100 protein-coding genes (2 of these 100 running past the window's edge) are annotated in these 112,770 nt (G+C 74.1%); 50 read left to right on the top strand and 50 right to left on the bottom strand.

The features are described 5' to 3' along the window. The 6 genes from ABRQ22_RS11775 to ABRQ22_RS11750 all read left to right on the top strand — a co-directional run. Nucleotides 1-783: the 3' portion of a glycosyltransferase family 2 protein gene (locus tag ABRQ22_RS11775; RefSeq protein ID WP_353706863.1), read on the top strand. It extends 567 nt beyond the left edge of the window; the window shows 783 of its 1,350 coding nt (coding positions 568-1,350); its start codon lies beyond the left edge, outside the window; the stop codon is at nt 781-783. A gap of 63 nt (nt 784-846) precedes the next feature. Then, nucleotides 847-2,478, top strand: coding sequence for a hypothetical protein (locus ABRQ22_RS11770; protein WP_353706862.1), 1,632 nt, complete (start codon nt 847-849; stop codon nt 2,476-2,478). Continuing rightward, nucleotides 2,475-4,424 carry an acyltransferase family protein gene (locus ABRQ22_RS11765; RefSeq protein WP_353706861.1) on the top strand — a complete coding sequence of 650 codons (1,950 nt, stop codon included), beginning with the start codon at nt 2,475-2,477 and terminating at the stop codon, nt 4,422-4,424. Before ABRQ22_RS11770 ends, ABRQ22_RS11765 begins: the two co-directional genes overlap by 4 nt. 134 nt (nt 4,425-4,558) lie before the next feature. After that, the gene (locus ABRQ22_RS11760) at nt 4,559-6,292 is read left to right on the top strand and encodes an Ig-like domain-containing protein (protein WP_353706860.1); all 1,734 of its coding nucleotides are present in this window, start codon (nt 4,559-4,561) and stop codon (nt 6,290-6,292) included. A gap of 342 nt (nt 6,293-6,634) precedes the next feature. After that, nucleotides 6,635-7,384, top strand: a complete 750-nt coding sequence (locus ABRQ22_RS11755; RefSeq protein WP_353706859.1) for an Ig-like domain-containing protein — start codon at nt 6,635-6,637, stop codon at nt 7,382-7,384. Nucleotides 7,385-7,633: 249 nt separating this feature from the next. Further along, on the top strand, nt 7,634-10,663 hold the full coding sequence (locus tag ABRQ22_RS11750; RefSeq protein ID WP_353706858.1) for a sigma-70 family RNA polymerase sigma factor: 3,030 nt from the start codon (nt 7,634-7,636) through the stop codon (nt 10,661-10,663). On the opposite strand, the gene ABRQ22_RS11745 is transcribed toward ABRQ22_RS11750, so the two are convergent. Both ABRQ22_RS11745 and ABRQ22_RS11740 read right to left on the bottom strand, forming a co-directional pair. Continuing rightward, entirely contained in the window at nt 10,647-12,212 is a 1,566-nt protein-coding gene (locus tag ABRQ22_RS11745; protein ID WP_253051481.1) for a response regulator transcription factor, read from the bottom strand. The two genes, ABRQ22_RS11750 and ABRQ22_RS11745, sit on opposite strands and share 17 nt — an antisense overlap. Before the next feature lie 193 nt (nt 12,213-12,405). Beyond that, complete coding sequence (locus ABRQ22_RS11740; protein ID WP_353706857.1) at nt 12,406-14,106, bottom strand: cadherin-like domain-containing protein; 1,701 nt, start codon at nt 14,104-14,106, stop codon at nt 12,406-12,408. A gap of 232 nt (nt 14,107-14,338) precedes the next feature. Here ABRQ22_RS11740 and wecB point away from each other — a divergent pair, with 232 nt between their 5' ends. From wecB to ABRQ22_RS11725, 3 genes are read left to right on the top strand one after another with little or no spacing between them, the layout of a single operon-like run. Further along, on the top strand, nt 14,339-15,526 hold the full coding sequence (wecB, locus tag ABRQ22_RS11735) for a UDP-N-acetylglucosamine 2-epimerase (non-hydrolyzing) (RefSeq protein ID WP_353706856.1): 1,188 nt from the start codon (nt 14,339-14,341) through the stop codon (nt 15,524-15,526). A gap of 12 nt (nt 15,527-15,538) precedes the next feature. Further along, on the top strand, nt 15,539-15,763 hold the full coding sequence (locus ABRQ22_RS11730) for a hypothetical protein (protein WP_253054891.1): 225 nt from the start codon (nt 15,539-15,541) through the stop codon (nt 15,761-15,763). Further along, nucleotides 15,760-15,996 carry a hypothetical protein gene (locus ABRQ22_RS11725; RefSeq protein ID WP_353706855.1) on the top strand — a complete coding sequence of 79 codons (237 nt, stop codon included), beginning with the start codon at nt 15,760-15,762 and terminating at the stop codon, nt 15,994-15,996. The genes ABRQ22_RS11730 and ABRQ22_RS11725 overlap by 4 nt, the downstream gene beginning before the upstream one ends. A 13-nt stretch (nt 15,997-16,009) precedes the next feature. Here ABRQ22_RS11725 and ABRQ22_RS11720 read toward each other — a convergent pair whose 3' ends face one another. Beyond that, nucleotides 16,010-16,666: a sigma-70 family RNA polymerase sigma factor gene (locus tag ABRQ22_RS11720; protein ID WP_253054889.1), complete on the bottom strand. Its 657-nt coding sequence runs from the start codon at nt 16,664-16,666 to the stop codon at nt 16,010-16,012. A 352-nt stretch (nt 16,667-17,018) separates the two neighbouring features. On the opposite strand from ABRQ22_RS11720, the gene ABRQ22_RS11715 reads away from it, so the two are divergent. Continuing rightward, entirely contained in the window at nt 17,019-17,411 is a 393-nt protein-coding gene (locus tag ABRQ22_RS11715) for a hypothetical protein (protein WP_353706854.1), read from the top strand. Nucleotides 17,412-17,482: 71 nt separating this feature from the next. Here the strand turns inward: ABRQ22_RS11715 and ABRQ22_RS11710 are convergent, their stop codons facing one another. The 10 genes from ABRQ22_RS11710 to ABRQ22_RS11665 all read right to left on the bottom strand — a co-directional run bounded on the left by ABRQ22_RS11710 (nt 17,483) and on the right by ABRQ22_RS11665 (nt 25,844). Next, nucleotides 17,483-17,653 (bottom strand): hypothetical protein, encoded by a 171-nt coding sequence (locus tag ABRQ22_RS11710; protein ID WP_353706853.1) that lies wholly within the window; start codon nt 17,651-17,653, stop codon nt 17,483-17,485. After that, entirely contained in the window at nt 17,653-18,486 is an 834-nt protein-coding gene (locus ABRQ22_RS11705; RefSeq protein WP_353706852.1) for a class E sortase, read from the bottom strand. The genes ABRQ22_RS11710 and ABRQ22_RS11705 overlap by 1 nt, the downstream gene beginning before the upstream one ends. 344 nt (nt 18,487-18,830) lie before the next feature. Beyond that, complete coding sequence (locus ABRQ22_RS11700; protein ID WP_253054881.1) at nt 18,831-19,070, bottom strand: BldC family transcriptional regulator; 240 nt, start codon at nt 19,068-19,070, stop codon at nt 18,831-18,833. Continuing rightward, nucleotides 19,067-19,456, bottom strand: coding sequence for a hypothetical protein (locus tag ABRQ22_RS11695; protein ID WP_353706851.1), 390 nt, complete (start codon nt 19,454-19,456; stop codon nt 19,067-19,069). Before ABRQ22_RS11695 ends, ABRQ22_RS11700 begins: the two co-directional genes overlap by 4 nt. Nucleotides 19,457-19,588: 132 nt before the next feature. Further along, nucleotides 19,589-20,110 (bottom strand): hypothetical protein, encoded by a 522-nt coding sequence (locus tag ABRQ22_RS11690; RefSeq protein ID WP_253054877.1) that lies wholly within the window; start codon nt 20,108-20,110, stop codon nt 19,589-19,591. 136 nt (nt 20,111-20,246) lie between these two features. Beyond that, nucleotides 20,247-21,512 (bottom strand): DUF4143 domain-containing protein, encoded by a 1,266-nt coding sequence (locus tag ABRQ22_RS11685; protein WP_253054875.1) that lies wholly within the window; start codon nt 21,510-21,512, stop codon nt 20,247-20,249. A gap of 189 nt (nt 21,513-21,701) precedes the next feature. Beyond that, on the bottom strand, nt 21,702-23,225 hold the full coding sequence (locus ABRQ22_RS11680) for a cation acetate symporter (protein ID WP_353706850.1): 1,524 nt from the start codon (nt 23,223-23,225) through the stop codon (nt 21,702-21,704). Continuing rightward, nucleotides 23,222-23,581 carry a heavy metal transporter gene (locus tag ABRQ22_RS11675; RefSeq protein ID WP_353706849.1) on the bottom strand — a complete coding sequence of 120 codons (360 nt, stop codon included), beginning with the start codon at nt 23,579-23,581 and terminating at the stop codon, nt 23,222-23,224. The genes ABRQ22_RS11680 and ABRQ22_RS11675 overlap by 4 nt, the downstream gene beginning before the upstream one ends. 194 nt (nt 23,582-23,775) lie before the next feature. Beyond that, nucleotides 23,776-24,645: a LytTR family DNA-binding domain-containing protein gene (locus tag ABRQ22_RS11670; protein WP_353706848.1), complete on the bottom strand. Its 870-nt coding sequence runs from the start codon at nt 24,643-24,645 to the stop codon at nt 23,776-23,778. Further along, nucleotides 24,642-25,844 carry a histidine kinase gene (locus ABRQ22_RS11665; RefSeq protein ID WP_253054867.1) on the bottom strand — a complete coding sequence of 401 codons (1,203 nt, stop codon included), beginning with the start codon at nt 25,842-25,844 and terminating at the stop codon, nt 24,642-24,644. The genes ABRQ22_RS11670 and ABRQ22_RS11665 overlap by 4 nt, the downstream gene beginning before the upstream one ends. Nucleotides 25,845-25,930: 86 nt before the next feature. On the opposite strand from ABRQ22_RS11665, the gene ABRQ22_RS11660 reads away from it, so the two are divergent. Both ABRQ22_RS11660 and ABRQ22_RS11655 read left to right on the top strand, forming a co-directional pair. Continuing rightward, the gene (locus tag ABRQ22_RS11660; RefSeq protein ID WP_353706847.1) at nt 25,931-26,896 is read left to right on the top strand and encodes an iron-siderophore ABC transporter substrate-binding protein; all 966 of its coding nucleotides are present in this window, start codon (nt 25,931-25,933) and stop codon (nt 26,894-26,896) included. Next, on the top strand, nt 26,883-27,830 hold the full coding sequence (locus tag ABRQ22_RS11655) for a siderophore-interacting protein (protein ID WP_353706846.1): 948 nt from the start codon (nt 26,883-26,885) through the stop codon (nt 27,828-27,830). Before ABRQ22_RS11660 ends, ABRQ22_RS11655 begins: the two co-directional genes overlap by 14 nt. A 39-nt stretch (nt 27,831-27,869) precedes the next feature. Here ABRQ22_RS11655 and ABRQ22_RS11650 read toward each other — a convergent pair whose 3' ends face one another. The 4 genes from ABRQ22_RS11650 to ABRQ22_RS11635 form a co-directional block, all read right to left on the bottom strand. Continuing rightward, nucleotides 27,870-28,529, bottom strand: coding sequence for a hypothetical protein (locus ABRQ22_RS11650; RefSeq protein ID WP_353706845.1), 660 nt, complete (start codon nt 28,527-28,529; stop codon nt 27,870-27,872). After that, nucleotides 28,522-29,052: a hypothetical protein gene (locus tag ABRQ22_RS11645; RefSeq protein WP_353706844.1), complete on the bottom strand. Its 531-nt coding sequence runs from the start codon at nt 29,050-29,052 to the stop codon at nt 28,522-28,524. Before ABRQ22_RS11645 ends, ABRQ22_RS11650 begins: the two co-directional genes overlap by 8 nt. A gap of 145 nt (nt 29,053-29,197) precedes the next feature. Further along, nucleotides 29,198-29,488, bottom strand: a complete 291-nt coding sequence (locus ABRQ22_RS11640; protein ID WP_308202341.1) for a YbdD/YjiX family protein — start codon at nt 29,486-29,488, stop codon at nt 29,198-29,200. After that, entirely contained in the window at nt 29,485-31,770 is a 2,286-nt protein-coding gene (locus ABRQ22_RS11635) for a carbon starvation CstA family protein (protein ID WP_353706843.1), read from the bottom strand. The genes ABRQ22_RS11640 and ABRQ22_RS11635 overlap by 4 nt, the downstream gene beginning before the upstream one ends. 197 nt (nt 31,771-31,967) lie before the next feature. On the opposite strand from ABRQ22_RS11635, the gene ABRQ22_RS11630 reads away from it, so the two are divergent. From ABRQ22_RS11630 to ABRQ22_RS11620, 3 genes are all read left to right on the top strand, one after another. Next, a complete protein-coding gene (locus tag ABRQ22_RS11630; RefSeq protein ID WP_353706842.1) occupies nt 31,968-34,712 on the top strand; it encodes a hypothetical protein in 2,745 nt (914 codons plus the stop codon). Between the two features lie 73 nt (nt 34,713-34,785). Then, nucleotides 34,786-35,511 (top strand): hypothetical protein, encoded by a 726-nt coding sequence (locus ABRQ22_RS11625; protein ID WP_353706841.1) that lies wholly within the window; start codon nt 34,786-34,788, stop codon nt 35,509-35,511. Between the two features lie 39 nt (nt 35,512-35,550). Next, nucleotides 35,551-36,105 carry a GNAT family N-acetyltransferase gene (locus ABRQ22_RS11620; protein WP_353706840.1) on the top strand — a complete coding sequence of 185 codons (555 nt, stop codon included), beginning with the start codon at nt 35,551-35,553 and terminating at the stop codon, nt 36,103-36,105. Nucleotides 36,106-36,117: 12 nt separating this feature from the next. On the opposite strand, the gene ABRQ22_RS11615 is transcribed toward ABRQ22_RS11620, so the two are convergent. The 3 genes from ABRQ22_RS11615 to ABRQ22_RS11605 are packed head-to-tail and all read right to left on the bottom strand — an operon-like array spanning nt 36,118 to nt 38,623. Then, a complete protein-coding gene (locus ABRQ22_RS11615) occupies nt 36,118-36,696 on the bottom strand; it encodes a TetR family transcriptional regulator (protein WP_253054849.1) in 579 nt (192 codons plus the stop codon). A gap of 2 nt (nt 36,697-36,698) precedes the next feature. Next, nucleotides 36,699-37,292, bottom strand: a complete 594-nt coding sequence (locus ABRQ22_RS11610) for a sugar O-acetyltransferase (RefSeq protein WP_253054847.1) — start codon at nt 37,290-37,292, stop codon at nt 36,699-36,701. Further along, nucleotides 37,289-38,623, bottom strand: a complete 1,335-nt coding sequence (locus ABRQ22_RS11605) for an MFS transporter (protein WP_353706839.1) — start codon at nt 38,621-38,623, stop codon at nt 37,289-37,291. Before ABRQ22_RS11605 ends, ABRQ22_RS11610 begins: the two co-directional genes overlap by 4 nt. 165 nt (nt 38,624-38,788) lie before the next feature. Here ABRQ22_RS11605 and ABRQ22_RS11600 point away from each other — a divergent pair, with 165 nt between their 5' ends. Further along, nucleotides 38,789-40,093: a PIN domain-containing protein gene (locus tag ABRQ22_RS11600; RefSeq protein ID WP_353706838.1), complete on the top strand. Its 1,305-nt coding sequence runs from the start codon at nt 38,789-38,791 to the stop codon at nt 40,091-40,093. On the opposite strand, the gene ABRQ22_RS11595 is transcribed toward ABRQ22_RS11600, so the two are convergent. Next, complete coding sequence (locus ABRQ22_RS11595) at nt 40,090-40,932, bottom strand: alpha/beta hydrolase (RefSeq protein WP_353706837.1); 843 nt, start codon at nt 40,930-40,932, stop codon at nt 40,090-40,092. The two genes, ABRQ22_RS11600 and ABRQ22_RS11595, sit on opposite strands and share 4 nt — an antisense overlap. Before the next feature lie 109 nt (nt 40,933-41,041). Between ABRQ22_RS11595 and ABRQ22_RS11590 the strand changes: the two genes are divergently transcribed. Together ABRQ22_RS11590 and ABRQ22_RS11585 are read left to right on the top strand one after the other, a co-directional pair. Further along, nucleotides 41,042-41,611 (top strand): TetR/AcrR family transcriptional regulator, encoded by a 570-nt coding sequence (locus ABRQ22_RS11590; protein WP_353709546.1) that lies wholly within the window; start codon nt 41,042-41,044, stop codon nt 41,609-41,611. Nucleotides 41,612-41,864: 253 nt separating this feature from the next. Then, nucleotides 41,865-43,199 (top strand): family 16 glycosylhydrolase, encoded by a 1,335-nt coding sequence (locus ABRQ22_RS11585; protein WP_353706836.1) that lies wholly within the window; start codon nt 41,865-41,867, stop codon nt 43,197-43,199. Nucleotides 43,200-43,286: 87 nt separating this feature from the next. Here the strand turns inward: ABRQ22_RS11585 and ABRQ22_RS11580 are convergent, their stop codons facing one another. After that, nucleotides 43,287-44,492, bottom strand: coding sequence for a cation:proton antiporter (locus ABRQ22_RS11580; RefSeq protein ID WP_353706835.1), 1,206 nt, complete (start codon nt 44,490-44,492; stop codon nt 43,287-43,289). 236 nt (nt 44,493-44,728) lie between these two features. Here ABRQ22_RS11580 and ABRQ22_RS11575 point away from each other — a divergent pair, with 236 nt between their 5' ends. After that, entirely contained in the window at nt 44,729-46,105 is a 1,377-nt protein-coding gene (locus ABRQ22_RS11575; protein ID WP_353706834.1) for an 8-oxoguanine deaminase, read from the top strand. A 49-nt stretch (nt 46,106-46,154) separates the two neighbouring features. On the opposite strand, the gene ABRQ22_RS11570 is transcribed toward ABRQ22_RS11575, so the two are convergent. Next, complete coding sequence (locus ABRQ22_RS11570; RefSeq protein WP_353706833.1) at nt 46,155-46,649, bottom strand: GNAT family N-acetyltransferase; 495 nt, start codon at nt 46,647-46,649, stop codon at nt 46,155-46,157. A 182-nt stretch (nt 46,650-46,831) separates the two neighbouring features. Here ABRQ22_RS11570 and ABRQ22_RS11565 point away from each other — a divergent pair, with 182 nt between their 5' ends. The 3 genes from ABRQ22_RS11565 to ABRQ22_RS11555 all read left to right on the top strand — a co-directional run bounded on the left by ABRQ22_RS11565 (nt 46,832) and on the right by ABRQ22_RS11555 (nt 50,823). Beyond that, nucleotides 46,832-48,478, top strand: coding sequence for a nucleobase:cation symporter-2 family protein (locus ABRQ22_RS11565; protein WP_353706832.1), 1,647 nt, complete (start codon nt 46,832-46,834; stop codon nt 48,476-48,478). A 156-nt stretch (nt 48,479-48,634) separates the two neighbouring features. Continuing rightward, complete coding sequence (locus tag ABRQ22_RS11560; protein ID WP_253054825.1) at nt 48,635-50,089, top strand: amino acid permease; 1,455 nt, start codon at nt 48,635-48,637, stop codon at nt 50,087-50,089. An 89-nt stretch (nt 50,090-50,178) separates the two neighbouring features. Beyond that, complete coding sequence (locus tag ABRQ22_RS11555; RefSeq protein WP_253054823.1) at nt 50,179-50,823, top strand: lysophospholipid acyltransferase family protein; 645 nt, start codon at nt 50,179-50,181, stop codon at nt 50,821-50,823. Between the two features lie 3 nt (nt 50,824-50,826). On the opposite strand, the gene ABRQ22_RS11550 is transcribed toward ABRQ22_RS11555, so the two are convergent. After that, entirely contained in the window at nt 50,827-51,570 is a 744-nt protein-coding gene (locus ABRQ22_RS11550; protein ID WP_277514237.1) for a ZIP family zinc transporter, read from the bottom strand. Between the two features lie 132 nt (nt 51,571-51,702). Here ABRQ22_RS11550 and ABRQ22_RS11545 point away from each other — a divergent pair, with 132 nt between their 5' ends. The 3 genes from ABRQ22_RS11545 to ABRQ22_RS11535 all read left to right on the top strand — a co-directional run bounded on the left by ABRQ22_RS11545 (nt 51,703) and on the right by ABRQ22_RS11535 (nt 54,933). Continuing rightward, entirely contained in the window at nt 51,703-53,040 is a 1,338-nt protein-coding gene (locus ABRQ22_RS11545) for a histidine kinase (protein ID WP_353706831.1), read from the top strand. Continuing rightward, nucleotides 53,037-53,687, top strand: coding sequence for a response regulator transcription factor (locus ABRQ22_RS11540; protein ID WP_353706830.1), 651 nt, complete (start codon nt 53,037-53,039; stop codon nt 53,685-53,687). The genes ABRQ22_RS11545 and ABRQ22_RS11540 overlap by 4 nt, the downstream gene beginning before the upstream one ends. Before the next feature lie 85 nt (nt 53,688-53,772). Further along, nucleotides 53,773-54,933, top strand: coding sequence for a hypothetical protein (locus tag ABRQ22_RS11535; protein WP_353706829.1), 1,161 nt, complete (start codon nt 53,773-53,775; stop codon nt 54,931-54,933). A 93-nt stretch (nt 54,934-55,026) separates the two neighbouring features. Here the strand turns inward: ABRQ22_RS11535 and ABRQ22_RS11530 are convergent, their stop codons facing one another. From ABRQ22_RS11530 to ABRQ22_RS11515, 4 genes are all read right to left on the bottom strand, one after another. Beyond that, nucleotides 55,027-55,878 carry a hypothetical protein gene (locus ABRQ22_RS11530; RefSeq protein ID WP_253054813.1) on the bottom strand — a complete coding sequence of 284 codons (852 nt, stop codon included), beginning with the start codon at nt 55,876-55,878 and terminating at the stop codon, nt 55,027-55,029. Between the two features lie 49 nt (nt 55,879-55,927). Further along, on the bottom strand, nt 55,928-57,028 hold the full coding sequence (locus tag ABRQ22_RS11525; RefSeq protein WP_253054811.1) for a hypothetical protein: 1,101 nt from the start codon (nt 57,026-57,028) through the stop codon (nt 55,928-55,930). Then, nucleotides 57,025-57,648, bottom strand: coding sequence for a SigE family RNA polymerase sigma factor (locus tag ABRQ22_RS11520; RefSeq protein WP_253054809.1), 624 nt, complete (start codon nt 57,646-57,648; stop codon nt 57,025-57,027). The genes ABRQ22_RS11525 and ABRQ22_RS11520 overlap by 4 nt, the downstream gene beginning before the upstream one ends. A 101-nt stretch (nt 57,649-57,749) precedes the next feature. Further along, nucleotides 57,750-58,805 carry a phosphatase domain-containing protein gene (locus tag ABRQ22_RS11515; protein WP_353706828.1) on the bottom strand — a complete coding sequence of 352 codons (1,056 nt, stop codon included), beginning with the start codon at nt 58,803-58,805 and terminating at the stop codon, nt 57,750-57,752. A 167-nt stretch (nt 58,806-58,972) separates the two neighbouring features. Here ABRQ22_RS11515 and ABRQ22_RS11510 point away from each other — a divergent pair, with 167 nt between their 5' ends. Then, nucleotides 58,973-59,554, top strand: coding sequence for a pyridoxamine 5'-phosphate oxidase family protein (locus tag ABRQ22_RS11510; RefSeq protein ID WP_353706827.1), 582 nt, complete (start codon nt 58,973-58,975; stop codon nt 59,552-59,554). A 31-nt stretch (nt 59,555-59,585) separates the two neighbouring features. Here the strand turns inward: ABRQ22_RS11510 and ABRQ22_RS11505 are convergent, their stop codons facing one another. The 3 genes from ABRQ22_RS11505 to ABRQ22_RS11495 all read right to left on the bottom strand — a co-directional run bounded on the left by ABRQ22_RS11505 (nt 59,586) and on the right by ABRQ22_RS11495 (nt 66,308). Then, nucleotides 59,586-62,963: a discoidin domain-containing protein gene (locus ABRQ22_RS11505; protein ID WP_353706826.1), complete on the bottom strand. Its 3,378-nt coding sequence runs from the start codon at nt 62,961-62,963 to the stop codon at nt 59,586-59,588. 702 nt (nt 62,964-63,665) lie between these two features. After that, nucleotides 63,666-64,976, bottom strand: a complete 1,311-nt coding sequence (locus ABRQ22_RS11500) for a serpin family protein (protein WP_353706825.1) — start codon at nt 64,974-64,976, stop codon at nt 63,666-63,668. 21 nt (nt 64,977-64,997) lie between these two features. Beyond that, nucleotides 64,998-66,308 (bottom strand): serpin family protein, encoded by a 1,311-nt coding sequence (locus ABRQ22_RS11495; protein ID WP_353706824.1) that lies wholly within the window; start codon nt 66,306-66,308, stop codon nt 64,998-65,000. Nucleotides 66,309-66,409: 101 nt separating this feature from the next. On the opposite strand from ABRQ22_RS11495, the gene ABRQ22_RS11490 reads away from it, so the two are divergent. After that, nucleotides 66,410-66,580 (top strand): hypothetical protein, encoded by a 171-nt coding sequence (locus ABRQ22_RS11490; protein ID WP_353706823.1) that lies wholly within the window; start codon nt 66,410-66,412, stop codon nt 66,578-66,580. A gap of 9 nt (nt 66,581-66,589) precedes the next feature. On the opposite strand, the gene ABRQ22_RS11485 is transcribed toward ABRQ22_RS11490, so the two are convergent. Genes ABRQ22_RS11485 through ABRQ22_RS11475 form a run of 3 tightly spaced genes read right to left on the bottom strand, consistent with a single transcriptional unit; the run spans nt 66,590 to nt 68,689 of the window. Beyond that, nucleotides 66,590-67,393, bottom strand: a complete 804-nt coding sequence (locus tag ABRQ22_RS11485) for a ferredoxin reductase (RefSeq protein WP_353706822.1) — start codon at nt 67,391-67,393, stop codon at nt 66,590-66,592. 9 nt (nt 67,394-67,402) lie between these two features. Next, nucleotides 67,403-68,002 carry a molybdopterin-dependent oxidoreductase gene (locus ABRQ22_RS11480; RefSeq protein ID WP_253054793.1) on the bottom strand — a complete coding sequence of 200 codons (600 nt, stop codon included), beginning with the start codon at nt 68,000-68,002 and terminating at the stop codon, nt 67,403-67,405. A gap of 39 nt (nt 68,003-68,041) precedes the next feature. Continuing rightward, complete coding sequence (locus ABRQ22_RS11475) at nt 68,042-68,689, bottom strand: TetR/AcrR family transcriptional regulator (protein ID WP_353706821.1); 648 nt, start codon at nt 68,687-68,689, stop codon at nt 68,042-68,044. A 158-nt stretch (nt 68,690-68,847) separates the two neighbouring features. Between ABRQ22_RS11475 and ABRQ22_RS11470 the strand changes: the two genes are divergently transcribed. Together ABRQ22_RS11470 and ABRQ22_RS11465 are read left to right on the top strand one after the other, a co-directional pair. Further along, entirely contained in the window at nt 68,848-70,152 is a 1,305-nt protein-coding gene (locus ABRQ22_RS11470) for a glycosyltransferase (protein ID WP_353706820.1), read from the top strand. A gap of 20 nt (nt 70,153-70,172) precedes the next feature. Then, nucleotides 70,173-70,715: a DapH/DapD/GlmU-related protein gene (locus ABRQ22_RS11465; RefSeq protein ID WP_253054787.1), complete on the top strand. Its 543-nt coding sequence runs from the start codon at nt 70,173-70,175 to the stop codon at nt 70,713-70,715. Nucleotides 70,716-70,842: 127 nt separating this feature from the next. Here the strand turns inward: ABRQ22_RS11465 and ABRQ22_RS11460 are convergent, their stop codons facing one another. Together ABRQ22_RS11460 and ABRQ22_RS11455 are read right to left on the bottom strand one after the other, a co-directional pair. Continuing rightward, nucleotides 70,843-72,285, bottom strand: coding sequence for an L-serine ammonia-lyase (locus ABRQ22_RS11460; RefSeq protein WP_353706819.1), 1,443 nt, complete (start codon nt 72,283-72,285; stop codon nt 70,843-70,845). Between the two features lie 153 nt (nt 72,286-72,438). Continuing rightward, on the bottom strand, nt 72,439-73,074 hold the full coding sequence (locus ABRQ22_RS11455; protein ID WP_353706818.1) for a DNA-3-methyladenine glycosylase I: 636 nt from the start codon (nt 73,072-73,074) through the stop codon (nt 72,439-72,441). 221 nt (nt 73,075-73,295) lie between these two features. Between ABRQ22_RS11455 and ABRQ22_RS11450 the strand changes: the two genes are divergently transcribed. Together ABRQ22_RS11450 and ABRQ22_RS11445 are read left to right on the top strand one after the other, a co-directional pair. After that, nucleotides 73,296-74,852 (top strand): ATP-binding protein, encoded by a 1,557-nt coding sequence (locus ABRQ22_RS11450; protein WP_353706817.1) that lies wholly within the window; start codon nt 73,296-73,298, stop codon nt 74,850-74,852. Nucleotides 74,853-74,872: 20 nt separating this feature from the next. Further along, nucleotides 74,873-76,582 carry a tetratricopeptide repeat protein gene (locus ABRQ22_RS11445; RefSeq protein ID WP_353706816.1) on the top strand — a complete coding sequence of 570 codons (1,710 nt, stop codon included), beginning with the start codon at nt 74,873-74,875 and terminating at the stop codon, nt 76,580-76,582. A gap of 52 nt (nt 76,583-76,634) precedes the next feature. Here the strand turns inward: ABRQ22_RS11445 and ABRQ22_RS11440 are convergent, their stop codons facing one another. Then, entirely contained in the window at nt 76,635-77,510 is an 876-nt protein-coding gene (locus tag ABRQ22_RS11440) for a TetR/AcrR family transcriptional regulator (protein WP_353706815.1), read from the bottom strand. Nucleotides 77,511-77,630: 120 nt separating this feature from the next. On the opposite strand from ABRQ22_RS11440, the gene ABRQ22_RS11435 reads away from it, so the two are divergent. From ABRQ22_RS11435 to ABRQ22_RS11425, 3 genes are all read left to right on the top strand, one after another. After that, complete coding sequence (locus tag ABRQ22_RS11435; RefSeq protein WP_353706814.1) at nt 77,631-78,647, top strand: ATP-binding cassette domain-containing protein; 1,017 nt, start codon at nt 77,631-77,633, stop codon at nt 78,645-78,647. Further along, entirely contained in the window at nt 78,644-79,495 is an 852-nt protein-coding gene (locus ABRQ22_RS11430; RefSeq protein WP_353706813.1) for an ABC transporter permease, read from the top strand. Before ABRQ22_RS11435 ends, ABRQ22_RS11430 begins: the two co-directional genes overlap by 4 nt. A gap of 115 nt (nt 79,496-79,610) precedes the next feature. Continuing rightward, entirely contained in the window at nt 79,611-79,910 is a 300-nt protein-coding gene (locus ABRQ22_RS11425) for a hypothetical protein (protein ID WP_353706812.1), read from the top strand. On the opposite strand, the gene ABRQ22_RS11420 is transcribed toward ABRQ22_RS11425, so the two are convergent. Then, nucleotides 79,904-80,752 carry a hypothetical protein gene (locus ABRQ22_RS11420; RefSeq protein ID WP_353706811.1) on the bottom strand — a complete coding sequence of 283 codons (849 nt, stop codon included), beginning with the start codon at nt 80,750-80,752 and terminating at the stop codon, nt 79,904-79,906. The genes ABRQ22_RS11425 and ABRQ22_RS11420 overlap by 7 nt on opposite strands. Nucleotides 80,753-80,987: 235 nt before the next feature. Continuing rightward, complete coding sequence (locus tag ABRQ22_RS11415) at nt 80,988-83,015, bottom strand: hypothetical protein (protein ID WP_353706810.1); 2,028 nt, start codon at nt 83,013-83,015, stop codon at nt 80,988-80,990. Between the two features lie 414 nt (nt 83,016-83,429). Here ABRQ22_RS11415 and ABRQ22_RS11410 point away from each other — a divergent pair, with 414 nt between their 5' ends. Then, nucleotides 83,430-86,495, top strand: coding sequence for an esterase-like activity of phytase family protein (locus tag ABRQ22_RS11410; RefSeq protein WP_353706809.1), 3,066 nt, complete (start codon nt 83,430-83,432; stop codon nt 86,493-86,495). Nucleotides 86,496-86,597: 102 nt separating this feature from the next. On the opposite strand, the gene ABRQ22_RS11405 is transcribed toward ABRQ22_RS11410, so the two are convergent. The 3 genes from ABRQ22_RS11405 to ABRQ22_RS11395 all read right to left on the bottom strand — a co-directional run bounded on the left by ABRQ22_RS11405 (nt 86,598) and on the right by ABRQ22_RS11395 (nt 88,792). Then, a complete protein-coding gene (locus tag ABRQ22_RS11405; RefSeq protein ID WP_053370472.1) occupies nt 86,598-86,816 on the bottom strand; it encodes a PspC domain-containing protein in 219 nt (72 codons plus the stop codon). A 109-nt stretch (nt 86,817-86,925) separates the two neighbouring features. Further along, a complete protein-coding gene (locus tag ABRQ22_RS11400) occupies nt 86,926-87,462 on the bottom strand; it encodes an O-acetyl-ADP-ribose deacetylase (RefSeq protein WP_353706808.1) in 537 nt (178 codons plus the stop codon). Between the two features lie 121 nt (nt 87,463-87,583). Continuing rightward, the gene (locus ABRQ22_RS11395) at nt 87,584-88,792 is read right to left on the bottom strand and encodes a beta-ketoacyl-[acyl-carrier-protein] synthase family protein (protein WP_353706807.1); all 1,209 of its coding nucleotides are present in this window, start codon (nt 88,790-88,792) and stop codon (nt 87,584-87,586) included. A 539-nt stretch (nt 88,793-89,331) separates the two neighbouring features. On the opposite strand from ABRQ22_RS11395, the gene ABRQ22_RS11390 reads away from it, so the two are divergent. Further along, nucleotides 89,332-89,523 carry a hypothetical protein gene (locus ABRQ22_RS11390; protein ID WP_353706806.1) on the top strand — a complete coding sequence of 64 codons (192 nt, stop codon included), beginning with the start codon at nt 89,332-89,334 and terminating at the stop codon, nt 89,521-89,523. Between the two features lie 9 nt (nt 89,524-89,532). Here ABRQ22_RS11390 and ABRQ22_RS11385 read toward each other — a convergent pair whose 3' ends face one another. Continuing rightward, complete coding sequence (locus ABRQ22_RS11385; RefSeq protein ID WP_353706805.1) at nt 89,533-90,627, bottom strand: amidohydrolase family protein; 1,095 nt, start codon at nt 90,625-90,627, stop codon at nt 89,533-89,535. A gap of 195 nt (nt 90,628-90,822) precedes the next feature. Here ABRQ22_RS11385 and ABRQ22_RS11380 point away from each other — a divergent pair, with 195 nt between their 5' ends. The 6 genes from ABRQ22_RS11380 to ABRQ22_RS11355 all read left to right on the top strand — a co-directional run bounded on the left by ABRQ22_RS11380 (nt 90,823) and on the right by ABRQ22_RS11355 (nt 96,932). Beyond that, entirely contained in the window at nt 90,823-91,710 is an 888-nt protein-coding gene (locus ABRQ22_RS11380) for a sugar isomerase (protein WP_353706804.1), read from the top strand. Nucleotides 91,711-91,839: 129 nt separating this feature from the next. After that, nucleotides 91,840-93,138 carry an ABC transporter substrate-binding protein gene (locus ABRQ22_RS11375; protein ID WP_353706803.1) on the top strand — a complete coding sequence of 433 codons (1,299 nt, stop codon included), beginning with the start codon at nt 91,840-91,842 and terminating at the stop codon, nt 93,136-93,138. Next, on the top strand, nt 93,135-94,055 hold the full coding sequence (locus ABRQ22_RS11370; RefSeq protein WP_353706802.1) for a sugar ABC transporter permease: 921 nt from the start codon (nt 93,135-93,137) through the stop codon (nt 94,053-94,055). Before ABRQ22_RS11375 ends, ABRQ22_RS11370 begins: the two co-directional genes overlap by 4 nt. Next, a complete protein-coding gene (locus tag ABRQ22_RS11365) occupies nt 94,055-94,996 on the top strand; it encodes a carbohydrate ABC transporter permease (RefSeq protein WP_253054742.1) in 942 nt (313 codons plus the stop codon). Before ABRQ22_RS11370 ends, ABRQ22_RS11365 begins: the two co-directional genes overlap by 1 nt. After that, nucleotides 94,993-96,000 (top strand): carbohydrate kinase family protein, encoded by a 1,008-nt coding sequence (locus ABRQ22_RS11360; protein WP_253054740.1) that lies wholly within the window; start codon nt 94,993-94,995, stop codon nt 95,998-96,000. Before ABRQ22_RS11365 ends, ABRQ22_RS11360 begins: the two co-directional genes overlap by 4 nt. Next, a complete protein-coding gene (locus tag ABRQ22_RS11355) occupies nt 95,997-96,932 on the top strand; it encodes a PfkB family carbohydrate kinase (RefSeq protein ID WP_353706801.1) in 936 nt (311 codons plus the stop codon). Before ABRQ22_RS11360 ends, ABRQ22_RS11355 begins: the two co-directional genes overlap by 4 nt. A gap of 13 nt (nt 96,933-96,945) precedes the next feature. Here the strand turns inward: ABRQ22_RS11355 and ABRQ22_RS11350 are convergent, their stop codons facing one another. Beyond that, nucleotides 96,946-97,803 (bottom strand): DeoR/GlpR family DNA-binding transcription regulator, encoded by an 858-nt coding sequence (locus ABRQ22_RS11350; RefSeq protein WP_353706800.1) that lies wholly within the window; start codon nt 97,801-97,803, stop codon nt 96,946-96,948. Nucleotides 97,804-97,947: 144 nt separating this feature from the next. On the opposite strand from ABRQ22_RS11350, the gene ABRQ22_RS11345 reads away from it, so the two are divergent. From ABRQ22_RS11345 to ABRQ22_RS11335, 3 genes are all read left to right on the top strand, one after another. Then, on the top strand, nt 97,948-99,264 hold the full coding sequence (locus ABRQ22_RS11345; protein WP_253054736.1) for an alpha-glucosidase/alpha-galactosidase: 1,317 nt from the start codon (nt 97,948-97,950) through the stop codon (nt 99,262-99,264). Then, nucleotides 99,261-100,109, top strand: a complete 849-nt coding sequence (locus ABRQ22_RS11340) for a class II fructose-bisphosphate aldolase (RefSeq protein WP_253054734.1) — start codon at nt 99,261-99,263, stop codon at nt 100,107-100,109. Before ABRQ22_RS11345 ends, ABRQ22_RS11340 begins: the two co-directional genes overlap by 4 nt. An 82-nt stretch (nt 100,110-100,191) precedes the next feature. Next, nucleotides 100,192-101,127, top strand: a complete 936-nt coding sequence (locus ABRQ22_RS11335) for an endo alpha-1,4 polygalactosaminidase (RefSeq protein WP_253054732.1) — start codon at nt 100,192-100,194, stop codon at nt 101,125-101,127. Nucleotides 101,128-101,170: 43 nt separating this feature from the next. Here ABRQ22_RS11335 and hrpA read toward each other — a convergent pair whose 3' ends face one another. Continuing rightward, the gene (hrpA, locus tag ABRQ22_RS11330) at nt 101,171-105,685 is read right to left on the bottom strand and encodes an ATP-dependent RNA helicase HrpA (RefSeq protein ID WP_353709545.1); all 4,515 of its coding nucleotides are present in this window, start codon (nt 105,683-105,685) and stop codon (nt 101,171-101,173) included. A gap of 314 nt (nt 105,686-105,999) precedes the next feature. On the opposite strand from hrpA, the gene ABRQ22_RS11325 reads away from it, so the two are divergent. Both ABRQ22_RS11325 and ABRQ22_RS11320 read left to right on the top strand, forming a co-directional pair. After that, on the top strand, nt 106,000-106,287 hold the full coding sequence (locus tag ABRQ22_RS11325) for an Arc family DNA-binding protein (RefSeq protein ID WP_353706799.1): 288 nt from the start codon (nt 106,000-106,002) through the stop codon (nt 106,285-106,287). Next, nucleotides 106,284-106,745, top strand: coding sequence for a type II toxin-antitoxin system VapC family toxin (locus tag ABRQ22_RS11320; protein ID WP_353706798.1), 462 nt, complete (start codon nt 106,284-106,286; stop codon nt 106,743-106,745). Before ABRQ22_RS11325 ends, ABRQ22_RS11320 begins: the two co-directional genes overlap by 4 nt. Here the strand turns inward: ABRQ22_RS11320 and ABRQ22_RS11315 are convergent. Both ABRQ22_RS11315 and ABRQ22_RS11310 read right to left on the bottom strand, forming a co-directional pair. Next, nucleotides 106,723-107,286: a GNAT family N-acetyltransferase gene (locus ABRQ22_RS11315; RefSeq protein WP_353706797.1), complete on the bottom strand. Its 564-nt coding sequence runs from the start codon at nt 107,284-107,286 to the stop codon at nt 106,723-106,725. The two genes, ABRQ22_RS11320 and ABRQ22_RS11315, sit on opposite strands and share 23 nt — an antisense overlap. A 179-nt stretch (nt 107,287-107,465) precedes the next feature. Beyond that, on the bottom strand, nt 107,466-108,416 hold the full coding sequence (locus ABRQ22_RS11310) for a WYL domain-containing protein (RefSeq protein WP_353706796.1): 951 nt from the start codon (nt 108,414-108,416) through the stop codon (nt 107,466-107,468). A gap of 130 nt (nt 108,417-108,546) precedes the next feature. Between ABRQ22_RS11310 and ABRQ22_RS11305 the strand changes: the two genes are divergently transcribed. After that, nucleotides 108,547-109,674, top strand: coding sequence for an epoxide hydrolase (locus ABRQ22_RS11305; RefSeq protein ID WP_353706795.1), 1,128 nt, complete (start codon nt 108,547-108,549; stop codon nt 109,672-109,674). 105 nt (nt 109,675-109,779) lie between these two features. After that, on the top strand, nt 109,780-110,691 hold the full coding sequence (locus tag ABRQ22_RS11300; protein WP_353706794.1) for a siderophore-interacting protein: 912 nt from the start codon (nt 109,780-109,782) through the stop codon (nt 110,689-110,691). Between the two features lie 35 nt (nt 110,692-110,726). Here ABRQ22_RS11300 and ABRQ22_RS11295 read toward each other — a convergent pair whose 3' ends face one another. Beyond that, entirely contained in the window at nt 110,727-111,119 is a 393-nt protein-coding gene (locus ABRQ22_RS11295) for a type II toxin-antitoxin system VapC family toxin (RefSeq protein ID WP_353706793.1), read from the bottom strand. Beyond that, nucleotides 111,116-111,370 (bottom strand): type II toxin-antitoxin system prevent-host-death family antitoxin, encoded by a 255-nt coding sequence (locus tag ABRQ22_RS11290; RefSeq protein WP_253054702.1) that lies wholly within the window; start codon nt 111,368-111,370, stop codon nt 111,116-111,118. The genes ABRQ22_RS11295 and ABRQ22_RS11290 overlap by 4 nt, the downstream gene beginning before the upstream one ends. A gap of 160 nt (nt 111,371-111,530) precedes the next feature. On the opposite strand from ABRQ22_RS11290, the gene ABRQ22_RS11285 reads away from it, so the two are divergent. Continuing rightward, nucleotides 111,531-112,586 carry an NAD-dependent epimerase/dehydratase family protein gene (locus ABRQ22_RS11285; protein WP_353706792.1) on the top strand — a complete coding sequence of 352 codons (1,056 nt, stop codon included), beginning with the start codon at nt 111,531-111,533 and terminating at the stop codon, nt 112,584-112,586. Nucleotides 112,587-112,699: 113 nt separating this feature from the next. On the opposite strand, the gene ABRQ22_RS11280 is transcribed toward ABRQ22_RS11285, so the two are convergent. Further along, nucleotides 112,700-112,770 carry the final stretch of an LLM class flavin-dependent oxidoreductase gene (locus ABRQ22_RS11280; protein WP_253054698.1) on the bottom strand. It continues 1,030 nt past the right edge of the window, so only the last 71 of its 1,101 coding nucleotides appear in the window; its start codon lies beyond the right edge, outside the window; the stop codon is at nt 112,700-112,702.

Below are 112,770 nucleotides of genomic sequence, written 5' to 3'. Positions count from 1 at the left end.
TCCTTCCTCACCCGGTACCAGGACTACCAGTTCTGGGGCATCGCCGCGGTGACGCAGTTCGGGCGCCAAGCAACGGGCACCGTCAGCCTCGGCGGCAACGGGCAGTTCGCACGGTTGTCGGCGTTGGACGACGCGGGCGAGAAGCCGTGGTCCGCCTCGCTGACCGAGGACCTCGATCTCGCGATCACGCTCGCGCTGAAGGGGTGGGAGCTGCAGACCACGCCGCACGCCTCTGTCGACCAGCAGGCGGTGGAGAAGCTCCCCCTGCTCGTCAAGCAGCGGACCCGCTGGTACCAGGGGCACATGATGGCGATCAAACGTGTCCCGGAGATCTGGCGCGCCCGTGACCTGAGCAACGCGAAGGCGCTCGAGCTCACGTCGTACTGCCTGGTCCCGTGGGTGCTCGACCTCCCGTGGTCGATCCTCTTCCACTACTGCCTCCTCATGCTCGGGCTGAACTGGGACCAGATCGCCGTCGTCGCGGGCGGTGACAGTGTCGCGGTACTCGTGCTGGCGACGGTGTTCTACCTCTTCGCCTTCCTGCCGGCTCTCGCGACGGGATGGGTGTACTACCGGCGGGACAAGCGGTGGGGAGTGCTCAAGAGCCTGCTCATGGGCAACTCGTTCATCCTCATGAACTACCTGTCGTTCGCGTGCGTCTGGAAGGCACTGGCCCGCATCCTGCGTGGCGAGACGTCCTGGGACAAGACCGCCCGCGTGCGCGAAGGTGCAGCCGCCGTCGACGGGCCGAGCCCTCAGCCCGTCGTCGCGACCGCTGGCTGAACGCCTGGCATGCCCGAGCAGGACCGCCCGTCACGTCCGGCCGGGCGCTCCGTCAGTCGGGGCATGACGACGACCTGGAGCCTCATCGAGCCTGACGAGGCGCGCAGCACCGACCCGACCACAGAGAGCTCACGGCGGCACGTCCGCACCGATCCCGGCGTCGAGTCCGACCGCCCCCGGGGGCTCGCGGTCCTCCTCGGAGGGATCGTGGCGCTGCTCGTCGCGGTCCGCGCGCTCGTGCCGGGCCCGATCGGGCTTGCCGACGACGGTGGCGCCGTCCGGTACGCCTGCCAGACCGGGCTCACGGCAGATACGGCGGGCGGCCCCCGCTTCTTCGACTTCGCGATCCTGCGCTGGTCCGTCGGCGATGCGGCCACCGGGAGCGAGGGGTGCCCCGCGCACGCGAGCAGCGTGACGTGGCTCGCGGGAGCGCTGCGGTGGATGACCGGGCTCCTCGGCCAGGACGTCGTCGACCTGCGGGTCGTCTCGCTGCTCTACGCGGCGCTCTGCGGCCTTCTCGTCGCCCTCGTCCTGCTCGTGATCGGCGGCTCGGTGCGCCGCCAGGTGGTCGTCGCAACGGGTCTGCTGCTCGTAGTGGCTGACGCGGCGTTCGTCGGGTTCGCGGGGTCGCTCTACGCCGAGTCGACGGCGGTGCTGGGCGTGCTCCTGCTCGCCGCCGGGCTCGTCCTGGTGGACTCCCGGGGTCCGCGGGCGTGGGTCGGGCTGGTGGTCGCCGTGCTCGGGTCAGCCCTGGTCGCCGGAGCGCGGTCGACGACCGCGGTGCTGGCGGTGCCGGTGGCCATCTACGTGGCGATCGTCTGGTGGCGACGCGGGAGCCGCATTGACCGTCGACGGTGGGCGGCGCGCCTCGCGCACCACGGGGTGGCCGTGGCCGCCGTCCTCGCACTGGTCGCACCGGCCGTCTGGACCGTCGCCGGAGAGTCGGAGCGGGCACGGGTCGCGGAGACCTGGGCGATGCTGACGCAGCGCGGTCTGCTCGATCCGGAGGCGGCGTCCGCGGAGCTGCGTTCCACCGGGCTGACGCCCGGCGCGGTGGACCTCGCGACGACGTCGCCCACGACGTTCGAGAGCAGCGACGAGCGAGAGGCCAACGCCGGCGTGCTCAGGCCGTCGACCGTGTGGTCCTTCCTCCTCGCCCATCCCGGACGGGCCGTCAGCGCGCTAGACGACGCCGCGCGCGACTACCTCACTCCTCGACCGGCAGGTCTCGGTTCCTACCCCGTCGATTCGCAGATGCCGCCGAAGGCCCAGGATAACCGCGTCGTGGTGGTCTCGTCGGTCACGGGATGGTTCGCGGGCGGAGGGCTCATCGTCCTCGGTGCCGGCTGGGCGCTCGTCGCGCTGGCGGCGTTCCGGCGCGCACGGTCCACGAACACCGTCGCGTCGACGCGGAGCGCCGCACGGGCATCCCTCGTCCTGCTCGCCGGGTCCATGCTCGGAACGGCCACGGTCGCGTTCGGCGTCGGCGTCGCACCCGACCGGGCGGTGGTGCCCGCTGCCCTGAGCGGGCTGCTAGCGGTGGTGCTGCTGGTGGCGTCCCGCCCGAGCGGTCCGTCCCCTGTCGTCGCGGGCTTGCGCTGGGCGGCGTCGCGCGGCGCGACCGCACTCTCGGGGGCGAGCACGGCACTGCGGGAGAGCGCGGCACGGCGCGGGTCGGACGGCGCGCGCCGGTGACGATCACGCGAAGCATGGTCGGCGCTCCTGCGGGTGTGGTCGACGTCGTCCCGAGCAGGAGTGCCGGGCATCACGACGACGTCCCGCTGGCGTCGACGTACTACCGCGCCATCGACGGGCTGCGTGGCGTCGCGGTGCTCTCCGTCGTCGTCTACCACACCGGGCTGTACGAGGCCGGGCTGTTCGGCGTCGACGTGTTCATGGTGCTCTCCGGGTTCCTCATCACGCTGACGCTCCTGCGCGAGCGGTCGCGTCGCGGCCGCGTCGGCCTTGGTGCCTTCTACCGCAGGCGCGCGAAGCGGCTCATCGTGCCGCTGCTCGTCGTCCTCGGGGCGTCGGCCCTCGCCGTCGCCCAGCTCGGGCGCGCGACGGACGCAGACGTGTTCGCGCGACAAGGGCTCGCCTCGCTGCTCTACCTCGCCAACTGGGAGCAGATCCTGCGCGGTGACGCCTACTGGGACGCGACCGGAGGCGTGCCCGGGCCCCTTGCGCACATGTGGTCCCTGTCGATCACCGAGCAGTTCTACCTCGTGTGGCCCCCGCTCCTCGTGCTGATCCTGTTGCTGGTCCCCGCGTGGCGTCGGGTTCCCGTCGTCGTCGGGACGCTCGCCGGAGCCCTCGCGGTGGTGACGGGCTTCGCCACCGCGCTCCTGTACGACGGGACGAACGCCGACGCCCTCTATCTCGGCACGCACACGCACGGGTCAGCGCTCGCCGTCGGTGCCGTGGTGGCGGCGCTCGTCGCCGATGGTGCGCGGCGCGCGGCCGGGGTCCGGACCCGTCGCCAGCGGATCCCCTCTTGGTGTGGGGGTCTGCTCTCCGCGGTGCTGCTCACGGCCCTCGTCGTCGTTTCGGTCCTCACACCGAGCTATCGGGAGCCGTGGCTCTACGCGTCGGGTGGGCTGACGGTCGTCGCGCTCCTGGTGGGTCTGCTCGTCCTGTCCCTCACGCGCGAGGACACCGTGGTCGCGCGTGCGCTCGGGGCGGCGCCGCTCGTCGGCATCGGGAAGTTCTCCTATTCGTTGTACCTTGTCCACGTCCCCGTGCTCTGGGCGCTCTCGAAGAGTCTGCCCGACCCGCGGCCGATCGTGCTGCTGATCGTCGGGCTCCCGTTGTCGATCGTGCTCGCGGCGTTCCTCCACCACATCATCGGCGAGCCTGCCCGTCTGCGCCGGTGGAGCCGGGCGGGGGTCACGGTGTTCACGGCTCTGGCCGTGGTGGTGGTCGGTGGAGTGGCGGTGGTGCCGAGACTGGTGGACTCGACGCAGGGCGAGGGCGCGCGCCGGGTTCTTGTCGTGGGCGACTCGCTCGGGCACGACGTCGCGGACGCGCTCGTGCTGTACGCGCCCGGGCAGTTCACGGTGACGGACGCCGCGTTCGACGGGTGCGGCATCTTCGGTCAGGACACGAGCCGGTCGGCGGAGAGCGACGTGGACCAGGATCCCGGAGCGGGCTGCAACCCGTGGGAGCCGCGGTGGGCCGCGGCCGTCGACGAGCACGACCCCGACGTCGTCGTCGTCACCCTGGGTTGGGACGCGACCCGCATGCAGTTGGACGGACGGTGGATGGACGCGTGCTCGGCGGAGTACGCCGCGCACTACGACCGCCAGCTGGAGGTGGCGCACGAGGTCCTCACCTCCGGGCGCGACGGTCGCCAGGTGCTCTTCACCTCGTCCCGCCGGCACACCAACGTCGTGACGCCGGCGTGGGCGGAGTGCCACACGGCCCAGCTCCGTGCTTTCGCCGAGGACCATGCCGACGTCCACGTGCTCGAGCTCGACGAGCAGGTGTGTCGTGATGATGCCTGCATCCAGGAGACGCCCGAGGGCGACGCCGTGTACTTGGACACGGTGCACTTCACGCGCGCCGGCCTGGCGTGGATCGCGCCGTGGGTGGCGGCGGAGATCGACGCGGTGACGGCAGAGCAGGGAGACGGAGACGCGTAGCGCGCTGCCTCACCTGCTGCCTCACCCCGTCACCGGCGGGTCGATCTCCCGTCTGTTGGTGTGACCTCCGTCTCCGACGGTGGTTGCACGGCGTCGGGGGCGAGGTGCTCCCGGCCTGACAGGAAGAGAACTCGATGAGAACCACACTGCGAAGGACGGCACGCGCTGCCGTGATCGCCGGTCTGTGTGGAGGGCTCGCGCTCTCCGGGTCCGCCATGGCCATCGCCGCGCCTGCGACCGGTGACCAGACCCAGTCCAACCTGCTCTACTCCGTCGACGGCGGGACCACCTGGTCCGACACCGTCACCGCCCAGCGTGGCCAGCAGGTCCTGGCCCGCCTGTTCTACGACACCACCAAGGACACCCCGGTGACGGGCACGTCCCTGACCACCCAGATCCCCGACGGATTCACCTACGTCCCCGGCACCACCCGCAACGTCCTGGCCCCCGGCTCCGACGTCACCACCGGTACCGTCGGTGCCGAGACCAAGGCCACCGCCGTCGCCGACTCCGTCTGGTCCGGCGACAACCTGCAGGTCTCCCCCTCGGCCGGGTTCAACGGCGAGTCCAACGCTTCCCAGACCGGCATCCTGCGCAACGGCATCAAGCGCTACCTCAACCTGCACCAGTGTGACTTCGTCCTGCGCAGTTCCACGGGTACCGAGCGTGATCAGTTCCGGTACGTGACCAACCTCGGCGGGGGCAACTGGGGTGCCGGAACGAACGCGTCGAACACCGCCGACTCCGCGGCGAGCTGTGGCGCCGGTGGGGCGGGGGATGCGGGCGGCACGTGGGTACTGCGTAACAGCCAGGTCGCGGCGCTGGACCTCCTCGGCAACCGTTACGTGAACCTCCAGGAGTGCGACTACGTGATGCCGAGCGTCGGCCGCGGCGACGTGGCGCGCTGGGTGACGAACCTGGGCGGCGGCAACTGGGGTGCCCCGTCGACCGCGGCGAACGCGCCGAAGGCCGCGGGCGACTGCGGGCCGGGTGGGACGAACAACGGTCTGACGTGGGAGCTCAACGGCGACCAGGTCGAGGTGCTCGACACGCTGGGCAACCGGTACGTCAACCTTCACCAGTGCGACTACGCCATCGCGTCGGACCTGACCGGCAACCCGCGCTACCGCTACACGACCAACGCCGGGTCCGCTACGGGCAACTGGGCTGTCGGGACGAACGCGTCGAACGCCGCCGACGCGGCGGCGCTCTGCGGGCCGGGTTCCGCGGGCTGGGAGCTGAACGGGCAGGGCGTCCGCGCGCTGGATCTTCTGGATGCGGCGCGTGGTCAGGGGTTCATCGAGTTCGCGTTCACCTCCGAGGTCCCCGACCCGCCCGCGTGCGAGCAGACCGTGACCGAGCCCGCGATCACCTCCACCCGTCAGGGTGTGCTCAACGGCACCGGGACCGGCACCCCGACCTCCACCGCCGCCATCACCCTGGCCGAGTACACCGCCACCGGGGACCCCTGCCCCGACGAGCTCCAGGCAATCACCGACGAGTACACCACCGTGCAGGACACCACCTTGACCGGCAACGTCCTGGACAACGACGTCATCCCCGCCGGATCCACCATCACCGTCACCGGCCCGGGCGCCGGCCCCTGGCACGGTGACCTGGTCCTGAACGAGGACGGCACCTTCACCTACACCCCGGCCCCCGGGTACGTCGGCACCGACTCGTTCAGCTACACCATCACCGACCAGGACGGCAACACCTCCGTCGGCACCGTCAACATCACCATCACCGAGGACGAGAACGGCATCCCCCTCGTCGCCCCCGGCGCCGCCGCCACCGCAGGCCTGCTCGGCCTGGCAGGCCTCGGCCTCGGCTACACCCGCCGCAAGCGCGAAAGCCAGGTGATCTGACCCCACCACCACGCGCCTCTCCTGACAGCGGCCCTCCCACCACCCGGCGGGAGGGCCGCCGTCGCGCGCCCCGCCCGCGGTGTGGAAGCGGTATGGAATCGGGAGCGACCCCGAGGAGGGCGTCATGGGCAGTCCGTCGTGCCGTCGGTACAGCCGAACGCCGGGCACCGGTCCGGCGCACGAGCACGGGAGGTCTCGATGACAGCACGAGCGCGGGTGTCATGGCGGCGGAGGGCGCTCGGACCGTCCGCCGGAGCGGTAGGTCTGGCGACGGCGGCCCTGGTCGGGTTGGCCGGCGTCGCGGCGGCCGCACCCGTCACGGACGTTGTCGACGGCTCCGGGATGAGCGGGACGTTGGAGTCCGGGGTCCGCTGGGAGTCGACTGCGGAGCTCTCCGGTGGACAGGCCACGTTGACTCAGGGGCAGGAGGCCACCGTCTCCTTCTCGGAGCCGGTGGAGCTCGAGCTCACGATCTGGAGCCTTCAGGACAACGCGGCGGGGCAGGAGTGCGTCTCCGTCTCGGAGGCTCTTGATCCGGTGAGCATCAGCGCCCGGCACCGCTGGGACCCGGACACCCGTCAGCTCTGCGGCGTGGAGAACGTGTCCGGCGCGGCGAGCGTGTTCGAGGGTTCCGCAGTCGAGCAGGTGACCGTGACGGCGACCGGGTCCAACGCGACGCACGCGCGGCTCCTCGGTGACCTTCGCGTGACCGTGGAGCGGGACGCCGCAGAGCTCGTCGACGACGCGGCGGCCACCGTGACCGGTGCGGGGACGACGATCGACGTCCTGGCCAACGACGTCCTGCCCGAGGGGTCGAGCCTGCCGACGGTCGAGGCCGCATCCGCTCACGGAGGCGCGGTCACCGTGACGCCCGAGGGGCTCGTCGTCTACACGCCTCCCGCCGGGTTCGTCGGCACCGACTCGTTCACCTACCAGGTCGTCGGGCCGGACCGGGTGGCGCGCTCGGCGACCGTGACCGTGACCGTGACCGAGGATGAGAGCGGCGTCCCGCTGGTCGCGCCGCTCGGGTCCCTCGCGGCCGGTGTCGGGGCTCTGTCCTTCGTGGCGGTGCGGCGCCGGGCACGCCGCTGACCGACGCGCGCTCGCGCGGCGGATGACCGTGGCGCGTCCCGGTGTCGGGGCGCGCCACGGTCGTGTCGTGGCAGCGCGGCCAAGGGGCGGAGGTGTGGGCCGGGTGAACCGGTCAGACCGGCTAGATCGGCCGAAGTCGGAGAGGTATGGTCCGGTGGGGATTGTGCACGTCCAGTGCCCACCGCGCCGTGAGGATCAGCACACATGCGCGGTGATACCGTCCGTCCAGGTGTCACGAGGTGTCCGAGCATGCTTGATCGCGCAGAGAGCGGCGCGTCGCAGACCTCGCTCGGCTGGGCGGAGCTCCACGATGACCGGCTCGTCGACGCGCTGCGAGCAGGGCAGGACGCGGCGTTCACTGAGCTCTACCGTCGGCACGGTCCCGCGGCGCTCGGGGTGGCCCGGCGCGTCCTCGGAGCGGGACCCAGCGCCGACGACGCGGTGGCGGAGGCCTTCACCGCGCTGCTGACGAAGGCGCGCGAGGGCGGCGGACCGACGAGCAACGTCCGTTCGTACCTACTGACGTCCGTGCGCAACGCGGCGCTGAGCCACGTCCGCTCGCAGGAGAGGGTCCGGCCAGCGTCGCATGAGGCTCTCGACGGCCCGGCGCACGACCCCGACCGCCTGACCGTGGCCGAGGACGTCTCCCTCGTGCGTTCGGCGTTCGGCACGCTGCCGGCCCGCTGGCAGCAGGTGCTTTGGTACCTGGACGTGGAGGGCATGACGCCGGCTCAGGCGGCGCCGATGCTCGGCATCTCGCCGAACGCCGCGTCGTCCCTGGCCCGGCGAGCGCGCGACCGCCTGCGCCACGGCTATCTCCAGGCCCACGTACGGCGGGCCGACCCCGGGTGCGCGGACTTCTCGCCGCACCTGGCGCGGTACGCGCAGGGTGGTCTCACCCCGCAGGTACGGCGGCGCATCGAGACGCATCTGACGACCTGTGCCCCGTGCACCGCAGTCGTTGAGGAGCTGAGCGACCTCCGCGGTCGTATGCGCATCCTGCTCCTGCCCCTTGGAGCCCCGGCAGTGCTGGCAGCGTCGTCGGACGGCCCGCGTTCGCCCCGGGCGGGCAGGTCGGCGCTGGGTGGTCGGTGGGCGGCACGGCGCCGCACTCGTGGCGCAGCCGCCGGCGCCCTCGCCGTGGTTGGTGCGTCCGGGACGATGGCCTCCGCCCGTCCCACGGACGACGGCTCGGACGGCCCGGCCGACGATCTCGCGACCGGTGTGCTCGGTAGCCCGCCCGAGGGCGTGGTCGGTGGTGTGGCAGGCGTGCACGAGGCGGACGGCGTGGACCGGGCGACGGCGGCAGTACCCCTGGGGGGCGAGCGAACAGGTGCCGCAGCAGGGGCTGCGGCGGCCGTCGTGGCGGCTGCTGGGGCGGAGCGAGGTCCGTCGGCGCTCTCTCGTCGGGGACGCCGCCGTGGGGTGGGCGGCGCCGCAGGTGCCAGCGCCGTCAGACAGCGCGACGGCGCGTCGTCGGGCGGTCTGCTCCTGCTTCCTATCGTGGGGTGGTTCGGGGAGTGGCCGCGGTGGTGGTCCGCGGTGGTGGGGACGGTGCGTCACCCGGGGCGCTTCGTGCGCCGGGTGTGGTGGTCGCGCCCCGCGCGGACCTGGCCCTGGTCCGTCGGTGTGGTGTCGACGGTGCTCGTCGTGCTCCTGGGTGTGGCGGCATCGGGGATGCTCCCCGTCCCGGTGGTCGTCGCCCCGGTCGGTGCGCCGGTGGCCTCCGACGGGGCGGGCCCCGCGGATGCTGAGTCCGGCGTGGAGGTCGACGAGGGTGACCCGTCGGTGCCGACCGAGGCTCAGGGGAGCGGTGCGGTTCCGACGCCGGGAGAGCACGGCTCTCCGGTGGGCGCACCGGACGGCGCGGGCGGGGAGGGGCAGGGCACCAGGGACGGCTCCGGCGCGCCGGGCGACGCTGCACCGCCCGGGGTGCCTGGGTCGCCGGGGGCGGTAGATCCCGGCGGTTCGACGACGTCCCCGGACGTGGTCGAGCTCGACGTCGTCTTCGAGGATCTCGGAGACCTCGCGCCCGGGCGCCCCGGGGTCCTCGGCGTCACCGTCACGCACGCCGGCCCGGCCTCGGTCGCGACCGTCGTGCTCGAGGTGGTGCTGCCCACCGGCGTCGCCCTCGACTCTGCCGACCTCGGGCGGGCTTCTTCCGACTGGACGTGCAAGGCGTCGGGCGCTGGTGCTCTCTGTACGGTACGCGGGCTCGCCCTCGGGGCGGCCTCGACGCTGCTCGTCCCCGTCGTCGTCGCACCGCACACCACCCAGGGCGCGGTTCCCGTCACCGTCCGGCCCGCAGACGGGCAGTCGGACGCGGTGTTCAGCCAGGACGTCGTGGTGCGGGACTCGCCGCTCGCCGCGCGCTACGTCGCGGTGGGGGACGTCGGCGTCACCCAGGTGGGGGCCCCGGTCCTGCATTGCCCGCCGTCCGACAGCAGGTGCGCGAGCGTCGTCGACGGCACCGCGACCGGGACCCTGCAGGACAACAAGGCGTGGCAGATGGTGACGGTCGACGAGCTGGGCACGGGAACGCCGTCGTCCCGGGCTCGTCTCGACCTGCCGTCCGGCAGCGAGATCGTCAGCGCGCGGCTGTACTGGGGCGGCGAGTACCGCACCGGCATGTGTGACGGGTCCGTCGGGACGGTGCGGCTGGCCTCGCCCGGTGGATCGCTCAGGCAGCCCGTCGGCGCGGTCGTGGTCGAGCGTGCGCCCGGGCGCGACTACGCGGTCTACCAGGCCAGCGTCGACGTGACGGCGCAGGTCCGGGCCGGGGGGTCGGGAACCTGGGGGGTCGCCGACGTGTGCGCGGCCGGTGGCAGCGGGTCGATGGCCGGGTGGGCACTCGTGGTGGTGCACCGGGACCCGACCGGCACCGCCTCGAGACTCGCGATCGTGAACGACGGTCTCCTGGCTGTCACCAAGGGGGACGGAGGCCGCGAGACGGTCGTCGCAGGTCGCGCAGGGTCGCAGGCCCGCATCGGTGCGGTCGCCTGGGAGGGCGACCGCGCGACCGGTGGGGACCAGCTCTTCCTCGACGGCACCGCGCTGGTACCGCTGCGGTGGACCGGATCCGGCCCCGGCGCGGTCGGATCGGGCAGCAATGCCTTCGACTCGACGGCGTGGGGGTCGTCCTACGCGAACTCGCTTGGTGTCGACGTGAAGCCGTTCCGGCCGGCAGCGCTGCTCGCCTCGCGTGCCGCGCTGCGTGCCGTGAGTACGGGGGACGACTTCTGGGTGGGGGCGCTCACCGTCGTCACGGGTGGGTCATGAGCCCGGGCCGGACGACGGGGTCGAGCAGACCGGTCTCGTGCGCCCTCCGCAGTGCGGATGCCCTGTCGTGCACTCCCAGCCGGCGGTAGATGTCGCGCACCTGCGTCTTCACGGTGTTCGCCGACACGAACGACCGACGGGCGATCTGGGTGGCGGTGAGCCCCTGCGCGAGCATGCTCAGCACCTCCGACTGCCGCTCGGAGAGCGTGGCAAACGTCGGCTCGACCGGTTCGCGTGCCGTGCGCGCGAGCTCCTCGACGACGGGGTGCCCGAACAGGCGCGCGGCAACGCGAAGGACGGCGGGCGATCCCCAGCGCAGCGGGAAGGACCCTCCGGTGCGGCGGACCGTGTCGAGAGCGTGGGCAAGCTCGCGGTGGGCGTCGTCATCGGATCCGAGCGCGAGGTGCGCGTCCGCGCTGAGCAGGCGCGCCTCGATGCGAACGCGTGGTGAGGCGGAGTGGGCGACCGCTGGGTTGCGGACGGCGGCGAGGGCCTCGCGGGGGCGCCGATGGGCGAGGCAGAGCCGCGCCGTCAGGAGCGAGTGCGCAGCGGGCTCCTGGTCGAGGAGCTCGGCCACGAGCTCGGCGCTCGTGCCGCGGCCGTGCTCCAGGTACAGGCGCCCGAGGTCGAGCGCGAGCAGAGGGGGGATCGGCCGGGGTCGGTGCGGGTCTCGTGCGACGTCACCGGTGTGGGCCGCGGGAGAGCGCTGCAGCAGCGAGGCGTGGAGGCCGTCGAGGGCGACGGCGGGCGTCGGGCTCAGGGCGGCGTGCCAGGTGTCCAGGTGCAATGCGACGAACCAGAGGTCCGTCGCCCAGTGCGCGTCCCGGAGGCAAGGGTCGGCGACAGCGCCGGTGGGGACTGTTGCTTCGAGGAGCGCGACGTTGGTGGCGAGGAGGAGCGGGTCGCCGAACGTCTGCCGCCACCACGGTGGTGGCGAGGGGAGCAGACAGGCCTCGGCGATCCAGCTCTGCGCGCGGTGGCGTTGCGCGTCGAGCGCTAGCGCGAGGGCTGCGGCCTCGGCGGCCGCCCGTGCCAGTCTCGCCGCCCCGGTGGAGATCGACAGCCGGTACGCCTCCTCGGCGTGGAGGAGTGCCTCCGTCGTCCGTCCTGCCTCGAGTGCGCTGACGAAGGCCTGGAGCATGACCAGGACCCGGGGCCGCGGGAGCTCGGTGTTCCTCGCCCGCAGGAGCCACTGCGAGGCGGTCGCCGACGAAGGACCGGGCTGCCCCGCGCGTCGTTGGTTGGCCGTCCGGATGAAGGCGGACAGCCCGGACAGGGTCTCGTCGGGGGAGATGCTGGTGGCCCGGTATTGCGGGTGGGTGGGCATCGGGCGTGTCACGGACACGAGGTCGAGGAGGTCGGAGGGGACCGACGGCGGGTCCCCGGCGAGCACCGCGGCCTGGACATCCTGGAGGGCGGTGCCGTCCTCCTCGTCGAGCAGGCCGGTCCAGCAGTGCTCCAGCACGCTCCGTGCGGCGTCGGTGTCGCCTGTCCGGATGGCTCCCAGCAGCGTATCGACCTCGCTCGCGTTGGTGGTTCGGGTCGGCATCGCCTGACACTCCACTGTGCAGTCCTCCCAGATTCCCAGCGTGAAGCCGATATTTCCGATTCGGTGGGGTCTTGCACCACTAGGACGCCGAGCCTCACAGTTCGTGTCGTGTGATGCGGGTCACATGCAGCACGGCGGCCCTCCCGCCTGGTGGTGGGAGGGCCGCTGTCAGGAAGTGGATCGGTTGGTGGGGTCAGATCACCTCGTTCGTGGTCTCGCGGCGGCGGGTGTAGCCGAGGCCGAGGCCGGCCAGGCCGAGCAGGCCTGCGGTGGCGGCGGCGCCGGGGGCGATGAGGGGGATGCCGTTCTCGTCCTCGGTGATGGTGATGTTGACGGTGCCGACGGAGGTGTTGCCGTCCTGGTCGGTGATGGTGTAGCTGAACGAGTCGGTGCCGACGTACCCGGGGGCCGGGGTGTAGGTGAAGGTGCCGTCCTCGTTCAGGGTGAGGTCACCGTTCCAGGGGCCGGCGCCCGGGCCGGTGACGGTGATGGTGGATCCGTCGGGGATGACGTCGTTGTCCAGGACGTTCCCGGTCAGGGTGGTGTCCTGCACGGTGGTGTACTCGTCGGTGTTCGCTGCCAGCTCTTCGGGGCAGGGGTCCCCGGTGGCGGTGTACTCGGCCAGGGTGATGGCGGCGGTGGAGGTCGGGGTGCCGGTCCCGGTGCCGTTGAGCACACCCTGACGGGTGGAGGTGATCGCGGGCTCGGTGACGGTCTGCTCGCATGCCGGGGGCTCAGGTGCCTCGGAGGTGAAGGCGAACTCGATGAACCCCTGACCACGCGCCGCATCTAGAAGATCCAGCGCCTGAACGGTCTGGCCCTGGATCACGTAGCCGCCGGAGAGGTTGTTCTCGCACGCGGGGGTGGTGTCGGCGCTGTTGGAGGCGTTGGTGCCGACGCCGATCCAGCTGGGTGTGGTCACGTTGTACGTGACCGAGTTCGAACCGTTGGACACCTGGCATTCGTGCAGGTTGACGTACCGGTTGCCGACGAGGTCCAGCGCTTGGACGTTCTGCCCCTGGATCACATAGTTGCCGGAGAGGTTGTTCTCGCACGCGGGGGTGATGTCGGCGCTGTTGGAACCGCTGGTCCCGATCCCGATCCAGTTCGGGGTGGTGACGTTGTAGGTGACCGAGTCCCTCCCGTTGGAGACCTGGCACTCGTGCAAGTTGAGGTACCGGTTCCCGAGAAGGTCGATCGGCTCCACGTTTTGCCCCGAAACGTAGTAGCCGCCGGAGAGACTGCCCTCGCATGAGGCCGAGCTGTCTGCCGAGTTGGAGGTGTTGGTTCCGACGCCGATCCAACTGGGCGTGGTGACGTTGTACGTCGCAGCGTTCTGGCCGTTCTGCACCTGGCACTCGTGGAGGTTGAGGTAGCGCTTGGTGCCGTTGCGCAGGATGCCGGTCTGGGAGGCGTTGGACTCGCCGTTGAACCCGGCCGAGGGGGAGACCTGGAGGTTGTCGCCGGACCAGACGGAGTCGGTGACGGCGGTGGCCTTGGTCTCGGCACCGACGGTACCGGTGGTGACGTCGGAGCCGGGGGCCAGGACGTTGCGGGTGGTGCCGGGGACGTAGGTGAATCCGTCGGGGATCTGGGTGGTCAGGGACGTGCCCGTCACCGGGGTGTCCTTGGTGGTGTCGTAGAACAGGCGGGCCAGGACCTGCTGGCCACGCTCGGCGGTGACGGTGTCGGTCCAGGTGGTCCCGCCGTCGACGGAGTAGAGCAGGTTGGACTGGGTTCCCTCGCCGGTTGCCGGGGCCGCGTTCGCGAGCGTGGCGCTGCTGAGGGTGAGTCCGGCGCACAGGCCGATTACGGCGGTGGCGCGGGCGGCGCGTCCTAGGGAGTGGCGCGCCCTTGTTCTCAGTCCCCTATCTGCGGGGGGGGTAAAGGACATGTCTTTTCCCTTTCCGTGTGCCGGTCTGTGGGCGCGTGTGTGCCGTGACCGGGTTGGGCTTGCTCTGGGGTAGACGGTGGGTCGGGGGTGGGTCTGACGGTGTGAACCGCAGGGTGAGCCCATCGACCGAGCCCGGCCTGTATCGGCACGGCATCCCCCCGTCATTGCGCTCGGTCGTTCTCGTCTGTCCCGCTGCACGGGGCGTTCCGGGACGATGACGAGGAGCAAGACGATGAGCACTGATGGCAGCCGGCGCAGGATCGCCGTGCTCTACGGGACGAGGCCCGAGGCGGTGAAGATGGCGCCCGTGGTGGCGGCGTTGCGGGCGTCTCGTGATCTGACGCCCGTCGTGGTCACGTCGGGTCAGCATCGCGAGATGCTCGACCAGGTGAACGACCTGTTTGGGATCGTTCCGGACCACGATCTGGGGCTCTTGCGGCACGGTCAGTCGCTTGACGACGTCGTGGCCGGCGCTCTCCAGGGTTTCGGTGCTTACCTGGACCGTCACCCGGTCGACGCGGTCGTGGTGCAGGGGGATACGAGCACCGCCTTCGCGGGGGCGCTCGCCGCGTACCACCGCCAGATCCCGGTCGTGCACGTCGAGGCCGGCCTGCGGACCGGTGACGTGTACTCGCCGTTCCCTGAAGAGGGAAACCGAAAGTTCGTGGGGTCGGTCGCGGCACTGCACTGCGCCCCGACCGAGGCTGCGGCCCACAACCTCTACGTCGAGAACGTGCCGCGCGAGAAGGTCGTCGTCACGGGCAACACCGTGATCGACGCCCTGCTGCGTACGGTCGAGCGGCAGGGCTCGACGGGCGACCCGGTGATCGATGTGGCCGTGTCCCAGGGGCGCCGTATTGTGCTCGTCACTGCGCATCGTCGTGAGTCGTGGGGTGCGGGGATCGGGGAGGTCGCGGGGGCGTTGGTCCGCGTCGCCAACCTCTACCCGGACGTTCTCGTGGTCCTCCCGATGCATCGCAACCCGCTCGTGCGAGACGTCGTCGTCCCGATCTTGTCCGAGGTGCCGAACGTCCACCTGACCGAGCCCATGGACTACGCGCCGTTCTGTCATCTGCTCGCGCGCTCGACCGTCGTGGTCACGGACTCGGGTGGCATCCAGGAGGAGGCGCCGGCGGTCGACGTGCCAGTGATCGTCACGAGGGACACGACGGAGCGGCCCGAGGTCGTCCAGGCCGGCGGCGCGGTCCTCGTCGGCACGGACCAGAACCGCATCGTGCGCACGTTGCGCGAGCTGCTCACGAACGAGCAGTTCCACGCCCGCATGGCTCGTGCCGAGAACCCGTTCGGGGACGGTAGGGCGGCCGAGCGTACGGTGATCGCGCTACGAGCGATGCTCACAGCGCGTGGAGCGGCCACCGATGCCGGGGCGGCGGACCGCGCCGAGATCCTGGTCTCGTAGGTAGTGGTCGCGATGACGCTCTGGGGAGCGACGAGCGATCCTGCCGACCCGGACTGCGGTCTGCTGACGTCCTCGACCGCGTCCCGGCTGTTCGGCGTGGACGAGACCGTCCTCGTCGAGCTCGGTCGACGCGGTGCGTTGCGCACCCTGCGAGCATCGGACGGGCGCGCGCTCTACACGGCGGGCGACCTGCTCGATGTCGTGCGCAGCGGGTCCCCGCGGGAGAACGACCGATGACGGCGGACCTTCCTACCTACACGGAGACGTGGCCTCTCCTCACCTCGGCAGACCGGCGTCGCCTGGACGAGCTCGACGCGGCGCAGCGGGAGATCCTCGAGCGGCTCCTCGCGGTGCCGGCGGACGAGGTCGACGCGCCGCTGTTCGCCGAGCTCCAGGTGGAGAGACTGCGGGTCTATCGGACGGTGGTGAGTCACGCGGGCGGCAGATCGTCTCCGCCGCCCGCGGGATAGCGCTGGTGCCGGCTCAGAGGCCGGCCGCCTCCGCGCCTCGCAGTCGCGCGGCCGTGCGGCGCGCCTCCCGGTTCGCGTCCATCGTGCGACGCACCGTCGCACGAGCGCGGACGAGGAGCGCGGAGACGGCGTTCGGAGTCGTGTCGAGCTCGGTCGCGAGCTCTGCCACGGTCCGTCCGGCCATGGCGACCTGCCAGAGGACGTAGCGCTGGCGTTCCGAGCAGCCGGACATGCCCTCCACGGCCTCGTCCAGCTCCACCGAGCTCGTCGCGTGCGAACCGAGGTCGTAGGCCGAGGGGACGTCGACGGCCTCGTCGATCTCCACCGTCGGGAGCGTCTTGCGTCGAGAACGGTCGGTGGCGGCGTTGCGCACGGCCCGGGCGATGTAGGTCCGTGCGTACTCGACGGGTCCCTGACCGCGTCGGAAGAGGATGAGGATGCGGGTGAAGGCCTCCGCCGCGAGGTCGTCCGCTTCCCACTGGGAGCGGGTGTAGCGGCGGGCGACCACCAGGGCGTACGGGTAGTGCCTGCGCCAGAGCTCGGCGACCGCCTCCTGGTCTCCCTCGCGTGCACGCTCGCAGAGCACGGTGTCGGTATCGCCCGTGTCGAGGTGGCGCGGTGCATACCGGCGCCCGGTCGTCGTCTGCTCGTCGGTAGTGCTCAGGTCCATCCGTGGTGCCCCGTCCTCAGATGCTCGTCGTGGCCGCGCCGCCGCCCCGACGAGGCAGGTCGTGTGTGACTTCACCCACTGAGATGCGAGACGGTGCACATCGTGTCGCGGATCGAGGTGGTGATCGAGAGGGTGATTCAACATGCCCGGAAGGGGTGAGGCAGGGATGCTCTCGTGCGGTGTCGAGGCTGGTCAGGGTGTTGGGGGTCGGACGAGAGCCGAACGGCGGGTGCATGAGGCGGGGCGAGGGACGGTGCCGGGATGCGGCACCATCACACGTCGGGCCACGTGAGGACGGAGGCGACACGAGTCGTCCTCCGGAACGGAACGGTTGGACAGGGGTGGATGGAATGTGCCTGAGGAGAAGCACGTGACGGTGCGGGAGAGCGTGGCGATCTGGGCAGCGGGGACGGCCGTGGTCGTCATGCCGCTGAGCGCGAGCGTGTGGGACACGGAGGCCGACGCCGCAGCAGACGACGGGTACTGCCCGGTGCGCGTGGAGTGGCTCCAGGAGCTGCGCACGACGTTGGACGCCGATCACCAGGTGGTCTGTGCGCCGCTCGAGGATCCCGACTGGCTGGTCCTCCCGGAGGCAGACCTCGCGCAGGTCCGCCGTGTCCTCCGGGAGGAGGGGTACGACGTCGTGGTGGCCGACCCCGTGGCGGAGATGCCCGGTGCCGGGGGTGCGCCGGTAGAGCTCGAGATCGACGATCTTCTCGGGAGCGTTCCGCTGCCCGAGCAGTGAAGGACGGACGCCCCCCCGCTTGCGCCGCGGTCCTCGACGCGCTCGGAGCCGCCACGAGAAGCCGGATCCGCTCAGTCGGCGGCGTCGGTCTGGATGTTGGGGTCGTTGAACGGCATGTACTCCGACAGGAGCGGGAAGAGCCACTCGAAGCACGCGAGCACGACGGCGGCCAGCAGGACGAGCAGGATCCCCGCCCGGACCCACGCGGGCCCGGGCAGCACGCGCCACAGCGCCCCGTACATCACGCGCTCCCTTCAGCGGCAGGAGCCGTCTGGCCGACCAGGTCCGGCGGCGTGCCGTCCTCGACCGGCATCCAGTAGTCCAGCTTCGCGTTGACGATGAACCGTGCCACGAGCGAGTTCAGCCCGATCGGGTGGCACGTCGTCAGGGTGAGGTACCGCTCCGTCGGCTCGACGCCGGGCTGCCACGGGACGGGCGCCACGGCCTCCACCTGGTCAGGCTTGACCGCCTGCAGGTGGTCCACCCGGTACACGTACCAGATCCCACCGGCCTCCACGACGATCGGGTCGCCGACCTGCAGCTCCTCCACGTCGTGGAAGATCTTGCCGTACGTCTGCCGGTGGCCCGCGAGGGAGAAGTTCCCGACGTCGCCCGGCATGACCGTCTCCGCGTAGTGGCCCGCCTGGCCCTGGTCGAGGATCGTCCGCTTGTCCGTCCCCTCCGCGATCGGCATCATCTTCCCGTCCCACCGCGGCACGTACAGCGTGCCCCACACCTCGCCCAGCGCCAGCGCCTCCATGACCGGAGGCTCGTCCCGCCGGACGGTCGTCGCGACGTCGCCCGCGTCCGGCGTGGGCGCACCCATCTCCTCCAACACCTGCGCCTGCACCCGGTCCGCCTGCACGTCCGTCCACCACAGCTGCCACACCACGTACAGGCCCAGCACGATCCCGAGCGTGATGAGCAGCTCCCCGAGAACACCCACGACCGACGACACCGCACCACGCCCGGAGCCCGGTCCGGTGGCGGCGCGACGATGGTGCGGAGGGGGTGGGGGGAGCGGACTCCCGGCGGCCATCTCCTCGAGCTGGTCCCACAGCGTGGGATGCGTCATGGTCTGCTCCTCGTCCGCAGAGGCCCCCGAGGCGTGCCTCTCTGTGAAGACAGACTGGTGAAGCGGACGGTCATGGCGGACCACCGTGGGTGAACTGGCAGGTGAAGCTTGTCGGTAGCGTGCCGCGCCCCCGTCACGCAGGGAGCCACCGGGCGTCGCTCGAACCCGCGGACAGGGCGCGGTGGGACGGACGCGCATCTCGCGGCCGTCCGTGAAGCTGGGGAGGCCCCGCAGGGCCTCTGAGCTTCTTCAGCTGCCCAGCGCGAGCAGCAGGGAGGCCGCGACGCAGCAGAGACCCGCCGCGCAGACGGCGGCTGCGAGCCATGTGCCGAGTCGCGATCCCGTCACGACGGTGTCTCGCTCGTCCGGCCGGTGCGTGCGGATTCGATCAGGCGCTCGATCTCGTCGGCGTCGAAGCGTCGGTGGCCACCGAGCGTCCGGACGGACGTGATCTTGCCCGCCTGGGCCCAGCGGGTGACGGTCTTTGGGTCGACCCGGAAGAGAGCCGCCACCTCGGCCGGGGTGAGCAGTGACGGCCGTTCGCCCTCGTCGCGGCCCGCGGCCGCGCGTCGTCGTGCGATCATGCGGCGGCTCCTACGGCCGTGGCGGGCACGGGGTCGAGGTCGTCTCGGTCGAGCGGCTCGGCCGAGCGGAAGGCTCGCGCGAGCAGCGGGTCTCGTACCCCGAGATCGGGCTGGGGAAGCCACGCGAGCAGTGCGAGATCGAGGTCGTCGGCCACTGCCGCCGCAGCGCGCGCCCGGCAGCCCGGTGGGACGCCGAGCGCGCGGAGCGTCGCGCACAGGTCCTGCACGGCCAGGTAGAGAAGGGCCGCGTCCGCTCCGGCCGCGTAGGCCTGGCACAGCGGCACGATAGCGTCGACGACCGTCCTGCTGAACAGGCCGGTACGCCGCCAGTGCAGGCGCTCCACCCGGTTCACGTACGCCCCGATCTCGTGCACGAAGTCATCCACGCCCGTCCGCCTCTCTCCGGTCGACCCCCCGCTCCACATCAGACGTCGCCCGCGCTCGTTGCGACCGGTCGGACGAGGGTGATGAGTGGGATGAGATCGGGCGAACACGGCCGAACCGGCCCGAGCAGGGCTTCACGAGTCCTCCGCGAGGCTGCGCAGGTCCGGCCGGTTCGCCGCGGTCAGCCCGCGGAGTGCACCGGCGGCCCTGAGGACGCTGTCCGTCTCGCCCACGCGTGCGGCACACAGGCCCGCCCAGAGCAGCTCGCGCGCGAGGGCCTCGCCCGTCACGGTGAGCGGGGCGGCCTCCACGACGACCATGGTTCGCAGGAGGCGGGCCACCGGAGAGCCGTGACCGGGGTGGTCCGGTGGGCACTGCAGCACGGTCGTCGTCCGGACGTCGATCGCGTGCGAGAGGGCATGGCGTGCCGAGCGGCTCGCGCCGAGGAGCAGTGGGGTACGGCCCCACCACCTGCGAGGCCGGGCGTCGAGACGATCGTGCAGGTCCTCCAGCTCGTCGGGCGTGAGCACGGGCGCCAGCACGGTGTCCACCCGCTGGGTGGTGGCGCACGGCAGCGCTCGGTGGCGCGTCGTGGTGAGCGTGGCGTACCCCCAGATCGTCGGGAGCGCAGCCGTCGTCGAGCGTGCCAGTTCCATGTCCCGTCCTCCCACGTGCGGGCCCACCCCGTCACGTGTTCAGACGGCGCTTGGCTCCTGCCGTGACGGGCGTCACGCGAGGCCGAGGTCGGGGGCCGTGGTCGTCGCCCCCCCGCCAGGTCACCGATCGTGACGGTCAAGGACCCAGCAGCGCGGCCGGTACGACGGCGATCCCGTCCCGCCGCCGATAGGCGTGGGGCCCGGGCGTGACGACGGCCGCGTCGAGGAGGTCGGCGCCGATCCTGTCGCGGAGCCATGCGAGGTGCCGGACGTCGTGGTCGGTGACCGTGGTCGCGAGCTTGACCTCGATCGCCAGGACCCGGCCGTCCGGACGCTCGACGATGATGTCGACCTCGTGCGCGCCGTCAGCCGTCCGGAGGTGACGTACCCGTGCTTCGGACCGTTCGGCATAGACCTGGACGTCCAGAGTGACGAGGTGCTCGAACAGCGATCCGAGCAAGGTCCCGTCGCGCAGGTTGGGGACCGGGCCGTCGCTGCCCCCGAGAAGCGCGGACTGGTCTGCACCGAGCAGATGAGCGGCGAGACCGGGGTCCGCGAGCTGGTGCTTGGGTCCGCGCGCGAGCCGGGTGAGGTGATTCCTGCCTGGGAGCCACGCTTCGACGGGATCGAGCATCCAGAGCTGTTCAAGCACGTCGCGGTACGCGGTCACGGTGCTCCGAGCGGGCTTCTCGGAGAGGCCGGGTGTGGCGGCGTCAAGGATCCGTTGGTAGGTCGCAGTCGTCGACGTCGCGGCTGCATAGGCCGTGAGCCACGCGCGCAGGACGCCCGGGCGACGCACGACGAGTCCTTGCTCGGGGAACGCCCTCGTGACGATCAGGTCCACGTATCCCTCGAGCCGGTGCCGACGGGCTCGCGGCGCGAGGGCGTGGATGTCCGGGAACCCGGAACGCACGATCTCGTCGACGTAGTCACGTGTGCCGCGTCTCGACGACCCGGTGATCTCGGGCCGAGACCCGTCCAGCAGGTCGCCGAGGCTGACGGTGGGTTCTGCAAACCCTCGCTCCAGGAGGCTCATGGGACGCATGCGAAACGTGACGAACCGGCCTGCCCCGGAGTGGACGGGTGCTTCGAGGGGGACGGAGCTGCCGGTCAGCAGGTAGGTCCCGATGCCGTCGTCGACCGCTCGTCGAACCACGTCCCACGACTCCGGGACCCGCTGCCACTCGTCCACGAGCAGCGGGTGCTCTACGGCGCGGATTCGTGCCGGGTCGCTGGCGAACAACTCACGTTCGCGAGGATCGTCCAGGCGCATCACCGTGCGGGCGCGTTGTTGCGCGGTGGCTGTCTTCCCCACGCCTTTCGGCCCGTGGAGCTCGATCGTCGGCAGCTCTGCGACCAGCTCGTCGAGCACGTCGTCGATGACGCGCCTGCGGTAGTCCATCACTGATCGGCTCCCTGGTGCTCGCGTGCTCCCGGCCCCGGTAGAGAACCGACCAGGAGGCTCGTCGGCCTCCTACGCTACAGATTTCAGGACTCTTACGCTACAAATTTCATGCCCTCCACGCTACAGATTCCCGGCCCTTCTACGTGTTCCGGTGCTCGCGTCCTCACCCTGCCTGTCTGCCGGGGGTCACGGCCGGCGGCGCTCCCGCACGTGCAGGCGCTGCAGGAACCGGTCGGTGCGTAGCGGCGGGCCGTGCCGGTCGAGCAGCGACACGACGACGACGGTCGCGGTCGCGAGCGGGATGGTCCAGGCCGCGGGCTGGGCGAGCAGCGCGCGCACGACGCCGGGGACGCCGTCCGCCGTCGCGCCTGACGAGACCGTCCCGTAGCCCGCGGCGACGAGCGCGGACGAGGCGAGCAGCGCCGTCGCGCACAGGACGGACCCCACGATCATCCCCGCCACCGCGCCGCGCGCGGTGAGGCGGCGCCACCACACGCCGAGCAGGATCACGGGCGACAGCGCGGAGGCGGCGAACACGAACACCGTCCCGACGCTCGTCACGAGCCCCTGCGGGATGGTGACGAGCGCGAACGCGAGCGGGATGAGCGTGCACACGACCGCGGACCACCGGAACGACCGCACGGTCCCGCCGAACAGGTCCTGGCTCACGACGCCCGCGAGCGCCACGACGAGCCCGGACGACGTGCCGAGGAACGCCGCGAAGGCCCCGGCCACGACGAGCGCGGCGAGGAGCTCGCCCCCGAGGCCGGGGACGAGGCGGGTCGGCAGCGTGAGCACGACGGTGTCGGCGACGCCGGGCGCCGCGAGGTCGGGCGCGACGACCCGCGCCACGAGCCCGAGCGTGCTCGACACCATGTAGAACACGCTGATCATGACGAGCACGACGACGGTCGTGCGGCGGGCCGAGCCGCCGTCGGGCGACGTGTAGAAGCGCACGAGGACGTGCGGCAGGCCGGTCGTGCCGAGCAGGAGCGCGAGCAGCAGAGACACCGTCGCGTAGGCGTCGAGGCCGCCGGGACCGGCGTCGTGGGGGAAGACCGCCGCGGGGTCGAAGACGACGGTGGCGCCGCCGGGCTCGAACGCCCCGCCCAGCGCCATGAGCACGAACACGAGGGGCAGCGCGAGCGCCGTGAGCTTGACCCAGAACTGGAACGCCTGGACGAACGTGATGGAGCGCATGCCGCCCGCCGCGACGACCGCGCTCACGACGACCGCGATCCCCACCGACCCGACCCACGGCGGGACGGGCGCGACGCTCGTGATGACGAGCGCCGCGCCATGGAGCTGCGGCACCACGTACAGCCACCCGATGACGAGCACGAGCACGCTCGTGACGCGGCGCGCGACGACGGAGTCGAGCCGGGCGTGGACGAAGTCGGGGATCGTGTAGGCGCCGCTGCGGCGCAGCGGGCCCGCGACGAACAGCAGGACGAGCAGGTAGCCGGCCGCGTACCCGACGGGGAACCAGAACGCCTCGGCGCCCGAGAGCAGCACGAGCCCCGAGAGGCCGAGGAACGTGCCCGCGGACAGGTACTCGCCGCTGATCGCCGACGCGTTCCACACCGGCCGCACCGTGCGCGAGGCGACGAAGAAGTCGCTCGTGGTGCGCGAGATGCGCAGGCCGTAGAACCCGATGAGGCCGGTCGCGAGCAGCAGCAGCCCGATCGCGACGAGGGGCAGCGCGCTCACGCGGCGCCCGCCTCGTCGGGTCCTGCCTCGTCCGGGCCGGCCTCGGCGGACCCGCCCGATCCCTCCGCGAGCGCGCGGTACCGCCGCTCGTTGCGCGCCGCCCCGACGGCGAACACGACGGCGAACGCGACGATCACGGGGTAGAAGCCGTACGCGTGCACGAGCCACGGGAGCGGGACGCCGGCGACCGCCACCGCGTCCAGCGCGGGCACCGCGCTCATCGTCACCGTGAGCAGCGCGACGACCGCGAGGAACGAGACGACGCACGCGAGCCCGAGCCGGAGCTGCGCCCGGACGAGGCCGCGCGTGTAGTGCGCGGCGGCGTCGTCCGGCTCCTCGGGGCGACGCGGGGACACCGTGAGTGTGCCCGACGACGGTCCGCCCGACGCGACGCCGGCCGGGGGATCGGTCGACCGGACGCGCACGCGCTCGGGTCGACGCCCGTCGGGCGCCGCACTCCGGGCCGGGGGATGCACCCCGGGGTGCGGCTCTCGACCGGGAGCGCGTCCGTCGTCGGGCGGGGGCGGGGCCGACGAGGGGTCCGGGCCGCTCACGACGGGCCCCGGTGGGGACCGAGCAGCGCCTCCCGCACGGCCGGGACCATGCGGCGGCTCACCGGCACCTCGTGCCCCGCCACGACGAGCGCGGGCTGCGCCCCGCCGAACCGCGCCGCGGTCACGGCGGCCCGGTCCACGAGGTACGACCGGTGGACGCGCAGGAACCCGGCGGGCGCCCACCGCTCCTCGAGGTCGGACAGCGGCTCGCGCACGAGGAACTGCTCGGTGTCCGTGACGAGGCGCGAGTAGTCGCCCTGCGCCTGGACCCACCGCACCGCGCTGCGGCGGACGAGGCGCGTCGTCGTCCCGACCGTCACGACGAGCGTCTCGTCCTCCGGGGCCTCGCGCGGCGGGGCGGCCGGCGCGGCGGGAGGGGCGGCGCTCGCGGGCGGCGACCCTGCGCCGTCGGGCACGCCGCCGGCCCTGACACCTCGCCCGGCGCGGTCCGCGACGCGCTCCACGACCCGGTCGACGGCGCGCGTCAGGCGCTCGCGGCGCACGGGCTTGAGCACGTAGTCGACGGCCTCGACGTCGAACGCCTCGAGCGCGCGGGCCTCGTCCGCGGTGACGAACACGACCGCGGGGCGGTCGGCGAACCGCGAGAGCGCGCGAGCCAGGTCGAGGCCGGTCAGCCCGGGCATGTGGATGTCGAGGAACGCCGCGTCGACCGTGCGCGAGGAGAGCTCGCGCAGCGCCTCCGACCCGGTCGCGACGCCGAGCACGGTCCGCACGCGCGGGTCGCGCCGCAGCAGGGCGACGAGCTCGTCGAGCACGGGCCGCTCGTCGTCGGCGACGAGCACGTCCAGCCCGACGGCGGCCGGGTCCTGGGGCGCCGGGCCGGGGGCCGGGTCGGTGCCGGTCACGGCACGCTCACCTCCGTCTCGTGCAGGGGCTGGGAGCGGGGCACGCGCAGGCGCACGAGCGTGCCGGAGCCGGGGGCGGTCTCGATGTCGAGCGCGTGGTCGTCGCCGTAGAGCTGGCGCACGCGCCGGTCGACGTTGCGCAGGCCCACGTGCTCGCTCCCGCGCGACGTGAGGAGCTCGCGCACGACGGCCGGGTCCATGCCGACGCCGTCGTCCTCCACCGTGATCTCCGTCTGGGTGCCCTCGTCGCGCGCGGTGATGACGATCGTCCCGCCCCGCTCCTGGGGTTCGAGGCCGTGCCGGACCGCGTTCTCGACGAGCGGCTGCACCGACAGGAAGGGGATGACGGCCGTGAGGGACTCGGGCGCGATCTGCAGGGTCACGGCGAGGCGCTCGCCGAACCGGGCCCGTTCCAGCTCGACGTAGGAGTGGATGGAGCGCAGCTCGTCGGCGAGGGTCGTGAAGTCGCCGCGGCCGCGGAACGAGTAGCGCGTGAAGTCGGCGAAGTCGAGCACGAGGTCGCGCGCCCGTTCCGGGTCCGTGCTGATGAACGACGCGATGGCGCCGAGCGCGTTGTAGACGAAGTGGGGGCTGATCTGGGCGCGCAGCGCGCGCAGCTCGGCCTGTGCGAGCGCGGTGCGCGAGGCCTCGAGCTCGCCGAGCTCGAGCTGCGCCGAGCACCACTGCGCGACCTCGCCCGTCGCGCGCACGAGCGGCGGGCGCACCGTGCCCGCGAACGCGACGACGACGCCCGCGACGCGCCCGCCCGTCACGACCGGCGCCCCGACGGCGTCCGCGACGTCGCCGCCCGCCTCGTCGCCGTCCTTGTGGTCCCGGCTCTCGACGTGCCGCCGACCGGTGGCGAGCACCCGCTCGGCGACCCGGCGCGCGTCGGGCTCCAGCGTCGTGCTGCCGTCGAGCGCGACCGCGCCCTCGGCCGTGACGACGGCGAGCGCGTCCGCGCCGAGGAGCTGGCGCAGCGAGCGGGCCGCGCGCCCGACGTCGTCGCCGTCGAGCCCGCCCCGCAGGTGCGTCGCGGCACGCGACGCGAGGTGCAGGGTGCGGAACGTCGCGCGGTCCGAGTCGCTCCCGAGCTCGCGCGACCCGCGCGCGAGCCGCCACGCGAGCACGAGCCCGAGGGTGAGCAGCACGCCCACGACGAGACCGGCGACGGCGCCGGCGAACACGGGCCCGGACATGCAGCGATCGTAACCAGCGTCACGTCCCGTCCTGTGTCCGCACGAAGGTAAGGTGAGGCAACCCTACGGAAGGCGAAGGAACCCCTGTGCCCATCTCCCGGACCACCTCGTCCAGCCCTCGCGTGCGCGGCGTGCTCGCCGGTGCCGTCGTGCTCGCCTCCGGTCTGCTCGCGGCCTGCTCGTCCGACCCCGCGCCCGCCGCGACCGGTACGCCCGCGCCGGACGACACCGCGTCGGGGTATGCCGTCGAGCACGCGCGGGGGACCGCCGAGCTCGACGCGGCGCCCCTGCGCGTCGTGACGCTCGAGCCCGTCGAGACGGACACCGCGGTCGCGCTCGGCGTCGTCCCCGTGGGCGCCGCCGTGCTGAGCGTCGAGGCGGGCGTGCCCGCGTACCTCGGCGAGGAGGCGCAGTCGATCGAGGTCGTCGGGACCGTGCCCGAGCCGAGCCTCGAGGCCATCGCGGCGCTCGAGCCGGACCTCATCCTCGGCACGGAGTCACGCCACTCCGACCTCTACGACCAGCTCGCGAGCGTGGCACCGACCGTCTTCATGGCGACCCAGACCGACCCGTGGCAGGAGAACGTGCTGCTCGTCGGCCGCGCGCTCGGCCGCGAGACGGACGCCCAGGCCCTGCTCGACGCCTACGACGCGCGGTGCGCCCAGCTCCAGGAGGACTACGACGTCAGCGGGACGGCGCAGCTCCTGCGCCCGCGCGACGGCATCGTGTCCGCCTACGGGCCCCGGTCGTTCGCCGGCAGCACGCTCGAGTGCGTCGGGTTCTCGACGCCGGCGCAGGACTGGGGCCAGGACATCTCGGTCGACCTCTCGCCCGAGCGCGTGACCGAGGCCGCTGCCGACCTCGTCCTCGTCTCGGCCGCCGACCCCGACGACGCGTCCGCGGTCCCGGCCGAGATCCCGCTCAACGCGGCGTCGTTCCCCGACGTGCGCGTCGTCGACCAGTCGTACTGGATCAGCGGCGTCGGCCCGCTCGGTGGCCAGGCCGTGCTCGACGACGTCGAGCAGTTCCTCCAGGACCGTGCCGGGTCCTGACCGGCCGGCCGGGCCTCCGGTCGCGGTCGGGAGCCCGGCCGGGAGCACGGTCGGGGGCGAGGCCGGGTGCCGGTTCCACCGGTCGCCCAACGTCCTCTTCCCGACGGCGGTCGTGCGCGTGCACGACGTCGGCCCGCGCCTGGTGCGCGTGACCCTCGCGGGCCCTGACCTGGCGGGGTGCGCCGACGTCGGGCTCGACCAGCGCGTGAAGATCCTCCTGCCCGGACCGGGAGCGGACGAGCTCGCGCGGCGGGCGCGCCTGGCGGGCGAGAGCGCGTGGCGGCGCGAGTGGGCGGCGCTCGACGACGCGGTGCGTCCGGTGATGCGGTCGTACACGCCCGTCGCCGTCCGGTCGCGGGACGCCGAGGTGGACCTCGACGTGTACCTGCACGAGCCGGCGGGCCCGGCGAGCGCCTGGGCGCGGCGCGCGGCGCCCGGCGACCGCGTGCTGCTGTCCGCGCCGCACGTGCGGTTCGGCGTGACCGACCACGGCACCCAGTGGGACCCGGGGCCGGACGTCGCGCACGTGCTGCTCGTCGGGGACGAGACCTCGGCGCCCGCGGTGCGCGGCATCCTCGCGAGCCTGCGTCCCGACGTGCGGGCGCACGTCCTCGTCGAGGCCGACGACCCGGCGGACGCGCCGGTCGGCGACGTGCCCGGGACCGTGCGCGTCCAGCACGTACGCCGCCGCCGTGGGGGCGAGCGGGCCGTGCTGGGCGCGGTCCGCGCCTGGGCGGTCGAGCACGGCCGGTCCGCGGCCGACGCGGGCGCGGGCTTCTACGCGTGGTGCGCGACGGAGAGCGCGACCGTCGCGCGGGTCCGCGCCGAGCTCGTGGCGGCGGGGATCCAGAGGTCGCGCGTGCACGCGCAGGGCTACTGGCACGACCGGGCCCGGCGAGAGGCGGAGCCGGACGACGGCGCGGCGCGCGCCTGAGGACCGCACGTGTCCTCCGGGGCCACGCCCTCGCGACGCTCAGACGAGGATCGCGACCACGACGACGAACACCACGACGCACGCCAGCAGCGTGCCGATCCCGACCAGCAGGGCGAGCGCGACCGGGTGGGCCTGCGGCCAGGGCACGAGCCGCCGGTCGAACGCACGGAGCTGGACCGGCGTGACCGGCTGGTGCCAGGGCGTGAGCGGGACGCCGCGGCGCGCCAGGTCGAGCGCGACGGTCGAGAGCTGGTCGCGGTCCCACATCTGCCCGACGAGCAGGAGCAGCCGCTTGGTCGGCCCGACCACGATGAGGTGGTGCGTCGCTCCGGCCGCCCCGAACGCCATGCGGTCCACGGTGACGACGCGGTCGACGTCCGCGACCGTGAACCGCTTCGACCGGCCCCAGCCGTGCACGGTGTACGTCCCGTCGCCGAGGACGATCCGCGCGCGGTCGACCATGCGGCGCGCGAGCGCGTACGTCAGCGGGATCATCGCGAGCGCGAACGCGAGGAGGCCGAGGGCGAGCCACGGGTAGCCGCCCATGATCGCCGCCGGGAGCTGAGCGAGGCCCACGAGCGGCGCGAGGATCGAGATCACCGTCATGTTGGAGCGCAGCACCTGACGCTTCGCCGCGTCGCCCATGGCCAGCACGGTCAGGGCCGGGACCGTCCCGCGACCCGCGATCGCCTCAGCCACGGCGGAAGAGCTTTCGCCCGGTGGCCGGGTGCAGGGGCGACCCCGCCGGGATCTCGACGGCGTTCGCCCAGACCGGGACGTCGTCCGGGCGCAGCGCGCCGGCGCGGACGGCACGGTCGCACAGGCCGCGGGCGACGGCGCCGAGGCTCTCGCGGCACGAGAAGGCGCCGTCGACCAGGGACAGGGCGACGGTCGTGGCGGGAGCGTGGCCCGTCCCCGGGTCGAGCGGGCCGACCGTCGCGACGGCCCGGCCGTGCGAGACGAACGCCGTCGCGCGCGGGGTGACCCAGCGCAGCACGTCGAGGTCGTCGAGGAAGAAGGCGCGACCGGCGCCCCCGATCTCCCACAGCGCCGCACCGGCCTGGTGGGCGGCGTCCGAGGCACGGCGCTTCCAGCGCTGGGAGCCGAACGCCTCGGCGACCCAGCCGGCCGCCGTCGCCGGATCGGTGGCGAGCGCGACCGACACGGTGGGGATCTGACCGCGCGGCGGGTCGAGCGTGATGGGAACAGGAGGACGAGCCACGCGGTCACGCTAGCGCTCCGGAGGCGCCGTCCGCGCCCGCGGGCCAGGTGCCGAACACGACGTCGGTGTCGTTATCGGGTGGATAACGACACCGACGTCGTGCTCGACGGCGCGCAGGGTCGTGCTCGACCGGCTAGAGGGCCGGTCAGCAGCAGCGCGAGCCCGGGTTGGCGTCCTGCTCGGCGTGGCGCATGCGCCAGAACTCGCGCTCGGTCATCACGACCCCGCCCGGGTGCACCGCGCGCTGGTGCGCGGCGTAGGTCGCGTACGCGTCGTCGCCCATGACCTGCCGCACGTACCAGCGGACGGACGCGGCGCCGTCGCGCACCCGACGGGCGACGCCCGCCGCGAGCGCGGGGAGACGGGAGCGGGACCCCGCCGCGACGGCCGGGACGACCGTCGCGGCGGAGCCCTGCGAGCCCTGCCGCACCGTCACCGGTGCCCCGTCGCGGCAGGACGCTTCTCGGGCGGCAGGGCCGCCCACTCCTTCTGGATCTCCTTCTCGGCCTTCGTCGCGAACAGGTCGGCTGGGGCGAACCGGCGCGACGCGACGGGCGGGTCCTCGTGGTTCGTGCCGCCGCCGTCGCGCAGCGCCTTCGCGGTCACGAGGACCGACGCGACGATGACGACGATCGCGAGGACGACGAACACGATCGACAGCGTGCCCTGGACGAACGTGTTGCGGACGACCGCCTCCATGGCCTCGACCGAGCCGGCGGTGCCGAACGACGTCTCGCCGGCGGCGAGCGCGTCCTGGAACGCGTCGTGGTTGGCCCAGTACCCGACCGCGGGGACGGGCGAGAAGATCTTCTCGATCGACGCCCAGATGGTGATGACCGCGGTGAACGCGAGCGGCGCCGCGACGATCCACAGCCAGCGCTGGTAGCTGCGCCCGCGCTTGGCGACGATCGCCAGCACGACGGCGAGCGCGATGGCCGCGAGGAGCTGGTTCGCGATGCCGAACAGCGGGAAGAACGTGTTGATCCCGCCGAGCGGGTCGGTCACGCCGAGGTAGAGGATCGATCCCCACCCGGCGACCATGACCGCGGTGCACAACCACACCCCGGGCCGCCACGTCACGTCCCGGAACCTCGGCACGACGTTGCCGATCGTGTCCTGGAGCATGAACCGCGCGACGCGCGTGCCGGCGTCGACGGCGGTGAGGATGAACAGCGCCTCGAACATGATCGCGAAGTGGTACCAGAAGCCCATCATCGCGGTGCCGCCCACGAGCTGCTGCATGATGTGCGCGAGGCCCAGCGCGAGCGTGGGGGCGCCGCCCGTGCGGGACACGATCGACGGCTCACCGACGGCCTCGGCCGTGGACGTGAGCATGTCCGGCGTGAGGTTGACGCCCATGAGGCCGAGCCCGTTGACGAACGCGACCGCGCCCTCCACGGTGCCCCCGGTCGCGGCCGCGGACGAGTTCATCGCGAAGTAGATGCCGCGGTCGATGGAGATCGCGGCGACGAGCGCCATGATCGCGACGAACGACTCCATGAGCATGCCGCCGTAGCCGATGAAGCGCGTCTGGCGCTCCTTCTCGACGAGCTTGGGCGTCGTGCCCGACGCGATGAGGGCGTGGAACCCGGACAGGGCACCGCACGCGATCGTCACGAACAGGAAGGGCCAGAGGGCGCCGGACACCACCGGGCCGGTCTCGCCGCTCGCGAACTCGCTGATCGCGGGGACGGTGATCTCCGGTCGCACGACGATCACCGCGACGGCGAGGACGACGATGACGCCGACCTTCATGAACGTCGACAGGTAGTCGCGCGGGGCGAGCAGGAGCCACACGGGCAGGACGGCGGCGACGAAGCCGTAGACGATCACCCCGACGGCGATGGTCGTGCGGTCGAGGGTGAAGAGGTCGGCGCCCCACGCGGTGTCGGCGATCCAGCCGCCGCCGATGATCGCGGCGAGCAGCAGGACGAAGCCGATGACCGAGACCTCGGTGATCTTGCCCGGGCGGAGGTAGCGCAGGTAGACGCCCATGAAGAGCGCGATCGGGATCGTCATCGACACGGAGAACACGCCCCACGGGCTCTCGCCGAGCGCGTTGACGACGACGAGCGCGAGGATCGCGACGATGATGATCATGATGAGCAGCGACGCGACGATCGCGGCGGTGCCGCCCACGCGGCCGAGCTCCTGGCGCGCCATCTGGCCGATGGTCCGCCCGCCGCGGCGCATGGAGAAGAACAGCACGAGGTAGTCCTGCACCGCGCCCGCGAGCACGACGCCGACGATGATCCAGATCGTGCCCGGCAGGTACCCCATCTGGGCGGCGAGCACCGGGCCGACGAGCGGGCCGGCGCCGGCGATGGCGGCGAAGTGGTGGCCGAACAGCACGTGGCGGTCGGTCGGGACGTAGTCCTTGCCGTCCTCGCGCGACTCGGCGGGCGTCGCCCGGCGGTCGTCGGGGCGCGTGATGTAGCGCTCGATGACCTTGGAGTAGAAGCGGTACCCGATGAGGTACGTGCACACGGCGGCGAACACGAACCAGATCGCGTTGACGGTCTCGCCGCGGACGACCGCGAGCATGACCCAGGCGATGCCGCCGAGCAGCGAGATCGCGACCCAGAGGGCGATCTTCTGCGGGGTCCAGCGGGTCCGGGTGCGGTCCTCGGGCACCGCCGTGGGGGGCAGCGACGGGTCCGGCACGATCTCCGGCTCGTCGGGGGCGGCGTTCCGCGCCGCGCGGGTGTCTGTCGTCATCGAGCCTCTCCAGGGTCGCGTCGTTGCGTCCGACCTCGGAAGGCTAGGGAGCCCGCGCGGGGGTGATCCAGGTCACGTCGACCGGCGGTCGAGGTGTGCGACGAACGGTGCCCCGCGTGCGACGAACGGCGCCCGCCGCGCGTCGCGACGAGCCCGGCGATACGTTCGATCCGACCCTGCCGGAGGTGCCCGTACCGATGCCGTCCCCCTCGCCGCCGCACTCGACGCACCCGACGTCCCGCACGCCCGGTCCCGCCGCGGCGCTCGCGGCGGTCGTCGCGCTCGTGGTCGTCCTCGGCACCGTCCTCGCGCTCGCCGCGACCGGTGCCCTGCCCGCGTCCGCGCAGGCCGAGACGGGAAGGCTCTCGCTCTTCAAGCGCATCGAGAACCTCGACACGGGCTCGTCGGAGGGGCGGCGGGAGCTGTGGACGATGCACGCGCGGAACCTCGAGACCGGAGAGGTGGTCGAGGGCGACGGCCTCAACGGCGTGCAGTCGCTCGAGGTCCCGGCGGGCACGTACCGGATCTGGGAGACGGGCGGCGTCGCAGGCTTCCGGTTCCAGAACTGGAACTGCGGCGGGGAGGACATCCTCGACCCCACTCCCGACGTCGTCGTCCCGCCCGGCGGCACGCTCACGTGCACGGTGGACAACGAGGCGATCTCTCCGACCCTCACGCTCGTCAAGGAGGTGGTCGGGGGCACGGCGTCGCCCGCGGACTGGACGCTGCGGGCGCAGGGACCGTCGTCGATCGCCGGGCCTTCCGGGTCCGACGCGGTGACCGACCAGGCGGTCCGCATCGGCCAGTACACCCTCTCCGAGGAGGGCGGACCGGCCGGCTACCGCGACGACGGGTGGGTGTGCGAGGGCGCGGAGGTCGTCGGGAGCACGGTGACGATCGACCTCGCCGACTCGGTGACGTGCGTCGTCACCAACGTCGCGCCGGTCGTGCCGACCGTGCCGACGCTGACCCTCGTCAAGGAGGTCGTCGGCGGGCCGGCCACGGCAGCAGACTGGACGCTCACGGCGGAGAACGGCGCGGCGACCCTCACCGGAACCACGGGGGACGCGGCGGTCACTGCGGCCGAGGTGAGCCCCGGGCGGTACGCACTGTCCGAGGACGGTCCCGCCGGGTACGACGGCGCGTGGTCGTGCACGGGCGCGACGTCGGGCGACGGCTCGGACGGCGCCGTGACCGTCGCCGAGGGCGACGACGTCGTCTGCACGGCCACGAACACGTGGGCCGGCGGCACCCTCACGCTCGTCAAGGAGCTCGCGGGCGAGACCCTCGCCCGCCCCGTCGACTGGACGCTCAGCGCGACCGGGTCGGACGCCGAGGTCGTGGGCCGCTCCGGGACCGCGGCGGTCACGGACGTCCCGGTGCCCGCGGGCGCCTACACGCTCGCGGAGGACGGCTGGTCGGGCTTCACCGCGGGCGACTGGGTGTGCGACGGCGGCCCGGTGACCGGCGCCGTCGTGACGATCGAGCCGGGCGCGGACGTCACGTGCACGATCGTCAATACGCCCCTGCCCTCGCGGCTCACCCTCGTCAAGGTGGTCGACGGCGGACCCGCGGCTCCTCGGGACTGGACGCTGTCCGCGACCGGTCCCCAGGCCGACGGGACGACCGGGGCGATCTCCGGCCCCTCGGGCGGCGCGGCGGTGAGCCACGTCGACGTGGGGGAGGGGATCCACGAGCTGTCGGAGTCCGGCGGGCCCGAGGGGTACGAGCCGGGGGAGTGGGTCTGCGTCGGCGGGGTCCAGCTCGGCGGTGCGAGCGTGCTCGTCGGGCCGGACGACGACGTGGTCTGCACCGTGACCAACACCTACGTGGGGTCGATGCTGACCCTCGTGAAGGTCGTCGTCGGCGGGTCGGGCGACCCGGAGGCGTGGACCCTCACGGCGACCGACGCGGGCGGGCAGACCGTCGCGAGCGGGCCGGTGGGCAGCGACGCGGTCACCGCGGTGCCGCTCCCACCCGGGGCCTACGACCTGGCGGAGTCGGGGGGCTACAGCGGCTACGCGTCGGAGGGGTGGACGTGCGGGCCCGCACCGGTCGAGGGGTCGACGGTGACGCTCGGTCCCGGCGACGACGTCACGTGCGTCGTGACGAACCGGGCCGAGCTGCCGCACCTCACGCTCGTCAAGGAGCTCGACGACCGCGGCTTCACCGGCGACGTCGCCGCGACGGACTGGACCCTGACCGCCACGGGCGAGGGGCGGGAGATCTCGGGTGTCACCGGGTCCGCCGACGTGTCGCACGTGACCGTCGCGCCCGGCCGGTACCTCCTGTCCGAGTCCGGAGGTCCGGACGGCTGGACGGCCCTGCGCTGGGTGTGCGACGACGCGCGCGTCGTGCAGACGCCGCAGGCCGGGTCGCTGATCTCGACCGTCGTGGTGGAGCCGGGCGACGACGTGACGTGCACGGTCACCAACCACTGGCTCGCGGGCACGCTGACGCTCCACAAGGAGGTGGTCGACGGCGCCGCGCCCGCCGACGACTGGCAGCTCACCGCCGCGGGACCGACGGCGATCTCCGGCTTCGACGGCAGCGAGGACGTCACGCTCGTCCCGGTGGCCGCCGGGACGTACGACCTCACCGAGTCGGGCAGCGACTGGGACTACACCCAGGAGGAGTGGGCGTGCGACGGCGGCGTGCTCGTCGACGCGGACACCGTGCGGGTCGACGACGGCGCGGACGTCGAGTGCACGGTGGTGAACACGGTCCTGGACCCGCCGACCCCGACCCCGACCCCGACCGACCCGACCTCGCCCCCGACCGACGGACCGACGCCGGGCACGGACGACACCCCGACGCCGGGAGCGACGCCCGGCGAGGACCTCGCCACGACCGGGACCGACGTCGTCGTGCTGCTCGCCGCGGCCCTCGCGGCGCTCGTCGCGGGCGGGACGCTGCTCGGGGTCCGGCGCCGGCGCGGGTGAGCGGGACCGCTCCGGCCCGCGGCTGACCGCGGCTCGCCGCGCGACACCCGGTCCTGCGGGCTACTGTCCTGCCGTGGCCGACGAGGGCGAGCAGACCGAGCGGACCGCGCAGCCGGAGCAGGTCGCGCGGGCAGGGCAGGGCGACCCGGGCGAGACGAGTGAGACGGCGCAGCACGGCGGGCACGCGGGCCGGTCGTGGCGCGAGACCGTGACCGTCGTGCTGCTCGCGGTGACGGCCGTCCTCACGGCGTGGAGCGGGTTCGAGGCGAGCAAGTGGGGCGGCGAGATGTCGATCGCGTTCTCGCGCGCGTCGACGCAGCGCATCGAGGCTTCGACGCACCGCGCGCACGCGGACACCGCCCGCTCGATCGATCTCCAGGTCTTCAGCCTCTGGCTCGAGGCGTACGCGACGGGGGACACCGAGCTGGAGGAGTTCACGCGCGCGCGCTTCACGCCGCACTTCCGGCCCGCGTTCGAGGAGTGGCTCGCCTCGCGCCCCCTCCAGAACCCCGACGCCGCCCCGAGCCCGTTCGCGCTCGACGCCTACGTCCCGCCGGGAGCCGTCGAGGCGGTCGAGGCCGACGAGCGCGCGGACGCCCTCTTCGCGCAGGCGCTCGTCAACAACCAGCGTGGCGACAACTACACGCTGACCACCGTGCTGTTCGCGCTCGTGCTGTTCTTCGGCGCGTTCGCCGGCCGGTTCCGCTCCGAGCGCGCGGCGTGGGCCATGGTCGGCCTCGCGTGCGCGGTCCTCGTCGTCGGCGTCGTCTTCCTCGCGACCTTCCCCAAGATCGTCTGACCCCGCCTCGGGGGGCGCGCACCCTCGTAGCCTGGGGCCATGCAGACCCTCACGACGGCCCGGCTCACCCTCCGCCCGTGGCAGCCCGACGATGCCGACGCCGCCCTCGACATCTACTCGCGCTGGGACGTCATGCGGTTCATCGGGGTGACGCCACGCGTCCTGGAGCACCGCGACGAGGCGCTGGAGCGGGTCGAGCGCTGGGCAGCCGTCGACGACGGCACGCACGGGGTCTGGGCCGTCGTCCCGCGCGAGGGCGACGGGGCGGACCTGCCGGACGCCGCGCCCGTGGGGACCATCCTGCTCAAGCTCATCCCGGCGTCGGGCACGGGCGACCCGTCGCAGCCCTCGGGCGACACGGAGATCGGGTGGCACTTCCACCCCGACGTGTGGGGGCGCGGCTACGCGACGGAGGCGGCCGCCGCGGTGCTCGCGCACGCCTTCGAGCGCGGGCTCGACCGCGTCGTCGCCGTCACGCACCCCGACAACGCGGCGTCCCAGGCGGTGTGCCGGCGGATCGGCATGACGCACCGCGGCACGACCGACGCGTACTACGACACGACCTGCGAGCTGTTCGACGTGACCGCCCCCTGACGGGAGCGCCGGTCAGAGGACCTGCGTGAGGCGCCGGACCGCGCCGAGGACGTCGACGTCGTCGTGCGGCTCGGTGTCGAGCGCGCGGTGGATGGTCATGCCCTCGATGAACGCGTCGAGCACGCGGCACGTCGCAGGGTCGAAGTGACGCCCGAGCGCGTCGCGGCTGCGGCGCATCCAGTCGTTGGTGAGCGTCCGGTAGGCCGGGTCGCGCGCCGCGAGCGTGTAGAGCTCGTGGGACAGGACGAGGTCGCGCTGGGTCGCGAAGACGTCGTGCGTGATGAGCGTCGTGACCGCCTGCACGGCCTCCTCGGGCGTGCGCGCGGCGCTCATGCGGCGCTCGAACTGGGCGGCCGCGTCGCGCGCGAACCGGCCGAACGCCTCGCGCAGCAGCTCGTCCATCCCGGCGAAGTGGTAGGTCATCGACCCGAGCGGGACGTCGGCGGCGGCCGCGACGCGCCGGTGCGACGTGCCGGCGACGCCGTGCTCGGCGACGACGTCGAGGCACGCGTCGACGATGCGGTCGCGGCGCTCCGGGTCGTGGCGGCGGGCGCGGGGGGTCGGCCCGGTCGGGGCCTCGGGGGCGCTCATGGTCAGATGTTCTCGCGGATCACCCGGGCCGGGTTGCCCACCGCCACCACGTTCGCGGGCAGGTCGCGCGTCACGACGGACCCCGCGCCCACCACGGTGTTGTCGCCGATCGTCACGCCGGGGCACACGATCACGCCGCCGCCGAGCCACACGTTGTCGCCGAGCGTGATGGGCTCGGCCGCCTCGAGCTTGTCGCGCCGGGGCTGCGGGTCGACGGGGTGGGTCGGCGTGAGGAGCTGGACGTTCGGCCCGAGGAGGCAGTCGTCGCCGACGGTGATCGCCGCGACGTCGAGCGCGGTGAGCCCGGAGTTGACGAACGTCCGGTCGCCGAGGTGCACGTTGCTGCCGAAGTCGACCGCGAGCGGCGGCTTGACCCACGACCCCTCGCCGAGCGACCCGAGCAGGTCGGCGAGGATCGCGCGGGCGTGCGTGTCGTCGCCGTCGCCGTCGAGGACGGCGCGGTGGAACGCGTCGACGAGGACCATGCCCCGGTGGACCCCGCGCGCGATCTCGGGGTCGTCGGCGACGTACAGGTCGCCCGCGGCCATGCGCTCGTAGCTCGTGCGGTCGTCACCGGCGAAGTAGTCGGTGGTCATGCGGTGGTGGCCTCCTCGGGCGCGGTCGTGCGGCGGTCGTGGTCATCATGCCGGTCGTGGCCGGCCGGGCCCGGTCGGCCCGCGGAGCGCCGGCGCGGGGCGAGCACGCCGGCCAGGAGCACGACGACGAGGCCGGCCAGCGGCAGGACGAGCAACCCGGCGCGCAGGCTCGTGGCGTCGGCGACGAGCCCGACGATCGGCGGGGACAGGAGGAACCCGAGGCGCAGGAGCCACGACACGAGGGTGAGCCCCGTGCCCGCGCGCAGTCCCGGGAGCTCGTCGGCCTGCTGCATCGCGGCGGGGACCAGGGTCGCGACGCCGAACCCGGCGGCGGCGAACCCGGCGATCGTGCCCGGGACGGAGGGGAACGCGAGCGCGAGCCCGGTGCCGAGCAGCACCAGCGCGCCCCCCGTCCCGGCGACGGCGCGCTGGCCGAAGCGGTCGACGAGGCGGTCGCCGACGAGCCGACCGACGAACTGCGCGCCGACGAGCGCGACGAACCCGGCGGCGGCGAGCGTCGCCGGGGCGCCGAGCGACCCGGAGAGGTAGACCGCCGCCCACGTGCTGCCCGCGTCCTCCACGAGCGTGCCCGCGACGGCGACGAGGACGAGCGCGGCGAGGACGGCGGCGGTGCGCGTGCGGGACGGGCGCGCGGCGGCGCCCGCCGCGGCGGCCTCGGCGCTGGTCGGGGCGCCCGGGGTGGTGAGCGTCCCGGCCTCGCCCGCGACGCCGTCGGGCACCTCGCCGTCCAGCCCGGGCAGGCACGCGCGCAGGGCGACGAGCGCGACGACGGAGAACAGCGCGCCGGTGATCGCCAGGTGCACGGCGAGCGGGAGGTCGAGCGCGATCGCGGCGGCGGCCATGCCGCCGCCGACCACGGCGCCGACCGACCACAGCGCGTGGAAGCCGTTGATGATCGACCGGCCGTAGCGGCGCTGCACCCGGAGGCCGTGCGCGTTCTGCGCGACGTCGGTGAACGCGTCCATCGCGCCTGCGGCGAACAGCGCGACGACGAGCAGCGGCAGCGCCGGGGCGAGGCCTGCGAGCAGCAGCCCGGCCGCGGTGAGCACCGTGCCCGCGACGGCGACGCGTGCCGAGCCGAAGCGCCGCACGAGCGCCGCAGCCGCGAGCCCGGCGGTGATCGCCCCCGCGGGGAACGCGGCGACGGCGAGCCCGTAGGTGGCGTTGCCCAGGTCGAGCCCGGCCTTGATCTCGGGGTACCGCGGCACGAGGTTCGCGAACAGCGCGCCGTTCGTGAGGAACAGCGCGGCGACGGCGACCCGCGCCCGCCGCACGTCCGGCGCCGGCCGCGCAGGGGGAGGCGACGACATGCGGACGATCGTACACACGATGTGTACGTCCGTACACACACCTGGTGCCGAACCCGGGGTTGGTCCCCACCTCGGCACCGAGGTGGGGAACAACCCCGGGTTCGGCGGGGTGGGGGAGACGACAGCACGGGTGCGGGGGCGGCGTCTGCACCTAGGCTGGCGGGCATGGACACCGAGGAACGCCTGGCCGTCTTCATCGACTACGAGAACCTCGCGCTCGGCGCGCGCGAGCACCTGGGCGGCATGACGTTCGACTTCGGCCCGATCGCCGACGCGCTCGCGGTGCGCGGGCGGGTGGTCGTGCGGCGCGCCTACGCCGACTGGTCGTACTTCGACGAGGACCGGCGCTCGCTCACACGGCACCAGGTCGAGCTCATCGAGATGCCGCAGCGCATGGGCGCGTCGCGCAAGAACGCCGCCGACATCAAGATGGTCGTCGACGCGATCGAGATGGCCTTCGAGCGCGACTACATCTCGACGTTCGTCATGTGCACGGGGGACAGCGACTTCTCCCCGCTCGTCCACAAGCTGCGCGAGCTCAACAAGCGCGTGATCGGGGTGGGTGTCGAGAAGTCGACGTCGCGCCTCCTGCCGCCCGCGTGCGACGAGTTCCTCTTCTACGACCGGCTCGAGGGCGTCGACGTGCCGGACGAGCCGGAGCCCCGGTCGGTCCGGGGCTCGCGCGCCGGGGCGAGCGGGACGACGACGGGCGCCGGCAAGTCGAAGCGCGGCGGCGGGCGCTCGACCGGGCGCCGCAAGGCGACCGAGATCGCCGAGCCGGAGGTCGAGACGCCGGCTGCCGCGGCGCTCGCCGAGCTGGGCGAGGCCGTCGGCCGCACGACCCGCCGCGGCGAGCCCGTCGTGACGGAGAGCGACGAGGTCGACGTGACGACGACGCCGGTCGCCGAGGCGTCGGAGTCCGTCGAGGCGTTCGCGGCGGTCGAGCCGCCCGCGTCCGAGGCCGACGACGACGCACCCTCCGGCGAGGACCTCCCCATGGAGGTGCGCGTCGCGCAGACGCTCGCCGACCTCGAGGCCTCGACGAGCGGCGCGGTGACCGCGTCCGTGCTCAAGCGCACGCTGCTGCGCAAGGACCCGACGTTCAGCGAGGCCGACTACGGGTTCCGCAACTTCGGCGAGTTCCTGCGGTTCCTGGCCGACCGGGGCTTCGTCGAGCTCGCACCGGGGCCGGCGACGGGCGACCCCGAGGTCTCCCTGCCCGCGCAGGGCGACACCGACCAGGCGTTCGCGCTCGTGCGCGAGGTCGTGCAGGAGGAGGGCGGCTCGACCGTCCTGTCCGGGCTGAAGAACGCGATCCGCAAGAAGCGCCCGGACTTCAGCGAGAAGGCGCTCGGCTACCGCGGCTTCCTGCAGTTCTGCAAGGCGGCGCAGGCCGCCGGCGCCGTCGACCTGGCCTGGGACGACGACGCCGACGACTACCGCGTGTCGGTCGCCAAGCGGGTCACCTAGCGGGCGACGAAGGCGAGCAGCGCCGCGTTGACCTCGTCCGCGTGCGTCACGAGCAGACCGTGGGGCGCGCCCTCGATCTCGACGTACTCGGCGTCCGGCACGAGCCGGCGGAAGCGGCGCCCGGTCGCGTCGATCGGCAGGATGTTGTCCTTCGTGCCGTGGAGGATGAGCGTGGGCTTGCCCGCCGCGCGGACGGCGTCGACGTCGGCCCGGAAGTCCTCGATCCACGTGGGCACGACGGCGTACGCGGCGACCGGCGCGGACCCGATCGCGGTGATCCAGCTTGCGCGCACGGTGTCCTCGCTGATGCGCTTCCCGAGGTTCTCGTCGAGGTTGTAGAAGTTCTTGTAGAAGTCGGTGTACCAGGCGTACCGGTCGGCGCGGGCCGCGTCGACGATCCCGTCGAACACCGACTGCGGGACGCCCTCGGGGTTGTCGTCCCGCTGGACGAGGAACGGCTCGAGCGACGCGAGGAACGCGAGCTTGGCGACGCGCTCGTGCCCGTGGTTGTGGACGTAGCGGGCGAGCTCGCCCGTGCCCATGGAGAACCCGACGAGGATCACGTCGCGCAGGTCGAGCGTCTCGAGGACGGTGTCGAGGTCCGCCGCGAAGGTGTCGTAGTCGTACCCGCTGCCGACCTTGCTCGACGCGCCGAACCCGCGGCGGTCGTACGTGACGACGCGGTGGCCGGCGTCGATCAGCTCGCGCTTCTGGAGCTCCCAGCTGTGCCCGTCGAGCGGGTAGCCGTGGATGAGGACGACCGGCTGGCCGGTGCCCTGGTCCTCGTAGTAGAGCTCGATGTCGGTGGAGTTCTCCTGCCCGACGGTGATGTACCCCATGGTCGTGCTCCCTTCGCGGAGTCGGGAGAACGGTCGTTCTCCCGTTGGTCGCTACACTAGAGAACGATGGTTCTCCCCGCAAGAGGGGGGCGATGAACAGGAGGTGACGATGCTCGACGACGCGAGCGCTCGCGCGCTGGTGGTGGCCGCCGCCGACCGGCTGTTCTACGCGCGCGGCGTCCAGTCGGTCGGGATGGACGCGGTCCGCACCGAGGCCGGGGTGTCGCTCAAGCGCATCTACGCGCTGTTCCCGTCCAAGGACGACCTCGTCGTCGCCGTGCTGCGGCACCGCACCGAGCAGTGGGACGCGGGGATCGCCCGCGCGGCGGCTGGTGCGACGACGCCCCGCGACCGGCTGCTGGCCGTGTTCGACTTCCTCGACGCGTGGTTCCGCGAGGACGGGTTCCGCGGGTGCGCGTTCATCAACTCCTTCGGCGAGCTCGGTGCGACGTCGCCCGCCGTCGCCGCGGCGGTCCGCGAGCACAAGGAGTCGTTCCAGCGGTACGCGCGCGACGTCGTGCGCGAGGCGGGCCTGCCCGACGACGTCGCCCTCCAGGTCGTCCTGCTCGCCGAGGGCGCGCAGACCACGGCGGCGATCACGCAGGACGTCGACGTCGCGCGCCAGGCGCGCCGTGCGGCCGAGGCGATCCTCGACGCGGCGGTCCCGGCGACGGCCTGAGGCGCCAGAAGGTGCCCGCGCCCCCGTGGTCTGAGCTCGGGGCGCTCGCGGGCCCCGACGCCCGACGGAGGCGTGGGAGTGGGAGCGATTCCACGACACGCCGAGAGAGCGCTTGCTCGGGCGCGGCGAGTGCCCGTAGGTTCGCGGGCGGAGGGCCGAGGAACGGCCCCCGCCCCGGTGCGGAGTCGCGCCGAAGCACGTCGCGCACCGTGGCGAGACGCAGGTGGCAGTCGCCGCCGGACCTGGAGGATCGATGGACCTCGCACGTCAGCGTTCACCCCGTCCCACGCCCCTGCGGGGCGCCCGTCCACGACCTGGCAGGCCACGACGCCGTCCGGCACCGCACCTCGGCGACGCCGCGCGCCGCGTCCTGGCGGGCGCGGTCGCGGTGATCGCCGTGAGCGCCGGGGCGCTCGTCGCAGCCCCCGCCGCGACCGCCGCGCCGGGTGACGTCATCTGGTCGGACGAGTTCGACGGCGCCGCGGGCTCGGCCCCGAGCTCCGCCCGCTGGAACCACGAGACGGGCGCCGGAGGGTGGGGCAACGCCGAGCTCCAGAACTACACGACGTCGCGCGCGAACTCGGCGCTCGACGGACAGGGCCACCTCGTCATCACCGCGCGCCGCGAGGCCGACGGGTCCTACACCTCCGCCCGCATGACGACGCAGGGGAAGTACCAGCCGCAGTACGGGCGCGTGGAGGCGCGCATCCAGATCCCGCGCGGCCAGGGCATCTGGCCGGCGTTCTGGATGCTCGGCGGCAACCTGCCGGGGGTCGGCTGGCCGGCGTCGGGCGAGATCGACGTCATGGAGAACGTCGGCTTCGAGCCGCACCGCGTGCACGGCACGGTGCACGGACCGGGGTACTCGGGCGGCGCCGGCATCACGGGCATGTACCAGCACCCGCAGGGCTGGTCGTTCGCCGACGACTTCCACACCTTCGCGGTCGACTGGAAGCCGGGCGAGATCACGTGGTTCGTCGACGGCCAGCAGTTCCACCGGGTGACGCGCGCGAGCGTCGGCGCGAACGCGTGGGTGTTCGACCAGCCGTTCTTCCTCATCCTCAACGTCGCGGTCGGCGGGCAGTGGCCGGGGTACCCCGACGGCACGACCTCGTTCCCCCAGCAGATGAAGGTGGACTACGTCCGGGTCTACGACAACGGCTCGGGAACCTCCAACCCGAACCCCGGTGGCAGCCTGCCGACCGGGACCGGGACGATCCGGATCGCGAACGGGTACTGCCTCGACGTCCCGTGGGGCCAGACGCACGACGGCAACCGCGTGCAGATCGTCCCGTGCAACGGCAACGTCGCGCAGTCGTGGACGCGGGGCAGCGACGGGACGATCCGGGCGCTCGGCAAGTGCCTCGACGTGAGCGGCAGCGGCACGGCGAACGGGACGGCGGTCCAGCTCTGGACCTGCAACGGCACGGGCGCCCAGAAGTGGTCCTACGACGCGGGGTCGAAGACGCTGCGCAACCCGCAGTCGGGTCGGTGCCTGGACGCCGAGGGCGGCAACCCGCTCTACGAGGGTCAGCGGTTCGTGATCTGGGACTGCCACGGGTCGACCAACCAGCAGTGGACCTTCTGAGTCCTCCGCAGCCGAGCGAGGCGTCCGTGTGCGAGCGCTGCGTCCCCGGACGCGTCGCTCGCGCGCGGACGCATCACTCGCCCGGGGTCATCCGGCGCCGCGTTCTCCCGTCGGCGGGGCCGCGACGTCGTCGGGCTCCGTAGGGCGCGAGCCGAGCCGGCTCGCGACCATCGGGAGCACGATCACGGACAGCACGCCCGCGCCGACGAGCGCCGCGCCGACGCGCGACGTCATCGCGTCCTGCTCGACCGCGATCTCGGTGAGCGCGACGAGCAGCGGCAGCGCGGTCGCCGCGTAGAGCGCGGTCTGGACGCGCTCGACCGACGGCAGCTCGCGCCGGAACCACAGCAGCACCGGCCCGCCCCGCACGATCACCATGAGCGCGAAGAACGTCAGCGGCAGCAGCGGCGACGCGACGATGGAGTCGATGTCCAGGCCCATGCCGGAGCTGACGAAGAACACCGGAACGAACACGCCCCACGCGACCGCGTCGAGCTTCTTCTCCAGCGCCTCGACGTCGCCGGGCGCCCAGCGGCGCAGCACCATCCCGCCGACGAACGCGCCCAGCACCGCGTCGAACCCGAGCCCCGCGGCGAGCGCGAGCAGCGCGACGAGCAGCAGCACGGTGAGGCGCAGGGTGCTCTGGCCGGTCCCGTGCTCCGCCGCGCTGAAGAGGCGGTCGCCGCCGAGCGCCTTGAGGCGCCCCAGCCTCCCCGGTAGCGCGGACAGCGCGATCGCGACGACGGCGAACAGGACCAGCAGGACCGCCGCGACCCCGCTCTCGCGCGTCCCGAGGAGAACGGCCATCGCGACGATCGGTCCCAGCTCGCCCACCGCCCCGACCACGAGCACCGCGCGGCCGAGTCGCGAGCCGAGCTGACCGCCGTCGCGCAGGATGGGGAGCACGACGCCCAGCGCGGTGGTCGTGAGCGCGATCGCCCCCGCTGCGACCGCGTGCGGGGAGTCGTGGCCGACGACGGCGAGGACGAGGGCCGCCCCGACGACGAGCGACGTCAGCCACGCCGCCCCGGCACGTCGCCCCACGCGCTCGCGCAGGAGGTTCGGCTCGAGCTCGTACCCGGCAAGGAGGAAGAGGAACCCCATGCCGAGGTCGGACAGGAGCGTGACGTCGTCGGGCGTCGCGAGGTCGAGCGCGGCCGGCCCGATGAGGATGCCGCCGAGCAGCAGCACGACGACCTGCGGCACGCGCGACCGCACCGGCATGAGCCCCGCGAGCAGCGGCGCCAGCAGCGCGACGACGAACACCGGGACGAGCGGGGCGTAGACGTTCACGGGCGGTTCTCCGGGTGTCGGCGGGCGGCGGGTCCCAGGATCCCGCAGCGCCGCAGGTCGCGCGCGGCGGAGGCCCGCGGCGTCGTCCGTCGGGGTTGACGGTGCGTCGCGCCCCGGCCTACGGTCGGCCCAGCCGCGGATCCCGCGGCACCTGGATCGGCAGACAGGACCACTGAGCCGGCGCACCGTGGCGCCGGAGCCGCGCCCCGGTGAGCGACGAGCCACCAGGAGGCACCATGACCAGCCCGTCGTCCGGCACCCGCACCTGGGTCCGTGACCCGCTCGGCGTCTTCACCGCCGACGACTCCCCGGACGCCCCGGACGCGCGCGGCGGGGTCGTCGTCGAGGACGGCGTGATCGCCGAGGTCGTCGCGGCGGGCGCGGAGCCGTCCGCCCCGGTCGACGCGACGTTCGACGCGTCCCAGCACGTGCTCACGCCCGGGCTGATCAACACGCACCACCACTTCTACCAGACGCTCACGCGCGCCTGGGGGCCGGTCGCCGACGCCCCGCTCTTCCCCTGGCTCCAGCGCCTCTACCCGGTGTGGGCGCGCCTGACCCCGCGCGACCACGAGCTCGCGACGACGGTCGCGCTCGCCGAGCTGCTGCTCTCCGGCTGCACGACGGCCGCCGACCACCACTACGTCTTCCCGGCCGGCCTCGACGACGCGATCGACCTCCAGGTCGCCGCCGTCCAGCGGCTCGGGATGCGCGCGACCCTCACGCGCGGGTCCATGACGCTCGGCCAGGACGACGGCGGTCTGCCGCCGCAGTCGGTCGTGCAGAGCCTGGGCGTGATCCTCGCCGACTCGCAGCGCCTCGTGGAGAGGTACCACGAGCGCGGCGCCGGGGCGCGGGTCCAGATCGCGCTCGCGCCGTGCTCGCCGTTCTCGGTGACCACCGACGCGATGCGCGAGAGCGCGGCGCTCGCGGAGGACCTCGACGTCCGCCTGCACACGCACCTCGCGGAGACGATCGACGAGGAGGACTTCTGCCGCGATCGCTTCGGGATGCGCACGGTCGACTACCTCGAGTCGGTGGGATGGCTCACGGACCGCGCGTGGCTCGGCCACGGCATCCATTTCGACGACGAGGAGGTGCGCCGCCTCGGGGCCGCGGGAACCGGCGTCGCGCACTGCCCGACGTCGAACATGCGCCTCGCGTCCGGGATCGCGCGCGCCGTGGAGCTCGAGGACGCGGGCGCGCCCGTCGGGCTCGGGGTCGACGGCTCGGCGTCGAACGACGCCTCGACGATGATCCTCGAGGCACGGCAGGCGCTCTACCTCCAGCGCCTCAGGTACGGCGCCGACATCCCCGTGACGCGCGCGCTCGGCTGGGGCACGCGCGGGTCGGCGCGCGTGCTGGGCCGGGACGACGTCGGCGTGCTCGCCGTCGGGAAGCAGGCCGACCTCGCGCTGTGGCGCCTCGACGAGCTGCGCTTCTCCGGCGCGCACGACCCGGTGGCGGCGCTCCTGCTGTGCGGGGCCGACCGCGCGGACCGCGTCATGGTCGGCGGCGAGTGGCGCGTGGTCGACGGCGCGATCCCGGACCTCGACCTCGGCGCCCTGGTCGCCGAGCACTCGGCCGCGGCCCGGCGCCTCGTCGCGGGCTGACCCGCGGCCGAGCGGGGACGTGCCCGGCCACCGGCCGGGGCGTCCCCGCTCAGAGCTCGCGGTAGTAGTGGACGACGGGGAGGGCGGTGAAGCCGCGCGACTCGTAGAGGGCGCGCGCGGCGTCGTGCCCCGGGTCACCGCCGGTCCAGACGTTGGCGTACGCGCACCCGGCGTCGCGCATGAGCTGCAGGGCGCCGTCCACGAGGAGGCTCCCGATGCCGTCGCCCTGAGCGTCGGGGTCGACGGCAATGATCTCGAGGTCGGCGGTGCGGGCTCCCTCGGCGGGAGGCTCGCCGATCACCGTGGTGGCGAACCCGACGACGCGGCCGGCCCGCTCTGCGACGAGCGTCGTCGTGGGGTGCTTCTCGCACGCGCCGCGCACGTCCGCCTCCTGGCTGCGTCGCCAGTCCGGGTAGGCGAGCCCGTAGAGGCGCTCGCCGAGGATCGCGCGCCACGAGGTGAAGGCGTCCTCCCACGCGCGCAGCGACAGGTCGACGACGGCGTCGAGGTCCGTGGGGCGGTAGGGGCGGAGCGTGGCGGTCACGGCTGGAGGCTACGGAGCCGGGCGGGCAGGTGCCAGTGCTTTGCGGCGGCCGACGACCGAGGGCCGTCACCGCAGGCCACGCGCGAGTTGCCGGGAGGGACTTGACACACGTCACACTTGGCGTTCGAATAGTGGAAGTAGTTTTCCGCCAAGCGGAACGATAGCTGACGAGGAGGTCCGCTATGAACGCGCGAGCCACGAGGGCCACGGACGGCGCCGAACGTCGTCCGGTACGCCCCGAGGACGAGCGGCTGCCCATCGGGTCGACGTTCGGGTACGGGTTCCAGCACGTGCTCACGATGTACGGCGGCATCATCGCCCCGCCGCTCATCGTGGGTGGCGCCGCCGGGCTGACCGGGGCCGAGATCGGGACGCTCGTCGCGGCGTCCCTCTTCATGGGCGGCCTCGCGACGATCCTCCAGACGCTCGGCATCCCGTTCTTCGGGTCGCAGCTCCCGCTCGTGCAGGGCGTGTCGTTCGCGGGCGTGTCCACGATGGTCGCGATCGTCAACGGCGGGGGAGGGATCCCGGGCGTGCTGGGCGCGGTGCTCGTCGCGTCGGCGGTCGGCCTGCTCATCACGCCGTTCTTCGCGCAGATCATCCGGTTCTTTCCGCCGGTCGTCACGGGCGTGGTCATCACGACGATCGGCCTGACGCTCATGCCCGTCGCGGCGAACTGGGCGATGGGCGGCAACGCGAGCGCGCCCGACTACGGCTCGGTGAGCAACATCGGCCTCGCCGCGCTGACGTTCGCGATCGTCATCCTGCTGTCGAAGGTCGGCAGCGGCACGATCTCGCGCCTGTCCATCCTCATCGCGATCGTCGTCGGCACGCTCATCGCGCTCGCGCTCGGCAAGGCGGACTTCTCCGGCGTCGGCGACGGCCCGGTCGCCGCCTTCCCGTCGTTCCTCGGCTTCGGCGCCCCGACGTTCGAGATCGCCGCGATCATCTCGATGCTCATCGTCATCCTCGTGACCCTCACCGAGACGACGGCGGACATCATCGCCGTGGGCGAGATCGTCGGCACCAAGGTGGACCGCAAGCGCATCGCGAACGGCCTGCGCGCCGACATGGCGTCGTCCGTCGTCTCGCCGTTCTTCGGCTCGTTCACGCAGTCGGCGTTCGCGCAGAACGTCGGGCTCGTGGCCATCACGGGCGTGAAGTCGCGGTTCGTCGTGGCGGCGGGTGGCGCGATCCTCGTGGTCCTCGGTCTCCTGCCGGTCCTGGGCCGCGTCGTGGCCGCCGTCCCGACGCCGGTCCTCGGCGGTGCGGGCGTCGTGCTGTTCGGCTCGGTGGCCGCGTCGGGCATCCGGACCCTGGCGAAGGTCGACTACTCGCGCCCCATGAACCTCATCATCGTGGCGGCGTCGATCTCGTTCGGCATGATCCCCATCGCCAAGCCCGACTTCTACGACCAGTTCCCCACGTGGTTCGGCATCATCTTCCACTCGGGCATCAGCTCCGCCGCGGTCATGGCGATCCTGCTCAACCTGCTCTTCAACCACGTCAAGCTCGGCAACCCGCCCGACCCGTCCGTGTTCGCCGCGGGCGCGGAGCACGGGGCGAGCGCGGTGGACGAGGACGACCTCGACGATCTCGAGGACGACGGCGTCATCAACGGCTCGACGCGCCGGCCCGCGGCCACCGACACGGTCGCTCCCGCCGCCGAGCCCGGGGCCAACCCGGCGACCGTCGCGGGAGACCAGCACGTCGACGGGGTGCCCTCCCCGGCACCCGGGGCGGCTCCCGCGGACGGTGCGGCCGACGGCGAGAGCACCGCGCCCCGGCAGCACGCGGTCGCCCCGCTCCCGCGGACCGCGACCCCGTAGACGCACCCGCCGAGCAGGCACAGCGTCGTGCCCGACGCCGCCCCGCCCCCGAGCGACCCCCTCGCGCCGGGTGCGGGGCGCCGTCGTGCCCGGGACGTGTAGCGTCGTGGGTCGGCGTCGAGCACGACGCCGGCACCCCGACCGCAGGACCGCACCATGAGCACCCCCACGCCCGAGCGTCCGGCACCGACCGCGAGCGGCGCACCGACCGAGAGCCCGGCGGCCGACCACCTCGGGCACGGGCTGCGGACGCGGCACCTGACGATGATGGGGCTGGGCTCCGCGATCGGCGCGGGGCTGTTCCTCGGCTCGGGCGTCGGGATCGCGACCGCCGGTCCCGCCGTCCTCGTGTCGTACGCGATCGCGGGCGTCGTCGTCATCCTCGTCATGCGGATGCTCGCGGAGATGGCGAGCGCGCGGCCCGCGAGCGGGTCGTTCTCCGTGTACGCGGAGGAGGCGCTCGGGCCGTGGGCCGGGTTCCTGCTCGGCTGGCTCTACTGGTTCATGCTCGTCATGGTGCTCGGCGCCGAGATCACGGGCGCCGCGCGCATCGTCACCGGCTGGTACCCGGACGTGCCGCAGTGGGGCGTCGCGCTCGTCGTGGTCGTCGTGTTCGCCGTGATCAACCTGTGGGGCGTCCGGCAGTTCGGCGAGCTCGAGTTCTGGTTCGCGTTCGTCAAGGTCGCGGCGATCGTCGGGTTCCTCGTCGTCGGCGTCCTTCTGGTCCTCGGGCTGCTGCCCGGGACCGACCCGGTCGGCACGTCGAACCTCCTGGGCCACGGCGGCTTCGCGCCGGAGGGGTGGGGCGGGATCGCCGCGGGGCTGCTCGTCGTCGTCTTCGCGTTCGGCGGCATCGAGATCGTCACGATCGCCGCGGCGGAGGCGCGCGAGCCGCGTACCGCGGTCGCGCGCGCGACCCGCAGCATCGTGTGGCGGATCCTCGTGTTCTACCTGGGCTCGGTCGCGATCATGGTGCTCGTTCTGCCGTGGGACTCGCCGCTGCTCGCCGAGAGCCCGTTCGTCGCGGTGCTCGACCTCGCGGGGCTGCCGGGCGCGGCCCGCGTCATGGAGGTCGTCGTGGTCGTCGCGCTGCTGTCCGCGTTCAACGCGAACGTGTACGGCACCTCTCGCATGGCGTACTCCCTCGCCGGGCGCGGCGACGGCCCGCGGGCCCTGCGGCGCGTGTCACGTCGCGACGTCCCGTGGGTGTCAGTGCTCGTCTCGGTGTTCTTCGCGCTCGTCGCGGTGGGGCTCAACTGGCTCCTGCCCGAGGCGCTGCTCGGCATCCTGCTCAACGCCGTGGGCGCGGCGCTGCTCGTCGTGTGGGTCCTCGTGGCGGTGTCGCAGCTCCGGCTGCGCCGTCGGATCGAGGCGCAGGCGCGCGCGTCGGGCGAGCCCATGACGCTGCGCATGTGGGGCTTCCCGTGGCTCACGTGGGCCGTGCTCGCCGGGCTCGCGGCGCTGGCCGTCCTCATGCTGACCGACGACGCCGCGCGCGCCCAGCTCCTGTCCACGGCCGGTCTCGTGGTCGTCATCCTGGCGCTCTACGCGGTGACGCGCGGCGGCCGCGCGCGCCGCGTGGCGTCGGCGGGGGCGCGCGGCGACGCATGAACCGGAGGTGACGTCGGACGACCTGCGGGAACGCCGGCGTCGAACGCAGCGTGCACGGACGTGCGCCGACGACGGTGCACAATGAACGGATGACCTACCGCGTCCTGAGGCTCATCCTGTCGCTGCTCGCCTACGTGCTGCTGCGGCCACAGGTGACCGGACGCAACAACATCCCGCGCAACGGGGCGGTCATCCTCGCGAGCAACCACCTGTCGTTCATCGACTCGATCCTCATCCCGATCGTCGCGCCGCGGCACGTCACGTTCCTCGCGAAGGCCGAGTACTTCACGGGCCGCGGGCTCAAGGGCCGGCTGTCGCGCTGGTTCTTCACGACGATCGGCATGATCCCCGTCCAGCGCGACGACCCGCGGGCGGGGCAGCGCTCGCTCGAGGACGCGCTCGAGGTGCTGCAGCGCGGCGGCGCGTTCGGCATCTACCCCGAGGGCACGCGCTCGCGCGACGGCAAGCTCCACCCGGGCCGCACGGGCGTCGCGTGGCTCGCGCTCGCCGGGCACGCGCCGGTCGTCCCCGTGGCGGTGCGCGGCACGGACAAGGTGCAGCCCATCGGCAAGCGGATCCCGCGCCTGCACCGCGTCGAGGTGCACTTCGGCAAGCCGATCGACCCGCAGCGTCAGATCACGGCCGGCACCAAGCCCGCGCAGGCGCGGCGCGAGCTCACGGACGAGGTCATGGCGTCGATCCACCGCATGAGCGGCCAGGACCTCGCGGCCTGAGGCTCAGAGCGAGCTCAGCCCGAACGCCGTCGCGAAACCCAGCACCGTGACGAGCCCGGTGACCGGGCCGCCGAACTCCGTCGCCTCGGGGATCATCGTGTCGACGAGCATGGTGAGCAGCGCCCCCGCGGCGAACGCCTGCGTGATCGCCACGACCGCGGGCGACGCACCGTCGAGCGCGACGTAGCCGATCCCGGCTGCGAGCGCCGAGACCAGGGTCGTCGACCCCCACAGCACCCAGAGCCGCGACGGCTTCGTGCCCGCCTTGAGCAGTCCCGACGTCGCGGACATCGCCTCGGGCAGGTTCGAGACGAACACGGCGGCGAGCATCGCGACGCTCACGCCGCCGCCCCCGATGAGGGTCGCGCCGAGCACCACGGACTCGGGGATGCCGTCGAGCACCGTGCCGAGCGCGATCGCCGCGCCGCCGGTCCCGCCCGCCGCCTGGACGGACTCCGCCTGCACGCCGGTGGACCGCTTGCGGCCCTCGCCGCCCATCCGGTCGATGATGCGGTCGCCGACGAAGAACGTCAGCGCCCCGCCCGCGAGGCCCGCGAGCAGCACGAGCCCGCTCGCGTGCGTGGACGCGTCCTCCACGAGGTCGTACGCGACCGCACTGATGAGGACGCCCGACCCGAAAGCCATGATGAGCCCGACGAGCCGCTGTCCGGGCGGTCGCCAGAAGACCAGCGCGGCACCCAGGAGCAGCGACGACGCCCCGACGAGACCCCACCAGAAGCCGATCATGGGCCCATTGGACCAGCGGCGGGGCGGGACCGCGCGGGGGACGTGCGCGGCACGCGGGGAGGGCCGCAGGAGGGCGCCACGTTCCCCCGGCCGGGGGAGGCGCTCCCCGCGCCGTCCCGCGACACTGGGGGCATGACGCCCGACGACGCCCGCACGACCCGTGCGGCGCCCGCGCCGGGGCAGGCCGGGTGGGAGCGCGTCGTCGCGCCGCTGCGCAGCGCGGCCACGGTGCGGGCCGGGGTCTACCTCGTGGTCGGCGGCGTGGTCGCCGGCGCGTACGTGACGCTGGTCGCCGGGTTCGTGCAGATGTTCGCCTCGTTGCAGACGCCGCGCGTCGCGACGGTCGTCCTCGCGCTCGTCTCGGCGGTCCTCGTGAGCACGCCGCCGTTCCTCGCTCCCGTCCGCGCGCTCGAGATCGCGGCAGTGCGGACGTTCCTCGACGTGGCCGTGCCCCAGCCGGCGCCGGGCGCCCCGCCGCCGGGCGCGGCCACGCGCTGGCGCGCCGCCGCCTGGTACGGGCTCCACCTCGCGCTCGGCGCCGCGGTGCTCGTCGTGGTGCTGTTCCTCGTCCCGGTGGCGACCCAGCTCGTCCTCTCCGCGACGGGCGTGGAGCCGGTGCTCCTCGCCGACTGGCGCCCGTGGGAGGCGCTGCCCCCGTGGGCGTGGCTGGTCACCGCGGTGCTCGCGCTGCTCGCCGTCCCGTACGCCGTCGCGCTCGCGCGCGCCGTGCTGCGTCAGGCGGCGCTCCCGCTCCTCGGCCCCGACCAGACGGAGCGCATCGCGGAGCTCGAGGCGGCGGCCGACCGCGACGCCGAGCGGGGCCGGCTCGCGCGCGAGCTGCACGACTCGGTCGGCCACGCGCTGACCGTCACGACCCTCCAGGCCGCCGCGGCCGCCCGCCTCCTCGATCGCGACCCGGTCGCCGCGCGTGCCGCGCTCGCCGCGATCGAGGAGACGGGCCGCACCGCCATGGCGGACCTCGACCACGTACTCGGCCTGCTCCGCGCGGACGCCGCCGCGGCCACGCGTGGCGGCGCACCCGTGCGCAGCCCGGCGCGCACGCTCGCCGACCTCGACGCCCTGCTCGACGACGCGCGCCGCACGGGCGTCGACGTGCACCTCGCGCAGGACGAGGTCCTGCTGCCCGACGTCCCGCGCGCGGTGTCGCGGGAGGCGTACCGGGTCGTGCAGGAGGCGCTCACGAACGCGCTCCGCCACGCGCCCGGCGAGCCGGTCGCCGTCGCGGTGGCGCGGGGTCCGGGCAGCGCGCTCGTCGTCGAGGTGCGCAACCCGCTCGGGCCGGGCACGCGCCGTCGGGCACCTGACGACCCCGGCCGCGAGCGTCGCGGCCTCGCGGGCATGCGCGAGCGGGCCCACCTGCTGCGCGGCGAGGTGTCGGCGGGTCCGGCGCCCGACGGCGGCGCGTGGGTCGTGCGCGCGACGTTCCCGCTGGCAGGATCGGGCGGATGACCGACGGGACGACGCGCGTGGTGCTCGTGGACGACGAGCCCCTGGTGCGCGCGGGGCTGCGCGTCATCCTCGGCGCGGAGCCGGACCTCGAGGTCGTCGGCGAGGCGGGCGACGGCGCGGAGGTGCCGGGCGTCGTCGCGCGGACGCGACCCGACGTCGTGCTCATGGACGTGCGCATGCCGCGCGTCGACGGCATCGCGGCGACGCGCGCCCTCCTCGCGCGCGACGACGCGCCGCGCGTGCTGGTCCTCACGACGTTCGAGAACGACGACCACGTGCTCGACGCGCTGCGCGCGGGCGCGCACGGGTTCCTGCTCAAGCGCGCGCGGCCCGAGGAGGTCGCGCAGGCGGTCCGCGTCGTCGCGCGGGGCGAGTCGCTCCTGTTCCCCGACGCGGTGCGCCGGCTCGCGACGGCGCGACCGCCCGCGGGCGACGCGCTGCGCGACGCGCACCTCACCGAGCGCGAGGGCGAGGTGCTGCGGCTCGTGGCGCAGGGGTTGTCGAACGCGGAGATCGCGGGCGAGCTCTACCTCGGCGTCGAGACGGTGCGCACGCACGTCGGCAACGTCCTCGCCAAGCTCGGGGTGCGCGACCGCACGCAGGCCGTCGTGCGCGCCTACGAGTCGGGCTTCGTCCGGGCGGGCTGACCGCCGCGAGCGTTCCCCCGCACGGGGGAGCGTCGTCGTCGCCGCGGGGGATCCGGCGCGGACCGCCGGACGCGAGGGTCGAGTCATGAGCACACGAACCCCGCCCCCGTCCTCCGTCACCACGCCGTCGGGCCCGCGCACGGTCGTCGTCGGGTCCCTCGCCGGTGCGCCGCCCGGCCCCGGCCGGCACGCGGCCCGTGGTCGGTGGATCGCCCCGACCGCCGCCGCGTGGTGGGCGGTCGGGGGCGTCGCGGCCCTCGTCGTCACCCTGACCGGCGGCACGCTCGCGGTGGGTGACGCGAACGACCTGTCGTTCGGCGCCCTGAGCGAGGTCGCGGGTGCGACGCTCACGCCCTGGGTCGCGGTCCTCGCGCTCGTCGGCGCGGCGACCGCGCTGCGGGCGTGGCTCGGGGCCCGGCACGGCCCCGTCGCCCGGGCCGACCGCGCGCTGACGGTCGCGGCCACCGCGGTCGTCTCGGCCGGGGTGCTCGCGCTCACCGACGCGTCCATCCTGGCCCGTCTCGGGTACCTGCCGGTCACGCTCGTCATGGCGCCGTTCGACCCCGTGATGCGGGCGGCCTTCGAGAACTTCGTCGGCGCGGGCCCGCTCACGCAGCTCGCGCTCCTGGTCGGCGGCGCGCTGGTCGTCGCCTCGACGTGGCGGTTCGTGCGCCGAGGGGTCGGTGCGTGCGCGTCGTGCGGGCGCCGCCACGACGGCCACGACCCCGCCTGGACGACGCCCGCCACCGCGGCCCGCTGGGGCCGGACGGCCGCGCTCGTCGCCGCCGCGGTCCCCGCCCTCTACGCGGTGACGCGCATCGCGTGGGTCCTCGGCATCCCGCTCGGCTTCTCGCCCGACGACGTCGCGCAGCTCGCCGGGGACGACGGGTGGGTCGCGGCGCTCGGGCTGGGCGGCTTCGCGCTCGTCGGGGCGGTGCTCACGCTCGGACTCTTCCAGCGCTGGGGCGAGGTCTTCCCCCGGTGGATGGTCGGGCTCGCGGGCCGGCGGGTCCCGGTCGGGCTGGCGGTGATCCCCGCGACGATCGTGGCGGTCGCGGTCCTCCCCGCGGGGCTCTCGCTCATCGTCCTCGGCCTCGGCGAGAGCCGCCTGGCGCTCACCGCGGACTCGTGGGGCGCCGTCGGCCCGATGTTCCTGTGGCCGCTGTGGTCCCTCGCCCTCGGCGCGGCCACCTACGCCTACTGGCTCCGCCGCCGCGGCACCTGCCGCGCCTGCGGCCGCGGGTGAGCCCGCTCCGCCGACCACGACGCTACCCCCCGGCGAGCACGATGTTGCTGTCGTTATCAGCCCGATAACGACAGCAACGTCGTGCTCGGCGGGCTACTGGGGTTCTACCGGGCCGTCTTGGCCCGCTACCAGGGTGCCGCAGGTGGTCTCCTGGGCGGTCGTGACCACCGGGTCGTCCGGGGCTGCGTCCTGGGCGACCGTCTCCTCCTCGCCGTTCGTGGCGGTCTGCGCGCCCGTGTCGAGGTCGACGAAGGTGCGCGACACGGTGAAGGACGTGCCGTCGTCGGACACGGCGTTCAGGCCCGCGAGGTGCAGCTCCCCGTCGACCTCGGTGCAGCCGACGCCCGTGCCGAACCCGGTGAAGCCCTTGTCGAACGTGTACTGCTCGCCCTGGGCGTTCTGCGTCGGCGTGACGGCGCAGTCGGCGGCGGAGAACAGCAGGACCTCGCGGCCCGTGTCGACGAGCGCGATCGGGGCCGTCGCGTCGCCCGCGGCGACGAGCTGGACGATCGCGCTCGCCGCGACCGGGCTCGCGGACTCGATCGGCGCGGAGAACGTCGCGCCCGACGCCGTCGTGATCCCGAACGCGCGGTCCGCGCCGCCGGTCAGCCACGCGGTGTCCGGGCGGCCGTCGCCGTCGACGTCGACGATCTCGTGCGTGCCCGCGCCCGCGGGGACGCCGTCGCCCGCCGCGGGGCACCCCTCGGCGGCGGGCGACGACGTGTCGTCGGTCGGCGTGCCCGTGTCCGTCGGCGACGGGTTCGGGGACTCCGTCGCGGTCGGGGTCTCCGCCGCGGGAGCGTCCTGCGTCGGACGGTTGACGAGCCACACGACCAGGGCGATCACCAGGACCGCGACGATCGTGAGCACGATCCACGGCCAGGTCCGCCGTGGCTGCTCGGGTTCGGGCTCGGGCGTGGGGAAGGGCAGCTCGGGCGTCGTCATTCCCTCAGGCAACCACCCGCGACGACGCGTGGCACCCCGGCGCGCCGCGTCACGGTGTGGTGTCACGCTCCCAGCGGAGCGGGTCGAGCATGTCGTCCGCGGTGCACTGCCAGGTCAGGTCGTCCTCGTCGTCCCGGGTGATCCCTCTCGATGCGTCGAGCGCCCGGCGTTCGTCCACGCATGCCGCGACGAACCCGGCGGGGCTGGCCCACGGGTCGTCGGCCACGTAGTCCTCGGCGAAGGTCTGGATGGCGACGTCGTCCGCCGACAGCGCGCTGCTGCGTGTCGGAGCCGACCGGGAGCCCTCCGTCGCGTCCCACACCGTGGTGCAGACGTCGCCGTCGGTGTCGCACCCGCCGTACCCGTAGCCGCTGTCGTACAGGCTGCGCACGAAGACCCCTCGGACGGCGGGGGCGGGGAGACCGGTCCGCGCGTCCGTGACCCGCATCGCGAAGACGCCGCCCCACGGGCCGGGGGCCAGGGCAGTCACGGGAAGGTCGACGGTGGCGCGCGCCTCTTCCCCCGGACCGAGCAGCGTCTCCCGCGCCACGACGGTCGCGATCGTCGGGTTCTCAGTCGTGCCCGGGTCGTCCACGAGCCCGACGGCGAGCTGGTCGCTGCCGTCCGGACCGGTCACGAGGGCGAGGTCCCCCCGCGACCCGGCGACCGGGCCGGTGGGCAGGCTCCCACCGGCCAGCAGCGTCTCGAGGTCGGTGTCGTCGCCGGCCCAGACCCGCAGCGGCTGGTCGACGTCGTCCGGCTCGACCGTGAGAAGGAACCGCGTCCCGGGCTCCCACGTCGGCAGGCCGAGGTCCACCACGACCCCGCCCCCGGCGCGGTCGTGGACGCGCGGGTCGACGGCGGCCGTCACGCCCGGGGCGAGCTCGACCACCCCCGCGGCACCCGTGCTGCGCGCGGCCGCCGGCAGCGGAGCGTCGTCGGTCCCCGTCCGGGCCGACAGCGGCCCCGCGAGCAGCCCGACCGCCGCGGCACACCCGGCCGTCGCGGAGAGCGCGGCCGTCCGGCGGCGGCGCTGCGCGCGACGCGACGAGGTCAGGACGCGGTGGGCGTCGAGGGCCGAGTGCAGGTGGTCTGGTGCGACGGCGGCGCGCAGCCCGGCGGCGAACGCCGCGTCGTCGTGGTCGGTCACGAGGGGTCTCCTTCGGTCGGAGCGGTCGGCGGGCCGCTGCGTGAGCCGGTGTCGGCGAGGGCCGTGCGGAGCCGGGCGAGCGCGCGAGAGGCCGTGGACTTCACGGTCCCCACCGGGATCCCGAGCTCGCGCGACACCTCCGCCTCCGAGAGGTCGAGCAGGTGCCGCAGCACCACCACGCGGCGCTGCCGCAGCGGGAGGGTGAGGAGCGCCCGCACGACGGCGTCGCGGTCGTGGACCAGCCCGGTCGCGTCGGGCGCGTGGCGGCGTGAGTCGTGGTCGAGGCCAGTGAGCACCTCACGGCGCGTGCGCCGCCAGGTGTCGACGCGGAGGTTCGCGAGGATCGTGCGGGCGTACGCGAGCGGGTCGCCCTGCCGCGCCCGCCGCCACGAGCGCCACGTGCGCTCGAACGTCTGCTGGGTGAGCTCTTCCGCGCGGTGGTGGTCACCCGAGAGCAGGTACGCGAGCCGGTAGAGCGGGTCCTTCGCCGTCTCGACGAACGCCACGAACTCCTCGGCGTGGCCCGCGCCGGTGACCAGGTGCAGGTCGCGGTCGACCCAGGCGCCCGGTCGTGGCGGGTCGTCCGCGGTCATGAGCGTGGCCCTCGTCGAGATCGTCACGCCCTCAGCACGCAGCGGGAGCGGGAAAAGTTCCCTCGCGGAAGAACCGGCCGCTGCTGCTGCCGGTGCCACGTGACCGGTGACTCGTCCGCCGCGGGCTCTCAGCGGCGCAGGGCCCGGGCGAGGGCACGGGTGAGCGCGTCGCCGTCAGGGCCGAACGCCGTCGGGACACCGGGGCCGACCTCGCCCGGGAGGCTGCCCGGCGTGGGCAGCGGTGAGCCGTGGGCGAGGACCTGCTGCGTGGGCGTCAGCTCGCGGATCGCGACGGCGGCGACGTGGTCAGGGTGCAGCCGCGCGGCGCGCGCGTAGATCTCGGGGTCGTGCTGGCCGTCGTCGCCCACGAGCAGCCAGTCGACGTCGGGCAGCTCGCGGAAGAGGCGGTCGAGCGAGGTGTCCTTGTGCTCCTGGCCGCTGCGGAACCAGCCGGTGTTCGTCGGGCCCCAGTCGGTGAGCAGGAGCGGGCCGGGCGGGAACCCGTGCCGCTGGAGGAACCGGCGCAGGTTCGCGGCGGTGTTCCACGCGCCGGTCGACAGGTAGACGAACGGGGTGCCGGGGCGCGCCGTCGCGATCCCGCGGTAGAGCGCGGCCATGCCCGGCACGGGGACGCGCGCGCTCGAGTGCCGGACGAACGTGTTCCACGCGGCGATGAGGGGGCGCGGGACGGCGGTCACCATCGCGGTGTCGTCGATGTCGGACACGACGCCGAGCCGGCGCCCGTCGGCCACGACGAGCACGCGGCCCTTCGCGATCGCGCCCGAGGACGGGCGGAACGTCACGTCGTGCCATCCCGGGGCGAGCGCGACGTCGATCGTCGCGTCGAGGTAGCCGCTGCGGTCGGACACGAGGTCGACCGTCGCGTCGCCCACGTGCACACGGACCTCCTCGCGCGGGGCGGGGGCGGTGAAGAAGTAGCGCCAGCCGCGCCGGTCGGCGGACTCGCGCTCGTGCAGGGCGGGGTCGAACGCGGGGCTCGCGAGGAGCACGCGCGCGAGCACGCGCACGCGCCGGGGGGTGCCGTACCCCGCGAACGGCTCGACGCGGGGGCGCCACCCGCGCGCCTTCTGGAAGCGGGAGACGACGGCGCGCCACCGGTCCTCGATCCGGGCCGCCCGGTGCGGTCGCTGGGTCACGGCGTGCTCGGTCGGGGTCGAGGTCATGAGGGCGCGGCGGTCTCCGGTCGACGTCGGGGGCTGCTGCCCACTGTGTCACATCCCGGTGACGGCGCACCGTCCCGACGCGGCCGTCCCGCGGGCCGGGCACCGATGAGTTCCGGGCGCCGCCCGGGTCGACCCCGACGTCCGACGAGCCTCGACAGGAGCAACCCATGACCGAGACGCCTGCCCCGACCGCCGACCACGGCGACCTGCTCGCCGCCTACAGCACGCCGGAGGCGCCACGGGTGCCGTGGTCCGCCGTCCGGGAGGCGCTCGAGCGCGCGGAGGTGTCGTGGGTGTCCACGGTCCGGCCCGACGGGCGTCCGCACGTCACGCCGCTGCTCACCGTGACGGCCGACGGCGCTCTGTTCTTCTGCACGGGCCGCGACGAGCGGAAGGCGCGCAACCTCGCGGCGAACGCGCACGTCGTCCTCACGACCGGCGCGAACCGGTTCGAGGAGGGCATGGACGTCGTGGTGGAGGGTGACGCGGCGCGCGTCACCGACGACGCGATGCTGCACCGCCTCGCGGAGCGGTGGCGCTGCAAGTACGACTGGCACTTCGAGGTCCGCGACGGCGCGTTCTGGGACACCGCGGACGGGGGTGGGGAGGCGTACGTGTTCGCCGTGCGGCCGGACGTCGTCTTCGCGTACGCGCGCGGCGCCGAGCACACGGCGATGCGGTGGCGGTTCGGTGCCGACGCGCCGTCGACCGGCCTGGGCGCGGCGCGCGCACCGCAGCCCGCCCCGTGAGGGCGGGCTGCGGCGTCGAGCGCGGACGTGCTCAGTTGCGCGTGATCGTGAAGGTCGACGTCGTGTTCTCGATGTCCCGGAAGTTGCCCGAGAACGTGAGGTTGGTGAACGTCGCCGTGCCGACCGCCGGGCCCTGGCCGGCCTCCGGCATCGGGTTGGCCCAGATGCCGTAGCCCGACTTGGCGTCGTACCGGTCGCCGCTCTTCTTCGCCCCCGTGATGGTCACGTTGGTGAAGGTCGGGTTCTGGAACGTGTTCTGCGGCTGGCCCCCGACGTAGTTCGTCTGGAACATGATCCCGGAGTACGTCGGGTCGATGACGTCGAGGTTGTTCACCTGGATGTTCCCGAAAGCCTTGGACGCCGAGAACATCCACACGGCCCCGAACACCTGGTCGCCCCAGAAGTGCCCGCCCGAGCGGACGACGGTGAGCCCGTCGAACACGGTGGGCGCCGGGCCGAAGCCCTCCATCGGGTACCCGAAGTCGAGCGAGCTGATCGTGACGCCCGAGTAGACCAGGGTGTCCGCGATGTAGATGTTGCGGAACGTGTTGTCCTGGCCGCCGTAGACCGCGAGGCCCGCCGCACGCCACGTGTTGGTCGACGTGAGGTTCTCGAACACGTTGCCGCGCTGCCCGCTGCCGCCGTTGTCGGTGGCCGCGAAGAGCGCGAACGAGTCGTCGCCCGTGCCGCGCGCCTGGTTGTTGTGCACGTGGTTGTTCGCGCTGCCGTTGGTCATGTTGATCGCGTCCGCGAACGTGTTGCGGATGCGGGAGTTCTTGACCTCCGAGTCGTCCATGTTGGAGGCCCAGAACATGCAGATCATGTGCTCGACCCAGATGTTGTCGATCGTCATGTTCTTCACGTTGGCGAAGTCGAACACCTTGCCCGGTCCGTCGATGCGCGACGTGTAGTTCCCGAAGTACGCGAAGTCGCGGAACGTCGAGCCGTTCGCGCTCGCCTCGGCGCGGAAGCCGACGTCGGTGTTCTCCTGGCCCTGCGGCGCGAAGAACCGCGTGAACCACGGCCCGGCGCCGACGACGTCGACCCCCTTGCCGTAGACCTGGAACTTGCTGGACGTCTGGTAGTCGCCGGCGGGCAGGTAGACGCCCTTGAGCGTGCCCGTCGTGTCCATGCGGACCTTGTCGAGCGCGGCCTGGACGTCCTGGTGCGTGAAGCCCGCAGGCTGGGTGTACTGCGCGGGGTTCGGATTCGCCTGCGGCGTCGCGAGCTCGAGGTCCACGAAGTCGATCGCGTACTGCGACGTGTTCTGCGCGGTCTTCTGGAGGCGGATCGTCGAGCCTGCCGGGACGGTCGTGCCGAGCAGCGTGCTCGCCTCGTCGTAGACGTGGCGCGGCGCGCCCTGGCCCGGCTGGTTGCCCGGGTTGGTCTCGTTGCCGTAGAGCCACGCGTAGCGCGAGGTGAGGTCGATGTTCTTGAGGAACTGGCCGTCCACGTAGATCGCGAGGGTCGCGTTCGTCCCGCCGCCACCCGCCGAGTCCGGGATGGAGAAGCGGGTGAGGAGCGTGTTCGTCGGGGCCTTGGTGGTCCACTCGACGTACGCGCCGGTCTGGTTGAGCGTGACCGCCCGGCGGCCGGACGCCTCGCCCGCGAGGTCGCCGACGACGCGGTTGGGCGCGAGCACGGTCGCGCCGCCGCCCGTGACGCCGTCCTCGGCCTCGTACGTGTCGAACGGCAGGTTGGCGCCCCGGCCGACGAACAGGGGACGGGTCGCGGTGTTGTTGGCCTGCTTCGCGGCGACCTCGGTGGAGTCCGGCGCGGCGACGACCTTGACGTCGTAGTTGCCGTTCGCGGCGGTCCACGTGCCGAGGTCGACGCTCGCGCTGCTCGCACCCGCGGCGATCGCGCCGCTCACGGAGCCGGTGAGGGTGCGCACGACGGCGCCCGTCGCCTTGTTCGTCACGGTGACGGTGAGGCCGTGCGCGGCCGTGGAGGTTGCGACGTTGCCCTGGTTCGCGATCGTCGCGGAGAACGTCACCGGGCCGCCCGCGGACGGGTTGCTGGGCGACCACGTGAGCGTCGGGACGAGGTCCGAGCTCGGGACGGCCGTGACGACGAGCGGGGTCGGGTTCGCGTAGGCGTTGTTGCCCTCGTTCTGCTCGGCCACCGTGCCGCCCGCGTCGGCGACCGCGCCGATCGTGTAGCTCGCGGCGGGCCGCGCGCCCACGTCGGCGGTGATGGTCGCCTGGGCGCCGGCCGCGAGGCCGCCGACCGGCTTCGTCGCGACGGTCTGGCCGTTCAGCGTGAACGCGACGTCGGTCGCGGCGGACGCCTGCGTGCCGATGTTCTTCACGACGGCCGACAGCGTGATCGCCTGCGACTCGAGCGGCGACGCGGGCGTCGCGGTGACGCTCGTGACGACGAGGTCGGGGTTGGGGGCGGCGGTGCCGAACACCTGGAGCTCGGCGACCTGGCCGTTGCCGGAGCCGGTGTTCCCGGTGAACCGCAGGCGCACGTCCTTGGCCGTGCCCGTGACCGGGATCGTGACGGTGTTGCCCGTGGCCGGGGAGAACGCGTAGCCCGCCGACGGCTTGAGGGTCTGCCAGGCGCCGGTCGCGGTCGCGCGACCCTGGACCTCGAACGTCTGGGTGCGCGGGCCCCACACGGACGCCGGCGGGAGCTTGACGACGACGTCCGTGAGCTGGGCCGCGGCGTCGAGCGAGACCGTGAGCGTGCTGGGGTACTGGCCGCCCGCGCCCTCCCAGTAGGTCGACGTGCTGTCGTCGTTCGCGTTCTTCGCCACGAACTGCCACTCCGTCGACGACCCCTCGATCGGCTTGTTCAGCGCGAGGTTGGTCCCGGTGGGCGGCTCGGGGTTCCCGGGTCCCGGGTCGGTGCCGCCGGCGGTGCCGCGCACCTCGAGCTCGGAGAGCTGGCCCGCGGGCCAGCCCGTGTTCGCGGTGATCTGCACGCGCACGTAGCGGGCGGACGTGTCCGGCACGTCGACCGTCACGGTGTTCCCCGACGCGGGGTCGAACGCGTACGCCTGCGACGCCTTGATCGTGGAGAAGGTCGAGCCGTCGGTGCTGGACTGCACGCTGAGGGTCTGGCTGCGCGTCTCCCAGCCCGCGGGCAGCTTGAGCACGAGGTCCTCGACCGTGGCGGCCGCGCCCAGGTCGACCTGCGCCCACTGCGGGAACGTGTTGTTGGTCGACTCCCAGTAGGTGCCCTGGTTGCCGTCGGTGAGGTTGCCGGACAGGTACGGCGAGTTGTTGCTGCTCGCGGCCGTCGACTTCCCGGCGGACAGCACCGTGGGCGCAGCCGTGGCCGTGGTCGTCAGGCCGAGCGGGACGAGCAGGGCCGTCGCCGTCGCCGTGGCGGCGAGGGTGCGGAGCCGGCGCGTCGGCGCCCCGGCGGGTGTGCGGTTCGACGTGCTGGGTCGATGTCTCATCGATGTCCTCGATCTCCCGTCGTCGTCGACGGGCGTCAGGCCGCGCCGCGCGCGACCTCGCACCGGACCGGACGCCCGGTTCGGAGGACGGGCCACGGCGCACGTCCGGCCGGGGCCGGGTGGCTCGGGTCAGTACCTTCGAGAATTGCGGACCCGCTGTGCCGCACCGCACAACGGAGTGTTGATTTCTTGCATCAACACGCAAGAACGCTACTGCCGGGTGAAGGACGCGTCAAGAGATGTCGCAAGCACCCGATGCGCCCGGTTCGTCGAGACAGGCCCTGGACCGCTGGCCCCGCGAGGAAGACGAGCCCCGTTCCGCCGAGGTAGAGGCGTGGTCACGCGAGGTAGAGGCGTGGTTCCTGCGCCCGACGGCGCGTGGTCGCCCTGGGTGGTCGGGGTGGGTGGTGGTGCCGCGTCTACCATCCGCGCCGCTCGTTCCTCGCGTCGCTCCCGCCAGGCCCGACCACGACGCGGCACCACCACCCACCCCGACCCGGCTTCGTCTCGCCGTGGTCTTCGCTCGCCTGGGCGGACTGCCTGCGGTGCGGGTCCGTCCGCGCCGCGTCGTCCGCGTGGACCGTCGCGCTGTTCCCGAGGGTCCGCCTCGGACGACCCGCCCACCTCGGGCGGCGACCCGAGCGCCGTCGGGCATGGTGACCACGGGTCTACCTCGGCGGACCGGAGGGCTCGCCGGGGGAGTCAGTGGCGGGGGTCGCGGATCGCGGCGGTGAACAGCGGCCAGCCCGTCTCGGTGTGGGAGACCGAGAAGAGATAGGGCCGGTCGACGCGGAAAGTGAGCGGGACGACCTCGACCTCGGACGACATCGCCTGCGCGCCGAGCTCCGTCACGGCCGCCGCGACCGTGCCCTCGGCGTCGACCTGGAGCATCGCCTGCTGCTTCGCCTGCGACACGTACAGGTCCTCGTCGCTGATGCCGCCGAGGTCCGGTGGGTCGACGCGGTCGAACAGCCCGCCCAGACCGGCGGCGGCGAGCGCGGGGCGCAGGTCCGTCGCGCGCTCGACGGGGATGTCGAGGGTCGGCATCGTCAGCGCCACCCGCTGCGGTGCCGCGGAGTCGAGGGCCTCGCGCAGCGCAGCCGTGCGTGTCGGCGTGATCGTCGCGGGGTCGGTCCCCTCCGGAGGCAGGACGACGTCCGCGTGGAACCCGTCGACGTAGGGGAGGCGCAGCCCGCGCCAGCCGTCGTGCTCCGCGTACGCCCACGACTCGGTGAGCGACAGCGACTCGACGTCCACCCCCTCACCGGTCGGGAGCACGAAGGGCGAGGGCCGGGTCTCGCCCTCGTCGAACGGTGCTTCCCACCGCGCGGCGAAGAGCGCGGCGTTCTGGAGCACGAGGCGGAGGTCTGTGTCCGGTTCGATCGCGCTCTTCTCGATCAGCCCGCCCGTGTGGAACCGGACCCAGGCGCTCAGCGGGGCGATGCCCGACGCCGTCCCGAGGTCCGTGTGCAGGACCCCTGCGCCGTACCCGGTCGCGAGCGCCTCGAGGTAGGTGTCGTGGACCTGGGCCTGGTCGTCGAGCACGACCTGGTTCGCGACGTGCACGAGCGGGGTCTTCGGCAGCTCGTCCTTCTGCACGAGGGCGGGGTCGCCGTCATAGGTCTGGAGCGCGGCGAGCAGGGCGTTGACGGCGTCGGTCCGGTCCTGGCCGCTCGCGCCGAGCGCGGCGTCGAGCGAGGCGGCGGTCTCGCCGCGTGCGCCCTCCGCGAGCATGGACAGCGCGACGACGGCGCTCGCCGGCGACACGACGACGTTGCCCTCGCGCGGGGCCGCGTCGAGCATCGTCAGGCCGAGCTCCTCGGTCGCGCCGACCACGTCGGGCGTGGCGTCCGCCTCGGAGACCGCCACGACGTGCCGTGCCGCATCGGACGTCGCGAGGGGCAGGTCCGGTCCGGCCGGGACACCGGTCGCGCACGCGGCGACCAGCCCGACGACGGCTGCCGCCGCTGCGACTGCCGCGCCGGTCCGGACTCTGCTCGTCTGCGGAGCCATGGTGCTCTCGCCGTCCTCTCGTCAGTGGCGGGGGTCGCGGATCGCGGCGGTGAAGAGCGGCCACCCGGTGCCCGTGTGCGACACGGAGAACACGTACGGCCGGTCGACGCGCAGCTCGACGACGTCCTCGACCATGGGCGCGGACTCGACGCCGCCGACGACCTCGGTCACCGCCGCCGCGACGGTGCCGTCCTCGTCCACGCGCAGCACGGCCTGCTGCCACGCCTGCGTCACCCTGAGGCCGGGCTCGTCGCTGATGCCGGTCAGGTCCGGCTCGTCCAGCAGGCCGCCGAGCCCGGCCGAGGTGAGCGCGGGCGCCAGGTCGAGCGGTGCCGCGGCGTCGACGTCGAGCGTCGGGAGGGTGAGCGCGACGCTGCGGCGCCGTGCGGAGTCGAGCGCTTCACGCAGGGCGGCGCTCGTCTCGGGCGCGAGCGTCGCCGGGTCGACGCCGTCCGGTGGGAGAACGACGTCGGCGTGGAAGCCCTCGGTGTACGGGAGCCGGACGGCCTGCCACCCGTCCACCTCGGCGTACCGCCAGTCGTGCTCCTGGTGCATCGCCTCGGCGTCTACCTCGGTCCCGTCCGCGAGGACGAACGAGTCCGGACGGGTCGCCTGCTCCTCGAACGGCGACGACCAGCGCGCCGCGAGCAGCGCCGCGTTCTGCAGCGCGAGACGCGAGTCGGCGTCGGGCTCGACTGCGGACTCCTCGATCAGCCCGCCCGTGTGGTGCCGGACCCACCGGTCCAGCGGCTCGAGGCCCGCCTTCGAGCCGAGGTCGGCCTCGAGCACGCCCGCGTCGTACCCGGCGGCCAGCGCCTCGAGGTAGGTGTCGTGGACCTGTGCCTGGTCGTCGAGCACGACCTGGTTCGCGACGTGCACGAGCGGGGTCTTCGGGAGCTCGTCCTTCTGCACGAGGGCGGGGTCGCCGTCGTAGGTCTGGAGCGCGGCGAGCAGGGCGTTGACGGCGTCGGTCCGGTCCTGGCCGGTCGCGCCGAGCGCGGCGTCGAGCGACGCGGCGGTCTCGCCGCGGGCTCCTTCCGCGAGCATCGAGAGAGCGACGACGGCGCTCGCCGGCGACACGACGACGTTGCCCTCGCGCGGGGCCGCGTCGAGCATCGTCAGGCCGAGCCGCTCGGTCGCCTCGACGACGGGGGTCGTCGCCGGGGCGTCGGCGACGGTCACGACACGGCGCTCTACGTCCGCGGTCGTCACCGTGAGCGGCTCGCCCGCCGCCGTCGCGCACGCCCCGAGCACCAGGGTCGCGACGGTCGCGACCGCGAGCAGAGCGGCCGCGCGCCGCCTGCCAGGTCGACGTCTCGTCCGGGTACTCATACCGCCCCCTGTCGTGGAACTGCCGTGGCGCACGCGCGCCACGCTCACGACCTGACTATGTCGCACCGCGGGCCGGGCTTGCGCGCCGCTAGGGTCCGCCCATGGGAATCGGGCCGATCTATCCCCTGCTGATGCTGCTCTACGTCGCCGTGCTCGCGACGGTCGCCGTGCTGGTGATCTGGGCGCTGATCCTCACGATCCGGCTGCTGCGCAGCGTGCTCGCGGAGCGCGAGGCGCGCGCCCGGGGCGGCTGGACGCCGCCGCCGGCGTAGTCGCGCCCGTCAGTCCCCGGCGGGCCCGAAGCGCTCGGTCTTGACGCGCGCCGGGTCGTGGCTCAGCGAGACGAGCTGGCGGGCGACGGCCTCGACGAACCCCGTCGGCCCGCACACGAAGCACGCGGGCTCGATCTCGGCGGGCCAGCCCCACGCCGCGAGATCGCGTCGTTCGAGGCGACCCGGCCCGCGCATCGATCCCAGCGGCACCGAGCGCGTGTAGACGACCTGGACGTCGAGCCCGTCGTGCGCGGCGGCGAGCCGGTCGAGGTCCGCGGTGTACAGCCGGTCCTCGGGGCGGCGGACCGAGTACACGAGCCGGAACGGGGTCCGGTCGCCCGCGTCGCGGCGCGTGCGGAGCATCGCCATGAGGGGAACGAGGCCCGACCCGCCCGCGGCGAGGAGGACGGGCGTCCCGCCGTCGCGCTCGGGGGACCAGACGAACCAGCCGCCGACCGGCCCGCGCAGCTCGATCGCGTCGCCCACCGCGAACACGTCGGTGAGGTAGGTCGAGACCTCCCCGCCGGGGACGCGCTGCACGGTGACCTCGACGCGCGCGGGGGAGCCGTCGTCGGGCACCGACGCGCGCGTCGCCGTGCTGCCGATCGAGTAGCTGCGCTCGGCGGTGTAGCCGTCGGGCGCGGTGAGGCGCAGGTCGACGTGCTGACCGGCCAGGTGCCCGGGCCAGGCGGGGACCTCGAGGACGAGCGTCCGCGCGGACGGGCTCTCGGCCCACGCGTCGACGAGCGTCGCGACCTGCCAGCCCGACGGCGTCGCGTAGCGGGCGCCGAGGCGGACCGGCGCCTCGGTCATCGTGAGACCTCAATCACCTTGGTACCTCTGCTCGCGCCACGGGTCGCCGAGGTCGTGGTAGCCGAGGCGCTCCCAGAAGCCCTGCCGGTCCATAGGCATGAGCGTGATGCTGTTGACCCACTTGGCCGACTTCCAGAAGTACAGGTGCGGCACGAGCAGCCGCGCCGGGCCGCCGTGCACGGGGTGCAGCGGGGCGCCGTCGAACGTGTGCACGACCCACGCCTTGCCGCCCAGCAGCTCCGCGACGGGGAGGTTCGTCGTGTACCCGCCGTAGCAGCCGATCATCGCGAAGTCGGCGGTCGACTCGACGTCGGCGAGGAGCGTGTCGAGCGAGACGCCGCGCCACGACGTGCCGAACTTCGACCAGCGGGTGACGCAGTGGATGTCGACCGTCGGCTCGTCCTGGGGGAGCGCCATGAGGTCCGACCACGACCACGCGCGCGTCGCGCCGGTCTCGGTCGTGACGTCGAGCCGCCAGGTCGCGGTGTCGACGCGCGGTGTGGGCCCCGCCGAGAGCACGGGGAACCCGGTCTCGACGTACTGGCCCGGCGGGAGCGCCACGCCCTGCGGGCGCGGCCGGCCGTGGAAGCCGGGGGTGAGCGTGCTCATGGCACACCGTAGGCGCGGTGCCCGACGGCGCGCCAGGGCTCAGGCGTCGGCGTCGTCCTCCGGGGGCGCCGCGACGAGGCGCACCACGCCGTCGCAGAGCCAGGCGCGGTACCGCTCGCCCGACCAGCCGGCGCCCGCGACGAAGTGCGTCCAGCCCTCGGGTGCGAGGAGGTAGGACAGCGACTCGGCCGCCTCGTCCCGCGGTGCCCGGGGGCGGAACCCGTGCGCGGCGAGCACGTCGATGCTCGCGCGCAGGTCCGCGCGGCGGCGTTCGAGGAGAGCGTCGAGCTCCGCGGCGACGGCGTCGTCGGAGCGCGCCGCCGAGGTGAAGGCGGACCACAGGCCGGCGACGCGCTCGTTCGCCGCGGCGACGAGCGCGACGAGGCCGTCGAGGAACTCCTCGGGGTCGGTCGTGCCGGCCACCGTGCGTCCCTCGGGCCGCTCGCCCAGGGACTCCTGGCCCTCCGACCCGGCGAACGTGAGCTCGAACGCGGCGAGCAGCAGGGCGCGCTTGGGGCCGTGCGCCTTCACCGTCTCGAGCGAGACGCCTGCGCGCGCGGCGACGCGCGCGAGCGTCGTGCGCTCGTAGCCGTGCTCGGTCAGCTCGTGCGCGGCGGCGCGCACCACCCGTTCGCGCGTGCGCGCGGCCTGCTCGGTGCGGAGGTCGGACGTGTAGGCACGAGGCACCACTATTGACTACCCCTCGAAGGTGATGAATACTCCTGACGGTTGATCGATCTTCTCACACGCCGTCTCCCCACCGGCGTCCCCCGCGCAGACGGCCCGGTCCTGCGCCTTCCCGTCCGACCGGCGCGACGCGCGCCGCCACGAGAGAGGCCCCACCGATGGCCACCGTCCTGCTCTGCTCCACCCCGGTGCACGCCCACGTCACCCCGCTGCTCGCCGTCACCCGGGCGCTCGTCGCCCGCGGGCACGACGTCCGGTTCCTCACCGGCGCCCGGTTCGCTGCCGCCGTCGAGGCCGCCGGCGCCGAGCACGTCCCGCTCCCGGCCGTGGCCGACTTCGACGACCGCGACCTCGCCGCCGCGTTCCCCGGCCGCGCGGGACGCACCGGGCTCGACGCGATCCGGCACGACATGCTCGAGATCTTCGTGGCGCCCGGCGCGGCGCAGCACCGGGCGGTGCTCGCGGCCCTCGCCGAGCGCCCGGCGGACGTCGTGCTCGTCGAGCCCCTGTTCCTCGGCGCGATGCCGCTCGTCTCGGTGCCCGCCGACCGTCGACCACCGGTGCTCGCGCTCGGGATCTTCCCGCTCGGGCTGAAGAGCGACCACACCGCGCCGTTCGGCCTCGGGGTGCTGCCCGCGCGGGGCCCCCTCGGCGTCCTGCGCAACCGGGCCCTCCACGCCGTCGTCGAGCGGGTCGCGTTCGCCGCCCCGCAGCGCGCGGCACAGGACATGGTCCGGGCGGCGGGCGGGGAGCCGAGCGGCACGTTCTTCCTCGGCTGGCCTGCCGACGCCGACGCCGTCGTGCAGCTCACCGTCCCCGGGCTCGAGTACCCGCGGCCCGACGTCGTGACCCCGGTCCGGTTCGTCGGCCCGCCGCGCCCGGCGCCGGGCAACGGTGACCTCCCCGCGTGGTGGGGCGACCTCGACACCCGCCGGCCGGTCGTGCACGTCACGCAGGGGACCGTCGCGAACGAGGACCCGACCCAGCTCCTCGTCCCCACGCTGCGCGCGCTCGCGGGGGAGGACGTGCTGGTCGTCGCGGCGACCGGCGGACGGCCCGTCGGGTCGCTCGGGCCGCTCCCGGCGAACACGCGCGCGGCCGAGTACCTCCCGTACGACGCGCTGCTCCCGCGCACCTCGGTCCTCGTCACGAACGGCGGCTACGGCGGGGTGCACCACGCGCTGCGGCACGGCGTCCCCGTGGTCGTCGCGGGCAAGACCGAGGACAAGGCGGAGGTCGCCGCACGCGTCGCGTGGACCGGCGCCGGCGTGCGGCTGCGGACGAGCACCCCGCGCCCCGGCCAGGTCCGGCGCGCGGTGCGGCGACTGCTCGACGACCCGTCGTACGCCCGCGCGAGCCAGCGCCTCGGCGGGCACATCGCCGCCTCGCCGGGCGAGGCCGGCGTGGCCGACGTCGTCGAGGAGGTCGTCGCCGCCCGCGAGGCGTCGCGCGCCGCCCGCTGACCCGGAGGCAGGATCGGGGGATGCCCAGCGACCTGCTCATGCGCATCCACGGTCCCGAGTTCCGCGCCATGTCCGAGAGGGTGCTGCGGGCCACCGAGCTCACCTCCCGGCTCAACGTCCTGCCGTTCGACGACGAGGACGGTCGGGCGCGGCTGCTCGCGCAGATCCTCGGCCGCCCGCTGCCCCCGAGCGTGACGATCTACCCACCGTTCTTCACCGACCACGGGCTGAACCTCGACCTGGGGGAGCGGGTCTTCGTCAACCAGAACTGCACGTTCCTCGACTACGCCGGCATCCGGCTGGCCGACCGCGTCATGGTCGCGCCGAAGGTCACGTTCGTCACCGTCGGGCACCCGGTCGACACCGACGACCGCAAGGTCTGGCTCACCGGCGGTCCGATCGACGTGCACGAGAACGTGTGGATCGGCGCCGGGGCGACGATCCTGCCCGGCGTGACCATCGGCCGCGACGCCGTGGTCGCCGCCGGTGCGGTCGTGGCCGACGACGTCCCGCCGCGCAGCCTGGTGACCGGCACCAAGGCGTCCGTGCGCCGCACCTGGTGAGCGGCGCTCCGGCTCAGCACTCGGGCTGTCGGTCGTGCTGAAGCCTTTGCTTGCTTCGCTGCGCTCCGGCTCAGCACTCGGCCTGGTGGTCGTGCTGAAGCCTTTGCTTGCTTCGCTGCGCTCCGGCTCAGCACTCGATGACGTTGACGGCGAGGCCCCCCGTCGAGGTCTCCTTGTACTTGGTCGACATGTCGACGCCGGTCTGGCGCATCGTCTCGATGACGGTGTCGAGCGAGACGACGTGCGAGCCGTCGCCCTGGAGGGCGAGGCGCGCCGCGGAGACGGCGGTGCACGCGGCGATGGCGTTGCGCTCGATGCACGGGACCTGGACGAGCCCGCCGACGGGGTCGCACGTGAGCCCGAGGTTGTGCTCCATCGCGATCTCGGCCGCGTTCTCCACCTGGGCGGGCGTGCCGCCGAGGACGGCGCAGATCGCTCCCGCCGCCATGGAGCACGCCGAGCCGACCTCGCCCTGGCAGCCCGCCTCCGCGCCGGAGATGGACGCGTTGCGCTTGTAGAGCGCGCCGATCGCGGCGGCGGTGAGGAGGTACGTGCGCATGGCCCGACGCCGGCGCGCGGGGTCCGCGGCGACGTCCGGGTGGGTGCGCAGGAAGTGGCGCCCGACCGCGGGGATGATCCCCGCGGCGCCGTTCGTCGGGGCGGTGACGACGCGGCGCCCGTCGGCGTTCTCCTCGTTGACGGCCATGGCGAACGCCTGGAGCCACTCGATTGTCGTGTCGGCGCCGCGCTCGTCGGCGAGCTCGAGACGTTCGCGCTGCGCCCGTGCCCGACGGCGGACCTGGAGACGACCGGGCAGCACCCCATCGCGCTCGAGACCGGCGTCCACGCACGCGCTCATGGTGTCCCAGATCCGGTCGACGCCCGCCCCGACCTCGGCGGCGGGGCGCAGGGCGGACTCGTTCGCCCACGCGACCGCCGCGATCGAGGTGCGCTCGCGCTCGCACAGCGCGAGGAGCTCGGCGGCGTTGGCGAACGGGAACGGTACGCCCGACGGCTCCGTCCCGGGGTCGATCGCCTCGCCCGCGAGCTCGGCGCCGAGCTGCGCCGCCTCGTTCGCGGCCGCGGACTCGAGCGCGGCGGCGGTGAGCACGAAGCCGCCGCCGACCGAGTAGTACGCCTCCTCCGCGAGCGGAGCCCCGCTCGCGTCGAGCGCGGTGAACCGCATGCCGTTGGGGTGGCCCGGCATCCGGGTCAGCGGCGCGAGGCGCACGTCGGCGCTCGTCATCGTGATGCGGTGCCGGCCCAGCAGCGCGACGGGCGCGCCGTCGCCCAGCTTCTCCCACGAGCCGGGGACGCGCGCCGGGTCGCACGTCTCGGGGTCGAGGCCGAGCAGCCCCGCGACCACGGCGTCCGGCGTGCCGTGGCCCGCTCCCGTCGCCCCGAGCGACCCGCACAGCACGACCCGCAGCCCGGCGACCTCGCCCAGCACGCCGCGGTCGTCCAGCGTCGCGACGAACGCCTTCGCGGCCCGCATCGGCCCGACGGTGTGCGAGCTCGACGGACCCACGCCGACGGAGAAGAGGTCGAGGACGGACACGTACGCGCTCATGAGGCCATCGTCGCACCTCGTCTCACCATGTGGTCGCCGCCAGGGGGCAGGGCCGCGCACGGAGACGCCTGACGGTCCGCTCGCCCTGCCACACCGGAGTCGCGAGCCGTCCGCGGAGGCGACGGCGCGGACCGAGGTGCGGCTCGCCGCCGCTCACGGGCGGCGCAGCACGACGGGGCAGGTCGCGAGGTGGTCGTCCACGAGCCCGCAGGCCTGCATCGCGGCATAGGCCGTCGTCGGCCCGACGAAGCGGAAGCCCAGCTTCTTGAGCGCCTTCGAGAGCGCGGTCGACTCGGGGGTGAGCCCCGGGACGTCGCCCCAGGTCGCGGGGCGCTCGCGACGGGCCGGTGGCGCGAACGACCAGATCAGCTCGTCCAGCGTGCGCCCGCTCTCCTGGAGCGCCAGCAGGGCGCGCGCGTTGTCGATCGTGGCCGTGATCTTCTGCCGGTTGCGGATGATGCGCGCGTCGGCGAGGAGGCGCTCGACGTCGGGCTCGGCGAACGCGGCGACGGCCTCCGGGTCGAACCCCGCGAACACCTCGCGGAAGGCGGGGCGCTTGCGCAGCACGGTGATCCACGACAGGCCGGACTGGAACCCCTCCAGCGCCAGGCGCTCGAACAGCGCCGTGTCCCCGTGGACCGGGACCGCCCACTCGGTGTCGTGGTACTCCTCGTAGAGCGGGTCGCCGTCGCCGAAGCAGCGGGCGCCGGGTCGGGGACCGCCGGGGGCCTCGGCGGGCGCGTCGTCGGGCACCGCGAGGGGTGTCGACGCGGTCGTGTCGGTCGTCATGCGTCCACTCTGCCCGGTCCCGCCGACACGGAGGCGCCCTCCGGTGCGCGCTGTGGACGGGGACCGCGGTGTCCGGGCCTGTGCACGGTCAGGCTCCCGGGGACGGCGCAGGTGGCAGGGTGCCGATGGTCGGCGTCACCGGTCCGGGGCACACTGTTCCCGGCCGGCCGCGCTCACGGGCGCACCGGCGTCGTCGTCCCCGCCCGACCCAAGGAGCACCCATGTCCGACGCCCTGGCCGCGCTCGCCGCCGCGGTGGCGGCCGCGCCGTCGAGCGCCCCGCTGCGCGTCCACTACGCGAGCCTCCTGCTGGCGGCGGGGCGTCCGGTCGAGGCGCTCGAGCAGGCGAGCGCCGCGCTCCGGATCGACCCGGCGGACGGCGAGGCGCTGCGCCTGGTCCAGGACTCGGCCGTCGCCGCGGCGACGGGGAGCGGCCCCGCGGCCGACCGGCCCGCGACGGCCCCCGCTGCACCGCCGGCCCCGGTCACCGGCCTGCACGCGCCGGCGTCCGCCCCCGGCGGCCCCGACGACGGGATCATCACGGGCGTCCCGTCCGACGCGACCGTCCCGCGCGCCCCCGGCGCGCCCGCGACCCCGACCGCGGGGATCCCCGCCGAGCCCGCCCCGTCCACCGGGCCCGGCGCCCCCGCAGCCCCGGGCCCGGCGGCGCCGTCGGGCATCGACTGGGACCGGCTGGAGCACGAGGTGGGCGTCCACGTCCCGGCACCGTTCGTCGAGACACCCGTCGTCGAGGCGCCGCCCGCACAGGTGCCCGCCGCACCGCCCGCCGGCCCGGGCGGCGTGCCCCGCACGGACGACGACGCCGTCCCGCCCGCACCGGGCGACGGGCCGTTCCTCGTCCCCGCGCGCGACGACGCCCCCGACGACGGCTCGGGCCTGCTGGAGGTCTCGCGCGAGACGGTGACGCTCGCGGACGTCGGCGGCCTGGAGCCGGTGAAGCAGCGCATCCGGGAGGCGTTCCTGGAGCCGATGCGCCACCAGGCGATCGCGAAGGCGTTCGGCAAGTCGTTGCGCGGCGGGCTTCTGCTCTACGGGCCTCCCGGGACCGGCAAGACGTACATGGCGCGGGCCGTCGCGGGCGAGCTCGGCGCACGGTTCCTCACCGTGACGCTCGCGGACATCCTCGACAAGTTCATGGGGGAGAGCGAGCAGAACCTCCACGCGCTGTTCCAGCGCGCGCGCCAGCTCGCGCCGGCCGTGCTGTTCCTCGACGAGGTCGACGCGATCGGCGGCAAGCGCGCGCAGTACTCCGGCTCGTCGGGCATGCGGACCGTGGTCAACCAGCTCCTCCAGGAGATGGACGGCATCGGCTCCGACAACGACGGGCTGTTCGTCCTCGGCGCCACGAACCACCCGTGGGACGTCGACACCGCGCTGCTGCGGCCCGGGCGGTTCGACCGCGTCGTGCTCGTGCTGCCGCCCGACGAGCCCGCGCGCGAGGCGATCCTGCGCCACCACCTCGCGGGCCGCCCGGTCGCGGGGATCGACCTGCGCGCGGTCGTGCAGCGCACCGACGGCTTCTCCGGCGCCGACCTCGAGCACCTCGCGGCGACGGCGGCGGAGAAGGCGATGATGGACTCCATCGCGACCGGGCAGGTGCGCCCGATCACCATGGCCGACCTCGACGCGGCGCTCGCGGACGTGCGGCCCTCGACGACGGCGTGGCTCCAGTCCGCGCGCAACGTCGTCACGTTCGCGAACAACGACGGCCGCTACGACGACCTCGCCGCGTACCTGCGCGCGCGGCGCATGCTCTGAGCGCCGGAGGACCCCGGACCGTGAGCACCACGACCGACCCGCGCGCCGTCGCCTCGCGCGCGGAGCTGCTCGTCCAGATGGGGCGGCCCGAGCGTGCGCTCGACGAGGTCGACGACGCGCTCGCGAGCGTGCCCGACGACCCGCGGCTGCTCCTCACCGCCGCCTGGGTGCGGCTGCACCTGCAGCGGTCGGCCGAGGCGCTGCCGCTGCTGGAGCAGGTCGTGGGCGCCCAGCCCACGGCCGACGGCGCGCTCCACCTGCTGTCGATCGCGCGCCAGAACACGGGCGACGTGCCGGGAGCGCGCGACGCCGCGGCGAAGGCGCTCGAGCTCGACCCCGACGACGCGCGGTACCACCTGCAGCTCGCGGACACGCACCTGTCGGGCCGGGTCCGCGGTGCCGACCGGAGGCTCGCGCGCGAGCGCATCGACGCGGCGCTCGCGCTCGCGCCCGAGAACCCCGACCGGCTCGCGCAGGCGGCGCGGCTGTGGTCGCGCCTCGGGGACGACGACCGGGCGCGCGCGCTCGTGCGCCACGGCCTCGGCGTCGCCCCGGAGCACGAGGACCTGCTCTACCTCGACGCGGCGCTCGCCCTCGACACCGGCCGCAGCGCGAAGGGGTACAGCAGCGTCCTCGCGGCGAACCCGGAGCACGCCGAGGCCGGCTACCTGCTGCATCTCAGCGTGTGGCAGCAGGTGCTGCGCCTCGTCGAGATGCCGGTGCTGCTCGTCGGGGCGGTCGCGCTCGTCGTCACGTTCTCGATGAGCGACGCGCACGTCGGCGGCGTGCCGCTCTGGGGGATCGTCGTCCTGCTGTGGACGGCGATCACGGCCCTGCGCGTGCTCCCGGTGCTCCTCCAGGTCCCCCGCGGGCTGCTGCGCCGCACCCTCCGCCAGACGCCGTTGCGCGGCGGGGCGGTCGCGGCGGTCGTCGTGGGCTGGGCGGGCGTGCTCGCGGGGCTCGCGCTGCTGTACGTGGTGCGCGACGCCGTCGTCGTGCGGTGGTTCCTCGTCGCCCTCGGTGCGGTGCTCGCGGTGACGACCGTGACCTCGGCCGTCCTGTACGCGGCCATGGTCACGCAGACGCGCGACCTGGGGTACCTCCCGCCCGGCCCGGTGGGCGCGGCGCGGATCGCCGGGCTGCGCTCGGGTCTGCGCGGCGCCGCGGTGCGCCGCACGGTCGTGACGGGGATCGTCGCGGTCGTCGTCGCGGCGATCGGGCCGGGGGCGCTCGCGCGCGAGGACGCCCGCTCGGTCGCGGCGCTGGCCGCCGTGGCGTTCGTGCTCCCGGTGACGGTCGGCCTGTGGGTCGCGTGGCGTGCGGCGGAGCGGCAGCGCGCGGCGTCGGACGAGCGCCTGCCCGTGAGCGCCGGCGCCGCGGTCCGCGCCGGGCTGGGCGCGGCGGTCCTCCTCGTCACGACGGCGCTCCTCGCCGTCAGCGGCGTCGCGGCCGTCGTCGCGCTGCCCGTCACGCCGAACGCGCACGACGCCGACGGCCGCTACGTCCAGTCGCCGAAGGCCCCGCGCGACCCGGATTCGGAGGTCCAGGAGTGCGGCGGCCGTCCCGTGACCCGGCTCTCCTGCATCCAGGAGAACAACCGCATCCGTCAGGAGGAGCTGCGCGACCGGATGGAGGACGTCGACATCCCGAGCATCGACGTCCCGACGCTCGACCTGCCGGACCTGCCCGACGTCCAGGTGCCCGACGCCCCGGTCCAGCCGACGCCCTGACCGGCTCCGAGCGCCGACTACGGCCCGCTCGCGACCCGGGCACCGTGGGCGGTCAGCCGTGGTCGGCGGCCCTGCGGGCGGTGGCGCGCCGGGCGACGAAGGCCTCGATCCCGTCGAGGAGGATGTCGAGGCCGAAGCCGATGTCGCTCTCCCAGTCGTCGGGCTGCGGTGCGGTCGGCGACCACGAGGCCAGCGCGCCGGTGAGCGCGGGATAGGTCTCGGGATCGACGAGCCGCGTGAGCACGAGCTCGTAGTCGGCGTACGGGTTGGCGGCGGCGACCGCGTCCGTGTCGAGGTCGGACTCGGGGGTGTCGGCGGGCAGGCCCTGGGCGCGGCGCACGGCCTCCGCGGCCGCACGCCGGGTCTCGACCTGGACGCGGCCCTCGCCGAGCACGTGCTGGGCGAGGAGCCCGACGATCTGCAGCTTCTCGTCCACCGTCAGGTCGAGCGGTGCGAGGATCGCGAACGCGCGGTCGATCCAGCGCAGGCGGTTCGGCCCGACCTGCGCCGTCGTCAGCGGTAGGTCGAGGAACCACGGCCGCGCGAGGACGCCCGCGATCTGCGCGCGGGTCCAGGCCTCGAGCCCGGCGCGCCAGTCGCCCTCGTCGTACGGGGGCAGGGTGAGCACGTCCGCCGCGGCGTCGGCCATGAGGACGAGGAGCTCGTCCTTGCTCTCGACGTACCGGTAGAGCGCCATCGGCGTGTAGCCGAGCGCCTCCGCGACGCGCGCCATGGAGACCGCGGGCAGGCCCTCGGCGTCGGCGAGGTCGACGGCGGCCCGCACCACCTGCTCGACCGTCAGCGCGGGCTTGGGGCCGCGCCGCGGGCCGGGTGCGCGACCCCAGAGGCGCGCGATCGCGGGCGGCAGCTCCGTCGTCGGGGCCGACTCGTCGGGCGCGTGCCGCTCGGTGGGTTCGGGCGTGGTCATCTCGTCATCCTCCCGCGGGCCTTGACCGCCCACGAAACCGTGTCTACCGTACACAGAACAGTGGATCGCATAAACAGTTTCTCTCACACGCGGTTCTGCCGCCTGAACCCTGGAGGCCTCATGCCCGCACCGGACGTGCTCGTGCACGCCGACGGCCTGCGCAAGAGCTACGGGACACCGCGCCGCCCCGTGCGCGTGCTCGACGGCGTCGACCTCACGCTGCGCCGCGGCGAGGTCCTCGCCCTGCTCGGCCCCAACGGGGCGGGGAAGACCACCACGGTCCGCATCCTCGCCACCCTCCTGCGTCCCGACGGCGGCACGGCGACGGTCGCGGGCCACGACGTCGTGCGCGAGGCCGCACGCGTCCGCGGCCTCATCAGCCTCACCGGCCAGTACGCGGCGGTCGACGAGAAGCAGACGGGCCGCGAGAACCTCACGATGATGGGCCGCCTCGCGCACCTGCCCCGCCGGGCCGCGCGCGCCCGCGTCGACGGCCTGCTCGACGCGTTCGACCTCGCCGCGGCCGCCGACCGCCGCGTCGGGACCTACTCCGGCGGCATGCGCCGCCGGCTCGACCTGGCGGCCGGGCTCCTCACCCGTCCCCAGGTCATGTTCCTCGACGAGCCCACCACCGGCCTCGACCCGCGCAGCCGCCAGACCATGTGGGAGGTGATCCGTGGCGTCGTCGCCGACGGCACGAGCCTGTTCCTCACGACGCAGTACCTCGAGGAGGCCGACCAGCTCGCCGACCGCGTCGCGCTGATCGACGACGGCCGCGTCGTCGCCGAGGGCTCCCCGCCCGACCTCAAGCGCCGCGTCGGCGACGCGAGCATCGAGCTCACCTTCGCGTCGGCCGCCGCGGCGGCGTCGGTCGGGGCCGCGGGACCGTGGCCGGAGGCGCTCGACCTCACCTCCGCGACGCTCCGCGTCCCCACCGACGGGTCGGTCGAGCACGTCCGCGACGTCCTCGCCGCGGTGGCGGCGACCGGCGTCGAGCCGGTGCGGTGGGAGGTGCGGGAGCCGACGCTCGACGACGTGTTCCTCACCCTGACGGGCCACGCCGCACGGACGCGTGACCGGGACCGCGGCACGACCGAGACCGACCACGAGGCCGACCGTGAGGAGACCGCAGCATGACCGCCCAGACCGCCGCTGCGCCGTCGGGCACGACGCCGCGTCTCCCTGCCCCTACGGCCCGGCCGGGCCGCCACGTGCTCGCCGACGCCGGGACGATGGTCGCGCGCTCGCTGCGGCTCGTGCGCCGCGAGCCGGACGAGCTGATCCTCGCGCTCGTGCTGCCGGTGATGCTCATGATCCTGTTCGTGTACGTGTTCGGCGGCGCGATGAGCGTCGGCACGGACTACGTCACGTACGCGACGCCGGGGATCATCCTGCTGTGCGCGGGCTACGGGGCGTCGAACACGGCGATCGCCGTCGAGCAGGACATGTCCGGCGGCATCATGGACCGCTTCCGGTCGATGCCGATCGCGAGCGGGACGGTGCTCGTGGGGCACGTCGTGGCGAGCGTCGTGAAGAACCTCGTGACGACGGCCGTCGTGCTGGGCGTCGCGTTCCTCATCGGCTTCCGGCCCGACGCGACCGCGATCGAGTGGCTGGGAGCCGTCGGGGTCGTCGCCGCGTACGTGCTCGCGATCACGAGCGTCGCGGCCTTCGTGGGCGTGCTGGTGCGGTCGCCCGCCGCGGCCGGGGGGTTCAGCTTCTTCATGCTGTTCCTGCCGTACGTGTCGAGCGCGTTCGTGCCGCCGGAGACCATGCCGACGTGGCTGCGCGGGTTCGCGGAGCACCAGCCCGTCACGCCGGTCATCGAGACGATCCGCGGCCTGCTCGTCGGGACGGGCTCGACCGGAGCGCCGGTCACCGACCTGGGCCCGACTGCGGCCCTCGCCCTCGCGTGGTGCGCCGGCCTGGTCGCGGTGTTCCTCGGCGGGGCGGCGTCCGTGTTCGCCCGGCGCCGTCGGCAGTAGGCGTGGTCCGGCGGTCGCCGCGGCGGTGCCGCGCAGGGCGAGAGGGTCGGCGACCGACCGGGTCGCGGGGACGTACCGCCGCGGTCTGCGCGGCACGGCGGTCGTCGTGCAGGTCGTGCCCACGCCCCTGCTCAACCGACGCTCGGTCGTCGAGCACCCCACCGAGACGGTCGTCCTGGCGACCCGTGACCGGCCACGCGGCGTGCGTCCGGAGCAGAAGGTGCCCGCGGGCCAGTACCGGCCGGGTCAGGTCGTGCCCGTCGTCCGGCGCGCGGGCGACCCCGACTCGGTCCGGCTCGACCGCCCCGACCTGGAGGCGTCGGACCTGTCCCGGTGGGGGCTCGGCGCGATGCTCGTCGCCCTGCCGGTGATCGTCGTCCGCGGCGTGCTGAGCGTGCTCGCCGGCGGTCAGTGACGACCTGTCCGCAACGGGTCGCGGGCTCCGTCGCCTGGCGTGGTCGGCGCGTCGTCGTCCTGGGCGTCCCGTCCTGCGCCGACGAGCCGCCCGGCGAGCGGCACGGCGGCCTGCACGGCGACGCTCGCGGCGAGGGCGATCCCGAAGGCCGCGGCGATGCCGAGCCGGTCCACGAGGAGCGCGACGAGGAGGCAGAACACCGCGAACCCGGTGAGCCCGGCCAGCAGACCGCGCAGGAGCCGGACGGTCTCGGCCGACCCGCGCTGTGCGAGCGCGAACGCGGCGACCACGCTCGACGCGATCGGGAACGGCGCGAGCACGCCCGTCATCGCCGGGCCGAGCGCACCCGACGCGGTGGTGACGGCGAGGACGAGCGCCGCCGTCGTCGCGGCACGGGCGGGGAGGTCCCACCAGGGTGACGGGACCGTCGACGGCGCGGGGCCCGCCTCGTCGGGCGGCATGACCCGAGACGCGCCCCAGAACGTCGCGAGCGCCACGACGAACGTGATCCCGGAGGGCAGCGTCAGCCGGGCGAGCGCGACGTCCGCCACGAGGCACGCGGCCCAGGACGCCGCGAGCGCACCGAGCCAGCCCGTCCGGCGCGAGCACCAGGCGAACACCACGGCGAACAGGGCGAGAGACGTGAGGCCGAGCAGCGCTGACGACGCCGCGGCGGCGCCGAACCCGGTGCCGTGGTCGAGCGTGGTGATGAGGAGGATCGGCCCGGCCACGACGGGCAGCCCGACGAGCACCCCGGTGAGCCGGGCTCCCCAGCGCCGTCCGGCGAGCGTGGACGCGACCACCAGGGCGGGTGCCAGCACGAGCTTGAGGAGCAGCGTCACGCGGCCACGGTAGCCCGTGCCGGTCCGGTGGTCGGTGCCGGTCCGGTGGCCGTGCCGGGTCGCCGGGCGGTCGACCCCGGGCTGCTGCGGCCGGCGCGCACGAAGAAGGGCGGCGGGCCCGGAGTCCTGTCCACCGGGACCGCCGCCCGCGAGGGCGACACCGTCGACGTGCAGCCGCCCTCGAGCCGAGGGCCGGGCGGTGAGGAGATGCCGCCCGGCCGTGCGCGGCGGTCGGTCAGACCGCCGCGAGCCGACGGCGCAGCCCGAGCCCGACGCCCGCGACGCCCGCGAGCACGGTCCCGCCGACGAGCGCCGACATGCCGAGCGACACCCGTCCGACGGGGCTGTTCTCGACGCTGTCCCTGAGCTCGGTCGTGCCGTCGGAGAGGGTCTCCGTGCCGTCGGAGAGCGTGGCGGCGCCGTCCGCGATGCGCGTGCTGCCGTCGTGCAGGTCGGACGCGCCGTCGGCGAGCGTCGTCGTCCCGGCGTGCAGCGTCGTCGAGCCCTCGGCGAGCGCCGCGTTGCCGGCGGCGAGCGTCGTCGCACCGGTGGACAACGTCGTGAGCCCGTTCTGCAGCCGCAGCGTCCCGTCCTCCAGGCGCGTGGTCCCGGCGAACAGGTCGCCGGCGCCCGTGCGCAGCCGCACCGTCCCGGCGGAGAGGTCGGCGGCGCCCGCGGCGGCCTGGGTCGTCCCGGCGTGCAGGTCGGACGCGCCGGTCGCGAGCTCGGCCGTGCCGGCGGCGAGCTCGGAGGTCTTCGTCGCGAGGAGCGCGCTGCCGCTGCTCACGCGCGCCGCGCCGGCGGCGAGGTCGGCGGTGCCGCCCGCGATCGTCGAGGCGCCCGCGCTGAGCTCCCCGACCTTCCCGTGGAGCGTCGCGGCGCCGGTCTCGAGCTCGCCGATCTTGCCGTCCAGCGTGGTGGCACCGGCGGCGAGCGCGTCGATCCCGCCGGCGAGCTGGACGTCGATGCCGGTCCGGAGCTGCTGGACCCCGGCGGCGAGCCCCGGCTGCGCGGGGGTGCCCTCGCCGAGGCCCGTGCGGAGCCGCGCGAGCCCCGCGGTGAGCCCGGGCCGTTCCGGGGTGCCGGTCCCGAGGCCGGCCGAGAGCTGGTCGATCCCGGCGGTGACGGCGGCCGCCCCCGCGGAGAGCTCGCCCGCGCCCGACGCCAGCCGTCCCGCGCCGCCCGCGATCTGCGCCGACGCGCCGGGAGCCGACTCGGTGCCGTTGCCCAGGGCGCGGAGGTTCGCGGCGATCGTCCCGAGGGTCTCCGGGGTCGCCGCGACCTCGCCGCGCGCGATCGTGTCGAGCTGCGCCGCGAGGCCGTCCAGGTTGGTCCCGACGGTCACGGCGGAGCGCTGGAGCTCGCCGGCAGAACCCTGCAGCTGCTCGGCGTACCCGCCCAGGGTGACCGCACCACCGCGCACCCCGGTCGCTCCTTCGCGGAGCTGGTCGACTCCCGCCTGGATCGCGTCGGCCCCTGCTCCCGCTGCGGCGACCCCGCCGGCGAGGCGCGCCGCACCCGCGGAGAGCTGGGCCTGACCCTGGTCGAGGGCCAGGACCCCTGCGCCGAGGCTGTCGCGCACGCCCGTCCGGAGCTCGGTGGTGCCCGCGGCGAGGGTGCCGGCCCCGGTCGCGAGCCGATCGGCTCCGGTCGCGAGGTCGGCGGAGCCGGTCGCGGCGCGGGCAGCCCCCGCGCTCAGGTCGCCGGCGCCCGTGCTGAGGTCGCCCGCTCCCGCGGCGAGCTGCGACGCACCGTCGGCGGCGCGCGTGCTGCCGGCCGCGAGGCGCGCGGCCCCGGCGTCGAGGTCCGTGCTGCCCGTGGCGAGGCGGGCTGCGCCGCTCGCCGCGTCGCCCGTGCCCGCGGCGAGGCGGGCCGCCCCGGCGTTCAGCTCGTCAGCACCGGCGGCGAGCTCGCTCGCGCCGTCGAGCGCGGTGGTGCCGCCCGCGGCGAGCTGGGTCGCGCCGTCGGACGCCTTCTGCGCACCGGCGACGAGGTCGCCGGCGCCGTCCCGCAGGTCGCCCGCCCCGTCGGAGAGCCGCTGGGCGCCGGCCTGGGCCTCGGCGGTGCCGTCGGCGAGCGTCGCGGCGCCGTCGGAGAGCTGTGCGGCGCCGTCGTCGAGGCGGGTCGCGCCGTCGGCGACCTTGCCGTGGTACACGAGCAGGAACGCGATCAGGCCGGCCACCGCGAGGGCGAGCACGGCGAGCGCGACGGACGTGAGGACCGTGTGGGTGCGCGACGGTCGGGGAGAGGCGTGCTGCGTCATCGGTCGTCCTTCCTCGCGCCCGGCGTTGTCGCGGGGCGGTCGGCACAAGGGGAGAGGAGCGGGGAGAGAGAGGCGGGTCGTGCGTCCGCCCGACGCGGGAGTTCGCCGGGGCCGCGGCCCGCCACCGTTGGTGGGACGTGGAGTAGCAGGTAAATCTCGAAAGACGCTAGCAACCGCCGGGACGGGCCGGACAGCGAGTACTAGGTACTTGCGCCGTCACGATTCGGTCACGGCGTCGAAGTATCAGGTACTCCGTCCCGGAACCCGTCGCCGAGGGCAACGGGCGCCCCGCTCCCGAGGCCGAGCGGGCCGTCGCGCACTGTTCATCCGGCGGTCACCCGGCGGCCCCGGGCAGGTCGTCGCCGCGCCACGGCGGACCACCACCCTCTGCTCGACCCACGTCGAAGGAGAGACATGTCAGCCATCCCCGAGCGGACCCTGGCGCGCACGTCCGCGCGCACCCCGGCCCGCCGCACGCGCCTCGCAGCGCTCGTCGCCACGGGCGCGACGCTCACCCTGGGCCTGGGCGCGCTGCCCGCCCTCGCGGCGGCTCCCGCGCACCCGGCCGGGGCGGCGGCGCCGGTCCCGACGGCGGCGCTCGGTCTCGCGACGGAAACGGCCTGGACGGCGCCCGCCGCGGACGAGACGTTCCACCGCCTCGCCACGTACCCGGTGTTCCAGAACCGCCCGGCCGGCGAGGACGCCGCCGCCGAGACGGTCGCCGAGATCTCCGCAGTGAGCGAGGACGGGCGCACGGTCGTCCACACGGACGCGCTCGCGCGCCGCATCGGCTTCCTCGACCTCACCGACCCGAGCGCGCCGCAGGGCCTCGGCACGCTGAGCCTCGCCGAGCTCGGCTCGGAGCACGACGAGCCGACGTCGGTCGCGGTCGTCGGCGGGTACGTCCTCGTCGTCGTGGACACGTCGGTGAGCTTCACCGAGCCGAGCGGTCGCCTCGACGTCGTCGACCTCGCGACGCGCGAGCGCGTGCGGTCGCTCGACCTCGGCGGCCAGCCCGACTCGATCGCCGTCACGCCCGACGGCGCGCACGCCGTCGTCGCGATCGAGAACCAGCGCGACGAGGAGGCGACGCCCGAGGGCGGTGCCGGCGGAGGTGACGAGGGCGACCTCCCGCAGCTCCCCGGCGGCTTTCTCCAGATCCTCGACCTGCCGGGCGACGACCCTGCCGCCTGGTCGACCCGCGCCGTCTCCTTCCTCGACGAGGCCGGGGCGCCGCTCCCGGTCGTCGCGGCCGCCGGCCTCGACACGCCGCAGGACCCCGAGCCCGAGTACGTCGCCGTCAACCCGGCGGGCACGAAGGTCGCGGTGACGCTCCAGGAGAACAACGGGGTCGCCGTCGTCGACATCGCCACGGGCGAGGTCGAGAACGTCTTCTCCGCGGGCGCGGTCGCCGTGTCCGGGATCGACGTGAGGAAGGACGGCGTGATCGACCAGACCGGGTCGATCCCGGCGACGCCGCGCGAGCCCGACGCGATCGGCTGGCTCGACGACGCGCACGTCGCGACCGCGAACGAGGGCGACTGGAAGGGCGGGTCGCGCGGCTGGTCGGTGTTCGACGCCGCGTCGGGCGAGGTCGTGTGGGACGCGGGCGCGGAGCTCGAGCGCCTCGCCGTGCGCGTCGGCCTGCACACCGAGGACCGCGCGGCCAAGAAGGGCGTCGAGCCCGAGGGCCTGACCGTCGCGACGCTCGGCGGCACGCGCTACGCGTTCGTCGGCTCGGAGCGCTCGAACTTCGTGGCCGTCTACGACGTCTCCGACCCGAGCGCCCCGCGGTTCGTCCAGGTGCTCGCGACGACCAACGGCCCCGAGGGCCTGCTCGTCGTCCCGCAGCGCGACCTGCTCGTCGTGTCGAGCGAGGAGGACGACGCCGGTGCGGGCGTGCGGTCGGCCGTCACGGTGTTCGGCCGCGGCGCGCAGTGGGCCGACGGCGCGGGGACGCCGCAGTTCCCGAGCGTCGTGTCCGCGGACGCGGCCGAGGGCCCGCAGGCCGGCGCCCCGATCGGCTGGGGCGCGCTCGGCGCGCTGACCGCGGACCCGACCGATCCCCAGCGCCTGTGGACGGCGACCGACGCCGCGTACTCCACGACGCAGCTCCTGTCGCTCGACGTCCGCGGCTACGGCGCCGGCTCCCCGGCCGTCATCGACCGGACCGTGACCCTCACGCGCGACGGCGCCCCGGTGGGCCTCGACGTCGAGGGCGTCGCGGCGCGCCCCGGTGGCGGGTTCTGGCTCGGGGTCGAGGGCGCGAAGGGCGCGGAGAACGCGATCGTGCGCGTCGACGCCGCGGGAGCGGTGGTCGAGACCGTCGCGCTGCCGGAGGCGGTCGCCGCGGGCCTCGGCAAGCAGGGCATCGAGGGCGTCGCGGTCGCTCCGGCGGTCTCGACGGACGACGGGTCCGCGGCCGCGGGCGAGCAGGTGTGGGTCGCGCTCCAGCGCGGCCTGACCACCGACGAGGGCGGCACGGCGGGCACCGCGCGCCTCGGCCGCTACGACGTCGCGTCGGGCACGTGGGACTGGTTCGCCTACCCGCTCGAGCAGACCACGACGGACGGCGACTGGCTGGGCCTCAGCGAGGTGACCGTCGTCGACCACGACACGCTCGCCGTGATCGAGCGCGACAAGCTCAACGGCCCCGCCGCCGTGGTGAAGCGCGTCTACGCGGTCGACGTCCCAGACGTCGCCGTCGGGGCCGCGGCCACGACCCCCGTCGCCGTGACCAAGACGCTCGCGCACGACGTCCTGCCCGACCTGCGCGCCACGCACGGCTGGACGCAGGAGAAGCTCGAGGGCCTCACGGTCGGCGGCGACGGCACGGTCTGGGCGATCACCGACAACGACGGCCTCGCCGACGCCACGGGCGAGACGGTGCTCCTGCGCCTCGGCGCGGCGTCGGACGTGTTCGAGGGCCACCTCGACGGCGAGAACCCGGGCGGTCCGGGCGAGCCCGGCGAGACGCCCGGTGCGGGCGAGCAGCCGCCGTCGACCCCGCTCCACACGGTCGACGCCGACGACCTCACCGACGCGAACCACGGCGGGGTCACCCTCTCCCCGGCGCGGGTCCGCGCGGGCGAGCAGGTCACGGCGACGGCCGAGGGCTTCGCGCCCGGCGAGTGGGTCTCCGCGACCCTCTTCTCGACCCCGGCGGACCTGGGCATGGTCCGCGCCGACGCCTCGGGCACCCTCACCGCGACCGTGACGGTCCCCGCCGACGCCGCGGCGGGCGTGCACCGGTTCGCGCTCGTCGGGCAGGTGGACGGCCGCGTCCTGTGGACGGAGCTCGAGGTCCTCGCCGCGGACGGCACGGCCGGCGGGTCCGACGGCGCAGGGTCGGGTCGCCCCGACGGGCTCGCCACGACCGGAGCGCACGTCGGCGCCCTGGTGGGCCTCGCCGTCGTGCTGGTCGCCGGCGGCGCGACGATCGTCGTCGCTCGGCGCCGCATGCGCGGCCTCCCGGGCTGACGGCCCGGCCCCGCGCCGAACCCGGGCTTGCGGGCGGTCTCGAGTCCGAGGCCACCACCCGCAACCCCGGGTTCGGCCGCGTGCCGCGGCCGGCGCGGAGGGTCAGTCGCGGTCGTTGGGCATGAGGGCCCAGAGGATCAGGTAGGCGATGACCTGCGGGCCGGGGAGCAGGATCGAGACCGCGGCGACGATGCGCACGACGGTCGGGTCCCAGCCGAAGCGGCGGGCGATCCCTGCGCACACGCCCGCGATCATCCGACCGTGGCGCGGCCGGGACAGGGTCGGCCGGAAGGAGGCTGCGGAGGCGTCGGAGGTGCTCATACCTCGACGGTAGGAGCACGCTCGTCGCGGCGGTATCGGGATGTCCCCCGAACCGACCCTGATCCTCCCGACGCCGACCCTGACCCGGGGCTCGGCCCTACGGGCCGGCTCACCTCGCGAGGGCGGCCTCGAACGCGGCCAGGGCGCGGGGCGACACGAGCGCGAACGTCGCGGCGGCGACACCGTCGCCGCGGTCGGCGCTCGGACGGACGGCGGTCCACCCGCGGACGGCCTCGACCGCGACGCGCGCGACGTCGTCGACGTCCCAGCCGTAGACGCCCGCGCTCACGGCGGGGAAGGCGACGGTCGCGGCGCCGAGGCCCGCGGCGACGTCGAGCGCGCGCGTGAAGCACGACGCGAGGAGCGCGGGGTCGGTCTGGCCGCGGTGGCGGTCCGGCCCGACGGTGTGGATCACCCAGCGGGCCGGGAGGTCGTAGCCGTCGGTCGCGACGGCGTCGCCGACGGGCAGGCCGTCGGGGAGGGTCGTGCGCCGGATCCGGCGGCACTCCTCCAGGAGCCGGGGCCCGGCCGCGGCGTGGATCGCGCCGTCCACGCCCCCGCCGCCGAGCAGCGACGAGTTCGCGGCGTTGACGATCGCGTCGACGGCGAGCGTCGTGATGTCGGCGAGCCGGGCGTCGAGGTCCATGCCCCCATCGTGCCTCGCGGCGCGTCGCGACGGCCGAGCACGTCCTCACGCGCGGTCGAGCACGACCTGAAGGACGGAAAGCGCCCCATAACGACCTTCAGGTCGTGTTCGGCGGGGGAGGTCAGTCACGCGAGACGACCACGCTCGCGCTGTGGCCGCCGAAGCCGAAGGCGTTGACCAGCGCGTGGCGGGCGGTCGTGTCCCGGGCGGCGCCGTGGACGACGTCGAGGTCGATCGCCGGGTCCAGCGCGTCGAGGTTGAGCGTGGGCGGCACGCGGCCGTCGCGGACGGCGAGCAGCGCGACGAGGATGCCCAGCGCGCCCGAGGCGCCGAGCAGGTGGCCCGTCGCGCCCTTGGTGCTCGTCACGGGCGGGGGCACGCCGAGCGCCGCGTGCAGGGCGTCCGACTCGTTGACGTCGCCCACCGGGGTCGACGTCGCGTGCGCGTGGACGAGGCCGACGTCGGCGGGGGAGAGGTCCGCGGCGCGCAGGGCCATCCCGATCGTCCGGGCCTGGTTCTCGGGGTCCCCGCCGACGATGTCGAACGCGTCCGAGGTCAGCGCGGCCCCGGCGACGACGCCGTGCACCGCGGCGCCCCGCGCCCGCGCGTGCTCCTCGCTCTCGAGGACGAGGAGCGTCGCCCCCTCGCCCATGACGAAGCCGTCCCGGTGGACGTCGAACGGGCGCGATGCGCGCTCGGGCTCGTCGTTGCGGGTCGACATGGCGCGCGCCGCCGCGAACGCGGCCAGGGAGAACGGCCGGACGCCCGCCTCCACCCCGCCGCAGACGACGACGTCGGCGGACCCGGAGAGGATCATCTCCCGACCCATCGTGATCGCCTCGGAGCCCGCGGCGCACGCGCTGATGGGCGCACGCGCACCGGCCTTGGCACCCAGGTCGATCGACAGCCACGCCGCCGGCCCGTTGGCCATGAGCATCGTGACCGTGTGCGGCGAGACCCGCCGGGGCCCCTGCTCGTCGAGCACGTGGGACTGGTCGAGCGTCGTCGCGATGCCGCCGTTCGCCGACCCGACGACGACCGCGAGGCGCGTGGGGTCGACGTCGGGCGACCCTGCGGAGGCCCAGGCCTCGCGGCCCGCGACGAGCGTGAGCTGTTCCGCCCGGTCCGTGCGGCGCGCCTCGCGCACGGCGAGCCCCTCCGCGAACGCGTCGTCCACCCGCGCCGCGATGCGCACGGGCAGGTCGGCGGCCCAGTCGTCCTTGATGGCGTGCACCCCGGGCTCGGCGCGCAGCAGCGCGTCCCAGGTGCCTGCCGCGGTGAGCCCGACCGGGGTCACCGCCCCGTAGCCCGTGACGACGGCTCGTGTCATGGTGTCCCCCTACCTGCGGGCGTCGCCTCGTCGGACGACGGTTGTGGTCGATGGGTCCCATTTCAAGACATCCGTATGGGGTTTGTCTTGTCCGACAGTGTGACAGTGCGCACGCTGTCACCCACCACGAGTAAAGCGGCGGGTCGTCATCCCGGCCACGGCGGGCCCGCAAGGTCGCGCCCGGTCGGCACGCATTCGGGACATGAAGGAGGACCGCGTGGCACGTACGGGGAGAGTGGTCGGGGCCGAGCGGGTCGCACTGCTGCGCGCGCTCGACCAGCCGGAAGACCTGGGCGCCGGCGACGTCCGGACCCACGAGATGCTCGTGATCGAGCTGACCGACGCCACGGACGTCGACCCCGTGCCGACGTGGTTCCTCACCGCCGCGCAGACCTGCGCCCTGCGGGCCGACCTCGGCGGGCTCGGCACCGCGACGCTCACCCTGGACCCGGACCACCCGCCGGTGCCCGACGCGCGCGAGGTGCGCCTGCTCGTCACCGAGATGGAGTGCAACAGCGGGGGAGGACGCCGAGGGCCGGGTGCGGCTCTCCGACCTCGCGGTGCGCGACGACGCGATCGCCGTGACGGTCGGCGTCGAGCCGCGCACGGGCGTGGCGGACTGCCCGTCGAACCCGCCGACGCCGTTCGTCGTCGAGCTCGACGAACCGCTGGGCGACCGCGTCGTGCTCGACGCGTCGGTGCACCCGGCGCGGGAGGTCATGCTGCCCTGACCCGGCGGGTCAGGCCCCGTCGAGCCCGAGCACCCGGCACGCGTTCCCCGCGTAGAGGGCCGGCAGGAGGTGCGCCGGGAGGTCCGCGCCCGAGATGGCCCACCGACCCTGCGGCGGAACGGGGTCGCCGGGAGCGTAGGAGAAGTGCTCGTCGGCCGTCTCGAGGAACCGGAAGTGCGTCTCGAGCTGCTCGCGGGACAACGGGAACGCGTCGGTGCCGAACAGGACGCGGTCGGGGAAGTCCTCGACGAGCCGGCGGAAGCGCCGTGGCTGACGCCCGAGCTCCGCCAGCCGGCCCGCGACGTCGACGACGAGGTTCGGTGCGGACCGCAGGAGCCGTGAGACGTGGTCGAGGTCCTCGGCGACGCAGCCCACGTGCGCGCCGACGTAGGTGGTCCCCGGCGTCGCGACGAGCAGGCGTTCGAACGCGTCGAGCAGGTGCTCGAACGACGGGAACCGGGACCGGTCGGCGAACGACCACGACGGCTGCGCGGTGAGCTCGTCGACGCGCTCGTTGTACCGGTCCAGCGGCTCGAAGAACGCCTTCGGGTCGGCGACGTGGATCAGGACGGGCAGCCCGAGCTCGCCCGCGAGCGCGAGCGTCTCGACGACGCGAGGGTCGTCGGGCGCGACGAGCGCGCCGTCGGGGCCGGTGACGGTCAGGCCGAGGTCCTTCCACACCTTGAGGCCGCGCGCCCCGCGCGCCGCGGCGTCGCGGAGCTGCCGCTGCACCTCGCGCTCGCCGCCCGCGTGGGCGAGCGCCCCCCAGTCGACCTGGCAGAAGGTGAGGAACCGGCCCGGGTGGGCGCGGTCGTACCGGTCGAGGTTGGCCTCGAGCTCGTCGCCCCACAGGCCGTCGAGGTTGACGACCGTGCGCACGTTCGTGCGGTCGAGCAGGTCGAGCAGCGCGGGAACGTCCGGCGCGCACCAGTCGGCGGTGAGCCAGCGGCCCAGGTGGTTGTGGACGTCGACGGCGGGCACCGCGGCCCGGGTGACGTCGGTCCGGGGGAGCCGCACGCGGGCACGCGGCTCCCAGTCGGCGAGCCGCAGGTCGGGTGCGGGCGGCACCGGGGGCGGGGTGGCGTGGTGGAGAGGATCGGTCACGTCCCCGAGCATCTGCCCCCCGCGCGCAGATTTCACGGATGTTACGCGAACCGATCATCCAGAGTGAGTGAATGTGCCACTCTGCGTGACTATCGCGCAGACGATGAGCAGGATCTTGGGCATCGGGTCCGCGCCGCGCGGCACCCACCACCGCTGGACCCGGGGTCACGACCCCGCCGACGACAGGACAAGCACGTGAGCCCGAGCGCCGTCACCGAGCGAGAGATCCACAGCCAGCCCGACGTGTGGGCCAAGGCCCTCGCGGGCGGACCCGCCACCGGCTCCGTGCTCGGCGCGCCCGGCGAGCGCGTCCTCGTGCTCGGGTGCGGGACGAGCGCGTTCGTCGCCGAGGCGATCGCGGTCCTCCGTGAGGACGCGGGCCTCGGCGAGACCGACGCCGCGTACGCGTCGGAGTGGAACCCGACGCGTCCCTACGACCGCGTGGTCGTCATCAGCCGCTCCGGGACCACGAGCGAGTGCCTCGAGGCGCTCGCGGCCGTCCCCGCAGGAACGCGCACCGCCGCGGTCGTCGGGGTCGCGGGTACGCCCGTCGCCCTCGCGGCGGACGACGTCCTCGTGCTCGACCTCGCGGACGAGGAGTCGGTCGTCCAGACGCGGTTCCCGACCACCGTGCTCGCCGTCGCCCGCCAGGCGTTCGGCGAGGACCTCTCCGACCTCGTCGAGCAGGCCGAGCAGGCGCTCGCGGCGCCGCTGCCCGTCGAGCCGGGCGCTTTCGAGCACTTCGTGTTCCTCGGCCGCTCGTGGGCCTACGGCCTCGCGCAGGAGGCGGCGCTGAAGATCCGCGAGGCGGCGCAGGCGTGGTCCGAGTCGTACCCGGCGCTCGACTACCGGCACGGGCCGGTCGCCGTCGCGACCGCCGCGACGCTCGTGATCCTGCTGGGCGAGGACGACCCGGCGCTCGCCGACGACGTGCGGCGTACCGGCGCGACCGTCGTGCACCTCGAGGGGGACCCGCTCGTCCAGCTCGTGCAGTGCCAGCGCCTCGCCGTCGCCCTCGCCACCGACCGCGGCCTCGACGCGGACGCGCCGCGCCACCTCACCCGCTCTGTCGTCCTCGGCTGAGGACGACCCGCGACAGCCCGTCACCGACGGGGACGCAGTACCCGGACACTCGACGAAGAGACCGCCCAAGAGACAAGGCCGACAATGTTCCGTCATCCCACCCGCCGCCGTCCCGACCGTCCTCTCACCGTGGCCCGGGGAGCCGCCGGAGCGGTCGTCGTCTCCGGCGCGCTGCTGCTCGCCGCGTGCTCGTCCGGGACGCAGGGCGCCACGACCCTCGACCCCGAGGCCGACGTCACGCTCACGTGGTGGACCGGCCAGGCCGACCAGGCCCAGACGATCCTCACGGGCCTCGCCGAGGAGTTCGAGGAGCTCCACCCCAACGTGACGATCGAGGTGTCGTCGGGCGCGCCGTCGACGGAGGACCTGCTGCAGAAGCTGTCGTCCTCGTTCGCCGGCGGAACCTACCCGGACATCTCCTACGCGTTCGGCTCCTGGGCGAGCGAGCTCGCCGAGTCGGAGCGCACGCTCGACATCACCGACCAGGTGAGCGACCCCGACGTCGGCTGGAACGAGTTCTCCGGCGCCGCTCGCGCCACCGCCCAGCCGGACGGCGAGACCACCATCGGCTTCCCGGCCGTCGTCGACAACCTCTCCCTCCTGTACAACAAGACGGTGTTCGACGCCGCCGGCGTGGACTACCCGACCGAGGACTGGACGTGGGACGACTTCCGCGCCGCGGCGAAGGAGCTCACGGACCCCGCGACGAGCACGTACGGCTACGCCTACGGGGTCTCCGGCTCCGAGGAGACGACGTGGCAGTTCTGGCCGCACCTGTGGCAGCGGGGCGGGGAGATCCTCGACGAGTCCGGCACGACCGCGACGTTCGACTCCGACGCCGGCGTGGACGCGCTGACGTTCCTGCGCGACATGGCCGTCGAGGACGGGTCGGTCTACCTCGACCAGACCGACACCAAGTTCACGCAGATCTTCGCGAGCGACCAGATCGGCATGGTCACGTCCGGGCCGTGGACGCTGTACGACCTCCAGGTCGCGGGCACGCAGTACGGCGTCGTCCCCCTGCCGGCCTACGACGGCGAGCACACGACCATCTCCGGCGCCGACCTCTGGGTCCTGTTCGACCACCAGGACGCGAACCGTGAGCACTGGTCGTACGAGTTCACGAGGTGGCTGACCGACCCCGAGCAGGACGTGCGCTGGAACGTCGTCTACGGCAACCTCCCGCTGCGCGAGAGCGAGATCGACTCGCCGGAGTTCCAGGCACAGGTCGCGGCGATGCCCGGCCTGGACGTCATGGCGCAGAACAGCGAGAACGCGACGATCCCCCGCCCGACCGTGCCGGGGTACGTGAACCTCTCCGAGGCGGTCGGCACAGCGGTCTCGGAGGTCCTCCAGGGCAAGGGAGAACCGCGCGAGGCGCTCGAGCGGGCCGCCGACCGGTCGGACGAAGCGCTGGCGGACCAGTGACGACGACGATCGCGCCCACCCCCGTCCGGCGGCCCCCGCGGCACCGCCGGACGGGGGAGGCGCTCGCCGGGTGGGGCTTCGTCACCCCGGCGACGCTCCTCGTCGTCGGCCTGTCGATCTTTCCCGCGGTCTGGGCGTTCCTGCTGTCGCTGCAGGACTGGAACGGCTTCTCCGCCCCGGAACCGGTGGGCGCGGACAACTACCGGCGCATGCTGACCGACGCCGAGCTGGGAGCGGCGGTAGGGCACACGCTCCTGTACACCGCGCTGTTCGTCCCGGCGTCGCTCTTCCTCGGGCTCGGTCTCGCGGTCGCGCTCAACCGCCGGCTCGTCCTGGTCGGGGTCTACCGCACCCTCGTGTTCCTGCCGTTCGTGGTCTCCGCGGCGGCCACCGGCATCCTCACGACCTACCTGTTCAACCCGCAGTTCGGGTTCGTGAACAACGTGCTGCGCGTCCTCGGCCTCCCGCAGCAGGGCTGGCTCGAGGACCCGTCGCAGGCGATGGTCGTCATCACGATCATGTCGTTGTGGGGGCAGGCCGCGTTCACGACCGTCATCTACCTCGCCGCGCTCCAGGACATCCCGGTCGAGCTCGCGGAGGCCGCCCGCGTGGACGGCGCGAACCGGTGGCAGTCGTTCTGGCACGTGACGTTCCCCCAGCTCGCCCCGGTCACGGTGTTCGTCGCCATCTGGCAGACGATCCAGGCGATCCAGCTCTTCGACCTCGTCTACACGACGACGCGCGGCGGCCCGCTCGGATCGACCGAGACGATCGTGTACTACCTGTGGAAGGCGGCGTTCAAGGAGCTCGAGTTCGGGTACGCCTCGGCCGTGGCGTACGGGCTGTTCGCCGTGACCCTGCTCATCACCATCGCCGTGACGCTCTACTCCCGCCGCACGAAGGTTGGTGGACTCTGATGTCGACGACCGTTCCCGGACCTGCCGCCTACGCCACGACGCCCGGCGGACCGCAGGCGGCGCCACCCGGCGCCCCGGACGGCCCGCTCCCCGCCACCACCACCGCCACCCCCGCACCGCGGCGCCGGCGGCGACGCGCCTGGCTGTGGCACCTGCTGCTCGTCCCCGTCGCCGCGCTGTTCGCGACGCCGTTCGTGCAGATGTTCCTCACGTCGCTCACGCCCGAGGCGGAGATCAACCGGTTCCCTCCGCGGTTCTGGCCCTCGCAGCTCACGCTCGACGGCTACGTCAAGCTCTTCACCGAGACCGACGTGCTGCGCTGGACGACGAACACCGTCCTCGTCTCGGTCGTCGCCGTCGCGTCGCACATCGTGCTGTGCTCGCTCGCCGGGTACGGGTTCGCGCGCCTCAAGTTCCCGGGCCGCACGTTCGGGTTCCTCGCGATCATGGCGACGATCATGATCCCGACCCAGCTCCTCATGGTCCCGACGTACGTCCTCTTCGCGCGCATCGGCATCATCGACACGCTCGCCGCCGCGATGGTCCCGTGGCTCGCGTCGGCGTTCGGGATCTTCCTCATGCGCCAGTTCTTCCTGTCGCTCCCGCCCGAGCTCGAGGAGGCGGCCGTCCTCGACGGGTGCTCCCGGCTCGCGACGTTCTGGCGGATCATCCTCCCGCTCGCGCGGCCCGCGCTCGCGACGCTCGCGATCTTCACGCTGCTCGGCTCGTGGAACGACCTCGTCTGGCCGCTCATCGCCATCAACGACCCGTCGTCGTTCACGCTCCAGCTCGGGATCACGAACTTCCAGGGCGCGCGCCGGACCGACTGGTCGCTGCTCATGGCGAGCAACGTCGTCGCGACCCTGCCGCTGGTGCTGTTCTTCCTGTTCGCCCAGCGCCAGTTCATCGCCACCATGACCTTCACCGGAGTCAAGGGATGACCACGCCCCACACCCTGCCCCACGGAACCGACCGGACGACTGCACGACCCGTCGTCGTGGTCGGCGACGCGAACGTCGACCTCGTGCTGCGCGGCGACGTCGTCCCGCGCTTCGGCCAGGCCGAGCAGCTCGCCGACTCCGGCGACCTCGTCCTCGGCGGCTCGGCCAGCATCGCGGCGGCCGGCGTCGCACGCCTCGGGGTGCCGACGACGCTCGTCGCGCGCGTCGGCGCGGACACGTTCGGCACCTTCACGCTCGACGCGCTGCGCGCCGCCGGGGTGGACGTCTCCGCCGTCGACGTCGCGCACGACGAGCCGACAGGGCTCTCGGTCATCCTCTCCACGCCCGACGACCGGGCGATCCTCACGGTCCCGGGCACGATCCCGACCCTCACCGGCTCCCACGCGCTCGCCGTGCTCGACGGCTGGCACGGGCCGCCCGGCGTCGTGCACGTCGCGTCGTTCTTCCTCCAGCCGCGCCTCGCCGCGGACCTGCCCGCGGTCCTCGCGTCCGCACGCGCGCGGGGGTGGACGACGAGCCTCGACACGAACTGGGATCCCGCCGAGCGCTGGACCGGGCTCGCGGACCTGCTGCCCCACGTGGACGTGCTGCTGCCGAACCGCAACGAGCTGCGAGCCGTCGCGGCGGCGTTCGGCGCGGGCGTGCGGGACGCGCCGCACACCGGCGATCCCGACGTCGCGCTCGCCCGGGCGGTCGCCGCGCGCGGCCCCCGCGTCGTGGTCAAGGACGGTGCGCGCGGCGGGTGGTCCGTGGGACCGGCCGGAGCCGACGTGCGTGCCCCGGGGCTCGCCGTGGACGTGGTCGACACGACCGGCGCCGGAGACAGCTTCGACGCCGGCTACCTCGCGGCCCTCGCGCACGGGATCGAGGACGAGACCGAACGCGTGCGCTGGGCGGCCTGCGCCGGCTCGTTGTCGACGCGCGGCCCGGGGGGCACCGGGGCGCAGGCCACGCTGGCCGCGCTGCGTGCCGCGCTCGCATGATCTCCGCGCTCGCCCTCAGCCCCTCGCTCGACGTCACGTACGTCGTCGACGCGCTCGAGGGGATCCAGCGCCCGCGCGAGGTCCGTCGCGTCGGCGGGGGGAAGGCGCTCAACGCGGTCCGCGCCGCGGCGTCGCTCGGCGCCCGCACGACCGCCGTCGCGGTCCTCGCCGGGGGATCGGGCGAGGACGTCGCGGCGGGGGCGAGAGCCGACGGCGTGGACCTGCGGGTCGTGCCCGGAGAGCACCCGACGCGCACGTGCGTCTCGGTCCTGGCCGCAGAGACCGGTGCGCTCACCGAGATCTACGAGCGTGCCGTCCCGGTGGGGCCGGACACGCTCGACCGTGCCGTCGGGCTCGCGCTCGACCTCGCCGCGCACCACGGCGGGTGGTGGCTGCTGTCCGGCGGCCTCCCCGGCACCATCGCGCCGAGCGTGGTCGGCGCCGTCGTCGGTCGGCTGCGGGCGGCGGGTGCCCGCGTCGCCGTGGACAGCCACGGTCCGGCGCTCGCGGGTGCCGTGGGGGAGGGGCCCGACCTGGTCAAGGTGAACCGGGTCGAGGCGGCAGAGCTGCTGGGCGTCCCCGAGGACACCCCGGGGCCAGCGCTCGTCACCGGGATCCGCGACCGGTCGGGCGGCCTCGTGGTCGTCACGGACGGCGCCGAGGGGGCGTGGGCGAGCGACGGCACGAGCGTCCTGCGCGTGCGGCTCGGGGGCCACGTCGGCCGCTTCCCGGTGGGGAGCGGCGACTCGTTCCTGGGCGGGATGCTCGTCGCGCTCGACACGGGGGCCTCCCTCGCCGCGGCGGTGGCGCTCGGTGCCGCCGCGGGCACGGCCAACGCCCAGGTCCCCGGTGCGGCCGTCCTGGACGCGGACCTGGCCCGCCGTCTCGTCGGCGAGGTCGAGGTCGAGGCCGTGGCGCTCCCGGTGTCGTAGACCCGCTGCGGGGTCAGAGCGGCGTGGTCGGCCCCTCGGCCGGCTGCACGGCCGTGACCGGGCCGTCGTCGGGCACGACCTGGACGTCGACACCGGCCGCCGCGATCGCGTCGAGGGCCTCCGGGTCGGCGGACGAGTCCGTCACGAGCACGTCGATCTCCTCGAGGTCCGCCATCTTGGCGAGCGTCACGCGCCCCACCTTCGACCCGTCCGCGACCACGACGACGCGCTCGGCGTGCGCGACCATCGCGTGGTTGGTGCGCGCCTCGGTCTCGTCGTGCGTCGTCGCGCCGCCGCGCACGCTGATGCCGTCCGTGCCCAGGAAGGCCGTGCCGACGTTGATCGCGTTGAACGTGTGCTCGGCGAGCACACCGACGGCCTCCAGCGAGCTCGACCGGACGAACCCGCCGGTCATGATGACCTGCAGGTTGCTGCGCGCGGCGAGCTCGGTCGCCGTCGTCAGGGCGTTCGTGGCGATCGCGAGGTCGGGTCGCGTCGCGAGGGCGCGCGCGACGGCGGCCGCCGTCGTGCCGCCGCTGATCGCGACGGAGTAGCGCCCCGGCGGGAGCAGCCCGGCGGCGTGCTGGGCGATGCGCAGCTTGGCCTCGCGGAACCGGGAGTCGCGCAGGAGCACCGGGACCTCCGTCGTGGGGTCGAGGGCGCGCACCCCGCCGTGCGTGCGGAACACGAGGCCCTGCTCCTCCATGTCCGCGAGGTCGCGCCGCATCGTGGCCGAGGACACGCCGAGCTCGCGGACCAGCTCCGTGAGGCGTGCCGTGCCGTGCTCGTTGACGTACGTCAGCGCCCGCATCATGCGGTCGCTGCGCTTGTGGGAGATCGCGCGGGGCGCGGCGTCGGGTGCGACGGACATGCGCTTCCTTCCGGCGGTTGTGGGGCGGACGCCCGAGGCCCTCGGCGCCCGGACAAGGCAAATCGCTCATTCAAAGTGAGTGTTATCAGCGAAATCTGATCGTATTCTTGCACAGTGCGCTCGACGGCGCCGAGGATCGTCGACATGGTCAGCATCGCGTTCGTCGGCGCCGGGAGCGTCGTCTTCACCCGCCAGCTCGTCGCCGACATCCTGCGCTACCCGGAGCTCGCCGACGCCCGCCTCGTGCTGCACGACATCGACCCCGAGCGGCTCCGCGTCGCCGAGGGCACCGCGCGTCAGGTGAGCCGCCAGCTCGGGGCGTCGGCCACCGTCGAGGCGTACGCCGACCGTCGCCAGGCCCTCGACGGTGCCGACTTCGTCGTCAACATGATCCAGGTCGGCGGCATCGACGCGACGCTGAAGGACCTCGAGATCCCCGCGCGCCACGGACTGCGCCAGACCATCGGCGACACGACCGGCGTCGGTGGCGTGTTCCGCGCGCTGCGCACGTTCCCGGTGCTCGAGGGCATCGCGACCGACATGCGCGAGCTGTGCCCCGAGGCGTGGCTGCTCAACTACACGAACCCGATGGCGATGAACGTGTGGTGGGTCTCCACCGTCGCTCCCGACCTCAAGGTCGCCGGGCTCTGCCACTCCGTCTACTGGACGGCGCACGACCTCGCGGAGCTCGTGGGCGTCCCGGTGGAGGAGACGCGGTACCGGGCCGCGGGCGTCAACCACCAGGCGTGGCTGCTCGAGTGGGAGCACCAGGGCGAGTCGCTGTACCCCCGGCTGCGCGAGACGATCCGCCGCGACCCCGGGCTCGAGCGTCGCGTCCGGGTCGAGATCTTTCGTCGCCTCGGCTACTACCCGACGGAGACGAGCGAGCACTCCTCCGAGTACCTGCCGTGGTTCCTCCGCTCCGACGAGCAGATCGAGCGCTACCGCCTGCAGCCGCTCGAGTACGTCGGCATCAGCCGGGAGAACGTCGCGGAGTTCGAGGCGGCGCGGCGTGCGCTCGCCGCCGGCGAGGACCTCGCGCTCGAGGACGGCGCGAGCGAGTACGCGCCCCAGATCATCCACTCGCTCGTCACCGGGACGCCGCGCGAGGTGCACGTCAACGTCCCCAACCACGGGCTGATCGACAACCTGCCCCAGGGCGCGGTCGTCGAGGTCCCGGCGGCGGTCGACGGCGACGGCCTGCGCCCCGTGCCGATGGGCTCGCTCCCGGCCCAGTGCGCGGCGCTCAACCAGCCGTACGTCTCGGTCGGCGCGCTCACCGTCGAGGCGGCGCGCACCGGCGACCCTCGGCTCGTGCGCCAGGCCGTGCTCATGGACCCGAACGCGTCCTCGACCCTCACCCCCGAGCAGATCTGGGCCCTGTGCGACGAGCTCGTCACGGCGCACGGCGACCTGCTCCCCGAGCCGCTCCGCGCCCTCGTGCCGGCAGGTGCCCTGTGACCCTGGCCGCGACGGGGAACCTCGTCGCTGCGGCGGCGCGCGACGGCGGCGCCGTGCTCGCGTTCAACGTCATCACGCTCGAGCACGCCGAGGGCATCGTCGCCGGCCTCGAGGACGCCGGGGCTCCCGGCATCCTGCAGATCAGCGAGAACGCCGTCCGCTACCACGAGGGTCGCATGACGGCCCTGGTCGCGGCCTGTCGCGAGATCGCCGTCGCGGCACGCGTCCCCGTCTCGCTGCACCTCGACCACGTCCAGGACGTCGACCTCGCGCGTCAGGTCGTCGACCAGGCGTGGCGACTCGGGATCACGTCGATCATGGTCGACGCTGCCCACCTCGACTACGCGGACAACGTCGCCACGACCCGCGACCTCACCCGGTCCGCGCACGACACCACGCTGTGGGTCGAGGCCGAGCTCGGCGAGATCGGCGGCAAGGACGGTGCGCACGCACCCGGCGTGCGGACCGACCCGCACGAGGCGGCGTCCTTCGTCGCCGCGACCGGTGTCGACGGGCTCGCCGTCGCCGTGGGCAGCTCCCACGCCATGACGAGCACGACCGCGGAGCTCGACCTCGACCTCGTCGAGCGGATCGCCGCGGAGGTCCCCGTCCCGCTCGTGCTGCACGGGTCGTCCGGTGTCCCTGCCCCGATGCTGCGCGACGCCGTCGCGCGGGGGATCCGCAAGATCAACGTCGGGACCGCGCTCAACGTCGGCTACACGCGTCAGGTGCGAGACTTCCTCGACGCGCACGACGCCGTCACCGACCCCCGCAAGTACCTCGCCCCGGCGCGGGGGGCCGTGCGCGACGCCGTCGACCGGCTCTGCACGCAGGTGTTCGCCTGACACCTCGGACCGTCCTGCATCTCCTGATCGGCACCCCCACCATGGCGCGCGGGCAGCGCGTCACGACGAGAGGAACGAGCACATGAGACGAACGACGACCGGCCTGGCACTCGGCTCGGCGCTGGTGCTGACCGCGTGCGCGGGCGGCCCCGCCGTCGGCGGCACGAGCCCCGTCCCGGACACGGCGCGCACGACCACGACCGACGCGACGACCGCGGCGCTGGTCGAGCTGCCGCCCACGAGCGGGGTCCTCGACTACCAGCTCGGCGGCGCGTACGACGAGGTCGACGCCGGTTCCGGTCCGGTGACTCCCGACGTCGTGGTGCGCGACGCGACGGCGGCGCCGCTCTCCGGTGCGTACAACGTCTGCTACGTGAACGGCTTCCAGACGCAGCCCGACGACGCCGACCTGTGGCTCGCGCACGAGGACCTGCTGCTGCACGACGCGGACGGCCTGCTCGTCGTCGACCCGGACTGGCCGGACGAGTTCGTGCTCGACCCGTCGACCGCGGCGCAGCGCGACGGGATCCTCGACATCCTCGGTCCGGTGGTCACCGGCTGCGCGGGCGACGGGTTCGACGCGGTCGAGATCGACAACCTCGACACCTGGACCCGGTTCGCCGAGATCGACGAGGCCGGCGCGCACGCGCTCGCCACGGCGTACGTCGACCTCGCGCACGACGCCGGGCTCGCCATCGCGCAGAAGAACGCCGCGGAGATCACGCAGGTCGCGCACGACGACCTCGGCTTCGACTTCGCCGTGACCGAGGAGTGCGCAGTCTGGGACGAGTGCGCCGCGTACACCGACGTGTACGGCGACCACGTGCTGCAGGTCGAGTACCCGGGCCCGCTCGCAGGCGAGGGGCTGACGTTCGCCGACGCGTGCGCCCTGCCCGACCGTGCACCGCTCACCGTGCTGCGCGACCTCTACCTCGTCACGCCCGACACGGACGTGAGCGGGTTCGACCCCGTCGAGGAGACGGGCGAGCCGTACTCGTACGTGTTCGAGACCTGCTGACGGCGAGGCGGCGGGCGGTGCCCGCGCCGTGCGCGGCCTCGTGTCACCAGCCGTCGGGCGTGAGGAGCTTGCGGATGCGCTTCTCGCTCACCGGGCCGTCCGTGCCGAGCTGCTGCGCGAACAGCGACACGCGCAGCTCCTCGACCAGCCACCGGACCTCGGCCAGGTCCGCCGCGCGGACCGGGTCGGCCGAGCCCTGGGCGTAGGCGGCCCGGGCGCGCTGGTACGCCTCCTCGACGTCGTGCACGCGCCACGCGAGCTCGGCGTCGCGGTTCGGGTTCGTCTGCGCCTTCTCCAGCCGGTACGACGCCGCGCGGAGGTAGCGCGTGAGGTGCGGCAGGCGTCGGGGCGGGGTCTGGGACACGAAGCCGTCGTGGATCAGGCCCGCGGCCTGGTCGCGCAGGTCGGTGAGCGTGTTGAGCAGCGCGAGGCTGTTCGACGCGCGGATCTCCGCGTCGAGGTTCCGCGACGCCGTGAGCGCCGCCACGACGTGCCCGACCACCTGGTGCACCTGGTCCTCCAGGTGCGCCCGGACGAACGTCCGCGCCGCCGCGTACGCCTCGCCGTCGTGGATCGCCGTGGCGTCCGGCTGCGTGCCGTACTGCCCGCTGCCCCCGCTCGTCAGTGCGATCACCGCGGCGAGCTGGAGGTCCGCGACGAGCGCGTCCGTGTTCCGGTACGGGCTCGCCGCCATCGTGAGCGACTGCGTCCCGTTCCACCGACTGGTGATCCTGCCGGTCTGCAGCGCCGTCTCCGACAGCAGCAGACGCCGCACACCGCGCGCGTGCTCGCGCGCCTGCGCGGTCGCGTCGGCGAGCACGCGCAGCGCGACGGCCGGCTTCCCCTTCGCGTCCTGCTCCTCGACGACCGCAGGGAACCCCCGCACGACCACCCCACCCCCGAGGTCCGTCGACACGGTGCTGGGCAGCGTCCCGTCAGGGAGGCTTGTGGGCCACGTCGTGAGCCCGCTCTGCTCGGTGATGAGCACGCTCGTGGTCGCGGCAGCGGCAGCGGCAGCGGCAGCGGCAGCGGCTGCCGCGCGCCCGGGCGAGCCGGTCGCCGAGGGTGAGACGGCGCCGTCGGGCCCGATGGCCCGACCACTGGCGGACGGCGAGCCGGACGCGGAGGTGGTGGAGGGGGCGTCGGATGCGAAGGGCGTGGCGGGCCTGGCGGGAGCGCCGTGAGGAACGAGCGGCGCGGATGGTAGCCCGAGCACCGACGCCCCCTCCGCCGCCGGACCCGACCCAGAGACCGACGTTCCCGACCCCGACGCCGCTTCGCGAAGAGCAGCGCCCACCGCGCCCTTGACCGCCGCGCGGACCGCCGCCTGGTTCTGGGCGGCGAGACGGCGCTGGAGGGCGAGGAGGTCCTTCGACTCGTCCAGGACGACGGAGCCGCGACCGCGGGTGTCCTCGACGCGGAACGTCATGCGCAGGTGCGCGGGCAGGCGTGCCTCCTGCTCGGGGCCCCACGCGTCGTCGGGGATGACGACGTCGCGCAGCGCCCGGACGGCGCGCGTGAACGCGACGGGGAACGGCTCGGCCATGTCGCCCGCGCGGGCCATGTCCTCCCAGGCGGGCGTGTGCGCGCGGAGCCAGGCGACGACGTCGCGCGCGACGTCCGGTGCCGGGACGAGCTGGACGCGGACCGGCTTGGGCAGCGAGCGGATCGTCGCCGTGGCGAGCTCGTCGAGCAGGCCCGGCACCATCCAGTCGAACCCGTCGGGGACGACGCGGTTGAGCACGGAGATCGGGACGTGCACGGTCACGCCGTCGGCCTCGGTCCCGGGCTGGAACTGGTAGGTGAGCGGGAGCGTGAGCTCGCCCTGGGGCCAGGTCTCGGGGAACTGCGACGTGTCGACCTGCTCGGCGTCGGGCACGAGCTGTTCGAGCGTGAAGGTGAGCAGGTCGGGGTCGCGGCGCTGCGCCGTCTTCCACCAGCGGTCGAAGTGCGCGGCGGACACCACGTCGTCGGGGACGCGCTCGTCGTAGAAGTCGAACAGCACGTCGTCGTCGACGACGAGCCCGCGCTGGCGCGAGCGCGCCTCGAGCTCCTCCGCCTCGGCGAGGAGCTTCCGGTTGTCGTGGAAGAACCGGTGGTGCGTCGTCCACTCGCCCTGCACGAGCGCGTGCCGCACGAACATCTCGCGCGCGGCCTCGGGGTCGACCTTGGCGTAGAGGACCTTGCGGTCCGCGACGATCGGCACGCCGTACAGCAGCACCTTCTCGGTCGCGATGGCGGCGCCGCGCTTGGTCGACCAGTGCGGCTCGGAGTACGTGCGCCGCGCGAGGTCGCCCGCGAGGTCCTCGGCCCACTCGGGCTGGATCCGGGCGACGTCGCGCGCCCACAGCCGCGACGTCTCGACGAGCTCGCCCGCCATGATCCAGGCCGGCGGCTTCTTGCTCAGCGGCGAGCCGGGGAAGATCGCGAACCGCGCGCCGCGCGCGCCGGTGTACTCGTTGCGCGCCTGCTTCTGCGCGCGCCGCAGCGCCTTGGCACGCGCCTCGCCCTTGAGGTGCGCGACCGACGACGCCTTCACCTCGCCCGTGTCCTGCATCCCGATCTGCGACAGCAGGCCGGACAGGAGCGCCTTGTGGATCGTGTCGCCGTCCCAGGCGCGCTTGTAGGCCTGGCTGTCGGGGGTCGGGTCGGGGGCGGTGGTCGGGTCCGCCGCGACTGCGCCCGAGGTGCTCGGGCTGCCGGCCGCGCCGCGTGCGCGCGGCTTGTACGACATGTCGATGCCGAGGGGCTTGGACATCTCGCGGAGCTGCGCGACGACGTCCTGCCACTCCCGGATGCGTAGGAAGTTGAGGTACTCGGCCTTGCACAGGCGGCGGAAGGCCGACGACGAGAGCTCGTGCTGCTGCTCGCGGACGTACTCCCAGACGTTGAGGTAGGTGAGGAAGTCGGAGTGCGGGTCGGTGAAGCGCGCGTGCGCCTGGTCGGCCTGCGCGCGGACCTCGGCGGGGCGCTCGCGCGGGTCCTGGATCGACATGACGGCGGCGATGATCGCGACCTCGCGCGCGACGCCGAGCCTCGAGCCCTCCCAGATCATGCGGGCGAGGCGCGGGTCCATGGGGAGCTGCGCGAGGACGCGCCCGACCTCGGTGAGGCGCGCGACGCCGTCGGACGTGGCGAGGGCGCCGAGCTCGGTGAGGAGCTGGACGCCGTCGCGCACGGCGCGCGTGTCCGGGGGCTCGACGAACGGGAAGCGGGCAACCTCGTCGGGGGTCTCGACGACGCCGACGGAGATCATCTGGAGCAGCACGGACGCGAGGGAGGTGCGCAGGATCTCCGGCTCGGTGAACTCGGGCCGGGAGGCGAAGTCGTCCTCGGAGTAGAGGCGCACCGCGATGCCGTCGGCGACGCGGCCGGAGCGGCCGGAGCGCTGGTTCGCGCTCGCCTGCGAGACGGGCTCGATGGGCAGGCGCTGGACCTTCGTCGCCTTGGAGTAGCGCGAGATGCGGGCCGTGCCGGGGTCGACGACGTAGTGGATCCCCGGCACGGTGAGCGACGTCTCGGCGACGTTCGTCGCGAGCACGATGCGCCGCGAGGAGTGCGCCTGGAACACGCGGTGCTGCTCGGCCGACGACAGCCGCGCGTACAGCGGCAGGATCTCGACTCGCTGCGGGTGCTTCGGGTCGGTGACGCGGTCCTTGAGGTGGCCGGTGAGCGCGTCGGCGGCGTCGTGGATCTCGCGCTCGCCGGAGAGGAACACGAGGATGTCGCCGTGCCCCTCGCGCATGAGCTCGTCGCACGCGTCGACGATGCCGGTCACGAGGTCCTTCTCCTCGGCGCCCGCGCGGCCCTTCGCCTTCGTGGCGCTTCCGGTGGAGGCGCCGGGGTCGACGTCCGGGGACAGCGGCCGGTACCGGATCTCGACCGGGTAGGTGCGGCCTGACACCTCGACGACGGGCGCGGCGTCGGGCAGCGCGTCGACCACGTACTCCGGCGCGCCGCCGAGCCGGGCGAGGTGCGCGGGGGAGAAGTGCTGCGCGAAGCGCTCGGAGTCGATCGTCGCCGACGTGATGATCAGCTTGAGGTCGGGGCGGCGCGGCAGGAGCCGCGCGAGGTAGCCGAGCAGGAAGTCGATGTTGAGGGACCGCTCGTGCGCCTCGTCGACGATGATCGTGTCGTACGCGAGCAGCTCCGGGTCGCGCTGGATCTGCGCGAGCAGGATGCCGTCCGTCATGACCTTGACGAGCGTGTCCTCGCTGGAGGTGTCGGTGAACCGCACCTGGTACCCGACGACGCCGCCCAGCTCCGTGCCGAGCTCCTCCGCGATGCGCTCGGCGACGGTACGCGCGGCGATGCGGCGGGGCTGCGTGTGCCCGACCTGCCCCGCACGGCCCCGGCCGAGCTCGAGCGCGATCTTGGGGAGCTGCGTCGTCTTCCCGGAGCCCGTCTCGCCCGCGACGATGACGACCTGGTGGTCGCGGATCGCGGCGGCGATGTCCGCGCGTCGGGCACTGACGGGGAGCTGCTCGGGGTACGTGATCGGCGGGACCGTCACGGTCTCGCGCGCCTGCGCGGCCCGCTCGAGCTGCGCGCGGCTCACCTGTCGCGGGCCCGACGTCGCTCGCTCGCCCCGGCTGCGCCGCGCCGTCGTGCCGGTCGTCGGGGTGCCCGACGTCGGGCGGTCGCCCCGCCCGCGGCCGCGGCGGTTCCCGCGGCGCCGACGACCCTCGCGCGGGGTGCCCTCGGCGGCGCCGCCCTGCTGGGGAGGGCGCGCGTCAGGCGGGTTCGCTGCGGGCTCGGTACTCACGACGGTCCATTCTCTCAACCCGCCGCAACTTCATTGCTCCCGAGGGCGGGGCGACCCCGGTGGGCAGTGCTGTCGTTTTGCTAGCGTGGTGTACGGAGGTGGTCGAGATGGCGACGCTGACGATCCGAGGGCTCGACGACGACGTGCGCGAGCGGCTGCGTGCGCGGGCCGCAGAGCACGGCCGGTCGATGGAGGCGGAGATCCGCGCGATCCTCACGTCTGCGGTGACGGCACCGAGCGGGTTGGAACGCGGGCTCGGCACGTTCATCCACAGCTCGTTCGCCGACGCCGGGCTGACGGTCGAGCTCGACCTGCCCCCGCGCTCGGAGCACGGACGCGCCGTCGACTTCTCCGACGAGCCGGGCGGGTCGGAGCGCGAGGTCGCGGACGCGTGATCGTCCTCGACACGAACGTCGTGTCCGAGGCGATCCGCCCGGTACCCGAGGCGCGCGTGCTCCGCTGGCTCGACGCGCAGGCTCCGGAGACGCTGTGGATCACGGCCGTCACCGTCGGCGAGATCGTCCACGGCGTGGCTCGGCTGCCCGAGGGGCGGCGCCGGGACCGCCTCGCCGCGCTCGTCGAGGAGCACGTCACCACGACCTTCTCGGGCCGGGTGCTCGCGTACGACGCCGACGCCGCGCGCGTCGGGGGCACCCTCCTCGCGCTCCGCGAGCGAGCGGGGCGGCCGATGAGCATGGCCGACGCGCAGATCGCCGCGATCTGCCGCGTGCACGACGCGACGCTCGCGACGCGCGACGTGCACGACTTCGACGGCACCGGCGTGGCCGTCGTCGACCCGTGGGGCGCGGGGCCGTCCTGGCCGAGCGCGCTCAGCCGAGCGCGCGGCGCATGACGACGCGCGGCACGCCGCCGCTCACGCCGGTGGTCGGGGCCGCGCGCACGAACCCGGCCCGCTCGAACAGCGCAACGGTACCGACGTACCCGGAGATGACGTCGACGCGCTCGCCGCCCGCGTCGACGGGATAGCCCTCGACCGCGGGCGCGCCGTGTGCTGCGGCGTGCTCGACGGCGCCAGCGAGCAGGTGGTGCATCAGCCCGCGGTGCCGGTAGCCGGCCCGGACGACGAAGCACACCGCGCTCCACGCGTCGAGGTCGTCGACGAACGGGATGGTCCGGGCGTTCATGAGCCGCCGGTACGTGCTGCGCGGCGCGACGGAGCACCAGCCCGCGACCTCGCCGTCGACGTACGCGAGCACGCCCGGCCCCGGCTCGGTCGTGCACAGGTCGGCCATGAAGCCGGGGCGGTCCTCTGCGCTGACCCGGCTGTCGCGGTAGGACATGCACCAGCACCCGCGCACCCCGGCCTTCCGCGGCCCGACCACGGTGGCGAAGTCGTCGTAGCGCCCGACGGCGGAGCGCGCCTCCACGTCCATCCCCCACACGCTAGGCGCGCCCGCCCCAGCGGGCGAGCGCCGCCGTCGGACCCCGCCCAGGACCGACCGGCGCCGAGAACGACCCCACCCGCCGTCGAGCACGACCTGAAGGACGGAAAGCGCCCGAGAACGACCCTCATGTCGTGTTCGGCGACCGACCGGGGGCCCGGGGCCGGGGGTCAGGGCGGGGTGGCGTGGGTGTAGCGGGTTGCGAGGGTGCGGACGTGGTCGACGAGGGCCTGCGGCTCCGTCACGTGGAAGTCGAGGCCGAGCATGCCGACCCACACCGCGACGACCTCGACGCTGTCGCCGCCGGTGACGAGGACGCAGCGGTCGTCGTCGAGCGGCTCGACCGTGCCGACCGTCGGGTTGATGCGCCGCAGGACCTCCTCGGCCGGGGCGTCCACGACGATCCGGGCGTGGACCGCCCATCCCGTGCGCGCGACCTCCCGCACGACGAACTCCGTCATGTCCCCGGGGAAGCTCACCGGCGTGAACCGCCGCCCACCGGGGACGCGCAGCACCAGCCAGTCGACGCGGTACGGAGCCCACGCACCCGTCGTCGGGTCGCGCGCGACGAGGAACCAGCGGCGCTGCCACGCGACGAGGCGGTACGGCTCGAGCTCGACCGGCTCGTCCTGGTAGAAGCAGCGCAGGCCCTGGTGGTCGCGCACGGCGTCGGCGAGGGCGGTCAGCGTGTCCGGGTCGACGACCGGGTCCTCGACGTTCGAGTCGGTGTTCGCGGGGCCGGCGGCGCTCGCGGACCGCAGCGCGGAGAGCCGACGGCGCAGGCGGTCGGGCATGACCTGCTCGAGCTTCGCGAGCGCGGACGCCCCGGACTCCTCGAAGCCCGCGGTGCCGGTCGCGGCTCGCAGCCCGACGGCGACCGCGACGGCCTCGGCGTCGTCGAGCAGGAGCGGGGGGAGTCGTGCACCCGCCCCCAGCCGGTACCGGCCGCCCGGGCCGCGCACGGCGTCGACGGGGTAGCCGAGCTCGCGCAGCCGGGCGACGTCGTTGCGGACGGTGCGGTCGGTGACGTCGAGCCGGGCGGCGAGGTCGGCGCCCGACCAGTCGGGACGAGACTGGAGCAGCCCGAGCAGCGCGAGCGTGCGGGCGGAGGTGGAAGCCACGAGGTCCCTCCGAGGGGCCGCCGGAAGAAAGTCGGAACCAGGTCAGAATAGCGGAAGAAAACGTTCCGGAACCCTGCATAACGTCGGTAGCAGAGCAGGGCACGAGGCCCGCTCCGACCGAGGAGGCATCATGAGCAGCACCACCCTCGAGCACCGCCCGTTCTCCGTCGCCGTCCCGCAGGCCGACCTGGACGACCTGCGCGAGCGGCTCGAGCGGACCCGTTTCGCGCCGGCCGCCCCCGGCGACTCCTGGGACTACGGCACGCCCGAGTCCTACCTGCGCGACATGGTCGGGCGCTGGACGGCGTTCGACTGGCGCGCCGTCGAGGACCGGGTCAACGCCTACCCGGGCTTCCGCACCGAGATCGACGGCCAGCCGATCCACTACCTGCACGTGCGCTCGCAGCACGAGGACGCGACCCCGCTGCTGCTCGCGCACTCGTACCCCGGGTCGTTCCTCGACTTCCTCGACATGATCGACCCGCTCGTCGACCCCGTCGCGCACGGCGGCCGCCCCGAGGACGCGTTCCACCTCGTGATCCCGTCCATGCCGGGCTTCGGGTTCTCCACGCCCGTCGTCGGCGACACCGACTGGACCATGGCGCGCGTCGCCCGGGCCTACGACGCGCTCATGCGCGACCTCGGCTACGCGTCCTACGGCATCCACGGCAGCGACGGCGGGGCGATGGTCTCGCGCGAGCTCGCGGTCCTCGACCCCGAGGGCTTCCGCGGCGCGCACGTGCTCCAGCTCTTCTCCTTCCCGTCCGGTGCGCCGGGCGAGATGGACGGCTTCGGGGAGAAGGAGTACGCGGCGCTCGGCCACCTCCAGTGGTTCCAGTCCGTGGGCGCCTACAACACGATGAACGCGTCCCGGCCGCAGACCATGGCCGCGGGCCTCGCCGACTCGCCCGTCGCCGTCCTCGCGTACCACGAGCTGTTCGAGAGCTTCGGCAACGGGACGAGCCTCGTGAGCGCCGACCAGGTGCTCGCGCAGGCGACGCTCTACTGGCTCACCAACTCCTACGCGACCGCCGCGCGCTACCACTACGCGGAGCAGCGCTCCGGTGCCGAGCCGGTCGTGAGCCAGGGCCGGATCGGCGTCGCCGTCTTCCGGGACGACTTCCAGACGATCCGCGCCTTCGCCGAGCGCGACAACGCCCGGATCGAGCACTGGTCCGAGTTCCCGCGCGGCGGCCACTACGCCTCGCTCGAGGTCCCGCAGGACGTCGTCGCCGACCTCCGGGTGTTCTTCGCCTGACGCCCCTGATCGTCGAGAACGGGGTGACGCGCCCTCGACCACGACGTTGCTGTCGTTTTCGCCCGGACAACGACAGCAACGTCGTGCTCGGCGCAGAATGGGGCGGTGTTCGACCGACCTGTGACCCGCCTCGACCTCGTCCCGCGCCGCGTCCGGGTGCACGCCGTCCGGGAGATGTCCGGCGCGCTGCGGCGCATCACGTTCCGCGACGCCGTCCCGGCTATGGACGGCGGCGGACGGGCGGCCGGGACCGGCGCCGGCGGCTCGCGCGCGGTGTCGCTCGCGACGCTGCGCGCCCCGGGCCCGGACGACCACGTCAAGGTCTTCCTGCCCGACCCGGCGAGCGGAGTGCTGCACGCCCCGACCCTGACGGCGGACGGCGCGCTCCAGCGCCCGACCGGCGTCGTGTCGATCTCGCGCGAGCTGACCGTGCGGGCGACGCGGACGGTCGACGGGGTCGCGGAGGTCGACGTCGACTGGGTGCTGCACGGCGGCGACGCCCCGGGCGTGCCGCCCACCGGCGAGGGTGGTCCGGCGTCGGCCTGGGCTGCGGGCGCCGACGTCGGCGACGAGGTCGTGCTCGCGGGCCCGACGACGAGCCGCGGCGTGCCCGACGGCGTCGCCCGGCTGCTGCTCGTCGGGGACGAGACGGGGCTGCCCGCGCTCGCCCGGTGGGTCGACGCCGTCGGGACGGACGTGCCGGTGACGGCGATCGTCGAGATCGGCGACGACGTGGACGAGGCGTTCGTCGAGGACGAGCTCGGTCGAGCGACGCTCGAGATCCTCTACCGCACGGACGGTCCCGGCCAGCTCGCCGAGGCCGTGCGGGCGATCGGCCCGCTCGACGCCGACGAGTACGTGTTCGGCGCCGGAGAGGCGACCGACCTCGTCCCGGTGCGTCGCGACCTACGACGGACGGGGGCGCGGCCCGACCAGGTCGAGGTGCACGGCTACTGGCGCCGCGGCGTCGTCAACCTCGACCCCGACGCACCCCTGGACCCGACCGACCCCGACTGAGCGTCGGCCGGTGCGCGAGCGCACCTGGGTCCGGGTCAGGCGCCGCGTAGCACGTCCACGGCGAGCCCGCGCCCGGCGACGGCGAGCCGCGCGTCGTTCGTCCACAGGGCGGTGCACCCGTGCACCTGCGCGACGGCGAGGTGGAGTGCGTCAGGCGTGCGGAGCGACGAGGTGGCGCGGAGACGCGTGGCACGCTCGAAGACGGTCGCGTCGAGCGGCACCTCGGCGAACAGCCCGAGTGCCGCGCGGTACCGGTCCTCGAGCTCGACGTCCCCGGACCGGAGCGGCCCGACGAGGCACTCGAGCCGGACCAGCGGGCTGATCGCGAACTCCTCCTCGCCGTGCCGGGCGAGCAGCCCGCGGACGTGGGACCCGCGCTCCGCGTCCTCGACCAGGTAGATCACGAGACACGAGTCGAGGTAGATCACTCCCAGCCCTCGCGCTCGGCCTCGATCCCGGCGTCGACCTGCTCCGCGGGGCGGATCGAGCGCGTGGACGGCGGATGGTCGTCGAGCCACTCGACGATCGCCGCGCCCGTGCCGTGCGCGAGGTCCGCGCGGACCGGCACGAGCCGGACCAGCGGGACGCCGCGGCGGGCGATGACCACGTCCTCTCCGGCCGCGGCGCGGTTCACGAGCTGGGAGAGGTTGTTCTTGGCCTCGAGCACGTTGACCTGCACGGTGCCTCCTTGGTGTCGGGCGTCATGGCCAGGATACCTGGCCAGGTGGGCCAGGCGGGGACCCAGGTCGAGAAGGATCTGTCCGAGCGCGCGTGCCTCCGGCCGTCTGCCCGCGGCGAAACCGCCTGCGGGCGAGTCGACGACACACCAGAGTGGGTCCATGACCCGACTCCTGGTCCTCGGCGGCTCCGACTTCGTGGGACGTGCCGTCGTCGACGACGCGCTCGCCCGCGGCTGGGACGTGACCGTCCTCAACCGCGGCAGCACGCCCGTGCCCGACGGCGTCCGACAGCTCGTGGGGGACCGCACCCGGGCGGACGGCCTGGATGCGCTGCGGGCCGGCGACGTCCCGCAGACGTGGGACGTCGTGGTGGACACGTGGTCGTGGGCCCCCGCGGCGGTCCGCGACGCCGCGCGGCTGCTCGCCGGCAGGATCCCCGGCGACAGCCGGTACGTCTACGTGTCGTCGCGCTCGGTGTACCCGTTCCCGACGCCCCGCGGAGCCGACGAGACGGCGTCGGTCGTCGACGGCGACCCGGACGACACGAGCCACGACGACTACGCCCGCGCGAAGCGGGGGGCGGAGATCGCCGCCGTCGACGCGCTCCGCGACCGGGCGGTCCTGCTGCGCGCGGGGCTGATCCTCGGCCCGCGCGAGAACGTCGGGCGGCTGCCGTGGTGGCTCCGGCGCGTCGCGCGGGGCGGGCCCGTGCTCGCGCCCGGTCCGGAGGACCTGCCGCTGCAGTACGTCGACGCGCGCGACCTCGCGGCGTTCGCGCTGGATGCGGCGCTCGCGGGCGCGTCGGGACCGGTCGACGTCGTCAGCGCACCGGGCCACACGACGACGGGCGAGCTGCTCGCGGCGTGCGTCGAGGCGACGGCGGACGACGCGGCGGCGGCCGGGAACCCGCCCGCCGAGCTCGTGTGGGTCGAGCCGGAGGCCGTGCTCGCGGCAGGCATCGAGCCGTGGAGCCAGCTCCCGGTGTGGCTCCCACCGGGCGAGCTGCACGACGCGCTCCACGGCTCCGACACCTCGCGCGCGTACGCCCTCGGGCTCCACCCCCGGGACGTGCGCGAGACCGTGCGCGACACCTGGGCGTGGCTCCGCGAACTCGACGTCGCGGGCGAGGCGACGCCGCAGCGCGCGGACCGCCCCGCCGTCGGCCTCCCGCCGGACCTCGAGGCCGCCGCCCTCCGCGCAGCCGCCACCGGCTGACCCGCCGACCCCGCCGACCCGCCCGCCGTCGAACACGACATGGAGGACGCTTTCGACCGGATAACGACCCTCATGTCGTGTTCGGCGCGGGGTTGGGGGCCGGGGCGGGCGGCTCAGGAGTCTGCGAGGAGCTCGCGGACGCGCGGGATGACCTGGGTGCCGTAGAGCTCGATGCTGCGGAGCA

The sequence above is a fragment of the Cellulosimicrobium sp. ES-005 genome (assembly GCF_040448685.1).
Taxonomy (GTDB): domain Bacteria; phylum Actinomycetota; class Actinomycetes; order Actinomycetales; family Cellulomonadaceae; genus Cellulosimicrobium; species Cellulosimicrobium cellulans_G.
This window is presented reverse-complemented; position numbering and strand designations above follow the sequence as displayed.

Coding starts and splice junctions, on each gene's coding strand:
- ABRQ22_RS11560 (WP_253054825.1), top strand. CDS start 48,635: ATGAGCACCCCCACGCCCGAGCGTCCGGCACCGACCGCGAGCGGCGCA.
- ABRQ22_RS11700 (WP_253054881.1), bottom strand. CDS start 19,070: ATGATCGCACGACGACGCGCGGCCGCGGGCCGCGACGAGGGCGAACGG.
- ABRQ22_RS11485 (WP_353706822.1), bottom strand. CDS start 67,393: ATGACCGAGGCGCCGGTCCGCCTCGGCGCCCGCTACGCGACGCCGTCG.
- ABRQ22_RS11285 (WP_353706792.1), top strand. CDS start 111,531: ATGACCCGACTCCTGGTCCTCGGCGGCTCCGACTTCGTGGGACGTGCC.
- ABRQ22_RS11470 (WP_353706820.1), top strand. CDS start 68,848: ATGGCCACCGTCCTGCTCTGCTCCACCCCGGTGCACGCCCACGTCACC.
- ABRQ22_RS11480 (WP_253054793.1), bottom strand. CDS start 68,002: ATGAGCACGCTCACCCCCGGCTTCCACGGCCGGCCGCGCCCGCAGGGC.
- ABRQ22_RS11360 (WP_253054740.1), top strand. CDS start 94,993: ATGACCACGCCCCACACCCTGCCCCACGGAACCGACCGGACGACTGCA.
- ABRQ22_RS11545 (WP_353706831.1), top strand. CDS start 51,703: ATGACGCCCGACGACGCCCGCACGACCCGTGCGGCGCCCGCGCCGGGG.
- ABRQ22_RS11725 (WP_353706855.1), top strand. CDS start 15,760: ATGACGGCGGACCTTCCTACCTACACGGAGACGTGGCCTCTCCTCACC.
- ABRQ22_RS11500 (WP_353706825.1), bottom strand. CDS start 64,976: ATGGCTCCGCAGACGAGCAGAGTCCGGACCGGCGCGGCAGTCGCAGCG.
- ABRQ22_RS11430 (WP_353706813.1), top strand. CDS start 78,644: ATGACCGCCCAGACCGCCGCTGCGCCGTCGGGCACGACGCCGCGTCTC.
- ABRQ22_RS11505 (WP_353706826.1), bottom strand. CDS start 62,963: ATGAGACATCGACCCAGCACGTCGAACCGCACACCCGCCGGGGCGCCG.
- ABRQ22_RS11720 (WP_253054889.1), bottom strand. CDS start 16,666: ATGGACCTGAGCACTACCGACGAGCAGACGACGACCGGGCGCCGGTAT.
- ABRQ22_RS11490 (WP_353706823.1), top strand. CDS start 66,410: ATGGGAATCGGGCCGATCTATCCCCTGCTGATGCTGCTCTACGTCGCC.
- ABRQ22_RS11455 (WP_353706818.1), bottom strand. CDS start 73,074: ATGACGACCGACACGACCGCGTCGACACCCCTCGCGGTGCCCGACGAC.
- ABRQ22_RS11595 (WP_353706837.1), bottom strand. CDS start 40,932: ATGGGGTACATCACCGTCGGGCAGGAGAACTCCACCGACATCGAGCTC.
- ABRQ22_RS11615 (WP_253054849.1), bottom strand. CDS start 36,696: ATGAGCGCCCCCGAGGCCCCGACCGGGCCGACCCCCCGCGCCCGCCGC.
- ABRQ22_RS11665 (WP_253054867.1), bottom strand. CDS start 25,844: ATGTCCGGGCCCGTGTTCGCCGGCGCCGTCGCCGGTCTCGTCGTGGGC.
- ABRQ22_RS11410 (WP_353706809.1), top strand. CDS start 83,430: ATGTCAGCCATCCCCGAGCGGACCCTGGCGCGCACGTCCGCGCGCACC.
- ABRQ22_RS11415 (WP_353706810.1), bottom strand. CDS start 83,015: ATGACGCAGCACGCCTCTCCCCGACCGTCGCGCACCCACACGGTCCTC.
- ABRQ22_RS11760 (WP_353706860.1), top strand. CDS start 4,559: ATGAGAACCACACTGCGAAGGACGGCACGCGCTGCCGTGATCGCCGGT.
- ABRQ22_RS11465 (WP_253054787.1), top strand. CDS start 70,173: ATGCCCAGCGACCTGCTCATGCGCATCCACGGTCCCGAGTTCCGCGCC.
- ABRQ22_RS11750 (WP_353706858.1), top strand. CDS start 7,634: ATGCTTGATCGCGCAGAGAGCGGCGCGTCGCAGACCTCGCTCGGCTGG.
- ABRQ22_RS11705 (WP_353706852.1), bottom strand. CDS start 18,486: ATGACGCATCCCACGCTGTGGGACCAGCTCGAGGAGATGGCCGCCGGG.
- ABRQ22_RS11690 (WP_253054877.1), bottom strand. CDS start 20,110: ATGGAACTGGCACGCTCGACGACGGCTGCGCTCCCGACGATCTGGGGG.
- ABRQ22_RS11435 (WP_353706814.1), top strand. CDS start 77,631: ATGCCCGCACCGGACGTGCTCGTGCACGCCGACGGCCTGCGCAAGAGC.
- ABRQ22_RS11515 (WP_353706828.1), bottom strand. CDS start 58,805: ATGACCTCGACCCCGACCGAGCACGCCGTGACCCAGCGACCGCACCGG.
- ABRQ22_RS11335 (WP_253054732.1), top strand. CDS start 100,192: ATGAGACGAACGACGACCGGCCTGGCACTCGGCTCGGCGCTGGTGCTG.
- wecB (WP_353706856.1), top strand. CDS start 14,339: ATGAGCACTGATGGCAGCCGGCGCAGGATCGCCGTGCTCTACGGGACG.
- ABRQ22_RS11325 (WP_353706799.1), top strand. CDS start 106,000: ATGGCGACGCTGACGATCCGAGGGCTCGACGACGACGTGCGCGAGCGG.
- ABRQ22_RS11450 (WP_353706817.1), top strand. CDS start 73,296: ATGTCCGACGCCCTGGCCGCGCTCGCCGCCGCGGTGGCGGCCGCGCCG.
- ABRQ22_RS11610 (WP_253054847.1), bottom strand. CDS start 37,292: ATGACCACCGACTACTTCGCCGGTGACGACCGCACGAGCTACGAGCGC.
- ABRQ22_RS11355 (WP_353706801.1), top strand. CDS start 95,997: ATGATCTCCGCGCTCGCCCTCAGCCCCTCGCTCGACGTCACGTACGTC.
- ABRQ22_RS11565 (WP_353706832.1), top strand. CDS start 46,832: ATGAACGCGCGAGCCACGAGGGCCACGGACGGCGCCGAACGTCGTCCG.
- ABRQ22_RS11405 (WP_053370472.1), bottom strand. CDS start 86,816: ATGAGCACCTCCGACGCCTCCGCAGCCTCCTTCCGGCCGACCCTGTCC.
- ABRQ22_RS11555 (WP_253054823.1), top strand. CDS start 50,179: ATGACCTACCGCGTCCTGAGGCTCATCCTGTCGCTGCTCGCCTACGTG.
- ABRQ22_RS11540 (WP_353706830.1), top strand. CDS start 53,037: ATGACCGACGGGACGACGCGCGTGGTGCTCGTGGACGACGAGCCCCTG.
- ABRQ22_RS11590 (WP_353709546.1), top strand. CDS start 41,042: ATGCTCGACGACGCGAGCGCTCGCGCGCTGGTGGTGGCCGCCGCCGAC.
- ABRQ22_RS11315 (WP_353706797.1), bottom strand. CDS start 107,286: ATGGACGTGGAGGCGCGCTCCGCCGTCGGGCGCTACGACGACTTCGCC.
- ABRQ22_RS11440 (WP_353706815.1), bottom strand. CDS start 77,510: ATGACCACGCCCGAACCCACCGAGCGGCACGCGCCCGACGAGTCGGCC.
- ABRQ22_RS11495 (WP_353706824.1), bottom strand. CDS start 66,308: ATGAGTACCCGGACGAGACGTCGACCTGGCAGGCGGCGCGCGGCCGCT.
- ABRQ22_RS11630 (WP_353706842.1), top strand. CDS start 31,968: ATGCCGTCCCCCTCGCCGCCGCACTCGACGCACCCGACGTCCCGCACG.
- ABRQ22_RS11350 (WP_353706800.1), bottom strand. CDS start 97,803: ATGTCCGTCGCACCCGACGCCGCGCCCCGCGCGATCTCCCACAAGCGC.
- ABRQ22_RS11770 (WP_353706862.1), top strand. CDS start 847: ATGACGACGACCTGGAGCCTCATCGAGCCTGACGAGGCGCGCAGCACC.
- ABRQ22_RS11730 (WP_253054891.1), top strand. CDS start 15,539: ATGACGCTCTGGGGAGCGACGAGCGATCCTGCCGACCCGGACTGCGGT.
- ABRQ22_RS11530 (WP_253054813.1), bottom strand. CDS start 55,878: ATGACGACGCCCGAGCTGCCCTTCCCCACGCCCGAGCCCGAACCCGAG.
- ABRQ22_RS11745 (WP_253051481.1), bottom strand. CDS start 12,212: ATGCCGACCCGAACCACCAACGCGAGCGAGGTCGATACGCTGCTGGGA.
- ABRQ22_RS11635 (WP_353706843.1), bottom strand. CDS start 31,770: ATGACGACAGACACCCGCGCGGCGCGGAACGCCGCCCCCGACGAGCCG.
- ABRQ22_RS11755 (WP_353706859.1), top strand. CDS start 6,635: ATGAGCGGGACGTTGGAGTCCGGGGTCCGCTGGGAGTCGACTGCGGAG.
- ABRQ22_RS11620 (WP_353706840.1), top strand. CDS start 35,551: ATGCAGACCCTCACGACGGCCCGGCTCACCCTCCGCCCGTGGCAGCCC.
- ABRQ22_RS11550 (WP_277514237.1), bottom strand. CDS start 51,570: ATGATCGGCTTCTGGTGGGGTCTCGTCGGGGCGTCGTCGCTGCTCCTG.
- ABRQ22_RS11460 (WP_353706819.1), bottom strand. CDS start 72,285: ATGAGCGCGTACGTGTCCGTCCTCGACCTCTTCTCCGTCGGCGTGGGT.
- ABRQ22_RS11400 (WP_353706808.1), bottom strand. CDS start 87,462: ATGGACCTCGACGCCCGGCTCGCCGACATCACGACGCTCGCCGTCGAC.
- ABRQ22_RS11535 (WP_353706829.1), top strand. CDS start 53,773: ATGAGCACACGAACCCCGCCCCCGTCCTCCGTCACCACGCCGTCGGGC.
- ABRQ22_RS11365 (WP_253054742.1), top strand. CDS start 94,055: ATGTCGACGACCGTTCCCGGACCTGCCGCCTACGCCACGACGCCCGGC.
- ABRQ22_RS11605 (WP_353706839.1), bottom strand. CDS start 38,623: ATGTCGTCGCCTCCCCCTGCGCGGCCGGCGCCGGACGTGCGGCGGGCG.
- ABRQ22_RS11585 (WP_353706836.1), top strand. CDS start 41,865: ATGGACCTCGCACGTCAGCGTTCACCCCGTCCCACGCCCCTGCGGGGC.
- ABRQ22_RS11740 (WP_353706857.1), bottom strand. CDS start 14,106: ATGTCCTTTACCCCCCCCGCAGATAGGGGACTGAGAACAAGGGCGCGC.
- ABRQ22_RS11575 (WP_353706834.1), top strand. CDS start 44,729: ATGACCAGCCCGTCGTCCGGCACCCGCACCTGGGTCCGTGACCCGCTC.
- ABRQ22_RS11510 (WP_353706827.1), top strand. CDS start 58,973: ATGACCGAGACGCCTGCCCCGACCGCCGACCACGGCGACCTGCTCGCC.
- ABRQ22_RS11600 (WP_353706838.1), top strand. CDS start 38,789: ATGGACACCGAGGAACGCCTGGCCGTCTTCATCGACTACGAGAACCTC.
- ABRQ22_RS11345 (WP_253054736.1), top strand. CDS start 97,948: ATGGTCAGCATCGCGTTCGTCGGCGCCGGGAGCGTCGTCTTCACCCGC.
- ABRQ22_RS11710 (WP_353706853.1), bottom strand. CDS start 17,653: ATGTACGGGGCGCTGTGGCGCGTGCTGCCCGGGCCCGCGTGGGTCCGG.
- ABRQ22_RS11305 (WP_353706795.1), top strand. CDS start 108,547: ATGAGCAGCACCACCCTCGAGCACCGCCCGTTCTCCGTCGCCGTCCCG.
- ABRQ22_RS11395 (WP_353706807.1), bottom strand. CDS start 88,792: ATGACACGAGCCGTCGTCACGGGCTACGGGGCGGTGACCCCGGTCGGG.
- ABRQ22_RS11685 (WP_253054875.1), bottom strand. CDS start 21,512: ATGGACTACCGCAGGCGCGTCATCGACGACGTGCTCGACGAGCTGGTC.